This is a genomic window from Bradyrhizobium sp. SEMIA (assembly GCF_014844175.1).
Taxonomy (GTDB): Bacteria; Pseudomonadota; Alphaproteobacteria; order Rhizobiales; family Xanthobacteraceae; genus Bradyrhizobium; species Bradyrhizobium arachidis.
This window is the reverse complement of record NZ_CP046601.1, coordinates 8246773-8362115: the sequence shown is the minus strand read 5'-3', so window position 1 is coordinate 8362115 and position 115343 is coordinate 8246773. Positions and strand designations below refer to the sequence as shown.

The following is a 115343-nucleotide window of genomic DNA, read 5'->3' as shown; positions in this document are numbered from 1 at the left end:
TACCCCGGTCGGTGCAGCTGCTCCGGCTCTGTTCGGCTCGGGCGGTGGCGCGGTCAACCAGACCGACGGCAACACCTCGGGCGGTTCGCTCGGCGTGTACTATGCCTTCATCCAGTTCGCCGGCTTCACCATGGGTAAGGCGGTGTCGCAGTTCGACGCGCCCTGGACCAACTATCCCGGCAACAACTTCGACGGTCTCGTCGGTGGCTCGGGCACGGTCACCGGTGTCAACCAGTTCACCTACACCGCTGACTTCGGTCAGGGCGTGACGGCAGCCTTCTCGGCTGAAGACGCCACCCAGTACTATCAGGCTGGTAACATCAACCTGACTGGCGCAACTGCGGCTGGCATTTTCGGCGGTGCTGTCGGCAGCAATGCCATCGGCGGCAGCAGGTCGCCGAACCTCGTCGGTATGGTTCGTGTCGACCAGGCTTGGGGCATGTTCCAGGCGTCGGTCGCTGCGCATGACAACCACGTCGGTTACTACGGCACGTCCGAAGTCACTGGTCACCCCGACGACAAGTGGGGCTGGGCGGTTCAGCTCGCTCTGTCGATCAAGAACATCCCGACCGGTGCGGGTGACGTGATCAACGTGTCGGCCGTCTACACCGACGGTGCGACCCGCTACAACTTCCAGAACCTCGCGGGCAGCACGTATGTGATGTACGGCAGCTCGGGCCTCGCCGGCGCTTACGGCAGCCTCGCGGCTGTCACCGCTCCGGACACCGTGTACGTCACGGGTGGCCAGCAGGAGACGATCAAGACCTGGGGCTTCCGCGGTGCTTACACGCACAACTGGGATCCCTACTGGAACACCGCGATCTACGGTGCCTACGCTCAGGCGCAGTTCGGCTCGGGGGCCAAGACCTTCCTCTGCGGCGCTGGTGGCCTGCTCACCGTCGGGCAACCTGGTCTTACGGGTTGTAACCCCGACTTCAACGTCGGGCAGGTGGGTATCATCACCCGCTGGACCCCGGTCAAGAACCTGACGTTCTCGGCCGACTTGGCCTGGACCAACATCGACCAGAAGTACACAGGTACAATTGCGGCGGGGCTGGCCGCTGTTCCCGCCAAGCCGGCTGCGACCTACGAGGTCAAGGACCAGAACTCGCTCGTTCTGCTCCTCCGCGCTCAGCGCAACTGGTAAGTTCGGTCTAACGACCTGACAGAGAGCCCCGGCGGGAAACCGCCGGGGCTTTTCTTTTGACGGTCTTTTCTTGGGCGAGTGCAGGGCGAGCGCTGCGGGTGAGCGTGCGGCAATGTTGTGAAGACACTGCCTCCTACGAAAGAAGCCGCCAGGTGAGGCGGCCTCAGACGTTCCGAACGGCAAGCGTCGTCATTTCAGATCGAGAGCTCGGCAGTAATAGGAGCTCTCAACACTGGTCCAGCCTCGCTCCATCCTGTTGCTTTGGCATTCGTAGAAGGTCTTGAAGCCCAGAACGTTTCTGCAGTTCTGGAACTGCGGCACCCGACAGGGAGCATCCGACCCAGGGGCCGTTGCCGGTTTGGGCTGCGACTTTGATCGGGGCGGCGCTCAACGGGCCGATCGACATGGAGACAACGGCAAGAGCGGACACGGCCAACGTCTTCATCGCTTCCTCCTTTTCTTGTTGCTTGGGACAGCTGATTTCTGTCCCGGAGGCGATGCTACCAGAGCGCGCGTGGAGCGTCTTACTCAATCCAGACAGAGATAGTGATTGACGTTGGCGTGCTTCCCCTCAAGGGAAGGGGGCGCTATTCGACGCTGCCGGTGCAGCGGCGCAAATCGGCCTCGATCTGCAACCGCGTGCCGCCGCCGAAGCGGGCGCGGTAGACCTGAAGGTTCTCCATGATCCGCTGCACGTAGTTGCGCGTCTCGGAAAACGGAATCAGCTCGACCCAGTCGACCGCGTCCACCTTGGGGTCGCGCGGATCGCCGTAACGGTCGATCCACTTCTTCACGCTGCCGCGGCCGGCATTGTAGGCGGCAAAGGTCATGATGTAGGAGCCGCGATAATCCTCGAGCAGGCCGCCGAGCTCGGCCGAGCCGAGCGTGGCGTTGTAGACCGAATCGTTCTTCAGCCGCGCCAGATCGTAGGTCGCCCCGTGCCGCTTGCAGACATAGCGTGCGGCGTCCGGCGTCACCTGCATCAGCCCATAGGCCTGCGCCGGCGAGACCACCGACGGGTTGAACGCGCTCTCCTGCCGCGCGATCGCGTAGACGATGCTGCGCTCGACCTCGGGGCCGATCGGCGTGAAGTGCGGAATGCCGTTGACGGGATAAGCGTAGAAATCGAACGGCAGGCCGCGGTTGAGCGCGGCCTTGCCGAGCAGAAGCATGCCGCGCGCGTCGCTGTAGCGCTGGGTGAGCTCGCCCAGGCCCGCGAGCGCTTCGGGATCGCCGTTCTCGCCCATGTCGGCGAGCAGAGGCACGGCGAGCTCGCGCTCGTCGAGTTCGTAGAGCAGCTGCGCGGCGCGCACGATCTCCAGCCGCTCGGCGCCGCGGCCGCGCGGCTGGCTGTTGAGCTCGATCTGGGGCAGGCCGAGCTTGGCGCGTGCGAGCTGGCCGTAATAGCTGGTCGATTGCTCGGCGCGCGGGCATAGCGTTGCGCGCCTCCTGTTGAGGCCCGCGGCCTCCGCGGCGCGGCCCTGCCAATAGCCGGCGCGCGCCAGCGTGGTCGGATTGACGCTGCCGACGCCAATGCGGGCGAAATGCTGGGCGGCGGTCGTGGGGTCGTTGAGGAAGCGCAGCGCGATCCAGCCCGCGGTGAACTCCTGCTCGGTCTTGTAGATGTCGCGCGAGGGCAGGGCCGCATCGCGCGCAATCAGATAGGCGCTGCGGAATTCCTCGGTGTCGATCATCTTGCGTGACAGGAGGCGCCGCTCGATCCACCATTCGTCGAGATTGTAGAGCCGGCCCGGGTCCTTCGGTGCCGACAGCATCAGCTGGGCGGCTTCCGCAAACTTCTCCTCGCGGCGCAGAAGCTGGATCTTGCTGAAGATGAAGCCGGGATCGTTGTGCAGCTCGCGCGGCACGGCGTCGAGCAGCGCGCGTGCGTTCGGTGCTTTCTTGACAGCGGCGATGCGGGCCTTGGCCAGCGCGACATAACCGGCGCCGAGGCGCTTGGCCGCGCGCATCGCGGCCTCGTTCTCGCTGCCGTAGAGCAGCGTATCCATCCGCGCCTTCTGATCGCCCGGCGTCACCAGCGCGCCGAACTGGTCGAGCGCGTTGTTCTCGGTCTCCTCCGACATCGGATCGCTGCGCCAGGCCTCGCGCACCAGCCGCTCGGCATTGGCCCGATCGCCACGCGCCAGCATCGCCTTGGCGAGCGTGAAGCGGCCCTTGGCGGAGATCGGCGACTCGTTCTCGAACCAGGACCAGGCAACGGAATCGTCGCGCCTGTCGTCCCACATCGCGGCCTCGAGGCGGCGGCGCAGGAAAGTCTGCGACGGCCAGCTCGGATTGGCGGAGAGGAAGGCGCGGTAGCGCTCGACGCTCGCGCCATTGTCCTCGCTGCGCAGGATGACCCATTCCGCGAGCTTTCGCGCGACAGGGTCGGAGATGGAGGCGGCGTAATTGGTGGCATCGCCCGCCTTGCGCTTGCGCACGAGCTCGATGACGGTCTCCAGCGTGTCCTTGTCGGCTTGCGACGTCGAGGAGGTCGCAGCGACCGCGGCCGGCGTCACCGGCTTGCGCGGCGCGGCATGCTGGCGCGTCGCAGGAGCAAGGGCGCAGCGATCGGTTTGACGGGCGCGGGGCAGTCGGCCTGATCGTGGCTGTCGCGGCCGGCGCGGGTGCGGCTTTGGGCGACGAGGTGCCGGCGGTCGGCGTCGATTTCGGTGCGGGCGCAGCTGCAGCGGCAGGCTTGGGCTTGTCCTTGAGCTTGTCCTTGGGCTTGTCTTTCGCAGGTTCCTTGCCGGCGCTCTTGCCTGCATCCTTGGTCGGCTTCTTCGCGGCATCCTTGGCAGGGGTGTTCGCCGCGCCCTTGCTCGCGCCCTTGGCTGTGTCCTTCGAACTGTCCTTGCCGGTTCCCTTGTCTGGTCCTTTGGCAGGTGCCTTCGGGCTGTCCTTGGCGGCGGGCTTAGCAGTGTCCTTGGCGGTGTCCTTGGTTCCGTCCGTGGCCGTCTCATTGGACTTGGCGAGGGCGGCGCAGCCGACCGACAGCCCTGCCGTCAGGCACAGAACCAGGCCAATGGATCGCCACGTGGCAGGCGGAAGGGAGATCACGGCGTTTCGTCGCCCCCGAATCAGTCAGTTGGCTCAAGATCTAGCTGTATTTGATTGAATATGCGGACAAAATACCAACAGCCGCTTACCTCCGCCCGATTTGCACCAGCACCGCGGCAAAATCGCGGCCTAAACGGTGCGTCCCGCGGAAGCAGGTCTTTTACCGGCGGGATAGACCCGATATGTATGGGGCTTGCTCTCAAGAGATCGCCGCGTACGGAGGAAGTCCATGGCAGCCAAGACGAAATTCCGGGGGTCGTTCACCGCCTTGGTCACGCCGTTCAAGAACGGCTCGCTGGATGAGGCGGCGTTCCGCTCGCTGGTCAACTGGCAGATCTCCGAGGGCACCAACGGCCTCGTCCCGGTCGGCACCACCGGCGAGAGCCCGACGCTGAACCATGACGAGCACAAGAAGGTGGTCGAATGGTGCATCGCTGAAGCCAAGGGCCGCGTGCCCGTCGTTGCGGGCGCCGGCTCCAACTCGACCAAGGAGGCGATCGAGCTCTCCCAGCACGCCGAGAAGGCGGGCGCGGACGCCGTGCTGGTCGTCACGCCCTACTACAACAAGCCGACCCAGGAAGGCCTCTACCAGCACTTTAAGGCGATCAACGACGCGATCGGGATTCCGATCATCATCTACAACATTCCGCCGCGCTCGGTGATCGACATGTCGGTCGACACCATGAAGCGGCTGTGGGAGCTGAAGAACATTGCAGGCGTCAAGGACGCAACCGCCAGCATGGTGCGCGTGTCGCAGCAGCGCGCGGCGATGGGAGAGGATTTCAACCAGCTCTCGGGCGAGGATGCCACCATCCTCGGCTACATGGCCCATGGCGGCCACGGCTGCATCTCGGTGACCTCGAACGTCGCGCCGCGCCTGTGCGCGGAGTTCCACGCCGCCTGGCAGAAGGGCGACACCAAGGCAGCGCTCGCGATCCACGACAAGCTGATGCCGCTGCACAACAACCTGTTCATCGAGAGCAATCCGGCGCCGATCAAGTACGCGATGTCGCTGCTCGGCAAGTTCGACGAGACGCTGCGGCTGCCGATGGTTCCGGTCTCCGAACCGACCCGCGCCGCGGTGCGCAGCGCCATGGTGCATGCCGGCCTGATCAATTGACGCGGTGACAATTCGGGGGAGCCGTCCATGAGCGCCGACGAAAAGGGCAGGCAGATGCTCAAGGAGTTCCGCGAATTCGCCATGAAGGGCAACGTCGTCGACCTCGCGGTCGGCGTCATCATCGGTGCGGCCTTCGGCGCCATCGTCACGTCGCTGGTCGGCGACATCATCATGCCAATCATTGGTGCGGCGACCGGCGGCCTCGACTTCTCGAACTACTTCGTCCCCTTGTCGAAGACCGTGACCGCCACCAACTTAGCGGATGCGAAAAAGCAAGGCGCGGTCCTTGCTTACGGTAGCTTCCTGACGCTGACGATCAACTTCATCATCATCGCCTTCGTGCTGTTCCTGGTGATCCGCGCCATGAACACGTTAAAGCGCAAGGAAGAGACCAAGCCCGCGGAGCCGCCGAAGCCGGCGGAAGAGGTCGTGCTGCTGACCGAGATCCGCGATCTCCTCAAGAAGTGACGCACGCACTTCACCCAAACTGTTAGCTTTGCTGCCCATCTCGATCAGGTTTGACTCCAGGTTTCACTCGCATGGCCGATAAGAACGAACGTCCGATCAAGGTCATGGCGGAAAATCGCAAGGCCCGCTTCAACTATGCGATCGAGGACACGATCGAAGCGGGCATTGCGCTGACCGGCACCGAGGTGAAGTCGATCCGCAACGGCAAGAGCACGATCGCCGAGTCCTACGCGGACTCGAAGAACGGCGAGATCTGGCTGATCAACGCCACCATTCCCGAATATCTCCAGGGCAACCGCTTCAACCACGAGCCGAAGCGGCCGCGAAAGCTGCTGCTGCATCGCAGGCAGATCAACAAGCTGATGGGCGCGGTCGATCGCGAGGGCATGACGCTGATCCCGCTCAAGCTTTACTTCAACGAGCGCGGACGGGCCAAATTGCAGCTCGCGGTTGCAAAGGGCAAGAAGCTGCACGACAAGCGCGAGAGCGAGAAGAAGCGCGACTGGAGCCGCGAAAAGGGCCGCCTGATGCGGGCGAGGGGATAGCGTCAAAGGGATAGCGGCAAGAGGACGGGATGTCTCAGAAGAACCTGCTCGAGGTCGATTGGAGCCAAATTCCCGCGCCGGCCGATGACGGCGGCGCTGCGCACCTCACGGGCATGACGCTGCCGGCGATCACCCTGCTCGCGACCGACGATACGTCAGTGACGTTGTCGGCGCTGTCAGGCCGAACCGTGGTGTTCGCCTATCCGCGCACCGGCGAGCCCGGCAAGATCGCGCTGGTCGACGATTGGGACATGATCCCGGGCGCACGCGGCTGCACGCCGCAGACCTGCGCTTTCCGCGATCTGTTCGCCGAGCTGAAGGCGGCCGGCGCCTCGCAAGTGTTCGGCCTCTCGACCCAGAGCAACGAATACCAGACCGAGATGGCCTCGCGGCTGCATCTGCCGTTCCCCGTGCTCTCGGACGAGAAACTGGCGCTCACGCGCGCCCTGAAGCTGCCGACCATGGAGGTCGCAGGGCTGACGCTGATCAAGCGCCTCGCGCTGATCATCGACGATGCCCGCATCACGCACGTGTTCTATCCGGTGTTCCCGCCCGACCGGAACGCCGGCGACGTGCTCGACTGGCTGAAGGCGCATCCCGCCAAGGGATAGTGGTTAGTCGAGATCCGCCTTCACCTTCGCGAACACGGACCGGAACATGTCAGGCGTCAGCACGCCGGTGTTCGTGTTGTAGCGCGAGCAGTGATAGCTGTCGTAGAGCCTGAGCGCGCCGGCCTGATGCACGGCGCCGTGGCCGAACGGGGCCTGCGAGCCTTTCAGACTCAGCGGCTTGAGCACGGTGTCGTGCGCAATCCGTCCGAGCGCGACGATCGCGCGCAGGTTCGGCATGGTCGCGAGGTTGGCGGCGAGAAACTGGCGGCAGGTGTTGATCTCAACCGGCAGCGGCTTGTTCTGCGGCGGAACGCAATGCACGGCATTGGCGATCCGGCAGTCGATCAGCTTGAGACCGTCATCGGGACGGGCCTGATAGCTGCCCTTGGCAAAGCCGTATTCGAGCAGCGTGGCGTAGAGCAGGTCGCCGGCATAGTCGCCGGTGAAGGGGCGGCCGGTGCGGTTGGCGCCCTGCATTCCCGGGGCGAGGCCGACGATCAGCAGGCGCGCCTTGATGTCGCCGAAGGGCGGGACCGGCGCGTTGTGCCATAACGGCTCGCGCGCCCGGTTCGCCTCGCGAAAGGCGACCAAGCGCGGACAGAGCGGACAATCACGGTTGGGGACGACGGTGAGAGGCTGGCGGCTCGACCGGGCCGCCTCACTCCTCGAAGTCGTCATCGCCCCTCGGCGCCATCGTGGTTGCGCGCTGGAGGAATTGCGGGGCGTGGTGGCGTCCCTCGCCACGCTCGCCGCGGTCACGCGGGGCGGGGCGTTCGGACGGGTCGCGGCCGAGCTTGGACTGGAGCTCGACGAGGTCGGTGAAGACGTCGGCCTGGCGGCGCAGCTCGTCGGCGATCATCGGCGGCTGGCTGGCGATGGTGGAGACCACGGTGACCCGCACGCCGCGGCGCTGGACGGCCTCGACCAGGGAGCGGAAGTCGCCGTCACCAGAGAACAGCACCATCTGGTCGATGTGCTCGGCGAGCTCCATGGCATCCACCGCGAGCTCGATGTCCATGTTGCCCTTGACCTTGCGGCGGCCGGAGGCGTCGATGAATTCCTTGGTCGCCTTGGTGACGACGGTGTAGCCGTTGTAATCCAGCCAGTCGATCAGCGGACGGATCGAGGAATATTCCTGATCCTCGATGATGGCGGTGTAGTAGAACGCCCGCAGCAGCGTCCCGCGGCTCTGAAACTCCTTCAGCAGGCGCTTGTAATCGATGTCGAAGCCCAGGGTTTTCGCGGTGGCATAGAGATTGGCCCCATCGATGAAGAGCGCGATCTTGTTGGTAGGGGAAGGTGACATTCAGTTGCTCGCGTAGTGTTCGTGATTGATCGTTTATTGTTGGCGCGGCGGCAGCACGCCGCGCACTTCTAAAGTGCTGCCGAAGCCCGTCGAAACCGCAAATCCGGAGAAGTCGGGGCAATCAAGGTATAGTTATGGCGATCGTGCATACACCCGGCGCTGCCCCGTCCGACAGCCCGGAAAATCACTCGACCCAGCCCCAATGTGGGGGTAGCAGAGCCGTTTGGCGAGGCCAAATCACAATTTGGCCTTGCGAAACCGCCCCGGCCCCTATAACTAGCCCCGATCATCCACATATTTCGTCCCACCCACAACGGAGCGACAGTCCATGGCTCGCGTCACCGTAGAAGATTGTATCGACAAGGTCGACAACCGGTTTGACCTGGTCCTGCTGGCGGCCCACCGTGCCCGCATGATTTCGTCCGGTTCACAACTAACGGTTGATCGCGATAACGACAAGAACCCTGTTGTGTCTTTGCGCGAAATTGCCGACACGACCATCTCGCCGGAGGACCTCCGCGAGGAGCTGGTGCACTCGCTCCAGAAGTTCGTCGAGGTCGACGAGCCCGAGCCGGACACCGTGCCGCTGATCGGTTCCGCCGGCGCCAGCGTCGATGCGGACGATACCGAAGTTGCCGTCGAACGAATGACCGAAGAGGAGCTCCTGAAGGGTCTCGAAGGCCTCGCGCCGCCTGAGGAGCAGCCCGAGGAAGACGAGTAGATCGTCCCATCGCAGTCATCGACTTCTTGTGATCTTATCAAAGGCCCGAACCGTTGTTCGGGCCTTTGCTTTTGTTGGCGTTTTCGTGGTTACCATAGCGTTGCCGGTTCGCGCCGCGGCCTGTCCTCGAATTGATCGGGACGCGCGCGGGATCGGAGCTAAGATGTATACAACGGGCTCTCGTGGTCCGTTCGAAGGCAGGATGGCATGGTGTATCGGCGCCGCAGACCAACGCAGATGCTGGCCGCAACCGAATCGGTTGCCGTGGCCCCGACTGCGCCGGTGGCCCGTCCAGCCAAGCCCCGCGCGCGCATGATGCGTCAATATGACCTCGTCGAGCGCGTCAGGTCCTACAATCCCAACACCAACGAAGACCTGCTGAACCGCGCCTATGTCTACGCCATGAAGGCGCATGGCTCGCAGACCCGCGCCTCGGGCGATCCCTACTTCTCGCACCCGCTCGAAGTGGCGGCGATCCTCACCGACCTCAAGCTCGACGACGCCACCATCGTCGCCGCGCTGCTGCACGACACGATCGAGGACACCGAGGCGACGCGGGCCGAGATCGACCAGATCTTCGGCCCGGAGATCGGCGCGCTGGTCGAGGGCCTGACCAAGCTGAAGCGGCTGGAGCTGGTGTCGCGCGAGGCCAAGCAGGCCGAGAACCTGCGCAAATTGTTGCTCGCGATCGCCGACGATGTCCGCGTGCTGCTGGTGAAGCTCGCCGACCGCCTGCACAACATGCGCACGCTCGATTTCGTGCCGACCGAATCGCGCCGCCGCATCGCCGAGGAGACGCTCGACATCTATGCGCCGCTCGCCGGGCGCATGGGCATGCAGGAGATGCGCGAGGAGCTGGAGGACTTGTCGTTCCGCACCCTCGATCCCGAAGCCTATTCGGTCGTGATGCAGCGGCTGGACGCGCTGGCCGAGCGCAACCGCAATCTGATCGGCGAGATCGAGGACCAGCTCTCCAACAATCTGCGCCATCGCGGCTTGGGGGCGCGGGTCTATGGCCGGCGCAAGAAGCCATTCTCGATCTGGACCAAGATGGAGCGCAAGTCGGTCGGCTTCGAGCAATTGTCCGACATCTTCGGCTTTCGCCTCGTCGTCAACGACATCGAGTCCTGCTATCGCGCGCTCGGCATCGTACACACCACCTGGCCGGTCGTGCCGGGACGCTTCAAGGACTACATCTCGACGCCGAAGCAGAACGACTACCGCTCGATCCACACCACCGTGATCGGGCCCGGCAACCAGCGCGTCGAGCTCCAGATCCGCACCGAGGCGATGGACCAGATCGCCGAGCGCGGCATCGCCGCGCACGTGTTCTACAAGGAGGGCGTCGGTTCGCCGACCGAGTTCCTCAAGCGCGAGTCCAACGCGTTCGCCTGGCTGCGCCACACCATCGGCATCCTCTCGGAGAGTGCCAATCCGGAAGAATTCCTTGAGCACACCAAGCTCGAGCTGTTCCACGACCAGGTGTTCTGCTTCACCCCCAAGGGCAAGCTGATCGCGCTGCCGCGCCATGCCAACGTGATCGACTTCGCCTATGCGGTGCACACCGACGTCGGCAACAGCGCTGTGGGGTGCAAGATCAACGGCAAGTTCGCGCCGCTGTCCTCGGAGCTCCAGAACGGCGACGAGGTCGAGGTGCTGACCTCGGAAGCGCAATCGGCGCCGCCATCGGCCTGGGAGACGCTCGCGGTCACCGGCAAGGCGCGCGCCGCGATCCGCCGCGCCACGCGCACCGCCGTGCGCGATCAATATGCCGGTCTCGGCCGCCGCATCGTCGAGCGCCTGTTTGAGCGCGCCAAGATCGAATATGCCGACGACAAGCTCAAGGGCGCGCTGCCGCGGCTGGCGCGCACCTCGATCGAGGACGTCATGGCGGCCGTCGGCCGCGGCGAGATCAAGGCCTCCAACGTCGCGCGCGCGATGTACCCCGACTACAAGGAGGAGCGCGTCGCACGCTACGGCGTCAAGAAGGGCCTTGCCGCCAAGCTCAAGGACAAATCGTCCGAGCCGCCGCGCAGCCCGGTCGCGATCCCGATCCGCGGCATCAATTCCGACCTGCCGGTGAAGTTCGCGCCAAACGGCGGCGCCGTGCCAGGCGACCGCATCGTCGGCATCGTCACGCCGGGCGAGGGCATCACGATCTATCCGATCCAGGCGCCCGCGCTGAAGGATTTCGAGGAGGAGCCGGAGCGCTGGCTGGACGTCCGCTGGGACATCGAGGACACCGCGCCGCAGCGCTTCCCGGCCCGCATCAAGGTCGAGAACGTCAACGAGCCCGGCGCGCTGGCGCAGATCGCGACCGTGATCGCCGAGCACGACGGCAACATCGACAATATCAGCATGCAGCGCCGCTCGCCCGATTTCACGGAAACGACGATCGATCTCGAAGTCTACGACCTCAAGCATCTGAGCGCGATCCTGGCCCAGCTCCGTGCCAAGGCGGTCGTTGCCAAAGTCGAACGTGTTAATGGATGACTCGTCGTTGCCGGGCTTGACCCGGCAACCCATCTCTTCAAAGAAGATGGATGCGCGGGTCGAGCCCGCGCATGACGGGTTGAGAAATGTCACTTCGTGAGTCCTGAAATGCCCGCATCTCCGCTCCGCCTCGGCGTCAATATCGACCATGTCGCGACCGTCCGTAATGCGCGCGGCGGCCGCCATCCCGATCCGGTGCGCGCCGCGCTGCTGGCGATCGAGGCCGGCGCCGACGGCATCACCGCGCATTTGCGCGAAGATCGCCGGCACATCCGTGACGAGGACATGGCGCGGCTGAAGGCCGGGATCTCCAAGCCGCTGAATTTCGAGATGGCGGCGACCGACGACATGATGCGCATCTCGCTCGCCACCAAGCCGCACGCGGTGTGCCTGGTGCCCGAGCGCCGCCAGGAGGTGACGACCGAAGGCGGGCTTGATGTGGTCGGCCAGCACAATGCGCTCGCGCCCTATATCGCGCGGCTGAACGATACCGGCATCCGCGTCTCGCTGTTCATCGCCGCCGATCCTGCCCAGATCGAGATGGCGGCGCGGCTGCGTGCGCCCGTGATCGAGATCCACACCGGCGCCTGGTGCGACGCCGTCGTCGACGGCCACACCGACAAGGCGGAAGCCGAATGGCAGCGGATCGTGGCGGGGGCGAAGCTCGCAAAACAAGCCGGGCTCGAGGTTCACGCCGGCCACGGTCTCGACTATGCGACGGCGGAGAAGATCGCTGCCTTGCCGGAGATCATGGAGCTCAATATCGGCTACTACATGATCGGCGAGGCGCTGTTCGTCGGCCTCGCCGAGACGGTGCGCAGCATGCGCGCGGCGATGGATCGCGGCCGGAGCCGGGCATGATCATCGGCATCGGCTCCGACCTGATCGACATCACCCGCGTGGCCAAGGTGATCGAGCGCCACGGCGAGCGCTTCCTCGACCGCATCTTTACCGCGGCCGAGCGGGCCAAGGCGGAGCGGCGCGCCAAGAGCGAGAGGATGGTGGTGGCGACCTACGCCAAGCGCTTCGCGGCCAAGGAGGCCTGCTCGAAGGCGCTCGGCACCGGTATCAGGCGCGGCGTGTGGTGGCGCGACATGGGGGTGGTCAACCTGCCGGGCGGGCGGCCGACCATGCAGCTGACCGGCGGCGCGCTGGCCCGGCTCGAGGCCCTGACGCCGGAGGGATTCGAGGCAAGAATCGACCTGTCGATCACCGACGACTGGCCGCTCGCCCAGGCCTTCGTCGTCATTTCGGCTGTCCCGCTGGTCAAGCCCTGACCGTTCCGCGCCCATTTTATAATTCATATTAAAAATCAATATCTTATGCGATTTTGATGCGATCCTTGATTGCGTGGCCTCCGACAACCGTCTAAAAGTTCGCGGACGCAAATCAGGCTGGGCGAATTCGGCTTTACGCCGGAATTGGCCCTCATTATCAGAATCAGGACAATCTCCTTGGGCTGCGAGCGATGGGCTGTTCGCGGGAGGAGGGCGCTCTGTGACCGCCGGCCGGAATTGAGAGAGCAATGAGCGTGACTTCGGGAACGAAAACTGAGAGCGGCGTCGGCGAAACGATCCGGGTCGTGATCCATGCTCTCCTGATCGCGCTGGTGATCCGCACCTTCCTGTTCCAGCCCTTCAACATCCCGTCCGGCTCGATGAAGGCGACGCTGCTGGTCGGCGATTACCTGTTCGTCTCGAAATATTCCTACGGCTATAGCCACTACTCGATCCCGTTCTCGCCGCCGCTGTTCTCGGGACGAATCTGGGGCGCGGACCCGAACCGCGGCGACGTCGTCGTGTTTCGCCTGCCGAGGGAAGACTCCACCGACTACATCAAGCGCGTGATCGGCCTTCCCGGCGACCGCATCCAGATGAAGGACGGGCTGCTCTACATCAACGACGTCCCGGTGCAGCGCGAACGGCTGAGCGACTTCGTCGGCGAAGATCCTTGCAGCTCGTCCGACACGGAGCGGGTCACGACGGCACGGGTGAAGCGCTGGAAGGAAGTGCTGCCGAACGGCGTCTCCTACGAGACCCTCGATTGCGTCGACAACGGCTTCTACGACAGCACCAGTGTCTACACCGTGCCGCCCGGCCATTTCTTCATGATGGGCGATAATCGCGACAACTCGACCGACAGCCGCGTGCAGTCGGCGGTGGGTTACGTGCCGCAGGAGAACCTGATCGGCCGCGCCCAGATGATCTTCTTCTCGATCGGCCAAGGCGAGCATGCCTGGATGTTCTGGCGCTGGCCGTGGTCGGTGCGCTGGAATCGCTTCTTCAAAATCGTCCGATGAAAGACGAAGCCAAGGACATCGCGACCCAATCGATCGAGGCGCAAGCCGCTCCCGAGGGCGAAGCTGCGACGAAGACGCCTGCCAAGAAGAAGCGGGCGCGGAGCAGCAAGAAGGACAAGGCCAAGGCGGATGCCAACGCGGCGCTCGAGGCGCGCATCGGCCACGGCTTCACTGACCCGAACCTGTTGATGCAGGCGATCACGCATGTCTCGGCGCTCAAGTCGGGACGCAAGCGCGGCGACAGCTATCAGCGGCTGGAATTCCTCGGCGACCACGTGCTCGGCCTCGTCGTCTCCGACATGCTCTATCACGCCTTCCCGAACGCCGATGAAGGCGAGCTGTCCAAGCGGCTCGCCGAGCTCGTGCGCAAGGAGAGCTGCGCCGATGTCGCAAAATCGCTTGGCCTGCTCGACGACATCAAGCTGGGGTCAGTCGGATCCAGCGCCGATGCGCGGCTGCGCAAATCCATCTTGGGTGACATCTGCGAAGCCGTGATCGGCGCCATCTTCCTCGACGGTGGTCATGCGGCGGCGGCCGAGTTCGTCAAGCGCAACTGGACCGAGCGCATGCACAAGCCGCGGCGGCCCTTGCGCGATCCCAAGACCGTGCTGCAGGAATGGGCGCAGGGCAAGGGACTGCCGACGCCGGTTTATCGCGAGGTCGAGCGCACCGGCCCGCATCACGATCCGCAATTCCGCGTCGCCGTCGACCTGCCCGGACTGGCGTCGGCCGAAGGCGTCGGCGGCAGCAAGCGTGCGGCAGAGAAGGTGGCGGCCTCGGTCATGATCGAACGCGAAGGCGTTGGCGGCGGCAATGACGGCTGAAGCAAGCGGCGAGGCGCCGACCGCGACGCGCTGCGGCTTCGTCGCGCTGATCGGCGCGCCCAATGTCGGCAAGTCCACGCTGGTCAATGCGCTGGTCGGCGCCAAGGTGACGATCGTCTCGCGCAAGGTGCAGACCACGCGCGCGCTGATCCGCGGCATTGTCATCGAGAACAACGCGCAGATCATCCTGGTCGACACGCCCGGTATCTTCTCGCCCAAGCGCCGGCTCGATCGCGCCATGGTCTCGACCGCCTGGAGCGGGGCGCATGACGCCGATCTCGTCTGCGTGCTGCTCGATGCCAAGACCGGCATCGACGAGGAGGCCGAGGCGATCCTCGCCAAGGCGGCAAGCGTCAATCACGACAAGATCCTCGTGATCAACAAGGTCGACCTGGTCCAGCGCGAGAAGCTTTTGGCGCTGGCGCAGGCCGCCAACGAGCGGATGAAGTTTGCCAAGACCTTCATGATCGCGGCGATCTCGGGCGACGGCGTCGACGACATCCGCACGACGCTCGCCGAGATGGTGCCTCCGGGTCCGTTCCTCTACCCCGAGGACCAGATGTCGGACGCGCCGATGCGGCAGTTGGCGGCCGAGATCACGCGCGAAAAGATCTATCAGAAGTTGCACCAGGAATTGCCCTACCAGTCCACGGTCGAGACCGACAAGTGGGAGGAGCGCAAGGACCATTCGGTGCGCATCGAACAGACGATCTTCGTCGAGCGCGAGAGCCAGCGCAAGATCGTGCTCGGCAAGGGCGGCGCCACCATCAAGTCGATCGGCGCGGACTCGCGCAAAGAGCTGATGCAGATCCTGGACGTGCCGGTGCATCTGTTCCTGTTCGTCAAGGTGCGCGAGAACTGGGGCGACGATCCCGATCGCTACCGCGAGATGGGCCTGGACTTTCCCAAAGAATAACCAAGAAAAGATCGGTATCTGATGAGCGTGCCCAGCAATGTCCGGCGCTTCGAAGCGCTGCTCTATGCGTCACTGATGCTGGATGCCTTGTCGGTCGCGGTGCAGGACCGCACGCCCAATGCCGAGATGACCGAGCAGATGATCATGACGGCGACCCTGCTCGCCGGCGTGATGATCTTGCTGCTGGTCTATTTCGTCTGGCTGGCGGCGCGTTGGCGCAAGAACTGGCCGCGCTGGGTGCTGGCGGCAGCACTCGTTCTCTCGGTGATCTCGCTCGGCCAGATCATCGGCGAGAAGGGCATGGAGCTCGACAGCGCCATCGAGATCGTCTCCTGCGCGCTGACGGCGATCGGACTGTATTTCTCCTTCACCGGCGACGCGCAGGGCTGGTTCAACGCGTGACTCTCGCGCAGTGCCGTAGGGTGGGCAAAGGCGCGCTCTTGCGCGCCGTGCCCACCATCATCGCGCCGTAGATCAAAATGGTGGGCACGCTTCGCTTTGCCCACCCTACGGCCTCCCGAAATGCGCTAGACTTCCTCCATGGAATGGACCGACGAAGGCATCGTGCTGGGCGTGCGGCGGCATGGCGAGTCCAGCGCCATTGTCGAGCTCTTGACCCGCGCGCACGGCCGGCATCTCGGGCTCGTGCGCGGCGGCGCCAGCTCGCGGCTGCGGCCGCTCTTGCAGCCCGGCAACAGCGTCAGCGCGGTGTGGCGGGCGCGGCTCGACGAGCATCTCGGAACCTATGCGATCGAGGGTCTGAAGCTGCGCGCGGCCACGCTGCTCGGATCGTCCCATGGGGTCTATGGCGTCACTCATCTCGCCTCGATCGCGCGGCTGCTGCCGGAGCGCGACCCGCACGAGGATATCTTTGCGCTGCTCGAGCATTCGCTCGACGATTTCGACGACATCGGCAGCGCCGCCGTGCATCTCATTCATTTCGAGCTGGCGATGCTCGCTGAGCTCGGCTTCGGGCTGGCGCTGGAGAATTGCGCGGTGACGGGGGAGACCACGGACCTGATCTACGTCTCGCCCAAATCCGGCGGCGCAGTATCGCGCGGCGCGGGCGAGCCGTGGCGCTACCGGCTGCTGCGCCTGCCGCCGTTCCTGCGCCACGGCGAAGCCGCGAGCGAGCTCACCGAGCAGGACCTTCAGGACGGCTTCCGCCTCACCGGCCTGTTCCTGCTGCGCCATGTGCTGGAGCCGCGCGGGCAGGGCCATTCCGACGCGCGCGCGGGCTTCATCAACGCCCTGATGCGGCAGCAGGCGAAGGCGGCAATTCCGGCGCCATGAGCGAAGCGGGAGGCAGGCTTACCCTTCGACATGGGTTCTCACGGAACCAAATCGCCCCGATCGAGTTCCGTCTCGCAGGGTTCCACAACGGGGACAGCCTAAATGTTGATCAGGGGATTTGCCTTGTCTGCGGCGCTGGTCGCGCTCGCGCCTGAAGCAACGGCCGGCGAACCGCAGCCGGGCGTGTTTCGGCGCGCCTCCTGCACCGTCGTCCGGTACTATGTGGCCAAATATTCTGCTGCAGCCGCAGAGACATGGGCGCGATCCCATGGTGCCACGGAAGCCGAGATCGAGGCCGCCCGCCGCTGCCTGACCAACGTGCCAGCCCCGGCTAAGACCACGACCCCGCCCGTGACCGCCGGCTGGGCTGGGCAATAGGCTGCCCACAAGGAACCATTCGATCCTTGCCCGATTCGCTTCCACGGTTTAACCGGGCGGCATGGGAAAGCGAATCGTTCCGCCGGAAGAACCGGCCGAAATTCACGAGGTGCCGCTGCGTGAGGCGCTCGAAGAGCGCTATCTCGCTTATGCGCTCTCCACCATCATGCATCGCGCGCTGCCGGACGCGCGCGACGGCCTGAAGCCGGTGCACCGGCGCATCCTCTACGGCATGCGCCTGCTCCGCCTCGACCCCGGCACGGCCTTCAAGAAGTCCGCCAAAATCGTCGGCGACGTGATGGGCTCGTTCCATCCGCATGGCGACCAGGCCATTTACGATGCCATGGTGCGTCTCGCGCAGGATTTCTCCTCGCGCTACCCGCTGGTCGACGGCCAGGGCAATTTCGGCAATATCGACGGCGATAACCCCGCCGCCTACCGCTACACCGAAGCGCGCATGACCGACGTCGCGCGGCTTCTGCTCGAGGGCATCGACGAGGACGGCGTCGAATTCCGCGCCAACTACGACGGCCAGTCGAAAGAGCCGGTCGTGCTGCCCGGCGGCTTCCCGAACCTGCTCGCCAACGGCGCGCAAGGCATCGCGGTCGGCATGGCGACCTCGATCCCGCCGCACAACGCCGCCGAGCTGTGCGACGCCGCGCTGCATCTGATCGAGAAGCCTGACGCGAAGTCCAAGGCGCTCTTGAAATGGGTCAAGGGCCCGGATTTCCCGACTGGCGGCATCTGCGTCGATTCCAAGCAGGCGATCGCTGAAGCCTACACGACCGGCCGCGGCTCGTTCCGCGTCCGCGCCAGGTGGTCGCACGAAGAGGGCGCGCGCGGCACCTGGGTCGTCGTCGTCACCGAGATTCCGTTCCTGGTGCAGAAGTCGCGCCTGATCGAGAAGGTCGCCGAGCTGCTGGACCAGAAGAAGCTGCCGCTGGTCGGCGACATCAGGGACGAGTCGGCCGAAGACGTCCGCATCGTGATCGAGCCGAAGTCGAAGAACGTCGATCCCGCGTTGATGATGGAATCGCTGTTCCGGCTCACCGAGCTCGAAAACAAGATTCCGCTGAACCTGAACGTCCTGATCAAGGGCAAAATCCCGAAGGTGGTGGGACTCGCCGAGTGCTTGCGCGAATGGCTCGACCATTTGCGCGACGTGCTGATCCGCCGCAGCAACTACCGCAAGGCGCAGATCGAGCACCGCTTGGAGGTCCTCGGCGGCTTCCTGATCGCCTATCTGAACATCGACAAGGTGATCAAGATCATCCGCACCGAGGATGAACCGAAGCCGGCGTTGATCAAGGCGTTCAAGCTCACCGAGGTGCAGGCTGAAGCCATCCTCAACATGCGCCTGCGCTCCTTGCGCAAGCTCGAGGAGATGGAGATCCGCACCGAGGACAAGAACCTCCGCGCCGAGCTCAAGGGCATCAACGCGGTGCTCGCCTCGGAAGCCGAGCAATGGAAGAAGGTCGGCGAGCAGGTCGGCAAGGTCCGCGACATGTTCGGGCCGAAGACGCCGCTCGGCAAGCGCCGCACCACCTTCGCCGATGCGCCCGAGCACGATCTCGCCGCGATGGAGGAGGCCCTCGTCGAACGCGAACCGGTGACGGTCGTCGTCTCCGACAAGGGCTGGATCCGCACCATGAAGGGCCATGTCGAGGATCTCTCGGGGCTCGCCTTCAAGCAGGACGACAAGCTCGGCTTCGCCTTCTTCGCCGAGACGACCTCGAAGCTGCTGTTGTTTGCCACCAACGGCAAATTCTATTCGCTCGATGTCGCGAAGCTGCCCGGCGGCCGCGGTCACGGCGAGCCGATCCGCCTGTTCATCGATCTCGAGCAGGAGGCCGCGCCCGTCGCGCTGTTCGTCAACAAGGGCGGACGCAAATTCCTGGTCGCCAGCCACGAGGGCCAGGGCTTCGTCGTCAACGAGGACGACTGCGTCGGCACGACGAAGAAGGGCAAGCAGGTCCTCAACGTCGACATGCCGAACGAGGCGCGCGCGATCACCGAAGTGCTCGGCGACACCGTCGCGGTCATCGGCGACAACCGCAAGATGCTCGTGTTCCCGCTCGAGCAGGTGCCGGAGATGGCCCGCGGCCGCGGCGTGCGCCTGCAGAAGTACAAGGATGGCGGTCTCTCGGATATTGCCGTGTTCGACGCCAAGGCGGGCTTGACCTGGAAGGATTCTGCGGGGCGCGAGTTCAGCGCGAGCATGAAAGATCTCGCCGAATGGCAAGGCACCCGCGCCGATGCCGGCCGCCTACCGCCGAAGGGCTTCCCGAAGTCGAACAAGTTCGGCAGGGGGATCGGGTAGGGCGCAGGCCGTCGCCACACCACTGGTGTCATGCCGCGAGGCGGCGCGGCATCCGGTACGCCGCAGCGCTCGGTTCGATCACGCCGGTCTCGGAATATTGGGTCGCCCGGTCAAGCCGGGCGACGACAGCGAGCATTTAGCCCGCAAACGCGTGGCAGATAGTCGTGAGCGCATACGTGCTTCCGCCGTATGGGCACGAACATTGCTTTTTGCTGGCGACTGCAAACGTTTCAGTCAAAAGGCAAGAAACCACCAATGTTCAAACTGAAGGCCTTTATTCCGGCGCTGCTCGGACTTGCGCTGGTGGCGCCGGCGCATGCGGCGGGCAATCTCGTCGCTGTGCTCGAAGCGGAGATCGTCACGCTCGATCCGCATTTCTCCACGGCCTATATTTCGCGCACGTTCGGCTACATGGTGTTCGACACGCTGTTCGCGAAGGACTCCAAGGGCGAGATCAAGCCGCAGATGGTCCAGGACTGGAAGGTCTCGTCCGATGGCCTGACCTATACGTTCACGCTGCGCGATGGCCTGAAATGGCATGACGGCCAGCCGGTGACGGCGGCCGACTGCGTGGCCTCGCTGCGCCGCTGGGGCACGCGCAGCGCGCTCGGCCGCCGCATCCTTGCGATCACGGCCTCGCTCGAGCCGACGGACGCAAAGACCTTCGTACTGACGCTGAAGGAGCCGTCCGGCCTCGTCATTGACGCGCTCGGCAATCCCGTCAGCCCGGTCGCCTTCATGATGCCCGAGCGCATTGCGAAAACGCCCGGCGACCAGCGCATCACCGAGATCATCGGCTCCGGCCCGTTCGTCTACAGCAAGGCCGATCACCGCACCGGTGACCGCATGATCCTGAAGAAGTTTGCCGACTATGTGCCGCGCGCCGAGCCCGCCGACTTCCTCGCCGGCGGCAAGCGCGTCAACATCGATACGCTCGAGATCCGCGTCATTCCCGATGGTGCGACCGCCGCCTCGGCGCTGCAGGCCGGCGAGGTCGACTTCATGCAATACGCGCCGTTCGATCTGCTGCCGCAGCTCGAGAAGAGCTCCCGCGTCAAGCTTGTCAATTTCACCGGCGGCAACATGTTCGCGGGCGCCTATCGCCTCAACGCCGCCTCCAAGCCGTTCGACGATCCCGCCATCCGGCGCGTGCTGTGGAAGCTGGTCGATCAACGCGAAGTGCTGGATGCGCTCGGGCTCGACGCCAAATATGCCACGCCTTGCGCGACCTACTTCACCTGCGGCACCACATACGAGAGCAAGGCCGGCATTGAAGCCGCCGCCAAGCCGTCGATCGAAGCGGCGAAGGCTGCGCTGAAAGCGACCAAATATGCCGGCGAGCCCGTCGTCGTCATGGAAGCCAACGATCTCGAAGCCCCGCGCGTCTCGGCGCAGGTTCTGGCCGAGCGGCTCAAGCAGGCAGGGTTCAATGTCGACCTGCAGGTGATGGACTGGGCCAGCGTGCTGGCGCGCCGCGCCAAGAAGGAGGGCTGGAGCGTCTACGGCGTCCACGCCGGCGGCTACGACCTGGGCTCGCCGCTCACCAACGTCATGGTCGCTTTCAATTGCGCCGACTTCACCGGCTGGCAATGCGACGCGCGCATCACCCCTCTGATGGAAGCCTTCGCCAAGGCGCCGGCCGAGGAGGATCGCAAGAAGATCGCTTCCGAGATCCAGGCCGTCATGTACGATCAGGCGCCGGCGATTCCGTGGGGCCAGTTCGCCCAGCCGGCGGCCTATCGTGCCGAGTGGCGCAACCTGATCCCGTCCGCCATCCCCGTGTTCTGGAACGTTGAGAAGTAACGCGATGTACGATGTCATTGTCGTCGGCGGCGGCTCCGCCGGCGCCGCCGTGGCGGCCAGGCTCTCCGAGGATCCGGCGCGGCGCGTCCTGCTGTTAGAGGCGGGCCTCGACTGGCGCGCCGACGAGGCGCCCTGGGAGGTGAGGACGCCAAATCCCATCCCGATCATCCACAAGCGCGAGTTTCAGGAGAAATGGCAATGGCCTGATCTCCTGACGCGCCGTGTGGCGGGGCAGGAGCCGCGCTTCTACTGGCGCGGCAAGGGGCTCGGTGGTTCATCGATGATGAACGGCCAGATCGCCATCCGCGGGGTTGCCGATGCGTTCGACGAATGGGCGGCCAATGGCTGCACAGGCTGGTCGGCGAAAGAGGTGATGCCGCTGTTCTCCGTGATCGAGGACGATCTTGAGTTCGGCGACACCGCAGGCCACGGACGCGGCGGACCGCTGCCGGTCTATCGTGCGCCGCCCGAGAAGTGGGGCCCGATCGACCGGGGCTTGCGCGACGCCGCGCTGGCGAGCGGCTATCCCTGGTGCGCCGACCTCAACGGTCCTGACGGCGAGGGCGTCGCCTGCTATCCCATCAACAGCCGCAACTTGCGCCGCATCACCACCAACGAGGGGTATCTAGAGCCCGCACGCGGCCGCGCCAATCTGGAGATCCGCGGGCACGCGCTGGTCGATCGCGTTCTGATCAGCGACGGAAGGGCAACCGGCCTCCGTGTCCATTTCGAAGGGCAGGGCACCCAGGAGATCAGCGCGCGCCAGATCGTGCTGTGCGCCGGCGCCATCCACAGCCCGGCGATCCTGCTGCGCTCGGGCATCGGGCCGGCCGAGGAGCTGAAGGCGATGGGGATCGCGGTCGAGCGTGACCTGCCGGTCGGCCGCCACTTCTTCGACCACCCGCTGTTTCGCGCCACCATCCAGCTCCACGAAAACCTGCGGCCCACCGACCCGGACACCCGCCACACCAATTGCTGCGTGACGTATTCCTCGGGCCTCGCCAATGGCGGCAAGCGCGACATGATCCTGATCGCGTTCAACCATCGCGGCATCGGCGTGCCCGGCGCGATCGGCGCCGGGCTGTTCAACGCCTATTCGCGCGGCACGCTCAAGCTGGCCTCGACCGACCCATCCATCGATCCCATCGTCGAGGAGAACATGCTGGCCGATCCGCGCGACATGCTGCGGATGATGGACGCGGTGAGGCGTCTTGCCGTGATCACCTCGCAGCCGGCGCTATCGGGCATCGCCGACTGGATCAGGCTGACCGACACCGACCTGACGCTGCCGCAGGCAGCCAGCCTGCCCGATCACGAGCTCGATGCGCTGCTGCGACGAGAGACCGGCGACATCCAGCACGCCGCTGGCACTTGCCGCATGAGCGGCGCTGGCGACGGCGATGGCGTGGTCAATCCCGATGGCACGGTGAAAGGAATCAGCGGCCTGCGCGTCGCCGACGCTTCGATCATGCCGTCCGACTGCCGCGCCAATACCCACTTCACGACGGTGGTGATCGGCGAGGCGATCGCGCGAATGATGATGCGGTAGGATTAACTCCGCTACACGTTTCAAACAGCGGGCGAACGTTCGCCTTCTCGCGGCGCGTTTTCGCCCGAGGTCTGCTCCGTCGCAACGCCCTCGTAGAGACAAGGGCGCAGGGAAGGCCGAGCGCCGGCTGGCACCCGCAGATCCGTGCGCTACGAAAAATGCACACGGGGTGGACCACAGGTTCGCCGGATCGCCCGGCCTTCCCTGCGCGAATGGTTTTAACGGTGTCCTTCGTGCTCTCCTCGGGGAGCGATGCACTATTGCCCCCGTCGCCTTGCGGATGGCTGATGCGCGTGTCCGGTCGGATCGTCGCATCACCGCAAGACTTGACGCACAGACCCCGGGCGTCAGGACCACACGACTTCTCCGTCCGCGCACGTCTTCGCTGGGACCTTCGAGGGCTGGCGCGTGCTCACACCCGAAGCCATACGAAGACGCTGTCGGCGTCGTGTCGTACGCGCGAAGCGATTGCTCACAGCGAAGCCGCCCTGCAATGCCGATCGCGCCCGACGCCGTCGCGTCCATCGCTGCCCAGCCCGCGGTTCGTGACGATCGCGATCCGCCCCTTGTCTCGGGCCAGGGTGTTTCGTTTGTACGATAAATCCGAAATTCGGTAAAGTGGAATATTTGTGAGGGGCGGGCTTGACGAGCCATGAGCCGGGCCCGTTGCGACTGTTTTGCCCGACGGATGGGGAGCCGTGTGGGGGCCGAGGCCCCGGGGCTTATCTACCTTTCGACGGCCAGGCCGACAGCGGCCGGAGCTGTGTTCCCGGGATAGTGACGGAGTGATGTGCGCGAAGATGCTTTGATGCAGCAAAGCGGCGCGGGCGCTCGCCAAGGCAGCTCATGAAGGCAGAGCGGAAGCTGCTCCCTTTGGTCATCTGCGAGGGCTCTGACCCAGAGCAGAAGAGAAGCTCGCACCACTTGTACCGCTCCAATGCATCGAATCCGCAAGTTAGGTCAAGGCTGCTGAATGACCATCGATCGCGTAATGCACGCAAGGATACTGATCTAGATCAAGCCGAAGCGTCCAGCCTGGAGTGAAGAATTAAAAAGGGCAGAGCTATTGCAGAGGAGGATCAGATGATTTCTCGGCGAAATGCTCTTTCTTCTCTCGGATGGGCGACAGCGTTTGGGCTGATCGCGCTTCCTTCGACATTGACGCCGACGGAGGCAGAAGCCCAGACGGCCGGCATGGAACGGCGTCAGGATCGGCGTGAAGGGCGACGCGATCGCCGGGAAGACCGACGCGATGCCCGGCAGGATCGCCGTGAAGATCGGCGCGACGCACGCGAGGATCGCCGTGAGAACCGTCTCGGCGGCACCACGACGGGAAGCGCCGGTAGCACAACCGGCACGGTTGGAGCCGCCCCGAAGTAACTTGCCGGGCAGAGCAGACATCATTCTCATAAGGGAAACGATGGATGTGTTGAAGCGTGTGCTGATTGCCGTTTCGACTTTCGTGTGCGCCGGCCTGACGTCTGCCAGTGAGTCCATGCGGAGAAAATGACATGACAAGAAATGCCAAGCTACTTGGTCTGATCGTGACCACCGCACTCTTCGCGGCAGCTCCGTTGTCGCTCCGTTACTCGGTGGCGGAAGGGCCGTCCGTTGCCGTTGACGAAGCGCAAGCGCGAGTCGGAAGGCCTCTTACACCGATGAGCGTAGCTGGGGTCAACCGCAGAGTGCACCGCCGCGCCTATTATGGTGCGGCAGCGGCGGGGGCTGCGGCTTATGGCGCGTATAACTATCGCCGGGCATGCGGATACGCGCCGTATCCGCCCTGCTATTAGCGGGCTCTCGCGAGGCTCGTCGCGTCTCGCGTGACGACGAGCCTCGGTGGGCGGATGCTGCCGGACTCTCGCGCTGCGTGCCAGCAAAATGTTCTCTTAGCGGTCCCCGGGATTTGGCGCTGCGAGCGCGATCCGGCGATCATGTATCAGATTTTCGAGACGATGGGCCGCTACATTCAGCGTGGCTGTATCGAGGCCGGCCTCATCTTCGCTGACCTGGGTGCGCTGGGCAGATAGAACCTTGTCGATCTCGTTCTCGATCTCCAACAGTTCCGTTTCGTTTCGGGCGAGTCTTATTCGTCGCGCCAGTGCATAGAGCGAATCCAGCGCCGGTTCTTTCGGCTTGAGGTCGCCAGATCGCAAAAAGTGCCAGGCCGCCGTGAGCACGGTGGCAAGCGCCCCGAGCCCCATTGGCGCGAGGAAGATGGCGTTGCTCCATTTGTCCAGGAAGGTTTGCTGGTTCCCGTTGTAGAACTCAGCGGCGCCAGGATGAACAGGAAGATAGGCGCCTGCCTCGATATCCGGCGCCTTGAACTGCGCGAGGATCGGCATTTCGGGCAAGACATCTCTGCGAGCGGTCGTCAGCGCCTGAGTGAAGTTGGCAATCAAATCGTTCCCAAGGCTCTTCCTGCCGATCAAATAGAAGGAAACCTGCAACGTGGTGACGTCGTCTTCGGGAACGGGGGGCGATCCGCGCAAAGTACCCTTCGGGATGTCGAAGCTTTCGTAAGCGCGCTCTTTCTCAGCAATCGCCCCCGCGTTTTCGATCGGGATCAGGACCGGAGCGGTCTTCGCACTTTGTGGGAATAGCCCACGCACCAGAGACAGGTACTTGTCGCTAAGCGGTATCACGAACAGTGCGGCACGTATCTCTTTGGTTTCAAAGGCTCGACGGACCTGATCGAGTGCGACAGTCTTGAATACAACATTGGAGCGATCGAGGTCATATGCCTTTCTCAGCACGCTGACGATCTTCTGATTGGTGTCGCCCGCGACGACCCCCACTGTCATGCGCTTGAGGCCGGCCATGTCCGTGAGTGGAGAGCCCGGCGGTGCGACAAGCATCGCCACGGCCTGCGCCAGCACGACGATCGCCTGTGCCTGGGAAAGGTCGCCGACATCTCCTCGGACGACTGCAAGGTCTGTCTTTCCAGACGAAAACGCATCGGCAGACTCGATTGGGCCGGTGGTCTCAACCACCTTCAGCCGCACCGGCGCGTTGTTGACGGCGAGCCTGCTCGCGAGCGCCGATACGATTTTGGTGGCATCGCCGTCGAACGAGCCGACTGCGATCGAAAGTGTCACGGGCCGGACGTACCAGCGGTAAGCATACAGGCTCGTACCCCCGACCAGCAACGCCAGCATCAGTAGGATGAGGAGCCGAAGCCATCTCGGCAGATTGGCGCCGGCTAAGCGGATTCGCGACGAATGATCCATGGTGCCTGCGGCCTTTTGCGCTCGACGCAAGACCTTGTTGCCTGAGACGCGCCCAATTGTCGGGCGCGTCCCCCGGCCGCGAACCAAGGCGCGCGAGAGCCGTATCGATTGCGCCCGCTCCAAGTAAATCTTGTCCCGGCTCGCTTGATGCTTTTGATCTAGATCAAAAGCCAAGCCGCGGGCGCGAAGGGCGGACAGAACAGCCAATAGTCCCTGTGCGGCCGGCGCCCTTCGGCAGCAATCGGATGCGAAGAACCCGATGATTATCCGACTAGATCACCCCGGCCAGCCGCAGCGCCACGCCTACGGCGCAACTGCCCGCCAGCACCGTGAGCATTCCCAGCTTGAAGCGGAAGATCGCGGTCGCAGCTGCGATCGACAGCACGAGTGCGGGAATGTCGACGCTCTTCAGCACCGGCATGTCGAAATCCAGTGGGAAGGCGTGCACCGGCACGGTCTCGCGGAACAGCGTGTGCAGCGCGAACCAGATCGAGAGGTTGAGGATGACGCCGACGACCGCCGCGGTGATCGCACCGAGCGCGCCGGCGAGGCCGGTGTTGCCGCGCAGGCGCTCGATGTAGGGGGCGCCGACGAAGATCCAGAGGAAGCAGGGCGTGAAAGTGACCCAGGTCGCGAGCAATCCGCCGAGGGTCGCAGCTAATATCGGCGACAGCCCGCTCGGATCGCGATAGGCAGCCATGAAGCCGACGAACTGGAGCACCATGATCAGCGGGCCCGGCGTTGTCTCGGCCATGCCGAGACCGTCGAGCATCTCGTGCGGCTTCAGCCAGTGATAGTGCTCGACCGCCTGCTGGGCGACGTAAGCCAGCACCGCATAGGCGCCGCCGAAAGTCACCAGCGCCATTTTGGAGAAGAACAGCGCGATCTGGCTGAACACGTTGGCCTCGCCAAGGATCAGAAGCAGCGCGATCACCGGCACCAGCCAGAGCGCCAGCCACACCGCGCCGGTCCGGATTGCGCGTCCGGTGTCGGGCCGCACATGCTCGGGTACGGCCTCGCCGAGCATGCTGTCGATCGCGGCGGTGCTGCCACCGTGGCCGTGCGCGGCCGGAGCGAATTCGGGCCGGCCGGCTCGTGCCCCGATATAGCCGATCAGGCCCGCGGCAATGATGATGATCGGGAAGGGGACCGCGAAGAAGAAGATCGCGATGAAGGCCGCGGCCGCGAGCGCGATCATGATGCGGTTCTTCAGCGCGCGCCTGCCGACGCGCACCACGGCCTCGACGACGATGGCGAGGACGGCGGCTTTCAGGCCGAAGAACAGCGCCTCGACGAAGCTGACATTGCCGAAGGCAGCATAGACGTAGCTGAGGCCCATGATGGCGATGATGCCGGGCAGGATGAACAGTCCGCCCGCCATCAACCCGCCGGCGGTGCGATGCAAGAGCCAGCCGACATAGGTCGCGAGCTGCTGGGCCTCCGGTCCCGGCAGCAGCATGCAGTAGTTCAGCGCATGCAGGAAACGTCCCTCGGAAATCCAGTTCTTCTCCTCGACCAGGATGCGGTGCATCACCGCGATCTGGCCGCGGGGCCGCCAAAACTCAAGGACGCGACGCGCAGCCAGACGCGGAAGGCTCGTGATGACTGATGCCCGTACGCACTACGTCTGAGATCGATCGATGTACAGCTACGTACGTCTGAGCATCGATCGATGTACAGCTACGTACGCGCCGCCAACACACCGCGCCGCTTCCCCGCAACACGCGGCCGAGCTGCACCCCGCAGACCGCCCGAACCGCGCCACCGCGCCTGACGGCACCACCACCGGCCAGGCCCGGGAACCGCTCGGCGACAAATTGGCGAAGTCCGACGGCGTGATCTGTCCGCCCGCGGGCGTCGACCCCGAAATGCACGCCCCGGCGCCGAGCACGGAGGGCAGCATGCCTGTCATCCCGCCCCCCGGCAGCCCCGGTGGCGATCAGACGGTCAGGCCGAAATAGGGCCGGCTCGGCCGGGCTCTCCTTTGCCTCTCCCCGCGCGCGGGGAGAGGCCAGAATCCGCATCAGCGCGAAGTCCGGGCGAGGGCGACTCTTCGCGACTCCAGTGCGTAAAAACGGGCGAATCGGTCCCAAACGGCGCGATTCACCAGCGAAATCACCCCCTCAATCGCGCCCACTTTGCTTGACTTCCCGCCGCCCCCTTCCTTATATGCCGCGCGTTCGCGAGATCGGCCTCATTCGCCGCCGCGATCCCTGTGGCGGGGTAGCTCAGCTGGTTAGAGCACGGGAATCATAATCCTGGGGTCGGGGGTTCGAGTCCCTCCCCCGCTACCACCTTTCCCCACACTCCTTTGACTTGGTTGGGATAGGCGTTTTCCCCGAGTAGGGCATTTAGCCGGCCTGCTATCTCCACGGCTACAGCACCTGGGCGGCCTGGATCGCGGAACACGGTGACCGTCTCGACTAGGTCTCTGATGGCTTCCGCGGCCTCTCCGTCGCCCGCACTGACGCCTTTACCCAGTGCGTCTTCAAGCCGACCGAGTTGCTCCTCATATCGTTTGAGGATGGCCGGATGCAGCGCGACTTCCTTCAGGGCGGGTGGTACACTCTGCAACTCCTCAGATATCCGCTTTCGTTCGGCATCTAAGGCAGTCGATCGCGGTCCGAGAACGGATGGATCGCCATGTCCTTTCGCGATCGCATCCACCAGTCGTTCGATTTCCCGGTTTATTTGCCCAAGCTGCTGCTCAAGGCGCTGCCGTTTTGCATGTGAGGTGGCCGCGAGGCGCTTCCGTTCCTCAAGATACGTGCATACGTATTCTGAGATAACCTTCGGCGCGCGCAATTCGGCCTGTAGACCGTTGAGAACCGCGCTCTCGACAGTGTCCAAATAAAAAGTCTTGGCGTCCGGACAAGTGCCGCTCTCCGTCGCCGCCGAGCAGCGAATCCGAACGCGCCCCGATTTGTCCCGTCCATTCGTTGCCATACCCGAGCCGCATGAACCACAACGGAGTAAGCCAGATAGCATCCGACGGGGCCGACGTTGATGGCTGGGGTGGCCGTGGCTGCGCTCCCCTTTGCGTTGCTGGGCAGCTGTGAACAACTCTGGACTGACAATTGCAAGATGCGGCACTTCAGCGATCTGCCAGTCACTCCTCGGATTTGGTCGTGACAGGCGCTTCCCCGAGTCGGGATCTTTCACCATCCTGACTTTGTTCCAGATAAGGCGCCCCATATAGAGTTCGTTCAGCAGAATGCCGGCGCCCCTCTCTTGATTGCCATTGATTGTTGAGGCGTTCCAGGCTCGCCCCCGCGGAGGTGATACCCCCTCCTTATTGAGATCATGCGCGATCTCCCGAGGCGTACGACCGTCCACGTATTCCTGAAATATGCGGCGGATCACTTGTGCCTCGGTCTCGACAACCACTCGTTCGCCGCTTCTTCCAGTGACCGCGGCGTACCCGTATGTCAGACCGCCGCCAGCCAAACCTTGCTTGACCCGCCCCGCTTGGCCGCGACGCACTTTGTGCGCGTTGTCCTCACGATAGAGTTGTCCGACCAAACCGCGAAGGCCGACCAGCACGGTGTTAACGACTCCCTCGTGGACCGCCCGGATCTCGATCCCGAGAAATGACAGCCGCTTATGAATGCCAGCGAGATCTTCCATGTCGCGAGAGAGGCGATCGAGCGCTTCGACGATTACCACGTCGAAGGATCTCTCTCGCGCCTGGTCCAACATCCGCAGAAGGCCTTCGCGGCCCATGACGGACCCGCCTGAACGAGCCCGATCTTCATGGGTACTGACAACAGTCAAACCTTGGCGCTCGGCATAGCTTTGACAAAGTGAAAGCTGATCCTCAATCGACCGCTCGTTCTGCAGATCGGTTGAGAATCGAGCATAGATCGTCGCTCTTTTCCTTGTCGTCTCTTCGATTGGCGAGCTCTCTTTCATGATCTTCCCTCGCGGCCACACGAGCAAGTACTCGCGCGAGACGTAAGATCGCCTTGTCTGGATTCGTCTGCAAGACAAATTTGCGATCAGCTTCCCGCACGATCGAGCCTCTACGCCATCGCGAGGCTCAACGAGGTGCACGCACCCGCGCTGGCGCCAGTCGACAAGAGGTGGTGGGGACTGATCATCTCGAGCATCCTGCTCGGATGATAACTAAGTGCAACGGCCGCTATGAGCTCGTCGTGCAATCGGGTGCTTAATCGATGAAAAAGAGGGGAGCGAACGGCCTTGCTTGCGCCGAATTGATACTGCTCGGAGGGGCATATCGTCTCAATCTAGCGAATACCAGGGTGGAAACTCCGGGCTCCGTCACGGACTCTGTTCCAGCTATCGATTTCGCCACCAGTTCGCTCTGATTGGACCCGATGGCTCAAATGTCTCTAGCAGGTCTATCCAGGCGAGCGGAAATGATCTTCGCGGTTCGGGCAATGATCGGCGGACTACTAGGGCCAGGCCGATGAGCCTGGATATTGCGTGAAAACGGGCGCCGGGAGGAAATTTAGTTTTTGGAGCCGCTTCTTTTGGAAGATATCTCCCGCGTCGGCGCGTTCGTGGCATCCGAAGTTCTTGTCTTACCTGACAATCTCGCCGTAACTGATGAGCCAAGCGCGTCGGGAACTATATTGTTCGCCGCAGTCACAGCTTACGAGCGGCACTTTGGTCTAGGGACCGACGGCACACGGTAAGACCCACGCGCTCGACGTAATCGTCACCGGCGTCGAGAGACAACAACCTCCGAGTTTGGCGTAGTTACCTCGTGGCCCTTCGCCACCAGATAACTTCCCCGATGAAACAGGCGTTCGAACCAGCAAAGCGCACCATAGGTACCGATCTTTGACGAAATCGATGCCTTTCGCTGGCCCACGACCATTTGCCCCATGAGCGAAAGATGCACCAACAAGAGGCGGGAATGGCGAGCCGCAGGATGAGGCCCGAAGGTCTGATCAATTGATGTCCTCCTTTGCTTTACATGCCTCTCTGTGACGGCCGCAGGCGGCGACCGTATCAAACTCGTTATCAAAGAGACTTTGATACGACCGTTCCTATTCCAGTTTGCATTGAGGGTTGGGGTCTCATCGTGCCGATGAGCTCTGATGCGTCTTCAATACGTCCGCCACCGCGAAACGGCTCGAGTGTCGCGCTGTTCTCGACGGTTTACAACGTAGTGGTATTGCTCACGGCAGCCGTGGTGCGCATCGAACGACCGATATGATCGACCTCAGCATCAGATCCCCGAACCCATCACTTGCTTAACTGAGGTGAGAAGCACCGCGGGCAATCTATGCTGAGGAGGCACCGTAATCAGCTATCCACGGGCACCCACCGGAGCAGCGGGGAAGTTCAACCTGCCCAGGATCAGCGGGGCAAACGCGCATATCTTCAAGTTTGACCAGCAGTTTCTCGATCGCTGTGCATGACCACCAATGCTGGTAGGTCACCCGAGGACGCTCTATCGCTAAAGTGCCACCGTACCCTGAGGCGACGGGCCTCGCAGGAAAGCCGGGTGCCTTACCTTGTGATCCCCGGGGGCTAACTACTGAGCCAGCGGCACGTGATAGGGAAAGCTCCTTGATATAGGCGCCGAGTCGCATGCGCGCTGCTTTCTGTCGAACTCGCCAATTCAGTCTAGTTTAGACGCTCACAGGCTAATGGGCCTCATGAAGGCTTGGTAGCGCATTTTGGCGAAACGGACACAATCATCTTCGGTACGAGAACCTAGCGTGGAGCGGACGCCGGTAAGCGGCGCGGCGTATTCGGGTTCGAAAGCAACTGATGCGCGATCCGAATGGCCAGTCCTGCGCGGTCAAAAAGCCGGCACGAGCGGGGGGGCGTGAGGTCACTCAGTCATAAACGTGCAGTGGATTGGCTGCGCGCTATCCGGCGCGTTGCCCCGGAGCGGCTGCCGCTGATCGCAAACATGCCGAGTGGCTACTATCCGAGGGGTAAACGTCGATATTGCTCTCGGCGGCAAGCGGCCACATGGGCTGCTTTTCGTTATGTAAATTGCTGCGCAGGTCTGTCAGCTTTCGGTAAGCCAGCCCCGATAAACAATCGTTGGGTTTAACGGGGGCGTGGCATGGACAGCGCATGAGCTGAAGGACCACCATGTGCCGAGTTACGCTTCCGTTAAGCTCATTGCACCGCGGATGCGGCAGAGATCGTGCCTCATGATGCCCCCAGGCCGTCAGGCGCCGAGCCGTGTTCGCACTGCTTCCGACTTACGGGCTAGGTCTCGTTCTGGCAATATTACTCGTGTTGCGAGCGCTAAGCTCCCGATTAGCATTTTGCCACCGCTAGCTGAGCTTGGATCCTGTTAGCGGGGTTGCAGGGACAGCGCTGCCCCGTGGGGGACGAGCGCCGAGTGCTAAGTTCAATTAGCAATGGGGACGGGCAAGGGACAACGTCTGCGCCAGTGCCACCAAACGGCGCCGAGCCGCGCCGCACTGCTTCCGATCAATCATCACCAACCCCCTGGAAGGGAAGGAGGTTTGCCTGCGAAGCCGCGGCCGCGGTTATCTTGGTGCAATTGTGTCCGCCATGTGTAGCGACGACGACGCCGACTGCGTTGCCGGTACTCCCTGTCGTGGCTTTCGAGGTCTCGGATAAACTTTCCAAGGGACTGCCTCTATCGCGCTCCGTCTGGATTTAGTCCGTCAACGTTCTCACGTCTCTCATGCGCGTTTGGCTGTTCATTCCTGTTTATGCACAGCGTACGTGTCTGGGCATGCTGGTGTCTCCAATTTATCTAAGGGCGAAGACCTAGCTTAGAGAGCCGCCGGGTGAGGATGGGACCGACCGATTTTGGTAGGTGCCCTTCGGTACTTCTAGAAGATACAAGTTGATAGCCTTGAGGATTTGAGCCTCCCGGGAGCAAAGGTGGCCAACTCCAGTCTTCGTGACGGGGTTGGCCACCAGCGCTTGCGGCACTATGCCCACAGGGCAGCTCAGGCCAACAAATGCATATATTCGAGCGGCATATCATGTCCTTGCGGTCGCAAGCCCTTGCGGTGCTTGCGGCCAATCAAGCCCGTGCCGCCGATCAGTCGCTGGGACCATCAGATCGCGACGCCGCAATATTTAACATCGACGAAGTTCAGGCGATGCTAGCCATACTCGATTGCATGACGCCCAACCTGCGGCCGAACGAAGCACGGCAGATCGCTGCGCGCATACGCGCGCTTCTAGAGGGCCGCAAGGGGCAGCCGCTTCGAATAGGATGCCTCTGAGACCAATGTGAGTTTTCGGTCGGTTGTCCATCCCTGAACGAGGAAGCTGAAGATGCCGAATCTTTAGCGTATTCCCGTGAGGATCGGATGGATACCCATAAGAATGCGCCTCTGACGCGGAATGGCCGAGGGGCCATAGTGCCAAGCGTAATCGTAAGGTGGCGTGACGAAGACTGCAGCGCGCTGCAGTTTCACCAAACGGCCAAGCGTTCCGCGAAGAAGGCTTGGATGGACCGTGATCGCTGCATAAGACATTTGGCAACGCCAAGCCAAACCCTGGCTGCCACGTGCCCGGAAGTCGGAGCGTTCGACGACCGCGCCGCACAGGTAAAACAGATCGCAACCGAGGCCACTGCTGCGCCCCGCGGCGCTTTGTGCGGTCGCCTATGTTGGCTCAACGCGGCTGATCGACAACGTAATACTGGCGTTGCCAACCCGGTAGCGTAATGAGTGGCCAAACCGTGCGCAGTGTATCGAGCAAGAAACACTCAAGCCACTGTTACGAGAGGCGGATCGAGCTGGTAGCAGAGGGCGAGCGCCGATACGAATTTGTTCGGCGCGTCAGCCAAGCGACAGTGCGTGCGCACGGAATGTGTGGGGCCGTGAACGTTGTGTCCGGCAACCCTGTAAGTCTTGTTGGCGGCGATCAGCGGCCAATTCGACAAACCTTGGTTTAGTGCTTTGCAGCCGATGCTATATCACCCACTTACCTTTGTAGAGTTGAGCGCCGGTTAGATCGTTTGTACTTTCGATGTCGAACCTAGATCATTCGATCTGCAGTTCAGTGCGAAGTTTGAACTGATGCCTTGCCAGAAGTCGGCGCGTTCCAATCAGGTGTTGAGACGAACGTCTTGTTGCACGCAAAAAGGGCAGGAGCTTCCTAGAAGGTGCCACTATCGAGATCCCGATCAGCCACCAGATCAACGGAATAGCACTTTATTGAGCGACGAAATTGGAAGCGGAGGACAGGGCGTCCGCGCTCGCCAGCGCGTGAGCTCTTAGAGTAGCCAATAACGCGTCGCTTGTGCTCGGGTCTCTAGTACAGTCGCCGCATTGATGATCATCGCTGGTGTACGTTGCCGGCGAATTTGCATACCCCTCTTGAAATGCGAGTCGAGATGGCATTTACCGAGCTTTTCATCAAACGTCCGGTATTGTCTGTCGTCGTTAGTTGCCTGATCTTACTGATCGGCGTTCGCGCGGCCACCGTACTGCCGATCCGGCAATATCCCAAGCTATCTAATACGGTCGTCAATATCACGACTTCCTATCCTGGGGCCTCGGCCGACACGATCCAGGGGTTCATCACCACTCCCCTGGAGCAGGCAGTCGCTTCCGCCGAGGGCGTCGACTACGTTATTTCCTCATCGGTGCTCGGTACCTCCACGATCCAAGTCTACATCAAGCTCAATTTTGATCCCAATGAAGCGCTCACCGAGGTGCTCTCCAAGGTAAACTCAGTTAAATACTTAATTCCGAAGGAATCGAACGATCCGGTCGTCACTAAGTCGACCGGTCAGGCCACCGCTGTCATGTATATCGCCTTCTCCAGCGAGGAACTGGCGGCCAGCGCGATCTCCGACTACCTCGCGCGCGTTGTGCAGCCCGCTATGTCAACGGTCGACGGCGTCGCAGCGGCAGACATCCTGGGCGGCCAGAGCTTTGCGATGCGGCTATGGCTCGATACCGCGAAAATGGCAGGGCACGGCGTGTCGCCGGCCGAAGTGTCGGCTGCACTCGCCGCTAACAACTTCCAGGCCGCGGCCGGCCAGACCAAGGGCTATTTCACTATCTCCGATGTCACGGCAAACACGGATCTGCGGAGTGTCGATGACTTCAAGCGCATGATCGTCAAATCCAATGACGGTGGCTTTGTGCGCATAGCGGATATTGCGACAGTCGAGCTTGCCGCGCAGACCACTGACACTAGCGTCGCTATGAACGGCGAGCACGCGGTCTTTATCGGCGTCCGAGCAAGCCCGCAAGGCAATCCGCTAAACATAGCGCGAGGCGTTCGGGCGCTGTTTCCAGAAATGGAGCGTAACCTGCCGCCGTCACTGAAGATGAACGTGGCCTACGACTCCACCAAATTCATTCAATCGTCGCTCGATGAGGTGGAGAAGACGCTCATCCAAGCTGTCGTGATCGTGGTGGCGGTAATCTTCCTTTTCCTGGCGTCGCTGCGGTCGGTCATCATTCCTGTGGTCACTATTCCGCTCTCGCTTGTTGGTGTCTGCAGCATGATGCTGGCGCTGGGGTTTTCATTCAATCTCCTGACGTTCCTTGCGATGGTTCTCGCAATCGGTCTCGTGGTTGATGACGCGATTGTTGTGGTGGAGAACATTCATCGCCATTTGGAAGAAGGTGCGCCGCCTCTAGAGGCTGCTATAAGTGGCGCGCACGAGATCGTCGGCCCCGTTGTCTCCATGACGATTACCTTGGCTGCGGTATATGCTCCAATCGGGTTTCTCGGCGGCCTCACTGGCGCGCTGTTCCGCGAGTTTGCGTTTACGCTGGCAGGAGCGGTGATCGTGTCGGGCGTGATTGCTTTGACCCTATCGCCGATGATGTGCTCGGTCTTCCTGAGGCGCGCAGAGGGGGGGCGGTTTGCAACATTTGTGAACCGCGGGTTCAGCACCATGACACGATGGTACGGCCGAAAGCTCGACCGCTCGCTCGACTATCGTCCGATTACCGGCCTGTTTGCGCTGACCATGCTAGGCCTCGTCGGCTTTCTTTATGTGAATACTTCCAAGGAACTCGCACCCGAGGAGGATCAAGGTATCGTATTCGCTTTAACCAAGGCGCCGAGATACGCCAATATCGACTACCTCGATTATTACGGCACCAAGCTCGAACACGCGCTCCAAAAATTTCCAGAGACCGATTTGAGCTTTGTACTCAATGGTGTTGGCGGCCAGCAGAGTGGCATGGCTGGCATGTTGCTCAAGGCATGGGACGAGCGCAAGCGCTCATCGATCTTGCTTAAGTCGCTCCTCCAGGCCGAGCTGTCCAAAATTGAGGGCATCAACGCGTTTGCCTTTAGTTTGCCGCCACTTCCGGGCGGCTCGGATGGCCTACCAGTGCAGATGGTGATCAATTCGACGTTTGACTTCCAATCCGTCTACGAGCAGATGTCGAAGCTGAAGGAAGCCGCGCAGAAGAGCGGTCTATTCATGGTGAGCGACTCCGACCTCGAGTTCAACCGGCCGGTGGTACGAATCAAGGTTGATCGATCCAAGGCCAACGAGCTTGGCATCACCATGCAGACCATCGGAAGCGCGCTCGCCACCTTACTCGGCGGAAACTACGTCAACCGCTTCAATTTGCAGGGCCGCTCCTACGAGGTGATCCCGCAGGTGCCCCGCGAAGAACGCCTGGCGCCGCAAGCAATCGGGAGCTATTATGTGAAGACTGCGGGGGGCTCGATGCTTCCGCTTTCGACCGTAGTCTCCATCGAGACTGCAACCGATCCGAACGCGCTCACCCACTACAATCAGCTCAACTGCGCGACCTTTCAGGCTGTGCCGATGCCCGGCGTCACGATCGGTCAGGCTGTGGACTTCCTGGAAGCGGAGGCGAAGAAACTGCCCGCAGGCTTCAGTCACGACTTCCTTGCCGACGCGCGCCAATATGTGCACGAGGGTAACCAACTGGCCATTGCCTTTGCATTTGCACTCATAATCATATTCTTGGTGCTTGCGGCGCAGTTCGAAAGTCTGCGCGATCCCCTCATCATCCTGATCAGCGTGCCGATGGCAATCGTCGGCGCCTTGATCCCGCCATTCTTTGGCTGGGCGACGATGAACATCTACACCCAGATTGGACTGTTGACACTGGTCGGGTTAATTTCCAAGCACGGCATCCTGATGGTTGAGTTCGCCAATGAGCTGCAGCTCAAAGAGAGACTTAACCGTCGCTCGGCTATAGAGATGGCGGCGCGCGTCCGACTGCGTCCGATCTTGATGACCACTGCGGCGATGGTCACGGGCTTCATACCCCTGATGACCGCAACGGGAGCTGGCGCCGCGAGTCGCTTCTCGATCGGGCTCGTGCTCGTCGCGGGCATGTCTGTGGGCACGCTGTTCACGCTCTTCGTGCTGCCGGCGGTCTACGTCGCGATCGCGTCCGATCATCGTGCCGATGCGAGCTCCGGCCGCGCGAAGATCGCTGCCGATCTCGACCTCACCGGCGCTGCTGATGCCCAGATGGCCAAGCAATGACGATCAAATCAATCCAGGTTCGCTCAGTGTGGTGCGCGAAGGAGCCTGCGATCGCTTCACGTTACCTTACGAATCGAGATCTTCACGCCCCGTTGGCTTTGCGAGGTTTGTAGGCTTTGCGACAAAGCCACAGTGAGCGTTGCGCCTCCGGTTGTCGCAGATCAGCAAAAACTGTCACCCTCTTATGGCCAGCTTAACCGGGAAGGAACAACCGGCACACCCTATCCACGGGCTCGACGATCACCGTCCGCTTGCCTAGTGAGGTAGTCTACTAATTTTTGTGACGGCATTGCATTTGCAGGGATAAAAAATGCCAGCTTGAGGCCATCATTGTCGATAGCGCCGCCTGCAGGCGACGCACGCAGGATGAGGGGCGTCGCGCTCGCGACCCCGTTCTCTCAGGAGCGCCCGTGATACTGCCTGCTAATTGGTCTGCCGGCCCGCTTGGGATCCGGCTCGCATTTTTTGTGGCCGGATTCGGCCTCGCGGCCTGGGCGCCTTTGGTGCCCCTCGCCAAGGAGCGGCTCGCGGTCGGTGACCGCATGCTTGGTTTTCTGTTGCTCTGTCTCGGAACGGGATCCGTTATCGCGATGCTTTTGACCGGCGTATTGAATGCGCGGTACGGCAGCAAGCCCATTATCATTGGGGGTGGACTTGGACTCGCGATCTTATTGCCGTGCCTTGGAATTGCCAACACACCGGTCAGGCTCGGTGCTACGCTGTTTGCTTTCGGCGTTTCACTGGGCTCGATCGATGTAGCCATGAACATTCACGCGATTGAATTGGAGCGCGTCACGGGCCGTCCATTGATGTCTGGCTTCCACGCCCAGTATAGCATTGGGGAATTCACCGGCTCTGCCGCCGTGACCTCGCTCCTGTCGCTGCAGCTTGGCCCGCTTTTTTCGACGTTGGTCTGTTCGGCGCTGATGACGATCGCGATTGCGTCGGCCTGGCCGGGGTTGCTCGCGGCGGGGGCGGGGCAGCAGGGGCCATCGTTTGTTTTGCCCAATCGCAGTGTGTTGCTAATAGCTGTGCTCGCGGCCATCACTTTCCTTGTCGAAGGTTCAATGCTCGATTGGAGCGCTTTGCTTCTCGTTGAACGAGATCTTCTCGCGGAAGCGCATGGGGGCATTGGTTGTATGCTCTTCTCAATCGCAATGGCCGCAGGGCGTCTCGGTGGAGATGCCGTGGTGGCGCGAATCGGTGACCGTGCCATATTGATACTTGGGACTCTGCCGATCGTAACAGGATTCTTGGCTGTGGTGGCCGCGCCCGTTGCGTTAATTGCTATGGCGGGGTTCCTGCTCATTGGATTGGGCATTTCTAATGTTGTACCTGTACTTTGTCGACGCGCCGGCAAACAGAAAATAATGCCGCCAGCCGTTGCGATCGCGGTTGTCACGACAGCCGGCTACGCGGGTATACTCGTTGGACCCGCCGGCATTGGGCTCGTCGCGCACATGTTTGGCTTGCGCGTGGCGTTTGGGATATTGGGCGCGCTCATGTCCATCGTTACGCTGTCAGCGAGGATGATGACAGACCATCGCTAAGGCGTTGGCCGAGCGGAAAGGGACACCAGTAAGCTTCCGACTAATGACCGTCCAGCGGTCGGCACTTAGCGGCTTAGAGACGATGAGCTCTCGACTTCATGGTAGCAGGTCTCGATCATGGCCATGGTGGTTGGCTGCGTCGTAGCTAGGATACACCGCGTCACTTGGGTTCTTGGCGTCCGACCGACCCCGGCGACAATGAACGCTTGTCAACTGCGAAGCAAAGTTGGAGGACGTGAGCGGCAAGTGCGCTCGGCTGGACATTCACCGCGGATTGATGCTAGGATTGGGCCCGTTATCCCGGAACAGGCAGATCACTTTGGTACCGTTCATCGCCGTCGGCGCGATACGCCCGGTACGCCAGCTGAATGCCGTCCTCAAGCGAGGTCGTGGCGCGCCAGCCGAGCTTGGACAGCCGCCCGACATCGAGCAGCTTGCGCGGTGTGCCGTCAGGGCGCGACGTGTCGAATCTGATCTCACCGCGAAATCCGATGGCGGCCGCAACCATGAGTGCTAACTCGGCGATGCTGATGTCCTCGCCGGTACCGATATTGACCAATTCCGGCGAGGAATAGGTCTTCATCAGATGGATGCAAGCGTCGGCGAGATCGTCAACGTAGAGAAATTCGCGGCGCGGCGTGCCGGTGCCCCAGACCACAACGCTCTTCGAGCCCGCGAGCTTTGCCTCGTGGAAGCGGCGGACCAGGGCGGCAACCACGTGGCTGTACTCGGGATGATAATTGTCGCCGGGGCCGTAGAGATTGGTCGGCATCACGCTGATGAAGTCCCTGCCATACTGGCTGCGATAGGCCTCCACCATCTTGATGCCCGCGATCTTGGCGATCGCATAAGGCTCGTTGGTCGGCTCCAGCGGGCCTGTCAGCACGGAATCCTCGCGCAGCGGCTGCGGCGCCAGCTTCGGGTAGATGCAGGACGAGCCCAGAAACATCAGCTTCTCGGCACCGTTCTGGTGCGCGGCATGGATCACGTTGGCCGCGATCGCAATGTTGTCGTAGATGAATTCGGCGCGCAGCGTGTTGTTGGCGACGATGCCACCGACCTTTGCGGCGGCAAGAAAGATCACCTGCGGCCGCACGCGCGCGAACCAGTCGAACACCGCGGCCTGGTTGCAGAGATCGAGCTCGCGGCGGTCCACCGTGACGAGCCTCGCATAGCGCGGATAGAACGGCGTGGTCTCCTTCTGCGGGATCTCCTGCACGAGGCCGTAGAGCTCGGAGGTCGAGGCCTGGTAGAACCGCGTCTGCTTCTCCATGCCGAGGATGCGGATCGCCTCCAGGAGGCGCAGCACGCCGATGGCGTCGGCATTGGCGGTATATTCCGGGCTCTCGAAGCTGACGGCGACGTGGCTCTGGGCGGCGAGATTGTAGATCTCGGTAGGGCGGATCTGCTGCATCAGGCGGATCAGATTGGTCGAATCCGTCATGTCGCCATAGTGCATCAGGAACGGCACATTGCCGACATGCGGGTCCTGGTAGAGGTGATCGACGCGCGCGGTGTTGAACGAGGACGAGCGGCGCTTGATGCCGTGCACGATATAGCCGAGCGACAGCAGATATTCGGCGAGATAGGCGCCGTCCTGCCCGGTGACGCCCGTAATCAGCGCAACGCGCCGTTTTGACTCCTGAGCCGCCATGGTTTCCCTTAGTAGTAGCGCCGCAAAGAAATACCATTGCGAAGCCGTTTCTCGAAAAATCTAGATGCGCACACGCGCTCCACCCGCAATTAAAAGAAAGCGATCGTTAGCTCAGTCATACACATCATGCAGGAATGCACACTATATACATTCATTTATATCTGGACTGAAGGATGCCAACTCATTGAGCTTCAAGAATGAAGCCCAGTAATCCTAGCGACGCGATGTTCCTAAGCAGGCGAGATGGATGGCAAAACGCCCTTACGCGTGCTCGCGGCGCGTTTGCCCCTGGGCGACATTTGTAATGAGATAGAAGCGGCGGTCTGTGCTCCTTATCTGTCCTCAGGAGCAAGTGTCCATTTCGTGCGGTCTCGTCATGGCGTGGGAGAGCGACGTCGCATTCGTCAATGCATCTGTCGGAATGGCGGCACGCAAGTCAGAACACAGCCAAAACTTGCTCATAGAGCCGCAGTCTACAAAGCGCTTTTAACTTCAGAACAGAACACGCAATCTTGGGTCGACTCATCAACCATGTTCTGTGCCGTTGCTATGTCCAGCTCGCGGCAGGCAGTGAGGGGCGAGGCGCGACAAAGTGAGAAAGAGTAGCAAACGTTGGTATAGATCGACGAACGTTTCGATATCGAGAGCTTACTTTCGTACAATGGAGCTTCGGCGCCAATCCTTTAACCTGGCCGAGCGTAAATTGCCTCGGTTCAAGTATGATAAGTCTCCTAAACCCGCGCTGGAAAAACGTGTCCAGTAAAGCGGAACAATTCAAGCTAGAGCTGCTGCGCCGTTTGTACTCGATCATCAGTTACAAGTGGAATGTAGCCGCGCGAAGCGATGATGGCTGAAAGAGATCTAACTCACGCTTGTGAATGCGGCGGCGGTACAGGCGGTCGCGAAAACCGAACTCGACACCTGTTACCATCGGGTAAGCGAATTTCATGACCGGGTTCCTGACTCCTTAAACTTGGGCTGCATTGATCGATATGTGTGGAATTGTTGGTATTTTGGGGCGTGGTCCGGTCGTTGGGCAGTTGCTGGCCTCGCTCAAGAGATTGGAATATCGGGGCTACGACTCCGCAGGCCTCGCGACTCTCGAAGGTCTCAATATCGAGCGCCGCCGCGCTGAAGGTAAGCTGAGAAACCTTGAGGAGCGGCTGCGCTATTATCCGCCGTCGGGTCACACGGGAATCGGTCATACCCGCTGGGCGACCCATGGAAAGCCGACCGAGAGCAATGCTCACCCGCATGCGACGGAAAATGTCGCGGTCGTTCATAACGGGATCATTGAGAATTTCCGCGAGTTGCGAGCCGAACTGGAGCGGAATGGAGCCCATTTTAACTCAGAGACAGACACAGAGGTGGTGGCGCATCTCGTCGAATCTTATCTCAAGAAGAGTTACTCGCCGCAGGATGCGGTACAAGCGTCGCTGCCCCGGCTGCGCGGTGCCTTCGCGCTGGCGTTCCTGTTCAAGGCCCACGACGATCTTTTGATCTGCGCGCGTAGGGGGTCGCCCCTTGCGATCGGGCATGGTAACGGCGAAATGTATCTAGGATCGGATGCGATCGCGCTCGCGCCTTTGACCGACACTATCACCTATCTTGAAGACGGCGACTGGGCCGTGCTTACGCGCACGATGTACGTGATCTATAGCGTAGACGGATCTGTCGTCGAGCGGGAAACATCAAAGTCTGGCGTATCGTCCCTCCTTGTGGACAAAGCGAATTATCGCCACTTTATGGCCAAGGAAATTCACGAACAGCCGACAGTGGCCGGCAAGACATTGGCGCATTATCTCGACACGGCGGCCGAGCGCGTCGCCCTGCCGCTCACATTGCCATTCGACTTTAGATCCATTCAGCGCATCTCAATTACGGCGTGCGGCACTGCAAGCTATGCCGGGCACATCGCCAAATACTGGTTCGAGCGGCTGGCGCGCTTGCCTGTCGAGATCGATGTGGCGTCCGAGTTCCGCTACAGGGAGGCGCCATTGCGCCCGGGCGATCTCGCGATCGTCATCTCGCAGTCGGGCGAAACCGCTGACACGTTAGCTGCGTTGCGATACGCCAAGGACCAGGGCGTGCACACGATATCTGTTGTCAATGTCCCGACGTCGACGATTGCGCGGGAGAGCGAATCCGTTCTGCCGACGCTGGCGGGGCCAGAAATCGGCGTCGCCTCCACCAAGGCATTCATCTGCCAGCTGATGGTATTGGCCGCGCTCGCCGTCGCAGCAGGCAAAGAGCGCGATAAACTGTCTGAGATCGAGGAAACGAAGCTTGTGCGTGCGCTTATCGAAGTGCCGCAGTTGATTGCTACGGCACTGTTGATTGAGCCGCAGATCGAGAAGCTCGCGCGTTATATCGCCGACACAAGGGACGTGCTCTATCTAGGTCGTGGTACATCGGCCCCCCTGGCACTGGAGGGCGCCCTCAAGCTGAAGGAAATTGCCTATATCCACTCAGAAGGTTATGCCGCCGGCGAGCTCAAGCACGGACCGATCGCGCTGATAGATGAGGCAGTGCCTGTGGTGGTGATCGCGCCATATGACGAGGTCTTCGAGAAGACCGTCTCGAATATGCAAGAAGTTGCGGCTCGGGGCGGCAAGATCATCCTGATGACCGATTCGAAGGGTGCTTTGGAAGCAACGGTGGACACACTCATGACCATTGTGCTGCCGGAGATGGTCGCAAGCTTTACGCCAATGGTCTATGCCATTCCGGTTCAGCTCTTGGCTTACCATACCGCGCTCGTAAGGGGCGCGGACGTGGACCAGCCGCGTAATCTAGCAAAATCGGTGACTGTGGAATGAGGCGGCAGTGTCATATTTGAGCGGTGAGGCCACTAATGGAGTGGGCGAGTTCAAGGAGAACGATCCCATTATCAACAGCTAAATCGTAGACCGATCCAGCTCGATGAGCAGAGTCAGTCCTGCTTCCGTCATCATCGTTAGCCGGCCAACGCCAATGGCGTGAACGTTACCATGCTGTCGTTCGAGCGGAACGGTCGATAACAAGTGGGAATTACGCACAATTGGGAGATCCAAGTCGGCTCTCGGCTATCCAGCCTGCTATCTGCTTTGCAGGGCCAAATCAGCTTGAAGCTCGGTGCACAAAAGTGACTCTCTAACTCATCCTCCCACCTTGCCGAAGCCGACGAGCAGGTCGGTGCACACACCAGCTTCGAGCCGCTCCGTCGTGGATTGTTCACTGGCGGCGCATACGCGCAACAACCTACTTTTCCCGATTGCCCACATCCGCCCACATGTCGGGCACGTCGAGCATGCACTTCGACTCCCTGCGACGATTGCTTAGGATTAGCAATCAAGTTTGTCGCTTCGCGCCTAGCAGCGGCTCACGCAATCCTGTTGGACGCATACGCGTCACTGCGGCCCTCCCAGCTGCTACGTGTCATCAAATGGATTGTTAGAAACCGAACATTCTCGCGCTAGGTCGAGGGCCTATAATCAAGTGCAGGGGGCGTCGCACCGGAAAGACGCGGTGCCCCCGGCTGTAGCGGCAGGAGAGTACTACTATTCTATCCAGCGACGGCCGACCCGCTCATATCGCAGGATCAACCAGCCTTGCAGCGACGCGGGATTTAGCACGACTGGCAAATTCGGTTGGTGGGCAGCAATCGCATTGGGCTCCTACGGGGAGCCGCAGATCTGGTTGACCAGAAGAACCGCTCCTTATTCCGGGCACGGGATTTGCTGTCCTGCTCCTCGACGGACTGCTCTCAACGCATGTCTGGGAGGGCGGCGCCTTAGGGCAGCCTCTCCATTTGATCGTTTTGAAGCTCGCCCCGAGAGTACGAGTGTGTAGCCGAAAATCTCAGGGCGACAAGCTCAACAACGCAATCGTGGTGAGATGGCTTGCCAAGCGAGGTCTCCGCTCGCCACACTTCAAGGAGGAACGCGATGAATGAACGAAATGTGGGCGAAGTCGATCTTCACAACCTACAGGTCTCGGATCCACTGATTGGGCAATGCCAGCAGCTGGTCAGGGAAGTGGCAATTCCCTACCAATGGGAGGTGCTAAACGATCGCAATCCCGAGGTGATACCGAGTCACGCGGTAGAGAACTTCCGCCTTGCTGCCGGGCGTGCGAGCGGCGAGTTTCATGGCACGGTTTTTCAGGACAGTGACGTCGCAAAATGGCTTGAGGCGGCTGCATGGTCGCTATGCCAGGCACCCAATCCAGAGCTGGAGAAAGCCGTCGACGAGCTGGTTGAATTGATTGCGGCCGCCCAAAGCGGCGACGGTTACCTCAACACTTATTTCATACTGAACGCGCCTCAGGAGCGCTGGACCAACTTAACGGAGTGTCATGAGCTTTATTGTGCTGGCCACTTGATTGAAGCGGGTGTCGCATTCTTTCAGGGGACTGGCAAACGGCGGTTGCTGGAGGTCGTTTGCAGGCTTGCTGACCACCTCTGCACCGTTTTCGGCCCAGAGTGCGATCAGTTGCACGGCTATGATGGCCATCCAGAAATCGAACTTGCGTTGGTACGCCTCTACGAAGCGACAAAAGAGCAGCGATATCTCACGCTGGCTAATTATTTCGTAGAGCAACGCGGCACGGAGCCACACTTCTACGACATTGAGTACGAGAAGCGCCAGCAATCCTGCGTGCCCAAATCCGGTGCCGCGCCTTGGATGGTAAAAAACAAAGCGTATAGCCAAGCGCACTTGCCGCTTTCGGAGCAGCGGACCGCAACCGGTCATGCGGTTCGTTTTGTATACCTCATGACGGCAGTAGCTCATCTCGCGCGTCTGCGCCAGAACGAGCAGGAGCGCCAAACTTGCCTGCGGCTATGGCAAAACATGGTTCAGCGCCAGATCTATATTACCGGCGCCATCGGCTCGCAAGGCGCCGGCGAAGCGTTCAGCAGCGATTACGATTTGCCAAATGATACGGCGTACGCGGAAAGTTGCGCGTCGATTGGGCTGATGATGTTCGCGCGCCGCATGTTGGAGATGGAACTGGACGGCCGCTATGCCGACGTGATGGAGCGCGCGCTCTACAATACCGTTCTCGGCAGCATCGCGTTCGACGGGCGTCACTATTTCTATGTTAACCCGCTCGAAGTGCATCCCAAAACGCTAAGGTCTAATGGCATCTACAATCACGTCTCGCCGGTTCGACGACGCTGGTTTGGCTGCGCGTGCTGCCCACCGAACATCGCACGCCTTTTCACATCGATTGGTCACTACATCTACACGCCCAGCACCGACGCGCTCTATGTAAATCTCTACGTTGGTAATAGGGTGGCAATATCCGTCGACGGACATGCGCTGCGGTTGCTCATAAGCGGCAGCTATCCCTGGAGAGACCAGGTGGAAATCGCCGTCGAATCTGCGCCGCCAATTGCCCACACGCTCGCCCTGCGCCTGCCGGAATGGTGCAGCGCGCCGCAGGCGAGCGTGAACGGCGAGCCCGTGAATTGTGAGCCGCGCAAGGGCTATTTGCACATTCGCCGAACGTGGCGGCAGGGAGATCGCGTCAAACTATCGCTACCAATGCAAGTGCGTCGCGTATACGGCCATCCACAACTTCGCAATTTGGCCGGCAAGGTGGCCATCCAGCGTGGGCCCTTAATTTATTGTCTGGAGGAGGCCGACAACGGGACCGAGTTACACAACCTTTGGCTTAATGCGGACAGTCGGTTTTCACTTATCGAAGGAACTGGTCTCTTTAGTGGCAAGATATTGCTGCAGGCCGACGGGACGCGGTTGCAGCACACGCATTATGAAGAAGCGGCGCTTTATCACTACGACAAAGTGCCTGGACAGCTAGAACCGCAGCAGCTGACATTCATTCCGTTGTTCAGCTGGGCTAACCGCGGCGAAGGCGAAATGCGGATTTGGGTAAATGAGCGTTGACGCCGAACGCCCGGTCGCGTTTCCACGAGCCGACGTTAGGCTACGTTTCTGAGCAGGCGATATCGTTGCTCAAATTCTGCAAATGGGCCAATCCGTTGAAGGTGGTCCGCGAGTTCCACTGGAACGTCGAAAAGAAAACCCGGATATGAGACGGCGATCAACCAAATTCCTAATAAAGGAGCTTCCTCGGAGCTGTTCGCGACCTCTTATCAAAACCTGGCGAATGCCAACGGCACGAGCGTGTGTCCCCGTGTCGTTCAGAAAGAAGTCCTATGACAAGCCAACGTGAGGGCGGCCACGTCAGGTTTTGCTAAGCCAGGCTCCCTATCAGCGCCGCTAGGCCCAAGACGCCAAAACTAGATGCGACCACGGGACTACCTCTACTGTGGATTTTCGAGTCGTTCATCCGCTTGTCGAGAACGCTGGCGATATCCTGCTCGAGCACCAGCTTCGAATGGACGGCGAACAGCCGCTGCTCAATTCGCGTCCGGCTAATCCGGAAGCAAGAGCCCGTGCGGCAAAGATGGGATTCGTCGAGGTTGACGCCGACAACATGGTTCTCGACCCAGAGAAGTCAGACAAGTGGGTAAGGAAAAGCGACGGCAAATGGCAGCGAAAAGGCGCTCCTGCGCGGTATCTTTCCAAAGCTGACGACAGTGAAGGTAGTGATACCGAATTCCCAGCGAGCCGCTCAGCATACGATTATGAGGATGATTTTATGTGACCATGGGATCACCGGAGATTGGGCCCGATGGAGTAGACTAATCTAGCCTGCTCCGGGCTCCTCTGTGCTTATGGCCTTTTCGGCTGAGAGTTCCTCTGAGTTGGCTCAGAAGACTGCCCCCAGAGTGCTCCTTGGCCCGGCGGTTGCTGAGTTGTTTGAGCGTTGGAAGTAGGGGGCTGACTGCGCAAGGCAATTACGGCAATGCTCGCTGCGGCGAGGACCTGCATGGGATGCCGCCAAAGTGCGCCCGGCCCCCCAGGGGCCTGGCGTGTTGCGCCGAGCACCTTGGGCGGCTTGGAGGCAGAAGCCCCCTACAGAGGACGGCCTACGAAGTAGTAAGCGCGTCGCGCCTGCCGTGAGTCGGTCGGCAAGGAAATGCACAGCGAAGCGGCGTTTATGGGCAAGACGGCCGGCATACGTCAACGGACATAACGACGCCGTGAGCGCGCATCGTGCAGAGCTCTTTCACCAGAAAAGGCTCAACACAACACGCGAGCGGTTGTCCTGGCGAAGCTCCGTTATCATCGTCACTGCAGTCGGGCTGCGAACAGCCAATCTCTTGCTTTACCGAGCGCTCTTGCGCCAGCTCCACTCTGCGGTGAAGTATATAGCCTCGATCCAGACGAGTTAAGAAGTGCTTAAGTCGCCGACTGCGTGAGCGTTAAGTTGAACGTTGACCTACAGAATGAGCCGAGCCAACGTGCCCTTCCGGTCCTCGCAGCGATAAGATTGTTCTGCGCCAAACTAGGCGCCCGGCGATAGTTGGTAAAGCTTGGACAGGGCAACGATTCGCCCTCTCGTTCGCTTTTTAGAGCAACTAGCGTGTTTGACTCCGAAGAGGTTGATCGGTGGCGAGATCGACGCGTGGAGCGTTTAGATCGCACAGCAATTCAAGCCGCATGTTGATTGCATCAGATGCCGCCTCGGCCGTTCAGCGCGGTGTCGAGGCACTCGATTAACGTTTGTCCGGCAAAGGGTTTGGCGAGGAAGCCAATCGCTCCGGCACCCAGCGCTGACGCGCGCACGCGGTCGTTGGGGAAAGCGGTAATGAAAATGAATGGTGCGTCGTAACCCTGTGTCCGCATCTCTGCCATCAGCTCCAGGCCGCTCATAGGCGACATCTGCATATCGGTAATGACACAGGACGTCTCGCCCAATTGCGGGGACCTCAGGAGTTCCTCGGCCGACGCAAATATTTGGGCGATGTAGCCACGCGATTTCAAAAGATTCTCTGTCTCAAGAGAAAGAGAGATGTGAGGGATCTCACACGGGGATTTCGACTCTTGCACTAGTCAGAGCTTCGACTCTCGTAGAACCGCTGGAGGTTCGCATGAAGCTTCTGATGATCTCTGGCCTGGCCGGGCTGGCCGTTTTCGTCGCTGCGGCGAATATGGCATCGCATCCATTACCGGCGGGTCGCACATCGGTAGCAGGGATGCCCCCTTTGCAAGAGATGCAAATGCAACGAAACAAATTGCCGGTTGAAGATTTCGCAGATCGATCTCTTGTGTTTCCAAGGGAGACACCGCAGTGAGAACAGCGCCGGCGCGTCTCAACTGATAGTGATCGAACCGGACGACTTGGTCGGCTCGTATGCCTTCGAGCAGGTTCGACGCGCCAAGCGGCTGGCCGGGGCGCGACTGTCGCAAGCACTGCTCAAGGACTCATGAAAATCGGGGCAATCCCGATGGGGTCGCCAACCAGCCCCACGGATTGAAGCCGCGCGCGGTGGACGTCGACTTCAAGGGCAGCCAGGAGGAGGGCTAACACTGCGACGACGTAGACCAGGAGTGGCGACGCGTGCTGCGTGCCGGGATCACGATTTCGCGGCGGCAACGCGCGAAAGTGCCGCAACCGCGAGATGAGCTGCAAATAGGCCTTCAGGTGTATTTGCATATCCGGCCTCGGTCTGTGAGGCGCCTTTGGGAAGACTGCGACCGCGTAGATCGCCATTCAAGGCGCCGCTTGTCGCACCTGGAACCCAACACGAGCTACCCTCGTTGAGCTGGATCAAATGGATGCGCTCTTGCCCACAGGCCAAGCCTGTCGGCCATCGATCGATGGCGGAATCGACGACGTCCGGCATTTGGCCGTGGCGCGAAAGCCGGGCAGAATGGCACGGTGGGCGCTTCGCCGTGACTGTCTCCGACGGCCAATGGATTTGACATTGCGTCTCGCCACCGCCCTTCTGACGGCATCGCTGCTCCTCCCGCTGCTGCCTGCGCAGGCGCAATTGGCGGGGCACGGCGGGCCTGTTCGCGCGATCGCCGTTTCAGCCGACGGCAAGACAATCTTGTCGGGCAGCTTCGACACTGCCGCGATCCGATGGTCCCTCGCAACCGAGTCCGCCGAGCAGGTCCTTCGCTTCCATTCGGGTGCGGTGAATGCGGCTGCCTTCCTCGGCGATGGACGAATGGCAACGGCTGGTGCGGACGGCCAGATTGCTATCTGGACGCCGGGCCGGCTGCAACCAGATTTGGTTGTCGCCGGGCATACGGGACCCATTGTCGGGCTCGCCGTTTCACCCGATGGATCGAAGCTGGCATCCGCCTCGTGGGACCACACCGTGCGGATTTCATCGCTGTCCGACGGTGGGACGAGCGTTTTGGAAGGTCACTCGCAAGGTGTGAACGGCGTGGCCTTTGCTCCCGACGGAAAATCGCTGGTGAGCGTTGGCTACGATCTGACAGTGTGCATTTGGCCTCTGCCGGGCGGCAGCCCCGAGATCGTTACGATGCCGGCGCCGCTGAATGCGCTCGCCATCGCGCCCGATGGCGAAATCCTCACCGGTGCGGCAGACGGCAAGCTGCGCATGATGACCGCCGATGGCAAGGTGAACGGCGAGGTCATGGTTGGCGCCAGGCCGATCGTGGCGCTGGCGATCTCGCAAGACGGTGTTTTGATCGCCGCAGGGGCGATTGACGGCACCGTCGCGATCGTCGATCGCAAGGCGCGCAACGTGATGCGCACGATCGCTGGGTTCGGGGCGCCGGTCTGGTCGGTTGCGTTCTTGCCCGATGGTACGACGCTCCTGACTGGCGGTGCCGACGGCAAGATCAGGCGCTGGAATGCGCTGACCGGAGCGGCGATCGGGTCGAGCGTACTGGGTACACCGGTGGATCCGCTCGCTTCCTATGCCGGCGATCACGGCGCCGAAATCTTCAGGGCCTGCGTCGCCTGCCATACATTGTCGGAGGCTGAGGTGCAGCGTGCCGGACCGACGCTTGCGGGACTCTTCGGCCGGAAGATCGCCTCGCTTCCGGGCTATCACTTCTCCGACGCGCTCAAGGCGATGGATATCGTCTGGACGCCGGAGACCGTCTCAAGACTGTTCGAGATCGGGCCGAACGCCTACACACCCGGCACCAAGATGCCGGAGCAGCACATCGGTTCGGCCGAGGACCGCCGCGCGCTCACGGACTTTCTGGCGCGTGCGACGTCGAAATAGCTGGCAACAACGCTCTAATACCCCGGCCATTGCTCCACGGGCATGTTTGTTAGCTCCGGGTTCTCCTTGAGCATGCGGGCGACGTCGATGCTGGGATGTTCCTTGAGCGCCGTCACGACACATTGGTTGACGTATTTCCGGCGTGACAGCCACTTGATCTTCTTGCCCTTGGCCTCGGCCTTGCAGGCGACGATCGCCCGTTTGAGCGCGACCTTTTCCACCTTGGTGAGGGCGGCGGCCTCGACGGCCGTGCCGGCAAGGGCCGTGATGGCAAGGCAGGTCGCAACACCCATCATGGAACGAGGCATGCGGCTATTCCTTTTTCTCGCGTTGACGCAGATAGTCATCCGTCGTCCGTGGTGGTGCGCGTTCCGGAACGTCCTGGATCGGATCGAACTGCTCTTCGCTCATGACAATGACGCGACAATCGGCGCACATCCGCAAGGCTTCGGTTCGGCGGTCCCCGGTGGGATACATCCAATGGCGCCCCTCGAGCTTTGTCGCGATCCGATCGATGGTGCTCTTCACGCCGAAAGGCGTGCCGCAGCGAACGCAAAGGGCCGGTTCTTCTTCCTTGATCACGCGCGCCGGCGCGCGCCTGGTCCGGAAGTCGATCTGCGGGGTGAGCGTGATGACCTTCTCGGGACAGGTGCTCTCGCACAGACCGCACTGCACACAGGCGTCCTCCACGAATTTGAGGACGGGATGCTCAGGATCGGCGCGAAGCGCGCCGGTCGGGCAGACAGAAACACACGACAGGCACAGCGTGCAACCGCCGGCGTCAACGGTGATTGCACCGATCGGTGCACCCTCGGGCAAGGCGATCACGTCGACCGGCTTTGGCGCGAGACGATGCAATTCACTCAGGCCAAAGCGGAGCAGATCGCCCCGCTTACCGACTGTCCGGAAAGTCGCTGGATTCTCGAGACCGGCGAGGGAACCCATCCCCGTCAGTTGGTCAGCCAGGGTGTCGGGATCGTCGGTTTCGATCGTGGCCACGCGGCGGCCGTCAAATCCGAGCCCGGCAAGGATGGTCTCGGCCATGATGATCGTCTGCAAAAGTCCGGACACGCCGTGTCGCGGCTTGGCGCGTAGGAGGAACCGCACTGCCGCCGCGCCATACGCGAATGCGCCGATAACGGCCTCCAGGCCGACCTGCGTCAACTCGTTGACGGCGAGGGGAAGCACGTTGGCCGGCAATCCGTCGCCATGACGGGCGAGCGCATCGATCAGCGGCGTGCCGTGCTGGCTGTCGTGCAGCAGCAGCACCGGATGGGTGCCGCCGGCCTCGCGATAGGCGAGCAACATGGCGCGAAGGATCTGCAATTGGGTGTCTGCGGGCGGCAGCGCGTAGGATGCAGCTCCTGTGGGGCAGGCGGCCGCGCATTGCCCACAACCTGCGCAGACTTCTGCATTGACCGCGACATGGTCGCCGTCCGGCGCAATCGCGCCGGTAGGGCATAAGTCAAGGCAGCGATGGCATCCGGTCAGCTTCGAGCGCGAATGCGCGCAGAGGCTGGGTGTGAAGTCGATATATCTCGGCTTGTCGAAACTTCCGACGAGATCGCGAGCGGCAAGCACCGCGCGCAGCACCGCCGCGGGATCTCTCGGATCGGCGCGGAGATAGCCGTCCCGCAGGTCGTGCGCGGCAAATAGCGGTGGCTCGCCGGAGAGGTCGAGCACCAGATCGCAACGCGAGGTCGCCCCGTTGCGCCGGGCCTCGAATACGAAGTGGTCGCGCGAAGAGGGGCGCGGTCGTGCGTAGTCGTCGATCGTGAGCTCGAAGGCACCAAAATGTCCCCGCGCGTTGCGGATCGTGCCTGTTACGATCGGAAACACTGCCGCGGGAGGCGGCGTAACGTCTGTCGGCTGCCTGAGCATCACCGTGACATCGAGATGGTCTGCGAGCAGCCGCCCGGCTTCGATCGCGGCCTCGTCGCGTCCATAGATCAGGACGATGCCGTCGCTCGACAATGTGACCAGCGGATAGTCGGGTGCGGGAATCGCGGCGGCCGCCAGCAGAGCGGCCATCTTCGCACCCGCATTGGCGCCGTCGTGCGACCAGCCCGCCGTCTCGCGGATGTTGACGAAAGTGATCCCGTTGGGGAGGTCGCCGGCCTCTTCGGTGAACTGGGCAGCCTGCTGCGTGCAGGCGACCGTCAGCGGACCATCCGCCTTTGCCGCCTTGCGGAAATGATCGAGCTCCGCGCCGCAGAGATGGCGAAAGCTTCTGATCTCGCAGTTGGGGCATCCCCGCTGGATCGCAGCCGTGTCAAGACGCATCGTGTCTTCGCACGAGCAGATCAGGACGGTCTTCGCTGGCTGGTCCAGGTGAATCCCTCCGTCAGTGCGGCGCCGACTTACGGACTCGCGCCGTTCCTGCACCTCGTATAGATTTTCACTATCGGGAAGAAAAGGAAAGTGGAGGACGGCCTTGCGGTCGACCCCAACCAGCCACGTTTCCCTGGCGGAACCGATCCATCTGCCGCCGCCCTTCACGCTCGTCCGGTTGCGCGAGAGCGGAGACGCCTTTGCCCATGCTTGCCGCATTGCACCCAAGCACGGCGCCGGCACATTGGTGTGTGTCGGGCGGTTCGATCTCGCCGAATTCGCCGTGGTGCTCGAGCCCGGCGAAAACTTGAGCACCGCGCGGCGCGCCTTCTACGCCGGCATGGTCGCGCTCACCGACGCTCTTCGCGCCTATGCGCCGCCTAACAAGACGGTTGTGATCGGTTGGCCTGGCTCCGTCGAGATCGACGGCGGGCTCGTCGGAGGAGGGCGGATGGGGTGGCCATCGTCCGCGCGCGAGACTGAGCGGCCCGCATGGCTGGTGTTTGGCGCCATGATCCGGACCGTCGCCATGGCCGATCAGGGACCCGGCGTTCGTCCGCTCGCGTCCGCGCTGGATGAGGAGGGGTTCGGCGAAGCGGGCGCCGACCAGGTGACCGAGAGTTTTGCACGGCACCTGATGCGGGTGATCGATCGTTGGCAGGTCGATGGCTTTGACAGCGTCGCACGCGACTATCTCAGCCGGGTTCCCCATGAGCGGCGCACCGTCGTGAGGATCGACGAGGGCGGCGACCTCCTCGCGCGTCACGTCGGTACCGGCAGGGTTGAGCGGAGCGAGCTCGTCAAAGCGCTCGCCGCACTATCCTGGCTCGATCCGAAACTCGGAGGGCCAAGGATGTGACAAGAGCCCTGAAACTGCTGCGCGCCATAGCGCTCGATCCCTCCGACACCTTCGTGTTCGACGCGGCGGCAGAGCCCGGCGAATGGGTCGTCTCCGGCGCGTTCCGCTTCTGCGACCAGGATCCGGCGACTTTGAGCGGCAAGGCGCGCGCGGCGTTTCGCAGCGGCCTCCTCGGGGTGCAATCCTGGGGCTGGTCGACGTTGGCGCAGATCGTGCCGGCAACGGAAAGCGACTGCCGGGCGCTGATCGAGCTCCTCGCCGGGCAATTCATCGATCGTTTCAGCGCGCCGGATCCGGCAACCGCGCGGACGGCCGCCGAAGAAGAGGTCGTCTTTGTGCAGTCGCTCTGCACGCATCCGATCAGTTCGCTCATTGCCGTCCACCGCTCGGTGAGCGACGGCGAAATCCGCGAGTCGTTCCGCAGGCTGCAGCTGCGGCAGGGACAGGGGCACGGCAAGGCGTTCTCGTTCATGGAAGCCGAGGATGACGTCGAACCTGACAGCAATGTCAGGCTTGCCGATATGGGCCAGGAGCCGCAGATTCGATGAATGATTTCTGGATCGCATGCGGCCATCATCTGCTCGACCGCGAGGCGGGCGGCGGGCTTTGCGTCACCGACGAGTTCCTGAAGGCCTATTTCGTCCGGCCCGAGCTGATTCCGCCGGACGACGCATGCCCGGTCGAGCGGCGCCTGCACCGCGAGTTGCTTGTTGCTCCCCGCCGGGCGGTCAGTGTGGATGAAATCGCAGCGATCGTTGACGCGGATGCCCGGGAGAACTGGCGGCTCGTGCTTGCCGTTCGCGATCTCCTGGTGAGACATCGGACCCTGGAAGCCGCCTATCTTGCAGCCGTCCGGTCGGGGACGAACGGTTTGCCGCCGCTGTTCGTCAATCAACTCGTGCATGTCATCCTGCGCAATGCGCTGGATGGCTGCGATGACCCGTTCGTGCTGCGCGCAGCTGAGCTATTCTTCCGCCAGCAGCGCATCCTGCCGCAAGAACGGGCCCTGCTGCTCGGCGACGAGGAGGTCGTCGGTGGGCGGAGCCCGACCCCGGTGCTCTCCCTGATGTCGATGCTCGGGGCCGTGACCGATGCCGAGCTGGACGTCCTGAGCGAGGGCAATGCCGACGACTACTGGCACCGAAGCGACCATTTCGACATGGCTTTCGAGCTCACCGCGGGCGGGCGCGGGCCGAGGGCGTTGGCGCGTGCGATGGCGCGCTGGATCTCACATCTGCTCGGGATTGACGTCGATATTGAGCCGCTGCGCGAACTGCGTGATGCGCGGCTCACCTGGTATGTTGGGCTCGACCCCGATGCGACCAGGCTCGGCGACCGTCTCTGGCATGGTGAACAACTCGACGACCGCAGCGCCGGCCGTGTGCTTGCACTGTTCAGCCTGACGTTTGCAGATACGAGTGCAGTCGCGGACGAGATGCAGGGCGAGCCGGTCTATCTCATTCTGTCGATGAACTCCGATCAGCAGCTCCGGATGAAGCCGCAGAATTTGCTGACGGGGCTGCCGATCAAGCACCTGGAGATGGTGACGTGAGCCCGGCCGTGCTGCCGCTAATGTGCATCCCCGTCGGCATCGTGGTCGAGCGGTACAAGGCGGACTCGCCCTGGACTGACTTTGTCTGGCGCGCCGTCGCCGTGCTGCCGGACGAGCCGGACACAAGGCCCTGGACGGTTCTGCGCGAAGAGAGCGGCAGAACGCTGTTCTATGCCGGCAGTGCTACGGTCGATCTCTACAGTTCCGAGACGGCGCGCTATCGCGACAATCTCGCTTCGGGTAGCCCGAGCATCTGGACCGTGTTGACGCCTGCGGAGGGCGCTTGGCCCTATTCGGTGGCTGCCGCCACCGCCGATCCTGCGGAAGGCGAGGCGTTCACGGAGTCCGGCGCGAACCTGGTCGAGGCCGTCCCCATGCCGGAAGCGCTGCGTGAGCAGATTGAAAGCGTCGTTGCCGAGCACCACGTCGAAAGGGAATTCTTCAAACGCAAGCGGCGGCAGGCCGATCCGGAAGCGCTGGCGAGCCGGCAGCAAAAAGGCGGACACGAATGAGTGAGGATAAGTTCCTGGCGCGCTGGTCCCGTCGCAAGCAGGAAGCAAAGGCGAACGCTCGGCAACCCGATCCGGCTATGCCCGACGACATGCAGTCGGCACCACCGCCTGCCGTGAAAAACGACGAAGCAGAGTTTGACCTTTCGAGCCTGCCTTCGATCGACTCGATCACGTCCGTAACGGACATCAGGCAATTCCTGCGCACGGGGATTCCGCAGGAGCTGACGCGTGCGGCGCTTCGTCGCGCCTGGAGTGCCGATCCCGCCATTCGCGACTTCGTCGGGCTTGCGGAAAACGCCTGGGACTTCAACGATCCGACCGCAATGCCGGGCTTTGGCCCGCTGGATTGCTCGGAAGCAGAACTGGCCGCGTTCGTGGACAGAATCTTCGGCGGCCTCAGCAAGGCAGCCGAGATGCTGCCTGAGACTCCGGTTGAAGTCACGGATTCTTCGCCGGAATTGCAGCAGGTCGAGAGATCGAGTGTTGAGATCGTCGTCGAACAAGCCGCGCCCGCACCTGTTCCTGCTGCATCGCAACTAACGGTGGCTGAAAGCACTGGAGGCGAACAGCCGTCGAGTCCTCGCCGCACGCATGGCGGAGCGCTACCCCGCTAGGCTCCGACGAACGGCTATAGCCTCAGACTATGGGAGGCGATTGACCCTCCGTTGGGCCGGGACTACGCTTGGTCTAGCGCTTTGTAGCGAAAGCAAAATCAGCACCCGGGACTTGGATGGAGGTCCACGTGCGTGATGATGGCCTTGAGCGAGCCATATGCGCCGCTGGCGGCGTTGCAGGACTCGCGCGCAAAATCGGCATCAGCCAACCCTCCGTTTCGAACTGGAGCAAGGTGCCAGCACAACGGGTGATGGCGGTCGAAGCGGCCACCGGTGTATCGCGCCAGGACTTGCGGCCTGATCTGTACAGCGAGCCGCTTGTGTCCGAAGAGCTGATTGAACCCGTCGATGCGGCGCGTGCGCGAGAATATCTGCTGCTCGCGACGCTCTTGTCCTCGGCACCGTCTAGAAGGCTGCTCGATCAACTGGCCGCATTGAACGGTGATGCGACGCCGCTCGGGTGCGCGCATGCCGGGCTGGCCGCAGCCGCCGCCAATGCAGTCGCAGCCAAGGTCGAGCGCGAACATTTCGATCTGTTCGTCGGTCTCGGCCGCGGCGAGCTGTTGCCTTATGCCTCCTACTACCTGACGGGATTCCTCAACGAGCGGCCGCTGTCGCGCCTGCGCGCCGATCTCGCCGCGTCCGGAATCGAGCGCGCCGCGAATAATTCGGAGCCGGAAGATCACGCCGCCATCCTGTGCGAGATCATGGCGGGCTTCGCGGGAGGGCGCTTCCCGGCGTCGTTCGAGGCGCAGCGCGCGTTCTTTGACAAGCATGTCGGGTCCTGGATAGGGCAGCTGTTCGCCGACATCGAGCGCGCTGAGAGCGCCATCTTCTATCGTGCGGTCGGCGCGCTCGGCCGCGCCTTTATCGAGATCGAGAGGGAAGCATTCACGTTCGCCAACTGACCTGCACCGGCAGGTCCAGGAGAGATGCGATGAGTGAAGACGAGAAAACCACAGTCGGGCGTCGCGATTTCCTGCGCAAGGCCGGCGTCGGCACGGTCGGCGCCGGCGCGACGCTCGCGGCACCGCTGGTCGGGTCCGCGCAGGCTGATAGCGAGACCAGCGATGAGAAGCGCAAGGCGCGCTACAAGGAAACCGATCACATCAAGGCCTTCTATCGCGTCAATCGTTATCCGGCCAAGGGAGGTTGACCGTGCTGATCAAGCGAACAAACGAGCGTTCCTTGCGCCATGGTTCCGTTGCCGTGTCCCTTGCGGGGCAGGCCGGCGGTCTCGACCGCCGCAGCTTCTTGCGCAAATCCGGTCTTGCCGGCGGCGCGCTCGCCGTGCTCGGCACGCTGCCGGTCGGCGGCGTGCGCAAGGCGGAGGCGGCGATGGCCGGTCCGCTCACTGCCGGCGCGACCGTCCGCAAGAGCGTCTGCACGCATTGCTCGGTTGGGTGCACGGTGACGGCTGAGGTCCTGAACGGGGTATGGATCGGCCAGGAGCCGAGCTGGGATTCCCCGATCAATCGCGGATCGCATTGCGCCAAGGGCGCCTCCGTGCGCGAGCTCGTGCACAGCGAGCGACGGCTGCGCTACCCGATGAAGCTGGTAGACGGGCAGTGGACCCGCGTGTCCTGGGACACCGCGATCAACGAGATCGGCGACAAACTTCAAGCTGTACGTGAGAAGTCGGGCCACCGCGATCAACGAGATCGGCGACAAACTTCAAGCTGTACGTGAGAAGTCGGGCCCCGATTCCGTCTATTGGCTCGGCTCGGCCAAGATGACGAACGAAGGCGCTTACCTGTTCCGCAAGCTCGGCGCATTCTGGGGAACCAACAATACCGATCACCAGGCTCGCATCTGCCATTCGACCACCGTCACCGGCGTCGCCAATACCTGGGGCTACGGCGCGATGACCAACAGCTACAATGATATCCGTAATGCGAAGACGCAGGTCATCCTGGGCGGCAATCCGGCAGAGGCGCATCCGGTCTCGCTTCAGCACCTGCTTGAGGGAAAGGAACTGCAAAAGGCCAACTTCGTCGTCATCGACCCGCGCCTGACGCGCACGGCCGCGCACGCGACCGAATATGTGCGGATGCGGCCGGGCACCGACATCCCGGTGCTCTACGGCATGATGTGGCACATCCTCCAGAACGGCTGGGAAGACAAGGAATTCATCCGGCAGCGCGTCTACGGGTTCGACGATCTCCGCAAGGAAGTGGAGAAGTGGACTCCGGACGAAGTCGAGCGTGTCACCGGCATTCCCGGCGAGCAGCTCAAGCGCGTCGCCAAGATGTTTGCCACCGAGAAGCCGGCCACGCTGATCTGGGCCATGGGCCAGACCCAGAAGACCGTGGGCACCGCTAATGTGCGCGCCAGTTGCATCCTGCTGCTGATGACCGGAAATGTCGGCGGAGCGGGCATGGGAGCCAATATTTTCCGTGGCCACGATAACGTGCAGGGCGCGACCGACGTCGGGCTCGATATCGTCACGCTGCCGTTCTACTACGGCCTCGTCGAGGGCGCTTGGAAGCACTGGTCGCGGGTTTGGGAGGTCGATTATGACTTCCTGAAGTCTCGCTTCGACTCCAAGCAGATCATGGAAGCCCCCGGCATTCCGCTGACCCGCTGGTTCGAGGCGGTGACGCTGCCGAAGGATCAGATCGCGCAGAAGGACAGTGTGAAGGCGGTATTCGTGCAGGGACACGCCTCCAACAGCATCACCCGTATCCCTGAATCTCTTAATGGCCTGAAGGCGCTCGAGCTGCTCGTCATCGCCGATCCGCATCCGACGACCTGGGCCTCGCTCGCAGTCGAGGCGGGACGCAAGGATGGAGTCTATATTCTTCCGGTCGCCACGCAATTCGAGTGCAAGGGCTCGCGCGTCGCCTCCAACCGCTCGCTGCAATGGGGCGAGCAGATCGTGAAGCCGATCTTCGAGTCGAAGGATGATCTCGAAATCATCTACCTCTTGGCGAAGAAGTTCGGCTTCGCCGACCAAATGTTCAAGAAGATCAAGGTCGAGAACAATCTTCCTGAAGCAGAGGATGTACTTCGCGAGATGAACCGCGGCAGCTGGTCGACCGGCTATTGCGGGCAATCGCCCGAGCGCCTCAAGGCGCACATGAAGAACCAAGCCAAGTTCGACATGCTGACCATGCGGGCACCCAAGGACGATCCCGAGGTCGGGGGCGATTATTACGGCCTGCCCTGGCCGTGCTGGGGATCACCGGAGGTCAAGCATCCCGGCACGCCGCTGCTCTACAATACCAATCTGCATGTAATGGATGGCGGCGGCACGTTCCGGCCGCGGTTTGGCATCGAGCGCGAGGAGAAGCTGCCGGACGGCACGACGCGTAAGGTCAGCCTGCTCGCGGATGGCTCGTACTCGCTAGGGTCGGCCATCCAGGACGGCTACCCGGAATTCACGCTCGCCAGCCTGAAGAAGCTCGGCTGGGATACCGAGCTCACCGAAGCGGAAATGGCCGTGATCAACAAGGTCAACCCCGCAACTCCGGACGCGGTGTCGTGGTCGCTCGACCTGTCGGGCGGCATCCAGCGCGTCGCGCTGGCGCACGGCTGCGTCCCCTACGGCAACGGCAAGGCGCGCATGAATGCATTCGGCTTGCCCGATCCGATCCCGGTCCACCGCGAGCCGATTTACACGCCGCGCGTCGATCTCGTTGCCAAATATCCGACGCTGCCCGATGCCAAGCAGTTCCGGGTGCCGAATATTGGCTTCTCCGTGCAAAAGGCTGCAGTGGAGAAGGGAATTGCGAAACAGTTCCCACTCATCCTGTCGTCCGGCCGCCTGGTCGAATATGAGGGCGGCGGCGAGGAGACCCGGACCAACCCGTGGCTCGCCGAATTGCAGCAGGACATGTTCATCGAGATCAATCCTACCGACGCCGCCGACCGCGGCGTCAAGGATGGTGCCTGGGTCTGGGTCACCGGTGCCGAGAACAATTCACGGGCAAGGATGAAGGCACTCGTCACCGAGCGGGTGGGCAAGGGGGTCGCCTGGATGCCCTTCCACTTCGGTGGCTGGCTTGCGGGCAAGGATCTCCGCGGCAACTACCCGAAGGGCACCGACCCGATCGTGCTCGGTGAAAGCGCCAACACGATCACCACCTACGGATACGATCCCGCGACGAACATGCAGGAGACCAAGGTCACTCTCTGCCAGATCGCGGCGGCATAGGGAGCAACGACGATGGCACGTATGAAGTTTCTCTGCGACGCCGACCGTTGCATCGAGTGCAACGCCTGCGTCACGGCCTGCAAGAACGAGCACGAGGTCCCCTGGGGTATCAACCGCCGCCGGGTCGTCACCATCGCCGATGGTAAGCCGGGCGAACGATCGGTCTCGATGGCTTGCATGCACTGCACGGATGCGCCGTGCGCTGCAGTGTGCCCGGTGAACTGTTTCTATACCACCGCCGATGGCGTAGTCCTGCACTCCAAGGATCTCTGCATCGGCTGCGGCTACTGCTTCTACGCCTGTCCGTTTGGCGCGCCGCAATATCCGAAGGTTGGTAATTTCGGCTCGCGCGGCAAGATGGACAAATGCACCTATTGCGCCGGCGGCCCCGAGGCCGATGGCAGCAAGGAGGAATACGAAAAATACGGTGCGAACCGCCTGGCCGAGGGCAAGCTGCCGCTGTGTGCCGAGATGTGTTCGACCAAGTCGCTGCTCGCCGGCGACGGCGAGATCATCGCCCAGATCTACAAGGAGCGCGTGCTGAAGCGTGGCTATGGCTCAGGCGCGTGGGGCTGGAAGACCGCCTATCGCGAAACAATCGAGTCCTGAAGGCGCCACGCGCCGTGGCACAAATGCCGGGAGGAGCAGATGTCCTCATTTGCAAGGTTCATTCGACCAGCCATCGGCGCGTGGGCGTTGCTTCTGTTGGTCATGGCAGTTCCGGCGCCGTCAGCGGCCCAGCAGGTCAACCCGACGGCGAGCTCGGTCAACGAGCGCCAATTGCTGCAGGAGATGGACCGGATCCAGGGGCGCGTCAGCATTCCCGACCAGCGCTCCAGCGTGCTGATGCAACCGGCTGGCCGCGAGTGGCGCGAATTCCGCAACGTCGCGCTGCGGTGGATCGGCGGCGTTGCCATGCTCGGCATGCTGGCGGTGCTGGTGATCTTCTATCTGACGCGCGGCATGGTCCGTCTCGAAAGCGGACGATCGGGCCGCACCATCGTGCGATTCAACACATTTGAGCGTTTCGTGCACTGGATGACTGCGACCTGCTTCATCATCCTGGCGATCTCGGGATTGAACATCACGTTCGGTCGGCCGCTGCTGCTTCCGCTGATTGGGTTTGACGCCTTCTCGGAATGGTCGCAATGGGCGAAATTCGCGCACAACTACCTGAGCTTTCCCTTCACGATCGGCGTCGTGCTGATCTTTCTGATGTGGATCGGCGGCAATATCCCGAGCAAGGTGGATGTGGAGTGGATCAAGCGCGGAGGCGGCCTGATCGGTCACGATCATCCGCCGGCTCGCCGCTTCAATGCGGGTCAAAAGGGGATCTACTGGATCGTCGTGATCGGCGGTGGCCTCGTCGCTGCGACCGGGTATCTGCTCATGTTCCCGTTCTACCTGACGGGAATCGAGGGCATGCAGATTGCCCAGATCGTTCACTCCGTCGTGGCCGTGCTGTTTATCGCCGCGATGCTCGCTCACATCTACATCGGCACGATCGGGATGGAAGGTGCCTTCGAGGCGATGGGATCAGGCGAGGTCGATGTCAACTGGGCGCGCGAGCACCATAGCCTGTGGCTCGACCAGGAGTTGGCACGGAGCGATCCGAACGATTCTCGGCCGCAGCCTCGCCATGCTACGTCCGCAGCCGAATAGAGCTGACGGAGCGTTGCCTAAAGACGTACGCCCGTCGTCGCAAAGGCCTCAGCGACGGGTTCCTGTACGCTATTGAGCGCGGCAGCTCCAACCACTGCGATGACGATCGTCGCAATACAGGCAAGGATGAAAGCCTTCATCGCGATCCCTCCTTGCAGGCGTTATACAGCACGTTTGACCGCGAATAAACGCTGCGCTTGGGCAGACCAATGCGGGCCGTAAGTCGAGCGCTTACTCCAACCGTTGCTCACGGGTCGATGCCATTCATCCAGAGCAATCATGCTCGCGACCATCACCTGGACCTGGTGATCGCCCTTGCTCCGTCGGCGCGCGGCTTGTCCGCAACAGCGATCAGCTCGTGACGAGAAAATTGCAATCGGCCGAGCGGACGACCAGCAAACTGCGCTTGCAATGTTTAGTAAATGGTGCATTACTAAACAAATCGAGCCTGCCGGATCTATAGAATCCGGGCGGCGCGAGGAAACGCCAGTTTAGTTGTTCAGCTCGTCATGGACTGTGTCGCTCTGCTCGAAGCACTCGAGCGGGTAGGAAAGCCGCGCCATGTCGATGGCCGGCCCACTCGGAGGGAACGTGCAATGAAACGAACGATGAAGACGCTTGTAGTGGCATGCGGGGCTGTTGGCGCCGCGTTCGGCGTCGGAGCGGGCACCACGCCCGCGCAGGCGCAAGGCAAGACTATCACGCTGTGCTGGGCCGCATGGGATCCCGCCAACGCGCTGGTCGAATTGTCGAAGGACTTCACCGCCAAATCGGGTATCGGCATGAAGTTCGAATTCGTGCCGTGGACCAATTACGCCGATCGCTTCCTGAACGAACTCAATTCGCACGGCTCGCTGTGCGACCTCATCATCGGCGATTCACAATGGATCGGCGGCGCCGCGGAGAACGGCCAGTACGTCAAGCTCAACGATTTCTTCAAGAAGGAAGGAATCAGCATGGACGACTACATGCCGGCCACGGTGGTCGGCTATTCCGAGTGGCCGAAGAACACACCGAACTACTGGGCGCTGCCGGCGATGGGCGATGCGGTGGGCTGGACCTATCGCAAGGACTGGTTCGCGCGGCCGGACGTGCAGAAGGACTTCAAGGCCAAGTACGGCCGCGAGATCGGCGTGCCGAAGACGCTCGATGAGCTCAAGGAGATCGCGCAATTCTTCCAGGGCCGCGAGATCGACGGCAAGAAGGTCTACGGCGCCTCGATCTATACCGAGCGCGGCTCGGAAGGCATCACCATGGGCGTCTCGAACTACCTCTACGACTACGGCTTCAAATACGATGATCCGAAGAAGCCCTATGCGATGGATGGGTTCGTGAACTCGGCCAGCGCGGTGAAGGGGCTCGAGGCCTACAAGGAGCTCTACAAGTGCTGCACGCCGCCCGGCGCCTCCAACTCCTACATGTCGGAAGGGCTTGATGCCTTCAAGTCCGGCCAGGTCGCGCTGCAGATGAATTTCTTCGCGTTTTTCCCAGGCCTCTACAAGGATCCGAATGTCGGCGGCGACAAGATCGGTTTCTTCGTCAACCCGGCCGGTCCCGCCGCGCAAGCGACGCAGCTCGGCGGACAGGGCATCTCGGTGGTCTCCTACTCCAAGAACCAGGCCGAGGCGCTGCAATACATCAAGTGGTTCTCCGGCGGCGACGTCCAGAAGAAGTGGTGGGCGCTCGGCGGCTATTCCTGCGCCAAGTCCGTGCTGAACGACCCGAGCTTCCCGAACAGCGCGCCCTTCGCCAAGGAGTTCCTGCAGTCGATGGGAATGGTCGTCGACTTCTGGGCCGAGCCCTCCTACGCCCAGCTGCTCCAAGCCGAGCAGAAGCGCGTGCATGACTATGTGGTGGCCGACAAGGGCACCGCGCAGGAAGCGCTCGACGGTCTGGTGAAGGACTGGAAGGCGATCTTCAAGGAAGAAGGCAAGAAGTTCTGATGCAAAGCTGCCCGGAGCGCGTGCGCTCGCGCTCCGGGTTTCCTTCGAGATGACCGGAATTCGTCGCAGTGTCGACGCCGGGTGCCAGGATCGGTTCACGCAATGAACGAATTGAGTGCCTCTTCGCGGATCACCTATCGGGCCGTCATGGTCCGGCCAGGCGTGGCGCGCCGCATCCGGGGCCTGTCGGACAGGACGCTTGCCTGGCTCTTCATCACGCCGACGATCGTGCTGCTGCTGGCGATCAACATCTTCCCGCTGCTCTGGACGATCTATCTGTCGTTCACGAACTACCGCGCGAACAGGGCCAACGTGCCGACGATCTGGCTGGGCGCTGACTGGTACCAGTCGATCCTGACCGATCCTGACATCTGGGCGGCGATGCAGGTGACCGCGCATTTCGTGATCTGGACGGTGGTAATCGAGACCGTCCTCGGATTCGGCCTGGCCTACCTCATCGACAAGAAATTCCGCGGCCACGGCATCTGGACCACGATCATCCTGCTGCCGATGATGCTCTCGCCGGCCGTCGTTGGCAATTTCTGGACCTTCCTGTACCAGCCCCAGATCGGCCTGTTCAATTACGTCGTCGCCTTCTTCACCGGCCGCGCAGCCTCGTCCTTCCAGATGCTGGGCGACGTCACGCTGAGCCCCTGGGCCATCGTCATCGTCGATGCGTGGATGTGGACGCCGTATGTGATGCTGATTTGTCTCGCCGGCCTGCGTTCGATCCCCGATTACATCTACGAAGCGGCCGAGGTCGACCGCGCGTCGAAATGGCGGCAGTTCTGGTCGATCACGCTGCCGATGGCGCTGCCGTTCATCATGCTGGCCGTGCTCTTCCGCGGGATCGAGAATTTCAAGATGTTCGACATGGTCAATCTGCTCACCGGCGGCGGGCCGGGATCGACCACGGAAGTCGCCTCGATCACGCTCAAGCGGGCGGCGTTCGAGAGCTGGCGCACCGGCTATTCCTCGGCCTTCGCGATCATCCTGTTCGTGACGGTCTTCGGACTCGCCAACATCTATGTGAAGGCGCTGAACAAGGTGAAAAGCCGATGACATCAGCCACCACGGCCCATTCAGTCGTCGAGCCGTCTGCCACGACGCGGCGCTTTGCCGGCTCGCTCGTCGTGCTCTACGCGATCATCACCATGATCCCGCTGGTCTGGATCATGCTCACCGCATTCAAGTCGCCTGACGATGCGATCTCCTATCCGCCGAAGGTGATGTTCAAGCCGTCGCTCGAAGGCTTCTGCAACCTGTTTACGACCCGCTCGCGCCAGACGCCGGAATTCATCCGTTCGCTGGGGCCGCCGCAAGGCCTGTGCGATGACATCGCGCGCAGCCGCAACATGGTCGTCGCCGGTCCCTCGAACTATGTGCCGCGCTTCGTCAATTCGTTGATCATTGCGTTTGGTTCGACCGTGCTCGCCGTTGCCTTGGGTACTCTCTCGGCCTACGGCTTCTCCCGGTTCCGCGTGCCGCTGAAAGATGACCTGCTGTTCTTCATCCTGTCGACCCGGATGATGCCGCCGATCGCGGTCGCGATCCCGATCTATCTGATGTACCGCACCATCGGCTTGTCGGACACCAGGCTCGGGATGATCCTGCTCTACACCTCGGTCAATGTCTCGCTGGCGGTCTGGCTGCTCAAGGGATTCATCGACGAAATCCCGCGTGAGTACGAAGAGGCCGCGATGATCGACGGATACACCCGCTTCCAGGCGTTCGTGAAGGTGGTGCTGCCGCAGGCCACCACGGGAATCGCGGCAACCGCAATCTTCTGCCTGATCTTCGCCTGGAACGAATACGCCTTCGCGGTGCTTCTCACCTCGGGTAACGCACAGACGGCGCCGCCGTTCATTCCGATCATCATCGGCGAGGGTGGGCAAGACTGGCCCGCAGTGGCCGCCGGCACGACGCTGTTCCTGGTGCCGATCGTGGTGTTCACGGTCTTGCTTCGCAAGCATCTGCTGCGCGGCATCACTTTTGGAGCTGTCCGCAAATGAGCATCGACGCCACTCCATCCATTGCGCGTCGCGGTCTTGCGGACCGCCTTCTGCGCCGCGGCCCGCTCGAAGCCATCGCGACGACGATCATCGCCGCCGGCGTCGTGATGCTGATGCAGCCATTGTCTCTGACACTGTACTCCTGGTCGTTTGCGACGACCCTGTTCGGCACGGTGATGTTCACCATCGTGTCCAAGGTCCGGGAGTAGCGCGCGATGGCACAGATCAAGGTCGAGGCGCTCGACAAATCCTTCGGTGCGTTTCATGCGGTCAGGTCCGCCAGCTTCACGGTGGAGGACGGCCAGTTCCTTTGCTTGCTCGGACCGTCCGGCTGCGGCAAGACCACGACGCTCCGCATGATCGCCGGCCTGGAGCTGCCGACGGCGGGCACGATCCGGCTCGATGGCGAGGACGTGACGATGAACCGCGCATCGGCGCGCGACATCGCCTTCGTGTTCCAGCTCTTCGCGCTCTATCCGCACATGAATGTCCGGCGCAACATCGGCTTTCCCCTGAAATGCGAGGGCGTCGGCGCGGCCGAGCGTGATCGACGGGTCGTCGAGGCTGCGCGCATCCTGCGGATCTCGCACCTTCTCGACCGCTCCGTCTCCGGCCTTGCCGGCGGCGACCGGCAGCGTGTTGCGCTGGGCCGGGCGATCGTGCGCAAGCCAAAGTGTTTTCTGATGGACGAGCCGCTCGGCGCGCTCGATACCGAGATGCGGGACGCCATGATTCATGAATTGCGGGCCCTGCATGACCGGCTGGGCGCGACGACTGTCTATGTCACCCATGACCAGCTCGAGGCCATGGCGATGGCCGACAGGATCGCGGTGATGAACAACGGCGTCGTCGAGCAGGTGGCGAGCCCGCGCGACATTTATGACCGGCCGGCTTCGCTGTTCGTCGCCGACTTCATCGGCTCGCCGCCCATGAATTTCCTGCCGTTCCGTGGCGGCCTGCAGACCGGTGAAGAGGCGATCCGGCTCGGCGAGCGTGACGTCGCAATTCCTGCGGCGCGGGAGGCCATGGCGGAAAGCGAGCTCGTGCTCGGGGTACGGCCCGAGCATGTGCGTTTTACCGATCGTGGCATGGTGCGCGGCGAGGTCTATGGCACTGAATATCTGGGCACGACGCAGATCGTGACCGTGACGACGCACTACGGCGCGCTCAAGGCCCGCTCACCCAGCAGCAAATCGTTTCGGACCGGCGAGACTGTCGGGCTCGATTTCCGGCCCGATACGCTGTCGATCTTCGACAAGGCATCCGGCCGGGCGATCCGCACCGCGCTGCATGAGGGAGGCGCGCATGGCTGAGGTCGAGATCAATGCCGTCTCCAAGGCCTTCGGCAAGACTCAAGCCTTGAGTGATCTATCGCTGACCGTCGGCGACGGTGAGTTCGTGGCATTGCTCGGGCCGACCGGTGCCGGCAAGACCACCGCATTGCGCTTGATCGCCGGATTGGAGCAGCCGGATTCTGGCTCGATCCGCATCGACGGGCGCAGCGTGACCGGCGATGCGCCGGCGGACCGCGATGTTGCCTTCGTCTTCCAGCAATATTCGCTGTATCCACACCTCACCGTGTTCGAGAACATGGCCTTCGCGTTGCGTGCGCCGACCCACCGCGTGCCCGAAGCCGATATCCGCGCGAAGGTGCAGGAGGTGGCGCGCCTGCTTCATATCGAGACCAAGCTGGACAACAAGGCGACGCAGCTGTCAGGCGGCCAGATGCAGCGGGTCGCGATCGGCCGGGCGCTGGTCCGCTCGCCCTCGATCTATCTGATGGACGAGCCGCTCTCCTCGCTGGATGCCAAGCTTCGCGGCGAGCTCCGCCTCGAGCTCAAGCGGATCCAGGTCGATCTCGGCGCGACGATCCTCTATGTCACCCACGATCAGACCGAGGCGATGACCATGGCCTCGCGCATCGGCGTGATCGAAGGCGGGCGGCTGATGCAGATCGGCACGCCGCGGGAAATCTACGAGAACCCAATCAACGCGCATGTCGCAGCAAGGTTGGGCCAGCCGACGATCAATCTGCTGCCGGCGGCGCTGTTCGCGGGGGCGCCCGTCGGCGTCGAGACGATTGGCGCGCGGACCGAGCACCTGACGATTGCGCGCGGCGGCGGCGACATATCGGCAACCGTCAAGCGGGTCGAGCATCTCGGCGACCAGAGCCACCTTCATCTCGATCTCGCGGGTCGACCGGTCGTGACCCTGGCGGATCCCGAGGCGGGTTTTGGCGCCGGAGACGTCGTGTCGCTGCGTTTGAATAAACCGCTGTTTTTCGATGCGAAGGGCTGGAGGGTAGCGGCATGAGCCTTGATCGGGTAGCCAGGGAAAGATTGGTTCGAGCGCTGGCGGCGTCGGTGATCGAGCATGCGGACGAGTTGACGAGCCTCGACCAGGCGATTGGCGATGGGGATCACGGGCTGAACATGAAACGCGGTTTCGAGGCGGTGCTCGCCGCATTGCCGGGCCTTGCTGACAAGTCGCTCCCCGAAATGCTGAAGGCGATCGGAATGACATTGGTGATGAAGGTCGGCGGTGCGTCGGGGCCGTTGGTCGGAACTTTCTTCATGGAACTGGGCAAGGCCCTTCCGGAGCAGCCGAGCCGGACCGATCTGGTCGCGGCGACGGAGAAGGCAATCGAGGCCGTCAAGGCGCGCGGCCGTTCGGAGGCAGGACAGAAGACGCTGCTCGATGTCCTGGTGCCGGTGCACGCGGTTCTCGCGGGAGGCGGTGATGCCAAGGCAATCGCGGCCGAGGCTGTGCAAGCGGCCGATCGCACCACGCCCATGCAGGCCATCCGTGGCCGCGCATCGTTCCTTGGCGAACGTTCCATCGGTCATATGGACCCGGGCTCGCGCTCGGCGTCGCTTCTGATCGGCGCAGCAGTTGAGACACTGGAGCTCGAGGTCAATACATGAGCAACGTCGGAATTGTCATCGTGTCGCATTCGCCGAAGATCGCGGAAGGCGCGGCCGATATGGTGCGCCAGATGGTCGGGGACGCAGTGCCGCTGGCCTGGACCGGTGGCGATGTCGATGGCGGCCTAGGTACGAATGTTGCGGGAATCCTCGAGGCGATCGAGACAGCCTGGTCACCGGCGGGTGTAGCGATCCTCGTCGATCTCGGCGGTGCCGAAACCAATTCGGAGATGGCGGTCGAGATGCTCCCGGAAGACCGGCGCGCGCGCGTGCTGGTCTGTAATGCCCCGGTGGTCGAGGGGGCCGTGATCGCTGCGACCGAATCTTCGGGCGGCTCATCGCTTGCCGCCGTCAAGCGCAGTGCGGAGGAATTCTATGCATGATGCCAACGCCAACCGGGCGGCCCAGACGTTTGTGCCGCTGACCGCTTCGGCGGTCCTCGTCAATCCGGTCGGCCTGCACGCGCGGCCGTCGGTGAAGCTCACGCAATGCGCGAAAGGGTTTGTCGCCAAGATCGAAATTGCGCTTGCAGCCGAGGGGCCGTGGACCGACGCCAAGAGTCCGGTGAAGGTGATGCGTGTGAAAGCGCCGCAAGGCGCAACGCTGCATTTCCGCATTGCCGGCCCTGATGGCGAGGCGGCGCTCGCGGCCATGCTGGCGCTGGTGCATGACGGTTTCGGCGAGGCGTAGAATCGTGGGCGAGATTCACCTCACCGGCCATCCCGCCTCGCCAGGCCTCGCCATCGGCCCGGTCGCCGTGTTGACGAGTGCAGTGGCGAGCAGGGTGACGAAAGGTGATCCCGCGCAGGAGGCCGCAGCGCTGAAGGCAGCGATCGAGGGGGCAGCAGCCGAGCTTGCCGAACTGATCGCGAAGGTTCATGGCGAGGCCGCGGAGATCCTGGAATTCCAGGTCGCGATGCTCGGTGACGATGCGCTCGCGGAGGGGGCTTACGAGGCTGTTGCGGGCGGTACGGCTGCCGATGAGGCCTGGCGCGCAGCACTCGATGCGGAGATCGCCGGCTATCGCGCGGCGGATGAGGAGTATTTCCGCGCCCGTGCCGCCGATCTCGTCGACATTCGCGATCGCGTGCTCGCAGGGCTGAACGGCGCAAACACGATCGCAAGAATCTCCGGAGATTCCGTCGTCACGGGTGACGATATTTCGCCGTCGACGTTCCTCGCTGTGGACTGGACCCGCGGCGGTGGCATTGCGCTCGCTAGCGGATCGCCATCGTCGCATGTCGCGATGCTCGCGCGATCGCGCGGCGCCCCCATGGTGGTTGGACTAGGTCCATTACCGTGGAACGGACAGCCGCCGTCATTGGCTCTGGTCGACGGCGATACCGGCCGCGTGATCTTTGATCCCAAGCCGGAAACGCGCCGCCTGTTCGAGCAGCGCATGGGGGAGGCGCGTGCCGCACAGATCGCTGCCGATGCGGGCCGCCTCAAGCCGGCGCTGACGGCCGATGGAAGGCGCATCGCCATCCTTCTCAATGTTGCCGCACCCGAAGACCTTGCGGGTCTCGATCCAGCAATCTGCGACGGCATCGGCCTCGTGCGCACCGAGTTTCTGTTTGAAGGATCGAGGGGCCTGCCCGGCGAGGACGCGCAATACGCCGTCTACCGGCGCATCCTCGAGTGGGCTGCAGGACGGCCGGTGACGATCCGCACCCTCGATGCTGGCGGCGACAAGCCAATCCCCGGCGTGACGGTCGATGGCGAGCGCAATCCATTCCTGGGCCTGCGCGGGATCCGGCTCTCGCTGGCGCGGCCGGAGGTGTTTCGCGTGCAGTTGCGGGCGCTGTGCCGGGCGGCCGTGCATGGGACGCTGAAGGTGATGCTGCCGATGGTCGCTATCCCTTCGGAGCTCGACCGGGCTAATGCCATGATGGACGTCGAATTTGCGGCCCTCAGCGCAGAGGGCATCGCTTGTGCCCGGCCGCCGCTCGGCATCATGGTCGAGGTCCCATCCGCAGCGTTATGCGCAGAGGACTTCGGCGCGGCGTTCTATTCCATCGGGTCGAACGATCTGACCCAATACACAATGGCTGCGGCACGCGATATCGGCGCTGTCGCCGACCTCAACGATGCCGGCCATCCGGCGGTGCTCGCGCTGATCGCGCGAACGGTCGAGGCCGGGCGCAAGCGGGGTGTCGAGGTCTCGCTCTGCGGCGATGCCGCGGCGGACACGCGTTTGACGAAGGCGCTGCTGGCGACCGGCTTGACGACTCTGTCGGTCTCGCCGATTGCGGTGGCGCGGCTCAAGGCCGCCATTGCCAGGGTGACCGCATGAGTGACGACGCAGGCGAAGACACAAGTCGACCGGGCGACAGCAATGTCGCGGATTACAAGCTCATTTTGCGACGGGCGCTCGACAACCGGCCGTCCGGGACGCGGCTGAAGCTCGCGGCGGCGCTCGGCAAGAATCGGTCATTCGTCAGCCAGATCACCAATCCGGCCTATCTGGTGCCGATCCCGGCCAAGCATGTCCCGATTATCTTCGAGGTCTGCCATCTGGCAGGTGCGGAGCGTGCCGCTTTCCTCGAAGCCTATGGGCGCGCGCATCCGGGGCGGCTGCGCGGCGCCCACCGCGAGGCGCGCACGCGTGTTGTGACCGTGACGGTGCCAGATCTCGGCGACGACAAGAAAAATCGCGCGCTCGAGCAGCTCATCGTCGACTTCGCTGCCCAGCTCGCGCGCTACGCCGAAAGCATCGGTTGACCAATTCGAAACGCAAAAAAGATCACGGGGAGGACGCCATGAAAAAGCTGATCAACAGCGCCGACACGGTGCTCGAAGAGAGTCTCGACGGATTGGCGGCTGCGCATGCCGATATCCTGTTGCTCGGTGCCGACAGGAAGTTCGTGCGCCGCCGCAACCTGAAGCCTGGCAAGGTCGCGCTGATCTCGGGCGGCGGCTCCGGCCATGAACCGCTTCATGCCGGCTTTGTCGGCCACGGCATGCTCGATGCCGCCTGTCCGGGCCAGGTCTTCACCTCACCGACGCCGGATCAGATGATCGAGGCGACGGAGGCCGTCGACACCGGGGCTGGCGTGCTCTTCATCGTCAAGAATTACGAAGGCGACGTGATGAATTTCACCATGGCCGCCGAGATGGCCGGACGCGATGTCGAGAGCGTAGTGACCAATGACGACGTCGCGGTCGAGAAATCGACTTACACGACCGGTCGCCGCGGCGTCGCAGGCACGCTCATCGTGGAAAAGATCGTCGGCGCCGCTGCCGAGAAGGGAATGCCGCTCGCCGCTCTCAAGGCGCTTGGCGATGATATCAACCGGCGTACCCGCTCGATGGGCGTAGCGCTGCTGCCGTGCACCGTTCCGGCGGCGGGTCGGCCGAACTTCACCCTGGGTGACGACGAAATGGAAATGGGTGTCGGCATTCATGGCGAGCCGGGACGCCGCAGGGTGCCGCTGGGCTCTGCCGATGCGATTGCTGCCGAGATGCTCAACGCGATTTTGGGCGATCTCGCGCCGAGCAAGGGCAGTGAAGTGCTTCTTCTGATCAACGGGTTTGGCGCGACGCCGCTGATCGAGCTCTATCTGATGGCCAACAGCGCCAAGCGCATTCTGGACGGAGCGGGGATCACGGCCACGCGTTTCCTGACTGGTTCCTACGTGACGTCGCTCGACATGGCTGGTGCTTCGATCACCGTCTCCGTGCTGGACAGCCAGTCAAGGGAATTGTGGGATGCGCCGGTGCATACCGCCGCGCTACGCTGGGGTATCTGATGGACGGGAACGAAGAATCAACCATGAACGACAAAGCGATACTCCCGAGGGGGCAGATGTTCGGGACTTTCGGTCTCGGCATGGGCGAGACGTTGGTTACGTGATCGAGAAGATCGAGCTGGATGTCGCACTTCAGGCGCTGTCCGCGACCGACATGCGTCGACGGCTTCGCAAGCCTTAGAATCCTGTCAGCTTGAAGAACGGCCTGCGGTGCACGAATTCATTAGGCCACGTTCTTGTGTCGTATGTGCGCTGCCGCACATGAGGCAGCGCGGGCTTGTCAATTCGTCGGCCCGTCGCCGCGGATCGCGAACGTGGTCGCCTTCAGCTTGGTCATGCCGAACTTGTCGAACAGCTTGTCGTAGGTGCCGTCGGCGCGGATCGCGGTGAGGGCATCAGCGACGGCCTGGGCGAGCTGCTTGTCGCGGAAGGCGAAGGTGATGTCGGTGCCGGCGATGTCGCGGACCCAGATCTTGGCGATGCCCTTCTGCTCGAGCGAGTTGGCGGTCTCGTTGATGTTGAGCGCGGCCTCGAGCTGCCCGGCGCGCAGCGCCGCGGAGGTGGCGGTGACGGTGGTGAAGGTGCGCAGCTCGATCGGCTTGAGGCCCTTGGCCTCCATTGCAGTGCTGAACTCACGCGCCTTGCGCTCGGTGTAGGTCGCCGATTCCACGCCGACGACGCGGCCGGCGAGATCCTCGAATTTCTCGAGCTTCAGGCTGGAGGAGGGATCGGTGTAGATGCTGATCGCCTGCTGCGCGTAAGGCACGAGGTAGAGCATCTTGGAGCGCTCCTCGGTCCAGAACAGGCCGGTGTTGATGGCATCGAACCGCCCCGAGCGCAGCGCCGGGATCATCGGCGGGAAGTCCATGCGCAGGAACACCGCCTCGATGCAGATGCGTTTGGCGATCTCGCGGGCGAGCTCGACATTGAGGCCCTGCAGCTCGCCCTTGTCGTCGACGAATTGCTGCGGTGGCAGCGTCGGGTTGATCGACATCTGCCATTTCGGCGCCTCGATCAGGCTGGACGCCGGTACCTTCGGCGAGCAGGTCTGAGCACCGGCGGCCTGCGTCAGGCCGGCCAGAAGGAGGAGGGCGGAGAAGGTTTTGGGAAGTCGCATCTGAATACTCCGATCAAATCGTGGGTGGCAGAGGAGCCGTTCTCCGGTCCGCGTCTTCTTCAATGTCTCGTCATGTGGGCGCCGTCGCGTAGGCTTGCCGGGTCAGGATCAGCGAGATGTGGCGCGCCGCGGTCACCACCTCGTCGCGCTGGTTGAGGAGGTCGAGCGTCTCGACGACGATGCCGCGCCCCGGATTTTTGGTCGGCCGCTTCTCAACGAAGCGGAAGCGGACGCGCAAGGTGTCGCCGGCGACGATGGGGCCCTTGAATTTCACCTCGTCCCAGCCGAGCGAGGCGACCGAGGTCCCCTCATACAGCTTCAGCTCAGACTTCAGTCCCTCCATCAGCGAGAGACCAAACAGCCCGTGGCCGATCACGGCGGGAAAGCCGCGGGAGCGCGCGTAGCCTCTGTCGATGTGAAGCGGATGATGGTCGCGCGTGACGTCGGCGAAGGTCGCGATGTCTGCCTCCGTCACGGTATGCGCAGCGGTCTCGAACTCGGCGCCGAGCGCGATGTCCTCGTAGCGGAGATTGATGGGAGCGCTCGTGTCCATGCTGATTCCTCAGGCGACTTTCCGTGGCCGCGCCGGCAGCGCCTTGAAGCTCTGCGCGATTCCCATCGGGCCGGACCGGAAAATGCGCGGGTCCATGTCCTTCAAATGCGGGCTGATGCGCGGCTTGAAACCCATATGGGCGAGGATGTCCTCCTCGAGGCGGACGCCCGGCGCGATCTCGGTCAGGGTCACGAAGCCGTTCTCGAGCTCGAACACGGCGCGCTCGGTGACGTAGCTGACGTGCTGGCCACGCTGCGCGGCGAGCGAGGCGCTGAAGCTGATCTGGCCCACTTGTGAAACGAATTTGCGAAAGGCACCGTCGCGCCGGATCGCGAGGCGGCCGTTCTCGACGCCGATATCGAACTTGCCGCCGGTCATGGTGCCGCTGAAGATCAGCCGCTTGGCGTTCTGGGTGATGTCGATGAAGCCGCCGGAGCCGTCGCGGCGCTCGCCGAAGCGGGTGACGTTGACGTTGCCGGTCTCGTCCACTTCCGCGAAGGAGAGAAAGGCGCAGGAGAGGCCGCCGCCATCGTAGAAGTCGAACTGATAGGCTTGGTCGAGAATGACGCGCGGGTTGATCGCGGTACCGAATTCGCGCGCATGCCCGGGTACGCCACCGACCACGCCGGATTCGACCGTCAGCGTGATCAGGTCGGAGATGCCTTCCTCGGCCGCGACATTCGGGATCATCGCGGAGATGCCGACGCCGAGATTGACGACGTCGCGCGGACGCAATTCGAAGGCGGCGCGGCGAGCGATCACCCGGCGTTCGGTGAGCGGATCGGGCGTGATCAGTGCCTCAGGGACGCGCGCCTCGCCGCAGCGCGCCGGATCATAGGCGGTGCCGTAGGTCTGCATCTGCTCGGGCTCGAGGACGACGTGGTCGATCAGGAAGCCCGGGATCTTCACCATCTGCGGATGGATCGAGCCGCGCTTCACGATGCGCTTGACCTGACAGATCACGGTGCCGCCGGCATTGTGCACGGCCTGGGCAATCGAGAGATCCTCGCGCGTCGTGCCCTCGTGCTCCATGCTGATATAGCCGTCTTCATCGGCCGACGTGCCGCGGATGATGGCGACGTCGGGTGGGGCAGGGACGCGGTAGAGCAGCCATGACTGGCCGTGCAGCTCGAGCAGGTCGACGAGCGGCGCGGTGGTGCGCTTGTTCATGCGCCCGCCATCCTGGCGCGGGTCCATGTAGGTGTTGAGGCCGACATGCGTGAGCACGCCGGGATGCTTGGCAGCCATGGCGCGGCAGAGTTGGCTCATCACGCCTTGCGGGAAATTGTAGGCGTCGATCAGCTCGTCTCGGACGAGGCGCATGAACGGCACCTGAAGCCCGAAATTACCGCCGATCACGCGCGCGATCAGGCCTTCATGGGCGAGATGGCAGAGCCCCTTCTCGGTCACTGCGCCGACGCCGGTGATGTTGATTAGCGTCAGATCGTGTGGGCCCTGGCCGCCGAGGAATCGTTGCTCCAGCGCGTCGAGGATGGCTTCGGCAGCGCCCGTGCCGCCATTGCCGCCGACGATCAACGTGTCAGCGTCGCGGATGAGAGCGGCGGCCTCCGCCGCTGTGATGATGCTCAGCATGACGGCGCTTCCCGCATCACGCGGCCTCCTTCTCGACCTGGCGGGCGATGATCAGCCGCTGGATCTGGTTGGTGCCCTCGTAGATCTGGGCGAGGCGGACGTCGCGGAAGATGCGCTCGATGCGGTATTCGCGCGAATAGCCGTTGCCGCCGTGGATCTGCAGCGCGTTGGAGACGTGCTTCATCGCCATGTCGGTGGTGAATAGCTTTGCCTGCGCCGCCTCCTTGGCGATCGGCTCGCCGGCATCGTGCAGGCGCGCGGCGTGATGGATCAGCAGGCGCGCAGCCGCAATGTCGGTCGACATGTCCGCGAGCATGAACTGCACCGCCTGGAAGCCGATGATGGCCTGGCCGAACTGCTTGCGGTCCTTTGCGTAAGTCGTGGCGTCCTCGAAAGCGGCCTGCGCCATACCGAGCGCCATCGAGGCCATCATCAGCCGGCTGAAGTTGAAATTGCTCATGGCCATCTTGAAGGCCTGGTTCTCCGGTCCCATCACGCTGTCGGCGGGAAGTCGCACGTCGGAGAAGGTGATCTGGCAGTCGTCGAGGCCGTGCATGCCGAGCAGCTCCTCGTTCTTGCCGCGAGCGATGCCGGGCAGGGCACCGTCGACGAGGAGACAGGAGATGGAGCGGTGGCCCGCTTCCGGGCCGGTGCGCGCGAACACCATGATACGGTCGGCGACGCCGCCGAGCGTTACCCAGGCTTTCGTGCCGTTGAGCCGCCAGCCATTGCCCTCGCGCACGGCGTTGGTGCGGATACCCGCGACGTCGGAGCCGTGGTCGGGCTCGGAGACGGCGGTGGCCGGAATGATGTCGCCGCTCAGGATTTTGGGGATCAGCGCCTTGTGCACTTCGGTGCCGTGATGATCGAAGAACAGCACGGCCTCGACAGGGATCGCGAAGGCGTTGGCGACCGCGCCGGAACAGCGCGCCAGCTCCTCCATCGCGATGCAGGCCGCGACGGCATCGAGGCCTGCGCCACCGGCGCCTTCGCGCAGGCAGATGCCGAACAGGCCGAGATCGGCCATGCCCTTGTAGAGCGAGCGGTCGAACCGGTCCTCGCGATCGATCGCAGCGGCCCGCGGCAGGATCTCGGCTTCCGCGAAGCGGCGGGCGGTCTCGCGCAGGGCTTTCTGGTCTTGGCTGTAGAAGCGGTCCATGGCGTGCTCCCGTCAGTCGCTGGCGAGCTTGGAATCGTGGGCAACTTCGCTGCGGTCACGGTCGAGGAAATAAACCGCGACATCGTCGCCCGGCACGCCATAGGCGCTGCACACGCCCCGGGTCAGTGCGATGGCGGCGGCGCGGCGTTCGGCCTCGCTGCGGCGGAAGGCGTGGACCTTGAGCAGGATGCGCTGGCCGGTGGCCTGAGCGCCGAACGTGCCGGCGTGGGCGTAGTCGTCGGGCGCAATCGGCAGGAAGTAGAGCGTGACAGTATCAGCGGTGACGCCGAACGCCGACATCAGGCCGTCAGTTACGGTCCGCGCCAGCGCGGCCTTGCGCTGGGATGGAACTTGTGGGGCGAGCACTTCGACATAGGGCATCGATCAGACCTTCGCGGATTTGGCCGCAGACGATTTAGATGAAGACGACTTGGACTTCGCGGATTTCACAGGGGCCGGGACGTCGATCTGGCGGCAGGAGTCGCGCTTGATCAGTCGGGCGCCGACGCGATACTCGCGCACGCCGTCACTGCCGTTGCCCCTGGCGTCCATCCGCTGCAGCAGCCGGTCGACGGCGAGATTGGCAAGATCCCGTGCGCCGTTGTCGACGATGCTGATGGCCGGACGATGCCATTCGAACCACGGCATGTCCTCGTAGCAGAGCAGGGAGAGATCCTGGGGAATCGCGATGTTGCGCTCCGCCGTTACGCGCAGGACGCCGAGTGTTGCCTCGTGATTGGCGACGAAGATCGCGCTGGGCGGGCGGGGAAGGTCGAGCAGCTTGCGGGTGCAGGTTGCGCCGATCTCGGGCACGAAATGGCCGGCATGAATCAATGTGTCGTCTTTGGCGATGCCGGCCTCGCGCAGCGCGCGGACATAGCCGGACAACCGTTCGCGGCCGGACGTCGTGTCTTGGCGGCCGACGATCAGCCCGATACGCTTGTGCCCGAGCTCGATCAGGTGGCGCGTGCCCAGATAAGCGCCTTGCGGATCGTCGGCGAGCACGGTCTCGAGATCGGTCGCGTCATCGCGCCGCACCAGGCAGACGATGGGCACATCTTTCGCGAGTGTCTTGAGCTGCGCGCCATTCTTGCCGGTCGGCACCACGATCAGTCCGTCGATGCGGTGGTCGACCAGCGTGGTGAGGGTATCGCTCTCCTGCTGCGGATCGTCGCCACCGATGCACAGAAGCATTTGATAACCCAGCGCCTTGAGGCGCGCCTGCACCACTTCGGCCATCACCTGGAACGAGGCGTTGGTGAGATTGTGGACGAGAAGTGCAACGAGTCGCGACTGCCCGGTCTTGAGGCCCCGTGCGATCGGGTTCGGCCGATAGCCGAGCTCGCGTGCGATGCGCACCAGGCGCTGCTGCGTGCGCTCACTGGTCAGGCCGGTTCCCGTCAGCGCTCGGGAAGCAGTGCTGACTGAAACACGGGCCGCCTGTGCCACATCTTTGAGCGTGACGCTCATCAAACCTGCCGATAGACTGCAAACGATTGCAGAAACGCTAAGAGCTTATTCCGCACGGATCAAGCTCAAAAAATGGATGGTGTTGCCCAATGCGGAGCCATTTATGCAAACGATTGCATAATGCATGCGGATATTCCGCAGGCGGCGTCCATCCCTTGAGTGCACCCGAGCACCCGGCAGTTCCCTGATGAAGACGTTCCGCGGCACCTACACCGTCATGATCACCCCGTTCACGGCAGCGGGCGAGGTCGATGTCGCTGCATTGCGCGCCTTCGTCGATTGGCAGATCGCGCAGGGCATTCACGGGCTGATTCCGCTTGGCTCGACCGGCGAGTTCCTGTCCATGGACGATGACGAGAAGGCGCTGGTCGCCGAGGTCGTCATTCGCCAGGCCGCGGGCCGCGTCCCCGTCCTGATCGGCACCGGCGCGGAGGATACGCGCGAGGTGGTCCGCCTCAGTCGCCGTGCTGAAAAACTGGGCGCCGACGGCGTGATGATCATCCCGCCTTTCTATTCGACGCCGACCGACGACGAGCTCGTTCATCACTACAAGACGGTGGCCGACGCGATTGCGCTGCCGATCATGGTCTACAACAACCCGGCGACCGCCAATGTCGATCTCAAGCCGCCTCTGGTGGCGCGCATCGCCGAGATCGACAATTGTCTCTATATCAAGGAGTCGACGCTGGAGGTGACGCGCGTGCGCGACATCATCCGCCTCTGCGGTGACAGGATGACCGTGTTCGGCGGCATCCTCGGCTTCGAATCCTTCGTCGAGGGCGCGCAGGGCTGGGTGGCCGTGGCGTCCAACGTGGTCCCGGCGGAGATGGCCCGCATCTTCAGCCTCGTCGCCGACCACGGCGCGATCAAGGAAGCGCGCGAGCTCTATCTGAAATACCTGCCGGTGATCGAATTCGTCGGCGGCCAGGCCTATGTCGCCGGCAGCAAGGCGCTGCTCGGGCATATGGGCTTTGCGGTCGGCCATCCGCGCTCGCCGCGGCTGCCGCTGCCTCCCGCGCAGGATGCGGCCGCGCTGGCGCTGGTCAAGACGTTCGATCTCGCGTGGCGCGGTGCGCCGGTTGCGGCCACTTGAACTGAGGTGTGAACGGATGAACCTGCTCGACGGCGTCAAGATCCTCAGCTTCAATCATTACCTAGCGGGGCCGCTCGCCGCGCAGACGCTCGCCGATCTCGGCGCCGACGTCATCGCGGTCGAGCCGATCGAGGGCGCGTTTCAGCGCAACTGGGCGGTCGCCAATCATTTCGTGGCGGGCGATAGCGTCAATCATCTGGCGACCGGGCGCAACAAGCGCAGCATCGCCGTCGATCTCAAGCATCCCGACGGCATTGCCGCGGTGAAGAAGCTGGTCGCGACATCCGATGTCGTGATGGAGAATTTCCGCCCCGGCACCATGGCCAAGCTCGGTCTTGGCTATGACACGCTGAAGGCGATCAATCCCGGCTTGATCTACGCGGTGGCAACCGGCTTCGGATCGGAAGGGCCATACAAGGACCGCCCGGGCCAGGACCTGCTGCTTCAGGCGATGTCAGGCCTTGCGATGCGGACGGGGCGTGCCGATGGCGAGCCGACGGCGGTCGGCGCGGTGATCGTCGATCAGCATGCTGCCTCGCTCTATGCGATGAGCATTCTCGCTGCATTGTTCGCAAGGACGAAGACCGGGAAGGGGCAGCTCGTCGAAGTGAACCTCTATCAGGCTGCGATCGATCTCCAGGTCGAGCCGTTGACGGCCTGGCTGAACGGCGCACCGTCGCCGACCCCGCGCGGGCCGGCGGGTATCGCGGCGTGGTTCAGCCCCGGGCCGTACGGTGTTCACGCCACGGCGGACGGTCATATGGCGATCTCGATGGCAGCGCCCAAGGCACTGGCCGTCGCGCTCGAGAGCGAAGCGCTGAAGCAATTCGGCGACGCCGACAGTTTTTCGAAGCGCGAGGAGATCACGCGGATCGTTGCAGCCCGCTTGAAGCAGAAGTCGACGGCCGGCTGGCTGCCCTCGCTCGAAGCGGCGCAGATCTGGCATGCGCCGGTGCAGGATTATCGCGATCTCGAATCCGATCCCCAGCTCAAGCATCTCGGTGTGTTCAAGACCGCCGAGAGTGCCGGCGGCGCGCCGATCCGGATGGTCGCCCATCCCGCGCGCTATGACGGCCAGACGCCGGAGGTGCGGCTGGTGCCGCAGCGGCTCGGTGCGCAGACCCGCGAGGTGCTCGGCGAGATCGGTTACGGTGCCGCCGACATCGACGCCATGATCGTCGGCAAGGCTGTGGGAGTGGCGCGATGATCGATTTCTCGCTGCCTGAGGATACGCGCCTGCTCGTCGACACCGTCCGACGCTTCGTCGAGACGGAGGTGCAGCCGCTCGAGGACGAGGTGGAGCAGACCGCCAAGGTGCCGGCCGAAGCGCTCGCAGTCACCAAGGCCAAGGCGCAGAAGCTCGGCCTCTACGCGATGAACATGCCGGCGGATGTCGGCGGCGGTGGGCTGTCCTGCGTCGAGCATTGCCTGGTCGAGGAAGAGTTCGGGAAAACCTCTGATGCCCTGATCCGCCGTGTGTTTGGTCAGGTCTATCCGATGCTGATGGCCTGCAAGAGAGATCAGGTCGAGCGTTATCTGCTGCCGACGGTGAAGGGCGACAAGATCTGCGCCATGGCGATCACCGAGCCCGGCGCGGGGTCCGACGCCGCATCGATCAGCACGACGGCGCATCTCGATGGCGACGAGTGGGTGCTGAACGGCACCAAGCACTTCATCAGTGACGGCGACATCGCCGACTACGTGATCCTGATGGCGCTCACCGACAAGGACAAGCGCGCACGCGGCGGCATCACCCTGTTCCTGGTCGATCGCGGCACGCCCGGCTTCAAGGTCGCGCGCACCCAGCCGATGATGGGCCACCGCGGCTATGGCCATGCCGAGCTGAGCTTCGAGGACTGCCGCATTCCGAAGGCGGCCGTGCTCGGCGAGGTCGGCGGCGGCTTCAAGCTGATCATGCAGAGCGTGCTCCAGATCCGCCTCGCCCATATCGGCGCCCGCGCGGTCGGCATGGCGCAGCGCGCGCTCGAGATGATGCGCAAGCACGCCGGCGAGCGGCGCCAGTTCGGCCAGCTCATCGGCGACTTCCAGATGGTGCAGAAGCTGATCGCGGATTCCGCCACTGAGATCTTCGGCGTGAAGATGATGGTTATGAACGCTGCCTGGGACATCGATCAGGGACGGGATGCACGCGACAAGGTCTCGATGATCAAGGTCGCGGCGTCCGAGATGCAGGGCCGGGTGGTCGACCGCGCCATCCAGGTGTTCGGCGGCATGGGTTTCAGCAAGGACCTGCCGCTGGAGCGGATGTATCGCGACGCTCGCGTGACCCGCATCTATGACGGCACTTCCGAGATTCACCGCATGCTGGTTGCGCGCAGCACCATCAAGAACGGCTTGCAGCTCTAGGGAAACGACCGATGCCTCACGCACCTCTCAAGCCGGGCGCAGTCTTCGCCTTCCGCAAGACCATGACGGTGGCCGAGCAGGCGATGTTCACCGGCATCAGCGGCAATCTCGGCGGTCTCTACGTCGACGCCGTCCGTGCCAAGAAGGCGGGCGCCTCCAACATGGTGGCCTTCGAGCTCGCCGTCGGTGGTCTGGCCACGACCTGTCTCAGCCAGCTCGGTGGACCGACGCGGCGGATCGGCAGCATCGCGCTGAATTTCGCTGCGCCCGTGATCGTCGGCGAGTCCGTCGAGGCCAGGGCCGAGATCGTTTCGGTCGCAGGCGATGAAGCGATCTGTCGCGTCACCTGCATGCTGTCACCCTCAGGCGCGACTGTAGTGGACGGCACCGCGACGCTGGTTCCCTTCGCGAAGGTCTGAGCCATGTACGAGCCGAAATCCTTCGACGATCTCAAGGTGAACGACAGGGTCAGCCTCAGCAAGACCATCACCGAGGCCGATGGCGCGCTCTATATTGCCGCGACCGGCGATTTCGGCCCGGTTCATGTCGACGAGGTCTATGCCGGCGCGACGCGCTTTGGCCGCAGGCTCGCACCGGGGATCATGGTTGCGGGCCTCTGCACCAGCATCCTGACCAGCGAGCTGGTCGGCACCGTCGGCGTGTCGGTGGAGGACCGTTTCTGGTTCACCGGTCCGGTGTTCTACGGCGACACGCTCACCTTCGACGTCTGGATCGCCGAGCAGCACGACGAAACCCGCACCATCATCTGGGAGGCGAGCGCCCGCAACGAGGGCGGCCTCGAAGTGCTGAAAGCTCGCGCGAGCCTCAAATTTCCACGGCGGAAACCGTCATGAGCAAGCCGATGAAGAAACCTGACCTGCGCGGCGTCACGGTCGCGACCGTGCTGCCCTTCAAAGACGACAGCTCGATCGACTGGGACGGCTATGCTCGCGTGCTGGACTATTGCGCTTGCCCGGATGGCATCGCGGCGGTGTTCGTCAACGGCCACGCGGGCGAGGGCGGATCGCTTTCGGACGACGAACGTCAGGCGGTGATCGAGCGGACGCGCCGGCAGATCGGCGGCAAGCCGCTGCTTTCAGGCATCATCGCGCATTCCACCGCGGAGGCGATCCATCAGGCCCAGCTCGCGGAAGCTGCCGGCGCCGATTGTGCCGTGCTGTTCCCGCCCGCGCCGCTCGGCGGCGGTGCCTCGGCGACTTCGCGCGCGCCGGTGGCCTTCGTGCAGGCGGTGAGCTCCGCGATCGGAATTCCCGTGTCGATCTTCCAGTATCCGCTCGCGTCCGGCTTCGGCTACTCGCCGGAGACGCTCGCGAAACTCGCAGCCCTCGATAGCGTGATCGCCATCAAGGAAGGCAGCGATACCATGCTGGCCTATGACGAGAACCGCCGTGCGGTGAAGCAGGCCGATCCCTCGGTCGCGATCCTGCCGTCGAACTTCAACTGGTTCCTGCCGCAGTTGGCCGTCGGCGGCGACGGCATTCTCTCGGGCCTCGTCAGCCTCGCGCCACAGCTGTTCGCAGCGCTCTGGCAGGCCTCGCTCGCCGACGACCTCGAGGCGATGCGCGCTGTCAACGAGCGGCTCTATCCGATCGTCCGCGCCATCTATGGGCCTGCCCCGATCATGGACATGCACACCCGCATGAAGGTCGGGCTGAAGGCGCTCGGCCTGATCCGCAACGCCGATCCACGGCCGCCACTGCTGCCGGTTCTGCCTGCGCTGTGCGACGCCATTGCAACGACGGTCGGCGCGGCGCGCGCGGCCGGCGACATTCGCATGGCATGAGGGACCAACTGATGCCGGACGAAGCCTTCATCCATATCGTGCGGGTCGACATCGATCCTGAGCACGAGGCTGCGTTCAACGCCTGGTACGAGCAAAAGCATTTCCCTGATCTGCTCGCTTGTCCCGGCTGGCTCTCGGCCAAGCGCTTCGTCTCCATCGGTGACGGACCGAAATACGCCGCCATGTACGAGGTCGCGGGGCGATGGGCGTTCGAGACGCCTGAGTTCCTGAGGGTAAAGGGTTTTGGTCCGTTCGAATCCCTGGTGAGGAATTTCATGCGCATCCAGCTCAGGCCGATGTCGGGACCGGCTTGAGCAGTTCGAAGACGATGCTGCCTGCCGTGTCGCGAGGCCCGGCCGGCTGCATCCAAGAAACGTCGAGGGGAATCCCGGGCGAGGAATTGCATCGGTCATTGGCGTCTTACTGGAGGTATCACATGGTCTCGACACTGCTTCGCTTGGGTGTGACTGCCGCACTCGTTCTCGCATCCACGGCGGTGCATGCCGCCTGTACGCCCGCAATCACCGACGACAATCTGATCGTGCCCGGAAAATTGCAGCTCTCGATCAATCCGACCAATCCGCCGCAGCAATTCGTCGACAAGGACGGTCAGTTGCAGGGCCTCAACGTGGAACTCGCCGCCGAGCTCGGCAAGCGGTTGTGTCTTCCGATCGAACTCGTCCGGATGGATTTTCCGGCCATGATTCCTGCCTTGGGCGCAGCGCGCATCGACGGCGTCAATACCGGCATGTTCTGGACCGAGGAACGCTCGAAGCTGATGTACATGGTGCCGTACGCCGTTCAGGCAATCTCGGTCGTGGTTGCGCCCGACAGCGGTACAAAAATTGCTACCGAAAACGATCTGATCGGAAAATCATCCGCGGTCGAGGTCAGCAGCTACCAGATGAACTGGCTCAAGAAACTCAGCGATGCGAGCGTGGCGAAGGGCGGCGCAGCCGTCGAGATGCGTACATTCCCGACCGCGACCAACGTCGTGAGTGCGTTGCTCGCGGGCCAGGTTGACAACGCGCTGCTGGTGGACAGCGTGGCGCGCGACCTCGTCGGCCGTGGCCGCGTGAAGGAAGTCCTGAGCGGGCTCGGCACGGCCAGGACCACGCTCGGTTTCCGCAATAGAACGGTCGCCGATACCGTCGTCAAGGCGCTCAACGCGATGCGGGCTGACGGCTTTTATCAGGCGCTGTTCGATAAGTTCGGCTTGACGGCCATGCCGGCCGACCAGCCGCTCGCGATCGCCGGCCCCGGACCGGCCTGAGATACGGAGACGAGCCGATGAGCCATTTCAGTCCGACGGCAGCCGTCAACTATTTCTTCAACTACTTCCTGATGAAGGGGGTGCTCGTCACCATCGGCTTGACGGTGGCGGCGGTCATCGGCGGATTGATCCTTGGCATGGGCATCGCGCTGATGCGCATGTCGTCCAATCCGGTGCTGTCAGGAATCTCACGGTTCTACATCTGGTTCTTCCGCGGCACGCCGCTCCTGATCCAGCTGGTCGTGATCTACAGCGGCTTGCCGCAGCTGGGCATCAAGTTCAGCGTGATCACCTGCGCGCTGGTCGGCCTGATCCTCAATGAGGCGGCCTACCTCGCCGAGATCGTGCGCAGCGGCTTCATGGCGGTGTCGGCGGGGCAGCGCGAAGCCGCCTGGGCGCTCAGCCTGTCGCCATGGGTGACGTTCCGCCGGGTGACCCTGCCGCAGGCGTTCCGGCTGATGATCCCGCCGCTCGGCAACTCCATCAACTCGCTGTTGAAGGCGACCTCGCTGGCGTCCGTGATCTCGGTCGAGGAGCTGATGCGCCGCAGCGACATGCTGATGCAGGAGCATTTCCAGATCCTCGAAGTCTATGCGGCGGCAACGGCGTATTACCTGATCCTCACATCGGTCTGGGATGCGGTACAGCGCCGGCTCGAGAAGCATTTCGGTCGATCGAGTGTTGCGAAGTCCAGGAAGGTCGCGGCCAGGACGCCGGTCGCACAGGCGAGCGTGGAGGCCCGGGCATGAGCGAGATGTCGATGAACCCGGCCGAAGATGCAGCAGCTCAGCCGCAGCTCCGTGAGGAGCCTGCGGTTCGCATGGAGGCGGTCTACAAGCACTATGGCGACTTCACCGCGCTGGACCAGGTCGATCTCAAGGTCGCCAAGGGCGAGAAGATCGTGGTCTGCGGTCCCTCCGGCTCGGGCAAGTCGACGCTCATTCGTTGCATCAACCACATCGAGAAGCACGACGAGGGCCTGATCTACGTCAACGGCGTCGAGCTCGATCGCCAGCGCAAGAACATCGACGCCGTCAGGCGCGACACCGGCATGGTGTTCCAGAGTTTTAATCTGTTTCCGCACATGACTGTGCTGGAGAATTGCATCCTGGCTCCGATGACCGTGAATGGCATGTCCGAGGCGGAAGCCAGGGATCTCGCCATGCATTTCCTCACCAAGGTCCGGATTCCGGATCAGGCCGAGAAATTCCCTGGGCAGTTGTCGGGCGGCCAGCAGCAGCGTGTCGCCATCGCGCGCGCACTGTGCATGCGGCCGAAGATCATGCTGTTCGACGAGCCGACCTCGGCGCTCGACCCCGAGATGGTCAAGGAAGTGCTGGAGACCATGAAGAAGCTAGCGGAAGAGGGCATGACCATGCTGTGCGTGACCCATGAGATGGGCTTTGCCCGCGAGGTCGCCGACCGCATCGTGTTCATGAACGAAGGCAAGGTGGTCGAGCAGGCCGCGCCGGAGGAGTTCTTCGGGAATCCAAAGTCGGAGCGGGCGCGGACGTTCCTCGACCAGATCATTCACTAGCGGATGTCGGTCAGGACGCGGACATTTGGCGATCGGCTTCGCGGCATTCATGCTGCGACGATCGTCCCGATGACGCCGGACTTTGGGATCGACGAGGCGAAGCTTGCAGCGCATCTCGCCTCGGTCGCCTCCACGCCCGGCATCAACGGGCTCCTGGTCAACGGCCACGCCGGCGAGAATTTCGTGCTGTCCCTCGCTGAAAAGCAACGCGTGGTGGAGCTGACGAGAGAGCACGCTCCGAAGGACTGCCTGATCGTCTCTGGCGTCAATCATGAATCCAGCCTGGAGGCTGCGCGAGAGGCAGCCACGCTGGAGCAGGCGGGTGCGGACGGGCTGCTGGTGTTTCCGCCCAACAGCTGGGCGCTCGGTCACGCCGACGGCTGTGTTATCGAACATCACCGCCGTATCCGCGATGCCACGACCGTGCCGCTGATGCTCTACGCCGCGCCAGTCGGTGCGGGTGCAATGGCCTATGTGTCGCCGCTGCTCGAGCAACTCGTCGCCGACCCTCGCTTCGTCGCGATCAAAGAGGGCAGCTGGGAGGTCGCTGCCTACGAACAGAATTTGAGGCTGATCCGCAAGCTGCGGCCGGACTTCACCGTGCTCGGCTCGGGAGATGAGCACCTGCTGACGAGCTATCTCGTCGGCTCGGCCGGCAGCCAAGTCAGTCTCGCCTGTGTCGTTCCGGAACTGGTGGTCAGCCTCTGGATCGCGGCGGAGGCTGGCGATTGGCCGCGGGCTCGCGCGGTGCACGACAAGCTGTATCCGCTGGCAGCTGCGATCTACCGCGATCCGCCCGGAGGACGGGCAACGGTGCGGCTCAAGGCCTGCCTGAAGCTGCTCGGACGCCTGTCATGCGACGCGGTGCGGCCGCCGCAGCCGCCGGCGACACCGGATGAGTTGCGGGCACTCGACCTTGCCTTGCGGATCGCCGGACAGGGATGATGGCGGCACATCAGAACGATTTCGCGCGTGGTCGGGCGGCCTGACTAGGTACGACGTCGGCTTGTGCAGTCAGAGTAAATGCGCCCATCATTCAAGCTGTCGGCTTGCTCGGCGGACTTCATCGAGGAACACTCTTGCAAGACGCGAGAGCGGCTCGGCCTCCGACCACAGCATGTATGCCAGAGCAGGTGTCTTGGGAAGGAAGGGGCGTATGACCAGCCCTTGATTACCAGCCTGGTGCGGCGAGAATGGATCCACCACCGCCGCGCCGACGCCTGCCGCGGCGAGCACGCAGGCGGTGTTGCAGTATCGCACCTCGACGGTCGGCTGGAATGGAGCGCCGGCCGAAGCAAAACTCGCGCGCACGGCCTCACCCAACTGTGTTCCACGCTCGAGCCCGATGAAGGGGAGATCGACGAGATCGGACGCGGTGATCACCGCGCGGTCCGCCAGCGGATGCTGCGGCGGCATGACGCAGACCATCTCGCCGGTGTGGACCACTTCATGCGCGATGCCCGGATGATGCGAGAAGCCGAGCACGAAGCCGAGCTCGGCGACCCGGCTCAGCAATCCGTCGATGATACCCTCATAGCGGCGTACGTCGAAGAACATCCGCGTCTGCGGCCGCCGACGCAGGAAGACCGACAATGCGGGCGGGATGATGCTGTAGGCCAGCGGCGGCGTTGCGACGATCGACAGATGCCCAGTGCGACATTCCCTGAGGTCACGGACGCGGTTTTCCAGCTTGGCATGCAGCGCAAAAATCGTCTCGCTTTCCTTGTAGAGCGCCATCGCCTCCGCGGTCGGAAACAGGCGGTTGTTGACGCGCTCGAACAAGGCGAAGCCCGCCTGCGTCTCCATCGCCTTCAGCGCGTTGCTGATCGCCGGCTGTGACAGTGACAGCTCCTCGGCTGCTGCGACCGTTGTCCGGTGTCGAACGACCGCACGCAAAATTTCGAGTTGGCGCAGGTTCATCTATTCGTGCCCGTTATAGTTCGGCTGAAAATATCATAGCACGAGTGATTGCCAACGCTGTCCAGCTTTCTTGTAATGCACTGCGGAAAGTGCGCTGCCGAAGGGAAAATCGGTTCGCCTAACGAGGCAGCAGTCCGCTTGATTTGGAGGCAATGTTTGACCCGCGTCCTTCGTGCTGCGGCCGCCCAGATGGGGCCGACGCAAAGAGCAGACACCCGCGCGCATACGCTCGATCGCATGTTGAAACTTTTGGATGCGGCGGCTGAACAAGGCGCGCGCTTCGTGGTGTTTCCCGAACTGGCCTTCACGACGTTCTTTCCGCGCTGGCTGCTCGAAGGCGATGGGCTCGATCAGTATTTCGAGCGCGGCATGCCGAACCCGGCTGTCCAAGCCCTGTTCGACCGCGCCCGCGCGCTCGGCGTCGGCTTCTATGTCGGCTATGCCGAGCTGACAGCAGATGGCCGGCGCTACAATTGCGCGATCCTGGTCGACGACGTCGGCGAGATCATCGGCCGCTATCGCAAGGTGCATCTGCCGGGCTCGGTCGAGCCGCGGGCGGGCGCGCGCTATCAGCAACTCGAGAAACGCTATTTCGAGTATGGCGATCTCGGCTTTCCGGCCTTCCGCACCGGTTCGGCGTGGGGACAGGCGATCATGGGCATGATGATCTGCAACGATCGCCGTTGGCCGGAATCCTGGCGGGTGCTCGGCCTGCAGGGCGTTGAGCTCGTGTGCATCGGCTACAACTCCGCGGCCTACGATCCGAACGGCGGGACCAGCGAGGATGCCGCGCTGCGCACCTTCCATTCGACGCTGGTCGCACAGGCCAACGCCTACATGAACGCGACCTGGGCGATTGCGGTGGCGAAGGCGGGCGACGAGGATGGCTCCGGCCTGATCGGCGGCTCCTGCATCGTCGATCCGAATGGCAGGATCGTTGCACAGGCGAAGACCCTCGCCGACGAAGTCATCGTCGCCGACATCGATCTCGATCTCTGCCGTCAGGGCAAGGACAAGATGTTCAATTTTGCGGCCCACCGGCGGCCCGAGCAGTACCGGGCGATCACCGAACGCGCCGGCGTCATCGAGCCGGCGCTTCTCGACATGGATTGACACGCGGCCGGTTGCAGCGTTGGCAAAGGAGCTGACATGACACGCCTCTCGCTTTTGCTTGGCCTTGCCGTGCTCGTCGCAGCCACTTCGGTGCGGGCAGCTGAACTGCCTGCGGAGATCAAGCAAGCCGGTGCGCTGAAGCTGACGGTAAACTCGACCTATGCACCGATGGAATATCGCGATCCCGCGACCAACGAACTGGTCGGGCTCGACATCGATCTCGCGAACGAGCTTGCCAAGCGGCTTGGTGTGAAGATCGTCTGGAGCGAGACGCCGTTCGCCGAGCTTATTCCATCGCTGCAGACAAAGCGCGCCGATTTCATCATCAGTGGCATTCAGGATCGCAGCTCGCGGCGCGAGACGGCGGATTTCATTGATTACCTGACGACGGGACCGCAATTCTTTGTCATGGCCGAGAGTGTGGCGAAGATCGCCACCGATCTTTGCGGCAAGAAGGTCGGTACCACGCGCAGCACCGCTTTCCCGCTCGAGATCGAGAAGTGGAGCAAGCAGAATTGCGAGGCCGCAGGCAAGCCAGCGATCCAGTATGTTCCGGGCGAGAACTCGATCGATGTACGGAATCAGCTCAAGCAGGGCCGCATCGATGCCGCCGTGCAGGGCAGCGAGACCTTGCCTTATGCCCAGCAGCAGGAGGCCGGCAGATATCGCGTCATCGGCGAGCAGTTGTCCACGGGTTATCAGGGCATCATGTTCCGCAAGGACGATGCCGCACTGCGCGAAGTAGTGACAGAACATCTCGCGGCGATGATCGCCGACGGCTCCTACAAGAGGATCCTCGACAAATTTGGGCTGGGTGCGAATGCGGTCGAGAAGCCCCTGATGAACGCAGCGCCGCAATGAGGGCATCCCCGACCCTCGCAGACGGATTTCCTGATCTCTCGCAGATGCAGATCGCGCGGGAGATCCACTGGCGGCGGTGGCTGGCAGCGGCCGCGATCGTCGTGGTGCTTGCGGCGATCGCTCGCGCCTTTGCCAATGGCCAGATCGAATGGTCCTATGTCAGCCGCTTCCTGACCGCGAAGGTGATCCTCCAGGGCATCGTCAACACCATGGTGATGGCGGTGCTCGCGATGGCACTCGGCATCGTCCTCGGCGTGGCCGCGGCAATCATGCGGCTGTCACCCAATCCGGTGCTGAAGTCGGTTGCCGCAGGTTACACTTGGCTGTTCCGCGGCACGCCGCTGATCCTGCAACTCCTCCTGTGGTTCAACCTCGCGCTGGTGTTTCCGACCATCGGTATTCCCGGCCTGTGGACGGCGCGGGCCGTTGACGTCATGACGCCGTTCCTCGCAGCGCTGCTCGGGCTCGGCATCAACCAGGGTGCCTATACGTCGGAAGTGATGCGCGCCGGCATGCTGTCGGTCGACGCCGGGCAGTATGAGGCGGCGCAGGCGATCGGCATGGGGCGGCTGCGGGCGCTGCGGCGGATCATCCTGCCTCAGGCGATGCGGGTGGTGATCCCACCGCTCGGCAACGAGTTCATCGGCATGGTGAAGGCGACCTCGCTCGCCAGCGTGATCCAGTATCCCGAGGTGCTGCACAACGCCGAGAATATCTACTACGCGAATTCGCGCGTCATCGAGCTTCTGATCGTCGCCGGTTGCTGGTATCTGCTGGTGGTATCGATCCTGACGCCGCTGCAGATGTTGCTCGAGCGCCATTTTGCGCGTGGAACGGCACGGATCAACCGATGACGAAACCGCTCGTCGCGATCCGCTCCGCCAGCAAGGCCTTTGGAGAGTTCCAGGCTCTCAAGAATGTCTCGCTCGACGTGTGGCCGGGCGAGGTTCTGTGTCTGATCGGTGCGTCAGGTTCTGGCAAGACGACGCTGCTTCGCTGCATCAACCAGCTCACCGTGATCGACAGCGGCGGTATCTGGCTGGATGGCGAGATGCTGGGCGTCCGCGAGGAGGGCGGCAAGCTGCGCCGCCTCACCGAGCGGCAGATCGCGCGGCAGCGGCTGAAAACCGGCATGGTGTTCCAGCGCTTCAACCTGTTTCCGCACAAGACGGCGCTGGAGAACATCACGGAAGGACCGGTGCAGGTGCAGGGCCGCAACCCGGGCGAGGTGCGCGCCGAGGCAATCGAGCTCCTGCGGCGTGTCGGGCTTGCGACGAAAGCGGACTCCTATCCGTCGCAGCTTTCGGGCGGCCAGCAGCAGCGCGTGGCGATCGCGCGGGCGCTGGCGATGAAGCCGATGCTAATGCTGTTCGACGAGCCGACCAGCGCGCTCGATCCCGAGCTTGTGGGCGAGGTGCTGGCTGTCATGAGGGAGCTCGCGCAGAGCGGCATGACCATGATGGTGGTGACGCACGAGCTTGGCTTTGCCCGCGAGGTCGCGGACCGCGTCGTCTACATGGACCATGGCGCAATCGTGGAGTCCGGGCGCGCCGCCGACGTTCTCGGGGCGCCGTGTGAGGCGCGCACACAGGCGTTTCTGGCGGCGGTGATCTGATGGGGGGAGAGTTGATGATCAGGCTGGTTGTTGCGGGCGCACTGGGGATGATTGTGGCCGGTCCGGCCTTCGCGGTCGAGCTGCCTGCGGAGATTGCGAAGCGCGGCAGCATCAAGGTCGCCATCGTGCCGAACTACCCGCCGATGGAGTTCCGCGATCCCGCCACCAACGCGCTGACTGGATTCGATATCGATCTCGGCGAGGCGCTCGGTCGCAAGCTCGGCGTCAAACTGGAGTGGGAAGAGACAAGCTTCGCGCAGTTCATGCCGTCGATTTCGTCGGGGCGGGTGGATGCGATCCTGTCCGGCTTCACCGACTATGCGACGCGGCATGAGGCGGCAACCTTCGTCGATTATCTGCGCAGCGGCCCGCAGTTCTTTGTGCAGCAGTCGCGAGCCGCGGAATTCAAGGACATGGCGGCGCTGTGCGGTAGGAAAGTCGGAGCGAGCCGCCGCACCATGTTCCCGGATCAGATCGCGGCGTGGAGCGCGGCCCATTGTGGCAGCAATCCCATTGTGTTCGTCGGCACCGAAGGCTCGGCGGACGCGCGGACGCAGTTGAAGCAGGGCCGGATCGACGCGGCCGTCCAGGGCAACGAGACGCTGCCCTACATCATGAATCAGGAGCCCGGCGTTTACGCACCGCTCGGCCAGGCCATTGCGGCGCAGTTCACCGGCATCGCGCTGCCTGTGAAGGAGAAAGCCCTGCATCAGGCCTTCGTGGAGGCGCTCGACGCGTTGATCGCCGACGGCACCTACCGCGCCCTGCTGGCGAAGTGGAAATTGAACGACAACGGCGTGGAGAAGGCGACCATCAATGCTGGACAGTAAGGCACTCCAGAGCATCCCGCTCGTCCCGGCGAACACCGCGGATCCGGCACCGAATTATCCCTGGCCGAAGCCTTGGAGGTCGGCGATGTTCCTGTCGTTCGATGTCGACGCTGAGAGCGCCTGGACCAGCAAGGACGCCGTGCACGCCCAGCGCCTGATCACCATGAGCTATGGCGGCTATGAGGCGCGGGTCGGCACACCGAAGTTGCTGGAGCTGCTCGATCAGCTCGACCTGAAGGCGACGTTCTTCGTCACCGGCTGGTCGGTCGATGCGCATCCGGCAATGGCCGAATCCATCCTCAAGGCCGGTCATGAGATCGGCCATCACGGTTATCATCATCTGCTGCCCGATCCCGGCGATCCCTGGATCGAGGAGGAGCTGGAGCGTGGTTTCGAGGCGTTGAAGCGGCGGCTGGGCGTCAGGCCGATCGGCTATCGTGCGCCCTATGGCGAATTTACCGAGGAGCTGCGCCGGGCGCTGGTCCGGCACGGCATCGTCTACACATCATCGTTCCGCGATGACGTGCGGCCTTACCGTCATCGCCTGGCCGACGGCAAACCCGGCACGATCGAGCTGCCGGTCACCGCGAGCTATGACGATTGGATGCACGGCCTCTCGGCGCGCTTCAGCCCGCGCTCGATCTTTCCCAAGGAGCATGTGCTCTCGATCTGGAAGGACGAGTTGGATGAGGTCCGTGACTGGGGCGCGATGGTGACCACCGTGCTGCATCCGCAATGCAGCGGCCGTCCGATGCGGCTCCGTCTGCTGCGCGAGTTCCTGGCCTACGCCAAATCCTGTCCGGACCTGTGGATCACGACCGGGGAGGCGATCGCCGCGAATTTCCAGAAGCATGAAGCCGCCGGTCAGTCGCGCTGATGAGCATGGGCAAGTCTTCGATGCAGTTCTCCCGCCGGTCATTGCTTCGTGCGGCCGCTATGGCGCCTGCCTTTTCCTTGCCGGGCATCGTGCGCGCGCAATCGCAGACCACGCTGCGCTTCATCCCGGTGATCGATCTGGCTTTCCTCGATCCGGTCTATTCCACCGCGCAGGTGTCGCGCAACCACGGCTTCATGGTCTACGACACGCTCTACGGCATGAATGCGGCGCTGGAAGTCTCGCCGCAGATGGTGTCGGGCCATGTCGTCTCCAATGACGCTAAGCAGTGGGACCTGACGCTGCGCGACGGGCTTTTCTGGCATGACGGCGAGCGGGTGCTGGCGCGTGACTGCGTCGCGAGCATCCGCCGCTGGGCCTCGCGCGACGGGTTCGGCGGCGAATTGATGGCGGCGACCGAAGAGTTGTCTGCGCCGGATGACCGTACCATCCGCTTCCGCTTGCGGCGGCTGTTCCCGCTGCTGCCGCAGGCGCTCGGCAAGGCCGCAGTGCATGCCGCTTTCATGATGCCCGAGCGGTTTGCGAGCCAGGATCCGCTCAAGCCGGTCACCGAAGTGATCGGCAGCGGGCCATTCCGCTTCATCGCGGATGAGCGCGTGCCCGGCGTACGCAACGCCTATGCCCGGTTCGAGCGCTATCAGCCTCGCCAGGACGGCAAGCCGGATTGGACCGCCGGTCCCAAGATCGTGCACTACGACCGCGTTGTGTGGACCACGACGCCGGACCCGGGGACAGCCGTGGCGGCCCTCCAGACCGGCGAGCAGGATTGGCAGGAAACCACGCCGCACGACTTGCTGCCCGTGCTGAAGCAGTCCGACGAGGTCGAAACGCGTGTGCTCGACCCCCGCGGCTATGCGTGCATGCTCCGCGTCAATCACCTGCAGCCGCCGTTCGACAATCCGGCGATCCGCCGTGCGCTGCTCGGTGCAATCGATCAAGCCGACTTCATGACCGCAGTCGCGGGTGGAGATCCGGCGTACCAGCTCTCGCCGATCGGCTATTTCGCGCCGGGAACGCCGATGGCCAATGACGTCGGGCTCGACGTCTTCCGCGGCCCGCGCGATATGGCTAAGGTGAAGGCCGACCTGGCGGCGGCTGGCTACAGTGGTGAGAAGGTCGTGCTGCTGTCGCCGGGCAATTCGGCCGCGCAAAAGCCGCTCGGCCAGGTTGCGGCCGACATGCTGCGGAGGGCCGGGATGAACGTCGATCATCAGACACTCGACTTCGCAGTCGTGCTGCAGCGTCAGCTCAAGAAGGATCCAATCGACAAGGGCGGCTGGAGCGCTGCCGTCGGCAATTGGCAAGGCATCGACTGGCTCAACCCGGCCGGCAACACCAACCTGCGCGGCGAAGGGAAGGTCGCCGGATGGTACAGCAGCGAAAGAATGGGCGGCCTGCGCGGTCAGTGGCTCACGGCGTCGTCGCTCGAAGAGCAGCAGCGGATCTGCCGCGAGATCCAGGCGCTGGCGTTTGACGAGATCCCGTATTTTCCGATCGGCCTGTACAAGCAACCGACCGCCTACCGCAAGAGCATCACCGGCATCCTCGACGGCACCGCGGTCTTCTGGAATGTGCGTCCATCATGAGCAGCATCGCGATCTTCGGCAGCTATGTACTATCTCGCCGCGACGGCGCGCAGGATGTGCTGCGCGATCACTGGGTGCTGATCGAAGGCAAGACGATCGCGGCGGTCACCAAGGACAGGCCGTTCGCCGCTGAGGTTCATGATCGTCCCGGCCGCTTCATCCTGCCGGGCCTGATGAACCTGCATAATCACTGCTTCAGCGAGGCGGTGGCGCGCAGCCACACCGAGGACGGCAATGGCCGGCGCAACAATCAGAGCATCGTGTATACGGTGCTGCTACCGCTGACCAAGCGTGGCGCCGATCTGCTTTCGGCCGAGGAGCGCCTTGCAGTCGCGCGGCTCGGTATTCTGCAGTTACTCAAGGGCGGGGCGACCACGGTGATGGAGCCGTTCCGCAACACCATCCCTGAAATGTTCGATGCCGCCGAGGAGATGGGCATCCGCTTCTATGGCGCGCCCTATCTGTTCTCGACCTCGGACGCCAAGGCTGGCCCGGACGGCGTGGTCAGATATGACGGCGACGACGGCGCGGCAGACTTGGCCGCCTGGAACGCGCTCTATCAGCGCTGGAATGGTTGCGGCGACGGCCGGATCGGCCTTGCGATGAGCCCGCATGCGACCGACACCTGCGGACCTGACCTGCTCAAGGCGTGCGCGGCGCGCGCCCGAGAGCTCGGCGTGCCCATCACCACCCATCTGGCGCAGAGCCGGGCCGAGGTGGAAACGATTGGCAAGCGTTATGACGGCCGCACGCCGGCTGAATATCTCGATTGGCTGGGCCTGCTGGCTCCCGATCTCCTCGCAGCGCATTGCATCGCGAGCTCCGACAGCGATCTGAAGCTGATGGCGGCGCGCGGCGCCGCGGTGCTGAATTGCCCGCGGGTGTTCGCCCGATCCGGCGTCACGGCGGCATTCGGCCGGTTTGCCGAACATGGCGTGCGCACCGTGGTCGGCACCGACGGTTACAACATGGACCTGCTCGGCGAGCTCAACGCGGCCTCGATGATCTCGAAACTTGCGCTGCAACGCGCCGAGGTCGCGAGCGCCCCTGACTTGATCGAGGCGGTGACCGCGACCACTGCCTCGCTGGTGAAGCGTCCGGATCTCGGGGCGATTGCGCCCGGCGCAACGGCCGATCTGACCATCATTGACATGACCCATCCGCACCTGCAGCCGCTGTTCGATCCGCGCCGCGCGCTGGTCGCGCTCGGCAACCGCGCAAATGTCGATCAGGTCATCGTCGATGGGCGGGTGCTGATCGATGCCGGCCGTTACGTTCATGGTGATGAAGCCGCCATCACCTCGGCGGGGGCCGCTGCGATCGGCAAGATCTGGGATCTGCCGGAAGCGCAGGCGGCGTTTGCCGGCTGAGTCTGCAAGGAGAGCAACGACTATGCGCATGATCAACGTCGCCGCAGCCCAGATGGGCCCGATCCAGCGCGCGGAGGGACGCGATGTCGTGGTCAGGCGCATGCTCGCGCTGATGGACGAAGCCAAGGCGAAAGGTGCCGACCTGATCGTCTATCCCGAGCTCGCGCTGACCACCTTCTTCCCGCGCTGGTACATGGAGAACCGCGCCGATGCCGATGGCTGGTTCGAGCGCGAGATGCCCAATGAGGCCGTGCGGCCGCTGTTCGAGCGCGCGGCCCGCCACGAGATGGCGATGAGCTTTGGCTATGCCGAACTGACGCCGGATGGCCATCATTTCAACACCGCGATCCTCACCGACCGCAGCGGCAATATCGCTGGTAAGTACCGCAAGATCCATTTGCCCGGCCATGCCGAGTTCGATTCGGAACGTACGCACCAGCATCTGGAGAAACGCTATTTCGAGCCGGGCGATCTCGGCTTTCCGGTCTGGCGCAATCTCGGCGGCATCATGGGCATGGCCGTCTGCAACGACCGCCGCTGGCCGGAAACCTACCGCGTGATGGGGCTGCAGGGCGTCGAGATGGTGCTGATCGGATACAATACGCCATCGGTCAACGCGCAGAAGGGCGACGAAGGGCCGGAGAAGCGGCTGTTCCACAACCGCCTCTCGGCGCAGGCCGGTGCCTACCAGAATTCCTGCTGGGTCGTCGCGGTCGCCAAGGCCGGTGACGAGGACGGCCATCCCCTGATCGGCGGTAGCCTCATCGTCAATCCCGACGGCGAGATCGTCGCCGAAGCCAAGACCGAGGATGACGAGCTGCTGGTGCATCCTTGCGATCTCGACGCCACCGCGTTCGGCAAGCAGACCATCTTCAATTTCGCAGCCCACCGTCGCACCGAGCATTATGGCCTGATCACCAGCCGTACCGGCGCGATCCCGCCGCCGTGAAGGACGTGGTGTGATGACGAGCCTTTCCTTTCGCGACCTTGCGCCTCGGGAGCGCTACAAGCTGCTGTGCGGCGTGGTGGTGCCGCGGCCGATCGCCTTCGTCACGACCATGGACGAGAACGGCGCGCTCAACGCGGCGCCGTTCAGCTTCTTCAACGTGTTCTCCGAGGACCCGCCGTTGATCGTGCTCGGCCTTCAGCATCATCCTGACGGCCGGTTCAAGGACACTACGCGCAACATCCACCGCACCGGTGAATTCGTCGTGCATATGGTGGACGAGGCGCTGGCGAAAGTGATGAACGACTGCGCGGTGGACTTCCCGTCCGGCGAGAGCGAGGTTGCGGCCGTGGGTCTGACGGCGGAGGCCAGCGCCGAGGTCAAGGTGCCGCGGCTGGCCGCAGCGCCCTTCGCGCTGGAATGCCGGCGTCAGGTCTCGCTCGCATTTGGTCCAGGCCGCGAGTTGCTGGTTGGCGAAGTGCTTCATCTGCATGCGCGCGAAGGGCTGCTTGATCCGGCGCGCATGTATGTCGACATGGCGACCTATCAGCCGATCGGACGGCTGTTCGGCAATCTCTATTCGACCCAGCGCGACATGTTCGCGATGGATCGCGAGAGCTATGACGATTGGCAGGCGAGGCGGGCGCGTGAAGCACGCTAGCCTGCCAACCACCGCGTCACGACGCGCCGAATTGCACGGCGCCCAGCGCCATGGTCACGGCGGCCTGGGTCGGATCGATCACGGGAATGCCGAGCGCGTCCTCGAGCGGCTTGCGATGACGCGCCATGCCCGCGCAGCCCATCACGACGGCGCCGGCACCATCTTCTTCTTTCAGGGCGCGGCCGACTGTGATCATCTTGGCGAGCGTGCCTTCGCCCGATGCGGTTTCCGCCACGCTCATGTCGAGCGGACGCTCGCCGGCCAGCCGATCCATCAGGCCCATCTGGCGCAGATAGCGCATGTGCCGGCGGATCGAGCGCTGCGCGATCGCGATCACGCCAAAGGTCTCGGCGCGGGTCAGCGCGGTCAGCACGCCGCATTCGGCAATGCCCAGCACCGGCCGCGTGGTGGCTTCGCGGCAGACATGCAGGCCGGGATCGCTGTAGCAGGCGATCACAAAGGCCGCCGACTCGTTGTCGCCGGCGACGGTGCGCCGCAGCGGCATCACCACGCTTTCGGCGTCGGCCTGGCTTTCGATGCCGTAGGGTCCCTCAGTCAGGGTCTCGCACACGATCTCCGGACCGTCGGCAAAGGACAGCCGCTTCAACGCCTCGGCAAGGCCGGCGGTGACCACGTGGTTGGAGTTCGGGTTGATGACCATGATGCGCGGTCGGGGCATGGGAGGTTCCTGTTTGGGCGGTGTTGACGGTGCGAAACAGAGGCAATCACTATGCCATGGACAGCATGAAGCGGTCATGCGCAGGGCGCAAGGGCGCGCCGCAAAGGTGCGCGCCGGACGACAACAATTACGCAAGGAGACATCGTCATGACCGAACCCGCCTATGACCTGATCATCCGTGGCGGGCGCGTCGCCACGACCACCGACGTGTTCGAGGCCGACGTGGCGATCGCAGGTGAGGTCATCGTTGCGATGGGGCGCGTGCTCGGTCCGGCCAAGCGCGAGATCGATGCGCGCGGCAAGCTCGTGCTGCCCGGTGGCGTCGACAGCCATTGTCACATCGAACAGTTGTCCGCTGCCGGCATCATGAATGCCGACACCTTCGAGAGTGCCACGACGTCGGCGGCCTTCGGCGGCACGACCTCGGTCATCTCCTTTGCCGCGCAGCATGTCGGCATGCAATTGGGGCAGATTCTGGAGGATTATCACGCACTCGCGCGAAATGGCGCGGTGATCGACTACGCCTTCCACATGATCATCGCCGATCCGACCAAGGAAGCGCTTGAGCGCGACCTTCCGGCGCTGATCCGCCAGGGCCATGGCTCGATCAAGATCTTCATGACCTATGACCGGCTGAAGATCGATGACGAGCCGCTGCTTGATATCCTCATCGCCGCGCGCGAGGGCGGCGCGATGCTGTGCGCCCATGCGGAAAATCACGGCATCATCTCCTGGATGGTGAAGCGCCTGCTCGCGCGCGGCTACACTCATCCGAAATATCACGCGATCAGCCATGCGCGCTTTTCGGAAGCAGAGGCGTTCAACCGCCTGATCGGCATGGCGGCCCTGGTCGACCAGCCGATCATGATCTTCCACGTCTCGACCGCCGAAGGCGCGCGGACGATCCGCGATGCCCGCGGGCAGGGGTTGAAAGTGTTTGCCGAAACCTGCCCGCAATACCTGTTCCTCACCGCCGACGATCTCGACAAGCCGGGCGCGGAAGGCGCCAAATGGATGTGTAGCCCGCCACCGCGCCGCAAGGACGACCAGGAGGCGCTGTGGAAGGCGTTATCGCTCGGCGATCTGCAAACCATCTCCTCCGACCATGCGCCGTATCGCTTCGACGAGACCGGCAAGCTTCGCGCCGGGCCGAACCCGAACTTCAAGCAGGTGGCCAACGGCCTGCCGGGCCTCGAGATGCGGCTGCCGCTGCTGTTCGATGCGATGGTCTCCAAGGGACGGCTCGGCCTCGAGAAGTTCGTCGAGCTGACCGCGACCGCGCCGGCCAAGATCTACAATCTGCATCCGCGCAAGGGCTCGATCGCCGTCGGCGCTGACGCCGATATCGCGATCTGGGATCCCGATCGCCGCGTGACCGTCACCGACGCGATGATGCATGATCTGGCCGGCTACACGCCGTTCGCCGGCCGTTCGCTGCAGGGCTGGCCGGTGACGGTGCTCTCCCGCGGCCGCGTCATCGTCGAAAGCGGCAAGCTGAACGCCTCGCCGGGCTCCGGCCGCTTCCTGGCGCGCAGCGGCGGCGAGGCGGCGAAACCGACCGGTCGATTGGTCTCGGACATGAACCCGGAGCAGAATTTTGGCGCCAAGCTATTGTGAGCGGACCGCGAGATGAGGGTCGTGATCTTCGGCGGCGCAGGCTTTGTCGGGCTCAATATCGCGGAGCTGCTGCTTGCCCGCGGCCATGCGGTCACGCTGTTCGATCAGGCCGAGTTGCCGGTGGAGGCGCGCTGCGCCTTTGCGCCTTACGGTGAACGCTTGCGGGTGCTGCGAGGGGACGTGACCGAGCACAGCGCGGTTGAGGCCGCAGTCGGGCCGGGATGCGATGCCGTGGTGCTTGGCGCCGCGATCACGGCAGGCGCAGCGCGCGATGCCGCCGAGCCGGAGCGCATCCTGGCCGTCAATCTGCTGGCGCAGGTGCCGATCCTGACCGCTGCGCGCAAGGCAAAGGTGCGGCGTGTGATCAACCTGTCGTCCGCTGCAAGCTATGGCGCGAGCGGCCTGCATTATCCGCTGCTCGAAGAGACGACGCCCTGCGATCCGCAATCGCTGTATGCGATCACGAAATTCGCCTCTGAGCGTGTGGTGGCGCGGCTCTCCGACCTCTGGCAGGCCGATGTGATCAGCGTCCGGCTCTCGGGCGTGTTCGGCCCGTACGAGCGTGCAGGCGGTGTCCGCGACACGCCATCGCCGCAGGCGCTGATTGTGGATTGCGCGCGGCGGGGCGCGCCGGCGTTGCTCAGCGAGCCCGGTGCACGGGACTGGGTCTATGCCGCCGACGTCGCCGCCGCCGTCGGCGTGCTGCTCGATGCCGCCCGGCCCCGTCACATGCTTTACAATATCTCGAGCGGCGTGACGTTCACCGCCGAGGCCTGGGGCAAGGCTTTTGCCGATAAGGTTTTTGCCGACCCGGACAGCGGTTTCGTTTGCCGCGTGGCTGTCTCCGGCGAGACACCAACCGTGACGGTGCACGGCCCGACCCGGGCGCCGCTGTCGGTACAGCGCATGGCCGACGAATTCGGATGGCGTGCCAAATTTGGCTGCGAGGAGTCAGCGGAGCATATGCGGCGCTGGTTGCATGATCATGATCGAGGGGGCGCCTGAGATGAAGCTGGCGGGCAGGGTGGCCATCATCACAGGCGGCGGCTCCGGGATCGGCCGGGCCAGCGCCGTTCTGTTCGCCCGCGAAGGCGCCTTCGTTGCGCTGGTCGATCGCGATGCTGACAGCGCAGCCGAAACGCTGGCGATGCTTCGCGAACAGGGGGGCAGCGGCAGCGTCCATGTTGGCGATGTCGGCGACGCCGATTTTGCAAGCGCCACCGTCGAAAGTGTCGCAACAAGCGGCGGCAGGCTGGACGTGCTGATGACGTCTGCCGGCTTCTCCTGCGGCGGTACCGTGATCACGACCGCGCTGGCGGATTGGGAGGCGGTATTCCGTGCCAATGTCGGCGGCACCTGGTTGTGGGCGCGCGCGGCAGTGCCGATCATGCAGCGGCAAGGCAAGGGCGCCATCATCACGCTGGCGTCGCAGCTGGCGATCGCTGGCGGCAAGGGCAACAGCGCCTATATTGCGGCCAAGGCGCCATCGTCAGCCTGACCCGCACCATGGCCATCGATTTCGCGACCGATGGCATCCGTGTCAACGCGTTGGCGCCCGGCGCGATCGACACGCCGCTGCTGCGCCGCAGTTTTGCGCGCCATGCCGATCCCGAGCCGGTGCGTGAGGCCTCGCGGCAGCGTCATGCCATGAAGCGATTCGGCCGCGCCGACGAGGTGGCGGCGGCCGCGCTCTATCTCGCCAGTGACGATTCCTCCTTCGTCACCGGCACGGTGCTTCCAGTCGATGGCGGGTGGCTTGCGGCATGAGTGATGGGCTTGCAGCACTTGCAGTTCAGGTCCGCGCCGATCTTGCCAAGACGGCGCATCCAGGCATGCCCTGGCTGACGCCGATGACGGCTCCCGATGGCAGCCGCGCTCTGGACGTGCTCATTGTTGGGGCTGGTCAATCCGGACTTGCGACGGCTTTCGGCCTGCAGCGCTCGCAGGTCACCAACATCCGCGTGCTCGACAAGGCGGATGAGGATTGCGAAGGCCCATGGCTGACCTATGCGCGGATGCCGACCCTGCGCAGTCCGAAGGACTACACCGGCCCTGATCTCGACCTGCCGAGCCTGACCTATCAGGCCTGGCACGAGGCCAAATTCGGAACGGAGAGCTGGCGCGATCTTGGTCTGATCCCGCGCGAATATTGGGCGGCCTATCTGTCGTGGTATCGCAAGGTGCTCGGTCTACCGGTGCACAATGGCTGCGAGGTGACCGATATTGCACCTGAGGCTAACGGCCTATTGCAGGCAACAGTGAGCACTGCTCATGGCGAGGAGGTGCTTTACGCCCGCAAGATCGTGCTCGCGACGGGACAGGAAGGCATGGGCGATTGGAGCATTCCCGAACCATTGCGGCATCTGCCGGCGTCGCGATGCGTTACCTGCGCGGCGCCGATCGATTTTACCGCGCTACGCGGCAAGCGCGTCGCGGTGATTGGCGCGGGCGCCTCGGCCTTCGATAACGCAGCGATGGCACTCGAGGCTGGTGCGGGCGCCGTGCATTTGCTGTGCCGGCGCGCTGCGATCCAGCTGGTGCAGCCCTATCGATGGCTGACCTTCCGCGGCTTCCTCAGGCATTTTTCCGAGCTCGACGATTCCTGGCGCTGGCGCTTCATGCGCGCGGTGCTCGAGCTGCGCGAGGGATTTCCGCAAGCCACCTATGATCGCTGCGCCCGGCACGCGACGTTCCATCTGCGCGAGGGCGCACCTGTCGATGGAGCGCGGGAGACTGTTGACGGCGTGCTGCTGCGCACGCCACGTGGCGAGATCGCGGTCGATTTCGTCATCTGCGCCACCGGCATCATGATGGACTTTGCCGGTCGCCCCGAGCTGAAGCGATGCGCCGATAACATCGCGCGCTGGGCCGACTGCTACACGCCGCCGGCGCAGGAACAGAGCCCGCGCCTTGGCGCCTTTCCTTATTTGTCGGACGACTATGCCTTCTGCGAGCGCGCGGTTGGACGAACACCGTGGATCTCCGGCATTCACCTGTTCGCCATCGCCTCGACCATGAGCTTTGGTCCGTCCGGCTCCTCGATCAATGCGATGACGACGGCGGTGCCGAAGCTGGTCCACGGCCTCACGCGCGACCTGTTCCGCGCCGATATCGACAAGCACTGGGCGGCATTCCAGGCCTATGATGTCCCTCAAGCTGTAATCCGGCGCGCGCCCGCGGCGGCGGAGGGGAGCGCGTGATGCCGGCGAGCGCATATGCATTCCACTGCGACGAAGAAGCATGCCAAACTGCCTGTTTCTGGCACATGATTTGCTGCCATTTCGGGCGTGCGCGGCCTAACAAAGGACAGAGGCGATGTACTCCGTGATTTCCAGGCATCTGATTTCGGCGTCCGCCGTTCTTCTTTCGGCGACATTGATTGCGCCCGCGGCCCGTGCGCAGAGCCGCGCTGAGACCTTGCGCTACGTGACGGCGGCAACGGTCAACACGCTCGATCCCAACATTCCCGGCTCGACCCGCGAAGCCTTCGCGCTCAGCATGAGCAGCTATGACCGGCTGGTGTCGTTCGGCCGCAAACAGCTCAACGGCAAATGGGTGTTCGATCTCGATACCATCAATGGCGAGCTCGCGGAGTCCTTCAGCGTCAGCTCCGATGGCCTGAAGATCACCTTCAAGCTTCGTCCCGACGCCAAGTTCCACGACGGCTCGCCGGTTACTGCAGAAGACGTGAAGTGGTCGCTCGACCGCTGCGTCACCGCGCCGGTACTCGGCAAGGCGCAATTGCTGACGGGATCGTTGACCAGCGCCGACCAGTTCAAGGTGATCGATCCGCTGACCCTTGAAGTGACATTGCCGCGGCCCGACAAGCTGGCGCTGCCGAACCTTGCGACCGTCTATCCCATCATCATCAATTCCAAGCTCGCCAAATCGCATGCGACTCCTGAGGATCCTTGGGCGCTGAGCTGGCTGAAGGAGAACGAGGCGGGCAGCGGCGCCTATATCGTCGAAACCTTCAAGCCGGGCGAGCAGGCGATCGCCAAGCGCAACGAGGCCTGGAATCGCGGCTCGCCGGACAAGCCGGCGTCCTTCAAGCGGCTGATCATCCAGTCGGTACCGGAGCCGGCGACGCGCGCCAATCTGGTCGAGCGCGGCGACGCGGACCTCGTGATCGACCTGCAGGCCAGCGACGTCCAGGCGCTGGAGGCCAAAGGCAAGCTGAAGGTGATTTCGACGCCGCAATACAATGCGGTGACCTTCATCTCGATGAACAACAAGATCCCGCCGTTCGACAACGTCAACGTCCGCCGGGCGGTCGCCGCGGCGCTACCCTATGATGACATGTTCAAGGCGGCGCTGTTCGGCCGCGGCACGCCGCTGTTCGGTGCCAGCTGGGCCGACGGTACGCCGCCGAGCGGCGGCTATCCGATCCCGCAACCGGTCAAGCTCGATCTGGAGAAGGCGCGGGCCTATCTGAAGGAGGCCGGCGTGCCCGAAGGTTTCGCCACGACCTTCAGCTTCAACGTCGGTCAGGCCGCGACTGCCGAACCGATGGCCGCCCTGGTCAAGGAATCGCTGGAGAAGATCGGCATCAAGGTCGACATCCAGAAGCTGCCGGATGCGCAGATGTCGACCTCGATCAATGAGAAGAAGCTGCCATTCTTCACCGAAGGCATTGTCGCCTGGCTGCCGTCGACCGATTATTTCTACCGCAACTTCTATACCGGCAATCAGCGCTGGAACTATTCCTCCACGGACAATGCCGAGCTGGAGAAGATCGCGCAGGCAGCGCGCTTCGAGCCGGACAAGGCGAAGTACGAGGCGGAGGGCAAGGAGCTCAACGCCATCCATTTCGAGCAGATGTTCCAGGTCCCGCTCTGGCAGCCGGCGCAGGACGCAGTGATGGTCGCCAATCTTGACGGCTATGTCTATCAATTCACCCGCCAGGTGGATTATCGTAACCTGAGCCGCAAATAGCAGCGGAGCAGGGAGCACGGCGAAGAGCATGGGCACGATCGGTGCAACTTTGATCCGGGCTGGGCAGCGGTTTCTCTCGTCACTGCCGGCGCTGTTCGGCGTGCTGGTCTTCACTTTCCTCCTGATGCGGGTGTTGCCAGGCGATCCCGCCGTGTTCTTTGCCTCCGGTCCCAGTGCCGGCAAGGAGGAGATCGAGGTCGTCCGCAAGCAACTCGGGCTGGACCGGTCGCTGCCGGAGCAGCTCGGCATCTATCTCTACGATGTCGGCCGCGGCAATCTCGGCCGTTCCATGATGACGGGGCAGCCGGTCGCCAAGGACCTGCAGCAGCGCCTGCCGGCCTCGCTCGAGCTGACGCTGACCGCGCTCGTGATCGCGCTGATCGCGGCGGTGCCGCTCGGCGTGCTGGCCGCGCTGCGGCCGAACTCGCTGATCGATCACGGCGTACGGCTGTTCTGCTCGCTCGGCGTCTGCGTGCCGACCTTCGTCTCCGGACTGCTGCTGATCTACGTGTTCTACTATCTGCTGGGTCTTGCCCCCGATCCGACCGGACGGATCGACGTCTTCGCCTCGGTGCCGCCGGCACGCACCGGCTTCCTGATGGTGGATTTCCTGCTCGCGGGTGACGTCGAGGGTTGGTGGGCCGCGGCGCGTCAGTTGATGCTGCCTGCCTTCACGATGGCGCTGTTCGTGATCGCGCCGCTCGCCCGCATCACCCGTGCCTCGATGCTGGTGTCGCTCGGCAGCGATTTCGTGCGTACCGCGCGCTCGATCGGCCTGTCGCGCTGGCAGATCGTGGTGACCTATGCGCTGCGGAATGCAATCCTGCCCGTGATCACCATCGCCGGCATTGTGTTCTCGACCATGCTCGGTGCCAATGTGCTGGTCGAGAAAGTGTTCTCCTGGCCGGGCGTTGCGTCCTACGCGCTCGATGCGCTGCTGGTCTCCGACTATGCGCCGGTGCAGGGCTTCGTGCTGCTGATGGCCAGCATCTTCGTCGCGGTCAATCTCCTGGTCGATGTGCTCTACGGCATCGCCGATCCCAGGGCGACGGTCGCATGAGCCTTACAGCAACATCGTCGGGGCTGCGTCACACCGTGTGGGTGCTGCGCGGTAACCTCGTTACCGCGATTGCCGCCGCGGCGGCGATATTGCTGGCGCTGGTCGCGATCTTCGGCCCCATGCTGGTGCCTTATGATCCCGTCGCTTCGGACGTGCCGCGTGCGCTGCAGCCGCCGAGCGCACTCCACTGGGCCGGCACCGACCAGCTCGGCCGCGATGTCTTCAGCCGATTGATCGTCGCCACGCGGCTCGATCTCGCCATCGCCGTGACGGCCGTCAGCGTGTCCTTCGTGATCGGCGCGGTGATCGGCTCGCTCTGCGGCTATGTCGGCGGCAAGCTCGATCGCGCGGTCGGCCGGTTCGTCGACGTGCTGATGGCCTTTCCGCTGTTCGTGCTCGCCATGGCCATGGTCGCAGCGCTCGGCAACCGGGTCGAGAATATCGTCATCGCGACCGCGATCATCAATCTGCCGTTCTACATCCGCTTCGCGCGCGCGGAGGTCAACATCCGCCGCAATCTCGGTTGGGTGGAGGCGGCGCGCGCCTGCGGCGATGGGCATGTCTCCGTCGTGCTGCGCTTCCTGCTACCCAACGTGCTGCCGGCGATGGCGGTGCAGATGTCGCTCAATCTCGGCTGGGCGATCCTGAATGCCGCGGGCCTCTCCTTCATCGGCCTGGGCGTCAAGCCGCCGACGCCGGAATGGGGCATCATGGTCGCCGAGGGCGCGCGCTTCATCTCGACGGGCAGGTGGTGGCTGGTGTCGTTTCCGGGACTGGCCCTGATGCTGGCCGTGCTCTGCTTCAACCTGCTCGGCGACGGGTTGCGCGATATCCTCGATCCGCGCATGCGCACATGATGTCGCCACTGCTCGAAATCGACAATCTCGGCGTCACGTTCTCGACCCGGCGCGGGCTCGTCGAGGCGCTGCGGGGCGTCTCGCTGTCGCTCCAGCCGGGTGAAATGCTGGGCCTCGTCGGTGAGAGCGGGTCCGGCAAATCAGTCACCGGCTTCGCGGTCACGGGCCTGCTCGACAAAGCGGGTCGCATCACGGCCGGTCGTGTCAAGTTCAGAGGCCAGGACATTACGCGCGCGTCAGGGGCGGAGCTGCGCAACCTGCACGGCGCCAACATGGCGATGATCTTCCAGAATCCGCGCGCCGCGCTCAATCCGATCCGCACCGTCGGTGCCCAGATCGCCGATGCCGTCCTTTCGCATCGGCGGCTCTCGAAGCAGGAGGCGCGGGCCGAGGCGCTGAAGTTGCTGCGCGCGGTGCAGATCCGCGATCCCGACCGGCGGCTGGATGCCTATCCGCACGAGCTCTCCGGCGGCATGTGCCAGCGCGTGATGATCGCGATCGCGATCTCCTGTAATCCATCACTTCTGATTGCCGACGAGCCGACCACCGGCCTCGATGTGACGACACAAAAGGTGGTCATGGACCTCCTGGCGCGCATCGTCGCCGAACGGGGAATGACGACAATCCTCATCACCCACGATCTTGGTCTTGCGGCACATTATTGTCGGCGCGTGGTGGTGATGGAGCAGGGGCGGCTCGTGGAAGAAGGCGCGCCGCAGACATTGTTTCGGGCGCCGCAGCACGCCTATACCAAGCGACTGGTGGCATCGTCGCCGACCGCGACATCGCGTGTCGGCGACCTCGTGCCGGCCGACGAAGCTCTGCCGGTTGTCGAGGTGAAGGAGCGGCCGACGCCGGCGCCGGGCACGCCGCCGCTGCTGGACGTCCAGCACGTCGTCAAGCGTTTCGACGACGGCGCCGCTGCGGTGGCGGATTTCTCGATGACCATGGCGGCGGGCGAGAGCGTCGGCCTGGTCGGGGAGTCCGGCTCCGGCAAGAGCACCACCGCCCGCATGATCTGCCGGCTGATCGATCCGAGCGCAGGCGACATCCTGTTCGACGGCTATTCGATCGCAAAGCTGCCGGCGCGTGATTTTCATCGCTCGCCGCTACGCAAGGAAATCCAGATCGTCTTTCAGGATCCGCACGAGAGCCTCAATCCGCGCTTTACCGCGTTCGACTGCATTGCTCATCCGCTGCTGAGGCTCACCGGCCTGCGCCCCGGCGACGCGCTGCGTTCCCGGGTCGAGGAGTGCGCCGACCGCGTCGGCCTGCCGCGTGAATTGTTGTCACGCTTCCCGCATCAATTGTCGGGTGGCCAGAAGGCGCGCATCGGCATCGCCCGCGCCATTGCATGTCGGCCGCGTTTGCTGGTGCTTGACGAGCCCACTGCGGCGCTCGATGTCTCGGTGCAGGCCGTAGTGCTGCAGCTGCTCGACCGGCTTCGGCGCGAGGACAATCTCGCTTTCCTGTTCGTCAGCCACGACCTCAACGTGGTACGCATGATGTGCAGCCGGACCATCGTGCTGCGCGCCGGTGGCATCGTCGAGCAGGGCGAGAGCCTCGCTCTGTTTGCCAATCCGCAGACGGATTACACGCGCGAGCTGGTCGAAGCTATCCCACACATTGGTTCGCCTGTTTCGCTTCTGCCCGCCTGATTTCCACTTCCAATTCATGGCTATATGGCCCTACATGCGTCTCGGTATGATCACCCCGTCCTCCAATTCGGTACTGGAGCCCGTCACCAGTGCCATGCTGCATGGTGTGGCGGACGTCACCGCGCATTTCTCGCGCTTTCGCGTCACCGAGATCGCGCTCGATGCCGCGGCACTGAGCCAGTTCGACGCCTCGGCGATGCTGCCGGCGGCGGATCTGCTGGCCGACGCCAAGGTCGATGCCATCGCCTGGAACGGCACGTCGGCGAGCTGGCTCGGCATCGACCGCGACCGGAGCCTTTGCGAGGCGATCACCGCGCGCACCGGCAAGCCCGCGACGACGTCGACGCTGGCCTGCATCGATGCCGCCCGCGCGCTCGGCAGCAAGCGCGTCGGCCTCGTATCGCCCTACACGGACGATGTGCAGCGGCGGATCGCCGACGTCTGGGCGACGGAAGGCATCGCGCCGCATGCTGAGCGGCATCTCGGTCTGCGTGACAATTTTTCCTTCGGTGAGGTCACGCCCGCGGCGATAGCGGACATGATCCGCGCCGTCGCGGCGGAGGGGGCCGATGCCGCAATCGTCCTCTGCACTAATCTCGATGGCGCGGCGCTTGCGGCCTCGCTCGAGCGGGAATTGAACGTTGCCGTGCTCGATTCGGTGGCGGTCACGCTGTGGCGAACGCTGGAGCTGGCCGGCGGCGACATCGCAGCCCTCGCGCAGTGGGGACGCATTTTCCAGACATCGGCGATCATCAAATGACGGAGAGCCCTGTGACGCAGCTCGATCTCGCCATTCGCGGCGGTACCATCGTGACGGCCAGCGACGAGTTTCGCGCCGATATCGGAATTCGCGGCGGCCGCATCGTCAGCATCGCCGACCGCATCGAGGGCGCGGCCCGTGAGATCGACGCGACGGGTCTGCTGGCGCTGCCGGGCGGCATCGACAGCCACGTCCACATCTCCCAGCCCTCGGGCCCCGACGTGGTGATGGCCGACGATTTTGCCTCGGCGACGCGCGCGGCAGCGGCCGGCGGCAACACCATGGTGCTGCCCTTCGCGCTGCAGGAGAAAGGCACCTCGCTGCGCACTTGTGTCGAGGACTATCGCAAGCTCGCCGAGGGCGAGTGCTACATCGACACCGCCTTCCACCTCATCATCTCCGATCCGACCGCAGTGGTGCTCGGGCAGGAGCTGCCGGCCCTCGTCAAAGACGGCTACACCTCGTTCAAGGTGTTCATGACCTATGACGACCTCGTGCTCAGCGACAAGCAGCTGCTCGAGGTGTTCGAGGTCGCGCGCCGCGAGGAGGCACTGGTCATGGTTCATTGCGAAGGCTACGACGCCATTCGCTTCCTCACCAGCAAGCTCGAACGCGAGGGCCACATCGCGCCCTACTATCACGGCACTTCGCGGCCCCAAGCGGTCGAGCGCGAGGCGACACATCGCGCCATCAGCCATGCTGAGGTGATCGGCGTTCCCATCATGATCGTGCACGTCTCTGGGCGCGAGGCGATGGAGCAGGTGCGCTGGGCCCAGCAGCGCGGCTTGCCTGTGCATGCCGAGACCTGCCCCCAATACATCACGCTCACGGCCGACGACATGAAGGGCCTGAACATGGACATCACGGGCGCGAAATATGTCTGCTCGCCGCCGCCGCGTGATGTCGAGAGCCAGCAGGCGATCTGGGAGGGCATCACGTCAGGCGTGTTCCAGACCTTCTCGTCCGATCACTGCCCATTCCGCTACGATGATCCCAAGGGTAAGCTGACGCCGAACGCCCGCACCTCGTTCCGCTGGGTGCCGAACGGCATTCCCGGCGTCGAGACGCGGCTGCCGATCCTGTTCTCAGAAGGCGTCTCGAAGGGACGCATCACCCTGCAAAGGTTCGTCGAGCTAACGGCGACCAACCACGCGAGGATCTACGGTCTCTATCCGCGCAAGGGCTCGATCGGCGTCGGCTTCGATGCCGATATCGTGCTGTGGGATCCCAAGCTGAAGAAGAAGATTCAGCAGGCCGATCTTCACCACGGCGCGGACTATACGCCCTGGGAAGGCTTTGATGTCACCGGTTGGCCCGTCACCACCATCGCCCGCGGCCGGGTCGTGTACGACCAGGGCGAGATCGTCGGCGACAAAGGCGCGGGTGAGGTGCTGAGCCGCGGCAAGTCGAGCCTGATCTGACCAGGCGCAGCTCGCGCGGCGCCTGGTCCAGCGAAGAACGCGGTCAGGGCATGCGGGATTTCGCCAGGACGCAGTGGACGCCCTTGTTGCCGTCGACCATCTGCGTAATCCTGAGGTCGGCGGCGATCGAGCACAGCGTATAGGCGTCCTGCGTGCTGAGGCCGCTCCTCTCGCGGATCAGCGCGATCATGTCGCGCAGCGCCGCCTTGGCCGCATCGTCGAGGTCTTCATCGAATCCCATCGTGATCCAGTCGACTGCGGTTTCCGCGCGCGGGGAGGCGAGGCGAAGATCGCGCCGGACATGGAATTCGAAGGTACCGGTGAGAGCAGCCTCGATCGCCGTCAGGCAGACCTCGCCATCGCCCTGCAGCGCATGGCCGTCGCCGGCGGAGAACAGTGCGCCCGGCACGAAGACAGGAAAATAGATCGTGCTGCCAGCGCCGAGCTCCTTGTTGTCCATGTTGCCGCCGAACGCCCGCGGCTCCTTCGAGGACAGCCGGCCCCAGCCCGGCGGTGGCGCGACGCCGAAATTGCCGAAGAAGGGGGACAGCGGCAGCTCTTGTCCCCAGGGCAGGCGCGCCACGTTGCGCGCGCGGTCAAGCGGAATGTGGATGCGACGGAATTCGGGAAAATCCTCGGGTAGCGTGCCGAGCATCGGCACCTGGAGGTTCCAGCCCCAATTGCAGCGTAGCTCGATATTAAGCACGCGCACTTCCAGCACGTCGCCGGGCTCGGCGCCCTCGACGTGGATCGGCCCGGTGAGCAGGTGCGGCCCCGGACCGCGAAACGTGCTTGCCAGCACCTCCGCATGCCCGGGAACGATGTCAAAGCCGAGCGACGGATCGGGCAGATCGTCCGGCTCGCCCGAAAGCGTTTCGATGGTCACCCGGTCTCCGGATGCGATCCGCAGCACCGGCTTCAATCGTCCGTCCCAGAGTCCCCACTGGACGTTTCCGGGAATGGATCGCAGAACGTGGTCCATCACTCTACCGTCACTGCCGCTGCTATCTGCCTGCGCCGCTCGCTACGATGGAGGAGGGTGAGGTCGAGAGCTTGCCGAGCCCGAGATAGACGAGGCCCGCAACCCCGATGCCGAACAGCCAGCTCAGGTCGGCACCGCCGAGCAGGTTGATCGAGATCGGCCCCTGCAGCGCGCCGACGAGGCCGTCCTCGACCAGCCATCCGGCAACGAGGCCCGCAAGGAAGGCGATCATGCCGGCCCAGTTGATGTCGCCATAGGCGCTGGTCTCCGGCGAGCGATAGAGCTCGGCGATGTCGATCTTGCCCTTCCGCTTGATGAAGAAGTCGGCCAGCACCACCCCGGCCCATGGGCTCATCCACAAGAGCAGGCTGATCATCCAGTTGTCGAACGCTTTCGCGAAAGACGGCGCGAAGATGAAGTACAGCGTGACCAGATAGCCGGCGACGCCGACGATGACGGTGAGCCAGAAGCGCGAGAATTTCAGCCCCGCGCTCAGCGCTGCCAATGTCGCCGAATAGACGTTGAGGATGTTGGTGGCGATCGGGCCGTGCAACACCATCAGGAGGACCAGGATGCTGACGGGCCCCCCAAATACCGCGCTCACCATCTTGGCGGGATCGGTATCCAGCGTCGTCGAGGCGATCGTCGCGCCGAGAATGCCGAGCCAGACCGTGGGTACGAACATGCCGACATAGCTGTACCAGAAGACGGATTTCGACGGCACGCTTCTCGGCACGAAGCGCGAATAGTCGGAGGCCCAGGTCACCCAGGAAATGCCCCAGCCGACCCCGATCGCGGTCGTCAGCAGCGTCAGCATCGCCAGATGTGCGCCCGGAGCCAGCGAGCTCGTCAGGCTCCAGTTGACGACACCCGGGCGCGTCCATGCCAAGACGCTCATCAGCACCATAATGGCGATGGTCGGCGGCACCGTGTACTTCTCGAAGGTGCGTATCGCGTAGAAGCCGTAGATTCCGATCAGCACCTGCACGGCCATCACCAGCGTGATGACGACGATCTCGATCGGCCATGTGTCGGGCACGCCGAACTGCCCGAGGATGCCCATCGAGACCTTGACCGGGAAGTAGGTGTTGACCCCGATCCAGCCCAGCGTCATCAGGAACATCAGGATGCTCGGCAGGTAGGCGCCGCGGACCCCGAACGCGGAGCGGCTCAGCACCATCTGGTTGACGCCGGTCTTGTGTCCCATCACCGTGAAGGTCGCGAAGATCGCGCAGCCGACGATATTGCCGAGCACGATGACTGCGATCGTCTCCATCAGGCCTAGCTTGAGGATGATGCCGAGCGCGCCGAGCGCCCAGTTCACTGGCGCGATGTTGGCGCCGGCCCAGATCCACATCTGCTGCGGCCCGGTTGAGTCCCGGTCCGCATCCGGAATTGGCTCGATGCTGTGAAGATCAGCGCGAAGTTCGGAATCCGTCATGACATCCCCCAATACGAAGCACGCTTCGCATCATCGCAGCATAAATCGTGCCATCGGTTGTGGCCGGCCGGAGCAGGGCCCGCATCGATGCCTGATGCAGTCTCGCTTGCGTCGGATTGCTGTTGGATTCTCAAGGTCGCTTCGACCTCGGGTGTGAACTGGCGGCCGCAACCATGAGGTGGCGATCCCACGCGCGAGCCAGTGGGCGAGAGGCAAGGGACGTTGCATGGCTGAGCAGCGGTACGATGATAAATTGAGCAGCCCAATCCAAAAGCGCGGCAGCTGCGTCTAGTCGAATAGGGCATTGGCACTGTCGCGACTGGGGTGGCCAGCCACGATGCGCTGCATCATTTCGATGAACTGCGCCTGCTCCCGCTCGCTGAGATCTCCCAGCGTTGCGCGATGCGCCCGTCGCGCCGCGCCCTCGATCTTGACCAGCAAGGCGGCGCCGGCCGGTGTCAACCGGCACAGGCGCGCCCGGCGATCGTCCTTGTTGACCGCGCGCTCGACCAGGTTTCGTACCGCCAGACGCTTCAATGCGCCGGTCGTGGTGGTGCGATCGAGGGCGATATCGGCCGCCAAAGTGGTCTGATCGGCGGTTTCGCGCACCGCCAACGCCGAGAGAAGGCTGTATTGCAGCGGCGTGACCTCGAACGCGCCGCAGGCTTCCTGAAACAGTGCGACGTGAATCTGGTGCAGCCGGCGGATCAGATATCCGGGTCGTTGCGACAAGGGCCACGGGCGGTGCCTGCTCCCGCCGCGACGTGTCTTCGCCTGCCGCAATGCACACTCTCCCAATCCAAACCCTGCCGCGCTTAGCTCGATTCGAGTGCGCCCGCCACCGCCGGATCATGGCACGAAGCTTGCTTTTGTCAAAATGCGAAGCATGCTTCGTAATTCGGGCGATGCCGTCGCTCGTTCAGGGAGAGGAGAGCGCCCGTGTCCGTTACTGCCAGCTTCGACCTTCTGCTGCGAGGCGGTCGCGTGATCTGTCCGGCCTCCGGTGTTGACGGCATCAGGGACGTCGCCATCCGCAACGGCAGGATTGCAGCCGTCGCGTCCGACATTCTGCCGACCAGCGCCA

The 115343-nt window shown here is 63.2% G+C and carries 97 protein-coding genes, 1 tRNA gene and 7 pseudogenes (2 of these 105 only partly in view); 81 read left to right on the top strand and 24 right to left on the bottom strand.

Features of this window, described 5'->3' with window-relative positions; translation table 11 throughout:
* On the top strand, positions 1–1147 hold the 3' portion of the coding sequence (locus FOM02_RS40095) for a porin (protein WP_027559609.1). 452 nt of this gene lie to the left of the window's left edge; the window shows 1147 of its 1599 coding nt (coding positions 453–1599); its start codon lies off the left edge, out of view; it ends in the stop codon at positions 1145–1147.
* Positions 1148–1734: 587 nt separating this feature from the next.
* Here the strand turns inward: FOM02_RS40095 and FOM02_RS40090 are convergent.
* A pseudogene (locus FOM02_RS40090) lies at positions 1735–4207 on the bottom strand (transglycosylase SLT domain-containing protein).
* A 229-nt stretch (positions 4208–4436) separates the two neighbouring features.
* On the opposite strand from FOM02_RS40090, the gene dapA (FOM02_RS40085) reads away from it, so the two are divergent.
* The 4 genes from dapA (FOM02_RS40085) (at position 4437) to FOM02_RS40070 (ending at position 6951) form a co-directional block, all read left to right on the top strand.
* Positions 4437–5327, top strand: coding sequence for a 4-hydroxy-tetrahydrodipicolinate synthase (dapA, locus tag FOM02_RS40085; protein ID WP_027559607.1), 891 nt, complete (start codon positions 4437–4439; stop codon positions 5325–5327).
* Between the two features lie 54 nt (positions 5328–5381).
* Complete coding sequence (mscL, locus tag FOM02_RS40080; protein ID WP_027559606.1) at positions 5382–5795, top strand: large conductance mechanosensitive channel protein MscL; 414 nt, start codon at positions 5382–5384, stop codon at positions 5793–5795.
* 71 nt (positions 5796–5866) lie between these two features.
* Positions 5867–6340: an SsrA-binding protein SmpB gene (smpB, locus tag FOM02_RS40075; RefSeq protein WP_024341117.1), complete on the top strand. Its 474-nt coding sequence runs from the start codon at positions 5867–5869 to the stop codon at positions 6338–6340.
* A 29-nt stretch (positions 6341–6369) separates the two neighbouring features.
* Complete coding sequence (locus tag FOM02_RS40070; RefSeq protein WP_027559605.1) at positions 6370–6951, top strand: peroxiredoxin; 582 nt, start codon at positions 6370–6372, stop codon at positions 6949–6951.
* 3 nt (positions 6952–6954) lie between these two features.
* Here the strand turns inward: FOM02_RS40070 and FOM02_RS40065 are convergent, their stop codons facing one another.
* Together FOM02_RS40065 and FOM02_RS40060 are read right to left on the bottom strand one after the other, a co-directional pair.
* A complete protein-coding gene (locus FOM02_RS40065; protein ID WP_027559604.1) occupies positions 6955–7629 on the bottom strand; it encodes a uracil-DNA glycosylase in 675 nt (224 codons plus the stop codon).
* On the bottom strand, positions 7610–8257 hold the full coding sequence (locus FOM02_RS40060; RefSeq protein WP_018644573.1) for an NYN domain-containing protein: 648 nt from the start codon (positions 8255–8257) through the stop codon (positions 7610–7612). Before FOM02_RS40060 ends, FOM02_RS40065 begins: the two co-directional genes overlap by 20 nt.
* Before the next feature lie 328 nt (positions 8258–8585).
* Here FOM02_RS40060 and rpoZ point away from each other — a divergent pair, with 328 nt between their 5' ends.
* The 13 genes from rpoZ to FOM02_RS39995 all read left to right on the top strand — a co-directional run bounded on the left by rpoZ (position 8586) and on the right by FOM02_RS39995 (position 22853).
* Positions 8586–8978 (top strand): DNA-directed RNA polymerase subunit omega, encoded by a 393-nt coding sequence (rpoZ, locus tag FOM02_RS40055; protein WP_008133017.1) that lies wholly within the window; start codon positions 8586–8588, stop codon positions 8976–8978.
* 207 nt (positions 8979–9185) lie between these two features.
* Positions 9186–11471 carry a RelA/SpoT family protein gene (locus FOM02_RS40050; protein ID WP_027559603.1) on the top strand — a complete coding sequence of 762 codons (2286 nt, stop codon included), beginning with the start codon at positions 9186–9188 and terminating at the stop codon, positions 11469–11471.
* A gap of 108 nt (positions 11472–11579) precedes the next feature.
* Positions 11580–12332 carry a pyridoxine 5'-phosphate synthase gene (locus tag FOM02_RS40045; RefSeq protein ID WP_027559602.1) on the top strand — a complete coding sequence of 251 codons (753 nt, stop codon included), beginning with the start codon at positions 11580–11582 and terminating at the stop codon, positions 12330–12332.
* Positions 12329–12748 carry a holo-ACP synthase gene (gene acpS, locus FOM02_RS40040; protein WP_027559601.1) on the top strand — a complete coding sequence of 140 codons (420 nt, stop codon included), beginning with the start codon at positions 12329–12331 and terminating at the stop codon, positions 12746–12748. The genes FOM02_RS40045 and acpS overlap by 4 nt, the downstream gene beginning before the upstream one ends.
* 248 nt (positions 12749–12996) lie before the next feature.
* Positions 12997–13770, top strand: coding sequence for a signal peptidase I (lepB, locus tag FOM02_RS40035; RefSeq protein WP_027559600.1), 774 nt, complete (start codon positions 12997–12999; stop codon positions 13768–13770).
* Positions 13767–14594 (top strand): ribonuclease III, encoded by an 828-nt coding sequence (gene rnc, locus FOM02_RS40030; protein ID WP_027559599.1) that lies wholly within the window; start codon positions 13767–13769, stop codon positions 14592–14594. The genes lepB and rnc overlap by 4 nt, the downstream gene beginning before the upstream one ends.
* Positions 14584–15510, top strand: coding sequence for a GTPase Era (era, locus tag FOM02_RS40025; protein ID WP_027559598.1), 927 nt, complete (start codon positions 14584–14586; stop codon positions 15508–15510). Before rnc ends, era begins: the two co-directional genes overlap by 11 nt.
* A 21-nt stretch (positions 15511–15531) precedes the next feature.
* Positions 15532–15912 carry a hypothetical protein gene (locus tag FOM02_RS40020; RefSeq protein ID WP_027559597.1) on the top strand — a complete coding sequence of 127 codons (381 nt, stop codon included), beginning with the start codon at positions 15532–15534 and terminating at the stop codon, positions 15910–15912.
* A 138-nt stretch (positions 15913–16050) separates the two neighbouring features.
* Positions 16051–16803 carry a DNA repair protein RecO gene (gene recO / locus FOM02_RS40015; protein WP_027559596.1) on the top strand — a complete coding sequence of 251 codons (753 nt, stop codon included), beginning with the start codon at positions 16051–16053 and terminating at the stop codon, positions 16801–16803.
* A 102-nt stretch (positions 16804–16905) separates the two neighbouring features.
* Positions 16906–17181, top strand: a complete 276-nt coding sequence (locus FOM02_RS40010) for a hypothetical protein (protein WP_027559595.1) — start codon at positions 16906–16908, stop codon at positions 17179–17181.
* A 61-nt stretch (positions 17182–17242) separates the two neighbouring features.
* Positions 17243–19501 (top strand): DNA topoisomerase IV subunit A, encoded by a 2259-nt coding sequence (gene parC / locus FOM02_RS40005; RefSeq protein ID WP_027559594.1) that lies wholly within the window; start codon positions 17243–17245, stop codon positions 19499–19501.
* A gap of 255 nt (positions 19502–19756) precedes the next feature.
* Positions 19757–21304 (top strand): ABC transporter substrate-binding protein, encoded by a 1548-nt coding sequence (locus FOM02_RS40000; RefSeq protein WP_265441012.1) that lies wholly within the window; start codon positions 19757–19759, stop codon positions 21302–21304.
* Between the two features lie 4 nt (positions 21305–21308).
* The gene (locus FOM02_RS39995) at positions 21309–22853 is read left to right on the top strand and encodes a GMC family oxidoreductase (RefSeq protein WP_027559593.1); all 1545 of its coding nucleotides are present in this window, start codon (positions 21309–21311) and stop codon (positions 22851–22853) included.
* A 1011-nt stretch (positions 22854–23864) separates the two neighbouring features.
* On the opposite strand, the gene FOM02_RS39990 is transcribed toward FOM02_RS39995, so the two are convergent.
* From FOM02_RS39990 to chrA, 3 genes and pseudogenes are all read right to left on the bottom strand, one after another.
* Positions 23865–24350 (bottom strand): hypothetical protein, encoded by a 486-nt coding sequence (locus FOM02_RS39990; RefSeq protein WP_156950856.1) that lies wholly within the window; start codon positions 24348–24350, stop codon positions 23865–23867.
* Between the two features lie 392 nt (positions 24351–24742).
* The gene (locus tag FOM02_RS39980; RefSeq protein WP_265442262.1) at positions 24743–26083 is read right to left on the bottom strand and encodes a TAXI family TRAP transporter solute-binding subunit; all 1341 of its coding nucleotides are present in this window, start codon (positions 26081–26083) and stop codon (positions 24743–24745) included.
* Between the two features lie 271 nt (positions 26084–26354).
* Positions 26355–27721, bottom strand: a pseudogene (gene chrA, locus FOM02_RS39975) (chromate efflux transporter).
* 2 nt (positions 27722–27723) lie between these two features.
* Here chrA and FOM02_RS39970 point away from each other — a divergent pair.
* On the top strand, positions 27724–28044 hold the full coding sequence (locus FOM02_RS39970) for a hypothetical protein (protein ID WP_265441011.1): 321 nt from the start codon (positions 27724–27726) through the stop codon (positions 28042–28044).
* Between the two features lie 256 nt (positions 28045–28300).
* Positions 28301–28377 (top strand) — tRNA-Met (locus FOM02_RS39965).
* Positions 28378–28909: 532 nt separating this feature from the next.
* On the opposite strand, the pseudogene FOM02_RS39960 reads toward FOM02_RS39965, so the two are convergent.
* Positions 28910–29995, bottom strand: a pseudogene (locus tag FOM02_RS39960) (recombinase family protein); the annotation flags it as partial.
* Positions 29996–34400: 4405 nt separating this feature from the next.
* Between FOM02_RS39960 and FOM02_RS39955 the strand changes: the two are divergent.
* Both FOM02_RS39955 and FOM02_RS39950 read left to right on the top strand, forming a co-directional pair.
* Positions 34401–37505, top strand: a complete 3105-nt coding sequence (locus FOM02_RS39955; protein ID WP_265441010.1) for an efflux RND transporter permease subunit — start codon at positions 34401–34403, stop codon at positions 37503–37505.
* Between the two features lie 413 nt (positions 37506–37918).
* On the top strand, positions 37919–39055 hold the full coding sequence (locus FOM02_RS39950) for an MFS transporter (protein ID WP_416207800.1): 1137 nt from the start codon (positions 37919–37921) through the stop codon (positions 39053–39055).
* 295 nt (positions 39056–39350) lie between these two features.
* On the opposite strand, the pseudogene FOM02_RS39945 reads toward FOM02_RS39950, so the two are convergent.
* Positions 39351–40223: pseudogene (locus FOM02_RS39945) on the bottom strand (GDP-L-fucose synthase family protein); the annotation flags it as partial.
* 297 nt (positions 40224–40520) lie between these two features.
* Positions 40521–40709: pseudogene (locus tag FOM02_RS47410) on the bottom strand (GDP-mannose 4,6-dehydratase); the annotation flags it as partial.
* A 992-nt stretch (positions 40710–41701) separates the two neighbouring features.
* Here FOM02_RS47410 and glmS point away from each other — a divergent pair.
* The 3 genes from glmS (at position 41702) to FOM02_RS39925 (ending at position 47324) form a co-directional block, all read left to right on the top strand.
* On the top strand, positions 41702–43528 hold the full coding sequence (glmS, locus tag FOM02_RS39935) for a glutamine--fructose-6-phosphate transaminase (isomerizing) (RefSeq protein ID WP_265442259.1): 1827 nt from the start codon (positions 41702–41704) through the stop codon (positions 43526–43528).
* A 1107-nt stretch (positions 43529–44635) separates the two neighbouring features.
* Entirely contained in the window at positions 44636–46600 is a 1965-nt protein-coding gene (locus FOM02_RS39930) for a glycoside hydrolase family 127 protein (RefSeq protein ID WP_265441009.1), read from the top strand.
* Positions 46601–46985: 385 nt separating this feature from the next.
* Positions 46986–47324, top strand: a complete 339-nt coding sequence (locus tag FOM02_RS39925) for a hypothetical protein (protein ID WP_322596934.1) — start codon at positions 46986–46988, stop codon at positions 47322–47324.
* A 911-nt stretch (positions 47325–48235) separates the two neighbouring features.
* On the opposite strand, the gene FOM02_RS39920 is transcribed toward FOM02_RS39925, so the two are convergent.
* Positions 48236–48547, bottom strand: coding sequence for a response regulator transcription factor (locus tag FOM02_RS39920; RefSeq protein ID WP_322596933.1), 312 nt, complete (start codon positions 48545–48547; stop codon positions 48236–48238).
* 107 nt (positions 48548–48654) lie between these two features.
* Here FOM02_RS39920 and FOM02_RS39915 point away from each other — a divergent pair, with 107 nt between their 5' ends.
* Entirely contained in the window at positions 48655–48858 is a 204-nt protein-coding gene (locus FOM02_RS39915; protein WP_035729922.1) for a hypothetical protein, read from the top strand.
* A 621-nt stretch (positions 48859–49479) separates the two neighbouring features.
* A complete protein-coding gene (locus FOM02_RS39910; RefSeq protein WP_027557124.1) occupies positions 49480–50772 on the top strand; it encodes a c-type cytochrome in 1293 nt (430 codons plus the stop codon).
* A 14-nt stretch (positions 50773–50786) separates the two neighbouring features.
* Here FOM02_RS39910 and FOM02_RS39905 read toward each other — a convergent pair whose 3' ends face one another.
* A complete protein-coding gene (locus tag FOM02_RS39905) occupies positions 50787–51080 on the bottom strand; it encodes a hypothetical protein (RefSeq protein WP_231164334.1) in 294 nt (97 codons plus the stop codon).
* Between the two features lie 4 nt (positions 51081–51084).
* Positions 51085–53055, bottom strand: a complete 1971-nt coding sequence (locus FOM02_RS39900; protein WP_265442258.1) for a 4Fe-4S binding protein — start codon at positions 53053–53055, stop codon at positions 51085–51087.
* 64 nt (positions 53056–53119) lie between these two features.
* Here FOM02_RS39900 and FOM02_RS39895 point away from each other — a divergent pair, with 64 nt between their 5' ends.
* The 10 genes and pseudogenes from FOM02_RS39895 (at position 53120) to FOM02_RS39850 (ending at position 62458) form a co-directional block, all read left to right on the top strand.
* The gene (locus FOM02_RS39895; protein WP_265441007.1) at positions 53120–53962 is read left to right on the top strand and encodes a biotin/lipoate--protein ligase family protein; all 843 of its coding nucleotides are present in this window, start codon (positions 53120–53122) and stop codon (positions 53960–53962) included.
* An 8-nt stretch (positions 53963–53970) separates the two neighbouring features.
* Positions 53971–54510: a DUF6505 family protein gene (locus tag FOM02_RS39890; RefSeq protein ID WP_027557128.1), complete on the top strand. Its 540-nt coding sequence runs from the start codon at positions 53971–53973 to the stop codon at positions 54508–54510.
* Positions 54507–55514, top strand: a complete 1008-nt coding sequence (locus tag FOM02_RS39885) for a DUF6352 family protein (RefSeq protein WP_027557129.1) — start codon at positions 54507–54509, stop codon at positions 55512–55514. The genes FOM02_RS39890 and FOM02_RS39885 overlap by 4 nt, the downstream gene beginning before the upstream one ends.
* Positions 55511–56026, top strand: a complete 516-nt coding sequence (locus FOM02_RS39880) for a DUF3305 domain-containing protein (RefSeq protein WP_027557130.1) — start codon at positions 55511–55513, stop codon at positions 56024–56026. Before FOM02_RS39885 ends, FOM02_RS39880 begins: the two co-directional genes overlap by 4 nt.
* Positions 56023–56640 carry a DUF3306 domain-containing protein gene (locus FOM02_RS39875; protein WP_027557131.1) on the top strand — a complete coding sequence of 206 codons (618 nt, stop codon included), beginning with the start codon at positions 56023–56025 and terminating at the stop codon, positions 56638–56640. The genes FOM02_RS39880 and FOM02_RS39875 overlap by 4 nt, the downstream gene beginning before the upstream one ends.
* A 128-nt stretch (positions 56641–56768) precedes the next feature.
* Positions 56769–57548, top strand: a complete 780-nt coding sequence (locus FOM02_RS39870) for a molecular chaperone TorD family protein (RefSeq protein WP_027557132.1) — start codon at positions 56769–56771, stop codon at positions 57546–57548.
* Positions 57549–57577: 29 nt separating this feature from the next.
* Positions 57578–57796 carry a twin-arginine translocation signal domain-containing protein gene (locus tag FOM02_RS39865; RefSeq protein ID WP_265441006.1) on the top strand — a complete coding sequence of 73 codons (219 nt, stop codon included), beginning with the start codon at positions 57578–57580 and terminating at the stop codon, positions 57794–57796.
* Between the two features lie 2 nt (positions 57797–57798).
* Positions 57799–60796, top strand: a pseudogene (locus FOM02_RS39860) (formate dehydrogenase subunit alpha).
* Positions 60797–60808: 12 nt separating this feature from the next.
* Positions 60809–61405 carry a formate dehydrogenase FDH3 subunit beta gene (gene fdh3B, locus FOM02_RS39855; protein WP_011088224.1) on the top strand — a complete coding sequence of 199 codons (597 nt, stop codon included), beginning with the start codon at positions 60809–60811 and terminating at the stop codon, positions 61403–61405.
* A gap of 39 nt (positions 61406–61444) precedes the next feature.
* Positions 61445–62458, top strand: a complete 1014-nt coding sequence (locus FOM02_RS39850; RefSeq protein WP_027557135.1) for a formate dehydrogenase subunit gamma — start codon at positions 61445–61447, stop codon at positions 62456–62458.
* Positions 62459–62475: 17 nt separating this feature from the next.
* Here the strand turns inward: FOM02_RS39850 and FOM02_RS39845 are convergent, their stop codons facing one another.
* Positions 62476–62598, bottom strand: coding sequence for a hypothetical protein (locus FOM02_RS39845; protein ID WP_265441005.1), 123 nt, complete (start codon positions 62596–62598; stop codon positions 62476–62478).
* Between the two features lie 468 nt (positions 62599–63066).
* Between FOM02_RS39845 and FOM02_RS39840 the strand changes: the two genes are divergently transcribed.
* The 12 genes from FOM02_RS39840 to dhaK all read left to right on the top strand — a co-directional run bounded on the left by FOM02_RS39840 (position 63067) and on the right by dhaK (position 73086).
* Positions 63067–64401: an ABC transporter substrate-binding protein gene (locus tag FOM02_RS39840; protein ID WP_084334102.1), complete on the top strand. Its 1335-nt coding sequence runs from the start codon at positions 63067–63069 to the stop codon at positions 64399–64401.
* Positions 64402–64503: 102 nt separating this feature from the next.
* Positions 64504–65463 (top strand): carbohydrate ABC transporter permease, encoded by a 960-nt coding sequence (locus FOM02_RS39835; protein ID WP_027557137.1) that lies wholly within the window; start codon positions 64504–64506, stop codon positions 65461–65463.
* Complete coding sequence (locus tag FOM02_RS39830) at positions 65460–66413, top strand: carbohydrate ABC transporter permease (protein WP_027557138.1); 954 nt, start codon at positions 65460–65462, stop codon at positions 66411–66413. The genes FOM02_RS39835 and FOM02_RS39830 overlap by 4 nt, the downstream gene beginning before the upstream one ends.
* Positions 66410–66622 (top strand): hypothetical protein, encoded by a 213-nt coding sequence (locus FOM02_RS39825; protein WP_035729913.1) that lies wholly within the window; start codon positions 66410–66412, stop codon positions 66620–66622. Before FOM02_RS39830 ends, FOM02_RS39825 begins: the two co-directional genes overlap by 4 nt.
* Positions 66623–66628: 6 nt before the next feature.
* Positions 66629–67726 carry an ABC transporter ATP-binding protein gene (locus tag FOM02_RS39820; protein ID WP_027557140.1) on the top strand — a complete coding sequence of 366 codons (1098 nt, stop codon included), beginning with the start codon at positions 66629–66631 and terminating at the stop codon, positions 67724–67726.
* On the top strand, positions 67719–68726 hold the full coding sequence (locus tag FOM02_RS39815; protein ID WP_265441004.1) for an ABC transporter ATP-binding protein: 1008 nt from the start codon (positions 67719–67721) through the stop codon (positions 68724–68726). The genes FOM02_RS39820 and FOM02_RS39815 overlap by 8 nt, the downstream gene beginning before the upstream one ends.
* Positions 68723–69337 carry a dihydroxyacetone kinase subunit DhaL gene (dhaL, locus tag FOM02_RS39810; RefSeq protein WP_027557142.1) on the top strand — a complete coding sequence of 205 codons (615 nt, stop codon included), beginning with the start codon at positions 68723–68725 and terminating at the stop codon, positions 69335–69337. The genes FOM02_RS39815 and dhaL overlap by 4 nt, the downstream gene beginning before the upstream one ends.
* Complete coding sequence (gene dhaM, locus FOM02_RS39805; protein WP_027557143.1) at positions 69334–69720, top strand: dihydroxyacetone kinase phosphoryl donor subunit DhaM; 387 nt, start codon at positions 69334–69336, stop codon at positions 69718–69720. Before dhaL ends, dhaM begins: the two co-directional genes overlap by 4 nt.
* Positions 69713–70027, top strand: a complete 315-nt coding sequence (locus tag FOM02_RS39800) for an HPr family phosphocarrier protein (protein ID WP_051377959.1) — start codon at positions 69713–69715, stop codon at positions 70025–70027. Before dhaM ends, FOM02_RS39800 begins: the two co-directional genes overlap by 8 nt.
* Before the next feature lie 4 nt (positions 70028–70031).
* On the top strand, positions 70032–71630 hold the full coding sequence (gene ptsP / locus FOM02_RS39795) for a phosphoenolpyruvate--protein phosphotransferase (RefSeq protein ID WP_028146327.1): 1599 nt from the start codon (positions 70032–70034) through the stop codon (positions 71628–71630).
* Positions 71627–72058, top strand: a complete 432-nt coding sequence (locus tag FOM02_RS39790) for a hypothetical protein (RefSeq protein WP_027557146.1) — start codon at positions 71627–71629, stop codon at positions 72056–72058. Before ptsP ends, FOM02_RS39790 begins: the two co-directional genes overlap by 4 nt.
* A gap of 38 nt (positions 72059–72096) precedes the next feature.
* A complete protein-coding gene (dhaK, locus tag FOM02_RS39785) occupies positions 72097–73086 on the top strand; it encodes a dihydroxyacetone kinase subunit DhaK (RefSeq protein ID WP_027557147.1) in 990 nt (329 codons plus the stop codon).
* 280 nt (positions 73087–73366) lie between these two features.
* On the opposite strand, the gene FOM02_RS39780 is transcribed toward dhaK, so the two are convergent.
* The 6 genes from FOM02_RS39780 to FOM02_RS39755 form a co-directional block, all read right to left on the bottom strand.
* Entirely contained in the window at positions 73367–74203 is an 837-nt protein-coding gene (locus FOM02_RS39780) for an ABC transporter substrate-binding protein (RefSeq protein ID WP_027557148.1), read from the bottom strand.
* A 70-nt stretch (positions 74204–74273) separates the two neighbouring features.
* Positions 74274–74756: a MaoC family dehydratase gene (locus tag FOM02_RS39775; protein ID WP_027557149.1), complete on the bottom strand. Its 483-nt coding sequence runs from the start codon at positions 74754–74756 to the stop codon at positions 74274–74276.
* Between the two features lie 9 nt (positions 74757–74765).
* Entirely contained in the window at positions 74766–76349 is a 1584-nt protein-coding gene (locus FOM02_RS39770) for an acyl CoA:acetate/3-ketoacid CoA transferase (RefSeq protein ID WP_027557150.1), read from the bottom strand.
* 16 nt (positions 76350–76365) lie between these two features.
* Complete coding sequence (locus FOM02_RS39765) at positions 76366–77508, bottom strand: acyl-CoA dehydrogenase family protein (RefSeq protein ID WP_027557151.1); 1143 nt, start codon at positions 77506–77508, stop codon at positions 76366–76368.
* Positions 77509–77520: 12 nt separating this feature from the next.
* Positions 77521–77889, bottom strand: a complete 369-nt coding sequence (locus FOM02_RS39760; RefSeq protein WP_027557152.1) for a tautomerase family protein — start codon at positions 77887–77889, stop codon at positions 77521–77523.
* A 3-nt stretch (positions 77890–77892) separates the two neighbouring features.
* Entirely contained in the window at positions 77893–78978 is a 1086-nt protein-coding gene (locus FOM02_RS39755; RefSeq protein ID WP_027557153.1) for a LacI family DNA-binding transcriptional regulator, read from the bottom strand.
* 184 nt (positions 78979–79162) lie between these two features.
* Here FOM02_RS39755 and dapA (FOM02_RS39750) point away from each other — a divergent pair, with 184 nt between their 5' ends.
* The 11 genes from dapA (FOM02_RS39750) to FOM02_RS39700 all read left to right on the top strand — a co-directional run bounded on the left by dapA (FOM02_RS39750) (position 79163) and on the right by FOM02_RS39700 (position 87997).
* On the top strand, positions 79163–80071 hold the full coding sequence (gene dapA, locus FOM02_RS39750; RefSeq protein WP_027557154.1) for a 4-hydroxy-tetrahydrodipicolinate synthase: 909 nt from the start codon (positions 79163–79165) through the stop codon (positions 80069–80071).
* 16 nt (positions 80072–80087) lie between these two features.
* Positions 80088–81278 carry a CaiB/BaiF CoA transferase family protein gene (locus FOM02_RS39745; protein WP_027557155.1) on the top strand — a complete coding sequence of 397 codons (1191 nt, stop codon included), beginning with the start codon at positions 80088–80090 and terminating at the stop codon, positions 81276–81278.
* Complete coding sequence (locus FOM02_RS39740; protein WP_035729909.1) at positions 81275–82438, top strand: acyl-CoA dehydrogenase family protein; 1164 nt, start codon at positions 81275–81277, stop codon at positions 82436–82438. Before FOM02_RS39745 ends, FOM02_RS39740 begins: the two co-directional genes overlap by 4 nt.
* 11 nt (positions 82439–82449) lie before the next feature.
* A complete protein-coding gene (locus FOM02_RS39735; protein ID WP_027557157.1) occupies positions 82450–82857 on the top strand; it encodes a MaoC/PaaZ C-terminal domain-containing protein in 408 nt (135 codons plus the stop codon).
* A gap of 3 nt (positions 82858–82860) precedes the next feature.
* Positions 82861–83292 (top strand): MaoC family dehydratase, encoded by a 432-nt coding sequence (locus FOM02_RS39730; RefSeq protein WP_027557158.1) that lies wholly within the window; start codon positions 82861–82863, stop codon positions 83290–83292.
* Entirely contained in the window at positions 83289–84242 is a 954-nt protein-coding gene (locus FOM02_RS39725; RefSeq protein WP_027557159.1) for a dihydrodipicolinate synthase family protein, read from the top strand. Before FOM02_RS39730 ends, FOM02_RS39725 begins: the two co-directional genes overlap by 4 nt.
* An 11-nt stretch (positions 84243–84253) precedes the next feature.
* Positions 84254–84556 (top strand): DUF4286 family protein, encoded by a 303-nt coding sequence (locus FOM02_RS39720; RefSeq protein ID WP_092218603.1) that lies wholly within the window; start codon positions 84254–84256, stop codon positions 84554–84556.
* Positions 84557–84678: 122 nt separating this feature from the next.
* Positions 84679–85515: an ABC transporter substrate-binding protein gene (locus tag FOM02_RS39715; RefSeq protein ID WP_027557161.1), complete on the top strand. Its 837-nt coding sequence runs from the start codon at positions 84679–84681 to the stop codon at positions 85513–85515.
* 17 nt (positions 85516–85532) lie between these two features.
* Positions 85533–86264 (top strand): amino acid ABC transporter permease, encoded by a 732-nt coding sequence (locus FOM02_RS39710; protein ID WP_027557162.1) that lies wholly within the window; start codon positions 85533–85535, stop codon positions 86262–86264.
* Positions 86261–87052 carry an amino acid ABC transporter ATP-binding protein gene (locus FOM02_RS39705; RefSeq protein WP_027557163.1) on the top strand — a complete coding sequence of 264 codons (792 nt, stop codon included), beginning with the start codon at positions 86261–86263 and terminating at the stop codon, positions 87050–87052. Before FOM02_RS39710 ends, FOM02_RS39705 begins: the two co-directional genes overlap by 4 nt.
* A gap of 3 nt (positions 87053–87055) precedes the next feature.
* Positions 87056–87997 (top strand): dihydrodipicolinate synthase family protein, encoded by a 942-nt coding sequence (locus FOM02_RS39700; protein ID WP_027557164.1) that lies wholly within the window; start codon positions 87056–87058, stop codon positions 87995–87997.
* An 87-nt stretch (positions 87998–88084) separates the two neighbouring features.
* Here FOM02_RS39700 and FOM02_RS39695 read toward each other — a convergent pair whose 3' ends face one another.
* Positions 88085–88972, bottom strand: coding sequence for a LysR family transcriptional regulator (locus FOM02_RS39695; RefSeq protein WP_036055481.1), 888 nt, complete (start codon positions 88970–88972; stop codon positions 88085–88087).
* Between the two features lie 156 nt (positions 88973–89128).
* On the opposite strand from FOM02_RS39695, the gene FOM02_RS39690 reads away from it, so the two are divergent.
* From FOM02_RS39690 to FOM02_RS39645, 10 genes are read left to right on the top strand one after another with little or no spacing between them, the layout of a single operon-like run.
* Positions 89129–90085, top strand: a complete 957-nt coding sequence (locus tag FOM02_RS39690; protein WP_265441003.1) for an N-carbamoyl-D-amino-acid hydrolase — start codon at positions 89129–89131, stop codon at positions 90083–90085.
* A 36-nt stretch (positions 90086–90121) separates the two neighbouring features.
* Positions 90122–90946: an ABC transporter substrate-binding protein gene (locus tag FOM02_RS39685; protein ID WP_027557166.1), complete on the top strand. Its 825-nt coding sequence runs from the start codon at positions 90122–90124 to the stop codon at positions 90944–90946.
* Positions 90943–91800, top strand: coding sequence for an amino acid ABC transporter permease (locus tag FOM02_RS39680; protein WP_027557167.1), 858 nt, complete (start codon positions 90943–90945; stop codon positions 91798–91800). The genes FOM02_RS39685 and FOM02_RS39680 overlap by 4 nt, the downstream gene beginning before the upstream one ends.
* On the top strand, positions 91797–92561 hold the full coding sequence (locus FOM02_RS39675) for an amino acid ABC transporter ATP-binding protein (RefSeq protein WP_027557168.1): 765 nt from the start codon (positions 91797–91799) through the stop codon (positions 92559–92561). Before FOM02_RS39680 ends, FOM02_RS39675 begins: the two co-directional genes overlap by 4 nt.
* A gap of 14 nt (positions 92562–92575) precedes the next feature.
* Complete coding sequence (locus FOM02_RS39670; RefSeq protein ID WP_027557169.1) at positions 92576–93391, top strand: ABC transporter substrate-binding protein; 816 nt, start codon at positions 92576–92578, stop codon at positions 93389–93391.
* On the top strand, positions 93378–94268 hold the full coding sequence (locus FOM02_RS39665; RefSeq protein ID WP_027557170.1) for a polysaccharide deacetylase family protein: 891 nt from the start codon (positions 93378–93380) through the stop codon (positions 94266–94268). Before FOM02_RS39670 ends, FOM02_RS39665 begins: the two co-directional genes overlap by 14 nt.
* A 20-nt stretch (positions 94269–94288) precedes the next feature.
* Complete coding sequence (locus FOM02_RS39660; RefSeq protein WP_027557171.1) at positions 94289–95872, top strand: ABC transporter substrate-binding protein; 1584 nt, start codon at positions 94289–94291, stop codon at positions 95870–95872.
* Positions 95869–97242: an amidohydrolase family protein gene (locus tag FOM02_RS39655; protein ID WP_027557172.1), complete on the top strand. Its 1374-nt coding sequence runs from the start codon at positions 95869–95871 to the stop codon at positions 97240–97242. Before FOM02_RS39660 ends, FOM02_RS39655 begins: the two co-directional genes overlap by 4 nt.
* A gap of 22 nt (positions 97243–97264) precedes the next feature.
* Positions 97265–98191, top strand: a complete 927-nt coding sequence (locus tag FOM02_RS39650) for an N-carbamoyl-D-amino-acid hydrolase (protein ID WP_027557173.1) — start codon at positions 97265–97267, stop codon at positions 98189–98191.
* A gap of 13 nt (positions 98192–98204) precedes the next feature.
* Positions 98205–98849, top strand: coding sequence for a flavin reductase family protein (locus tag FOM02_RS39645; RefSeq protein WP_027557174.1), 645 nt, complete (start codon positions 98205–98207; stop codon positions 98847–98849).
* Positions 98850–98865: 16 nt separating this feature from the next.
* Here FOM02_RS39645 and FOM02_RS39640 read toward each other — a convergent pair whose 3' ends face one another.
* Positions 98866–99528 carry an aspartate/glutamate racemase family protein gene (locus FOM02_RS39640; RefSeq protein WP_027557175.1) on the bottom strand — a complete coding sequence of 221 codons (663 nt, stop codon included), beginning with the start codon at positions 99526–99528 and terminating at the stop codon, positions 98866–98868.
* Positions 99529–99675: 147 nt separating this feature from the next.
* Here FOM02_RS39640 and hydA (FOM02_RS39635) point away from each other — a divergent pair, with 147 nt between their 5' ends.
* From hydA (FOM02_RS39635) to hydA (FOM02_RS39585), 10 genes and pseudogenes are all read left to right on the top strand, one after another.
* Positions 99676–101145: a dihydropyrimidinase gene (gene hydA, locus FOM02_RS39635; RefSeq protein ID WP_027557176.1), complete on the top strand. Its 1470-nt coding sequence runs from the start codon at positions 99676–99678 to the stop codon at positions 101143–101145.
* A 12-nt stretch (positions 101146–101157) separates the two neighbouring features.
* Positions 101158–102150, top strand: a complete 993-nt coding sequence (locus FOM02_RS39630; protein WP_027557177.1) for an NAD-dependent epimerase/dehydratase family protein — start codon at positions 101158–101160, stop codon at positions 102148–102150.
* 1 nt (position 102151) lies between these two features.
* Positions 102152–102912 (top strand): annotated as a pseudogene (locus tag FOM02_RS47005) (SDR family oxidoreductase).
* Positions 102909–104345, top strand: coding sequence for an NAD(P)-binding domain-containing protein (locus FOM02_RS39615; RefSeq protein ID WP_027557179.1), 1437 nt, complete (start codon positions 102909–102911; stop codon positions 104343–104345). The pseudogene FOM02_RS47005 and the gene FOM02_RS39615 overlap by 4 nt, the downstream one beginning before the upstream one ends.
* 115 nt (positions 104346–104460) lie before the next feature.
* The gene (locus tag FOM02_RS39610; RefSeq protein WP_027557180.1) at positions 104461–106080 is read left to right on the top strand and encodes an ABC transporter substrate-binding protein; all 1620 of its coding nucleotides are present in this window, start codon (positions 104461–104463) and stop codon (positions 106078–106080) included.
* Positions 106081–106108: 28 nt separating this feature from the next.
* Complete coding sequence (locus tag FOM02_RS39605; protein ID WP_027557181.1) at positions 106109–107140, top strand: ABC transporter permease; 1032 nt, start codon at positions 106109–106111, stop codon at positions 107138–107140.
* On the top strand, positions 107137–107997 hold the full coding sequence (locus FOM02_RS39600) for an ABC transporter permease (RefSeq protein ID WP_027557182.1): 861 nt from the start codon (positions 107137–107139) through the stop codon (positions 107995–107997). Before FOM02_RS39605 ends, FOM02_RS39600 begins: the two co-directional genes overlap by 4 nt.
* A complete protein-coding gene (gene nikE / locus FOM02_RS39595; protein WP_027557183.1) occupies positions 107994–109655 on the top strand; it encodes a nickel ABC transporter ATP-binding protein NikE in 1662 nt (553 codons plus the stop codon). Before FOM02_RS39600 ends, nikE begins: the two co-directional genes overlap by 4 nt.
* 34 nt (positions 109656–109689) lie before the next feature.
* Positions 109690–110415: an aspartate/glutamate racemase family protein gene (locus FOM02_RS39590; protein WP_035729902.1), complete on the top strand. Its 726-nt coding sequence runs from the start codon at positions 109690–109692 to the stop codon at positions 110413–110415.
* Complete coding sequence (hydA, locus tag FOM02_RS39585; RefSeq protein ID WP_092218539.1) at positions 110412–111836, top strand: dihydropyrimidinase; 1425 nt, start codon at positions 110412–110414, stop codon at positions 111834–111836. Before FOM02_RS39590 ends, hydA (FOM02_RS39585) begins: the two co-directional genes overlap by 4 nt.
* Positions 111837–111879: 43 nt before the next feature.
* Here hydA (FOM02_RS39585) and FOM02_RS39580 read toward each other — a convergent pair whose 3' ends face one another.
* From FOM02_RS39580 to FOM02_RS39570, 3 genes are all read right to left on the bottom strand, one after another.
* A complete protein-coding gene (locus FOM02_RS39580) occupies positions 111880–112821 on the bottom strand; it encodes an acetamidase/formamidase family protein (protein ID WP_416207743.1) in 942 nt (313 codons plus the stop codon).
* A gap of 19 nt (positions 112822–112840) precedes the next feature.
* On the bottom strand, positions 112841–114259 hold the full coding sequence (locus FOM02_RS39575; RefSeq protein WP_027557187.1) for a cytosine permease: 1419 nt from the start codon (positions 114257–114259) through the stop codon (positions 112841–112843).
* 288 nt (positions 114260–114547) lie between these two features.
* Positions 114548–115042, bottom strand: coding sequence for a MarR family winged helix-turn-helix transcriptional regulator (locus FOM02_RS39570; RefSeq protein WP_027557188.1), 495 nt, complete (start codon positions 115040–115042; stop codon positions 114548–114550).
* A 156-nt stretch (positions 115043–115198) separates the two neighbouring features.
* Between FOM02_RS39570 and FOM02_RS39565 the strand changes: the two genes are divergently transcribed.
* Positions 115199–115343: the beginning of an amidohydrolase/deacetylase family metallohydrolase gene (locus tag FOM02_RS39565; RefSeq protein ID WP_027557189.1), read on the top strand. It continues 1133 nt past the right edge of the window; only the first 145 of its 1278 coding nucleotides appear in the window; it begins with the start codon at positions 115199–115201; the stop codon falls past the right edge of the window.

Excerpts from the sequence above, each read along its gene's own strand:
- glmS (WP_265442259.1), top strand. The coding sequence starts at position 41,702 with ATGTGTGGAATTGTTGGTATTTTGGGGCGTGGTCCGGTCGTTGGGCAG.
- mscL (WP_027559606.1), top strand. The coding sequence starts at position 5,382 with ATGCTCAAGGAGTTCCGCGAATTCGCCATGAAGGGCAACGTCGTCGAC.
- dhaK (WP_027557147.1), top strand. The coding sequence starts at position 72,097 with ATGAAAAAGCTGATCAACAGCGCCGACACGGTGCTCGAAGAGAGTCTC.
- FOM02_RS39900 (WP_265442258.1), bottom strand. The coding sequence starts at position 53,055 with ATGCGTCTTGACACGGCTGCGATCCAGCGGGGATGCCCCAACTGCGAG.
- smpB (WP_024341117.1), top strand. The coding sequence starts at position 5,867 with ATGGCCGATAAGAACGAACGTCCGATCAAGGTCATGGCGGAAAATCGC.
- FOM02_RS39600 (WP_027557182.1), top strand. The coding sequence starts at position 107,137 with ATGAGCCTTACAGCAACATCGTCGGGGCTGCGTCACACCGTGTGGGTG.
- FOM02_RS39850 (WP_027557135.1), top strand. The coding sequence starts at position 61,445 with ATGTCCTCATTTGCAAGGTTCATTCGACCAGCCATCGGCGCGTGGGCG.
- FOM02_RS39665 (WP_027557170.1), top strand. The coding sequence starts at position 93,378 with ATGCTGGACAGTAAGGCACTCCAGAGCATCCCGCTCGTCCCGGCGAAC.
- FOM02_RS39770 (WP_027557150.1), bottom strand. The coding sequence starts at position 76,349 with ATGCTGAGCATCATCACAGCGGCGGAGGCCGCCGCTCTCATCCGCGAC.
- FOM02_RS39835 (WP_027557137.1), top strand. The coding sequence starts at position 64,504 with ATGAACGAATTGAGTGCCTCTTCGCGGATCACCTATCGGGCCGTCATG.
- FOM02_RS39980 (WP_265442262.1), bottom strand. The coding sequence starts at position 26,083 with ATGGATCATTCGTCGCGAATCCGCTTAGCCGGCGCCAATCTGCCGAGA.
- FOM02_RS39845 (WP_265441005.1), bottom strand. The coding sequence starts at position 62,598 with ATGAAGGCTTTCATCCTTGCCTGTATTGCGACGATCGTCATCGCAGTG.
- FOM02_RS39930 (WP_265441009.1), top strand. The coding sequence starts at position 44,636 with ATGAATGAACGAAATGTGGGCGAAGTCGATCTTCACAACCTACAGGTC.
- hydA (WP_027557176.1), top strand. The coding sequence starts at position 99,676 with ATGACCGAACCCGCCTATGACCTGATCATCCGTGGCGGGCGCGTCGCC.
- FOM02_RS39675 (WP_027557168.1), top strand. The coding sequence starts at position 91,797 with ATGACGAAACCGCTCGTCGCGATCCGCTCCGCCAGCAAGGCCTTTGGA.
- FOM02_RS39680 (WP_027557167.1), top strand. The coding sequence starts at position 90,943 with ATGAGGGCATCCCCGACCCTCGCAGACGGATTTCCTGATCTCTCGCAG.
- FOM02_RS39820 (WP_027557140.1), top strand. The coding sequence starts at position 66,629 with ATGGCACAGATCAAGGTCGAGGCGCTCGACAAATCCTTCGGTGCGTTT.
- FOM02_RS40050 (WP_027559603.1), top strand. The coding sequence starts at position 9,186 with ATGGTGTATCGGCGCCGCAGACCAACGCAGATGCTGGCCGCAACCGAA.
- FOM02_RS39670 (WP_027557169.1), top strand. The coding sequence starts at position 92,576 with ATGATCAGGCTGGTTGTTGCGGGCGCACTGGGGATGATTGTGGCCGGT.
- FOM02_RS39610 (WP_027557180.1), top strand. The coding sequence starts at position 104,461 with ATGTACTCCGTGATTTCCAGGCATCTGATTTCGGCGTCCGCCGTTCTT.
- FOM02_RS39575 (WP_027557187.1), bottom strand. The coding sequence starts at position 114,259 with ATGACGGATTCCGAACTTCGCGCTGATCTTCACAGCATCGAGCCAATT.
- FOM02_RS39725 (WP_027557159.1), top strand. The coding sequence starts at position 83,289 with ATGAGCAAGCCGATGAAGAAACCTGACCTGCGCGGCGTCACGGTCGCG.
- FOM02_RS39645 (WP_027557174.1), top strand. The coding sequence starts at position 98,205 with ATGACGAGCCTTTCCTTTCGCGACCTTGCGCCTCGGGAGCGCTACAAG.
- FOM02_RS39885 (WP_027557129.1), top strand. The coding sequence starts at position 54,507 with ATGAATGATTTCTGGATCGCATGCGGCCATCATCTGCTCGACCGCGAG.
- FOM02_RS39865 (WP_265441006.1), top strand. The coding sequence starts at position 57,578 with ATGAGTGAAGACGAGAAAACCACAGTCGGGCGTCGCGATTTCCTGCGC.
- FOM02_RS39605 (WP_027557181.1), top strand. The coding sequence starts at position 106,109 with ATGGGCACGATCGGTGCAACTTTGATCCGGGCTGGGCAGCGGTTTCTC.
- FOM02_RS40070 (WP_027559605.1), top strand. The coding sequence starts at position 6,370 with ATGTCTCAGAAGAACCTGCTCGAGGTCGATTGGAGCCAAATTCCCGCG.
- fdh3B (WP_011088224.1), top strand. The coding sequence starts at position 60,809 with ATGGCACGTATGAAGTTTCTCTGCGACGCCGACCGTTGCATCGAGTGC.
- FOM02_RS40020 (WP_027559597.1), top strand. The coding sequence starts at position 15,532 with ATGAGCGTGCCCAGCAATGTCCGGCGCTTCGAAGCGCTGCTCTATGCG.
- FOM02_RS39755 (WP_027557153.1), bottom strand. The coding sequence starts at position 78,978 with ATGAGCGTCACGCTCAAAGATGTGGCACAGGCGGCCCGTGTTTCAGTC.
- FOM02_RS39955 (WP_265441010.1), top strand. The coding sequence starts at position 34,401 with ATGGCATTTACCGAGCTTTTCATCAAACGTCCGGTATTGTCTGTCGTC.
- FOM02_RS39695 (WP_036055481.1), bottom strand. The coding sequence starts at position 88,972 with ATGAACCTGCGCCAACTCGAAATTTTGCGTGCGGTCGTTCGACACCGG.
- FOM02_RS40060 (WP_018644573.1), bottom strand. The coding sequence starts at position 8,257 with ATGTCACCTTCCCCTACCAACAAGATCGCGCTCTTCATCGATGGGGCC.
- FOM02_RS40010 (WP_027559595.1), top strand. The coding sequence starts at position 16,906 with ATGTTGATCAGGGGATTTGCCTTGTCTGCGGCGCTGGTCGCGCTCGCG.
- acpS (WP_027559601.1), top strand. The coding sequence starts at position 12,329 with ATGATCATCGGCATCGGCTCCGACCTGATCGACATCACCCGCGTGGCC.
- FOM02_RS39990 (WP_156950856.1), bottom strand. The coding sequence starts at position 24,350 with ATGGACTCACTGGCAGACGTCAGGCCGGCGCACACGAAAGTCGAAACG.
- dhaM (WP_027557143.1), top strand. The coding sequence starts at position 69,334 with ATGAGCAACGTCGGAATTGTCATCGTGTCGCATTCGCCGAAGATCGCG.
- FOM02_RS39720 (WP_092218603.1), top strand. The coding sequence starts at position 84,254 with ATGCCGGACGAAGCCTTCATCCATATCGTGCGGGTCGACATCGATCCT.
- FOM02_RS39780 (WP_027557148.1), bottom strand. The coding sequence starts at position 74,203 with ATGCGACTTCCCAAAACCTTCTCCGCCCTCCTCCTTCTGGCCGGCCTG.
- dapA (WP_027559607.1), top strand. The coding sequence starts at position 4,437 with ATGGCAGCCAAGACGAAATTCCGGGGGTCGTTCACCGCCTTGGTCACG.
- FOM02_RS39915 (WP_035729922.1), top strand. The coding sequence starts at position 48,655 with ATGAAGCTTCTGATGATCTCTGGCCTGGCCGGGCTGGCCGTTTTCGTC.
- FOM02_RS39825 (WP_035729913.1), top strand. The coding sequence starts at position 66,410 with ATGAGCATCGACGCCACTCCATCCATTGCGCGTCGCGGTCTTGCGGAC.
- lepB (WP_027559600.1), top strand. The coding sequence starts at position 12,997 with ATGAGCGTGACTTCGGGAACGAAAACTGAGAGCGGCGTCGGCGAAACG.
- FOM02_RS39640 (WP_027557175.1), bottom strand. The coding sequence starts at position 99,528 with ATGCCCCGACCGCGCATCATGGTCATCAACCCGAACTCCAACCACGTG.
- rpoZ (WP_008133017.1), top strand. The coding sequence starts at position 8,586 with ATGGCTCGCGTCACCGTAGAAGATTGTATCGACAAGGTCGACAACCGG.
- FOM02_RS39765 (WP_027557151.1), bottom strand. The coding sequence starts at position 77,508 with ATGGACCGCTTCTACAGCCAAGACCAGAAAGCCCTGCGCGAGACCGCC.
- era (WP_027559598.1), top strand. The coding sequence starts at position 14,584 with ATGACGGCTGAAGCAAGCGGCGAGGCGCCGACCGCGACGCGCTGCGGC.
- rnc (WP_027559599.1), top strand. The coding sequence starts at position 13,767 with ATGAAAGACGAAGCCAAGGACATCGCGACCCAATCGATCGAGGCGCAA.
- FOM02_RS39685 (WP_027557166.1), top strand. The coding sequence starts at position 90,122 with ATGACACGCCTCTCGCTTTTGCTTGGCCTTGCCGTGCTCGTCGCAGCC.
- FOM02_RS40045 (WP_027559602.1), top strand. The coding sequence starts at position 11,580 with ATGCCCGCATCTCCGCTCCGCCTCGGCGTCAATATCGACCATGTCGCG.
- FOM02_RS39775 (WP_027557149.1), bottom strand. The coding sequence starts at position 74,756 with ATGGACACGAGCGCTCCCATCAATCTCCGCTACGAGGACATCGCGCTC.
- FOM02_RS39710 (WP_027557162.1), top strand. The coding sequence starts at position 85,533 with ATGAGCCATTTCAGTCCGACGGCAGCCGTCAACTATTTCTTCAACTAC.
- FOM02_RS39700 (WP_027557164.1), top strand. The coding sequence starts at position 87,056 with ATGTCGGTCAGGACGCGGACATTTGGCGATCGGCTTCGCGGCATTCAT.
- FOM02_RS39740 (WP_035729909.1), top strand. The coding sequence starts at position 81,275 with ATGATCGATTTCTCGCTGCCTGAGGATACGCGCCTGCTCGTCGACACC.
- FOM02_RS39910 (WP_027557124.1), top strand. The coding sequence starts at position 49,480 with ATGGATTTGACATTGCGTCTCGCCACCGCCCTTCTGACGGCATCGCTG.
- FOM02_RS39650 (WP_027557173.1), top strand. The coding sequence starts at position 97,265 with ATGCGCATGATCAACGTCGCCGCAGCCCAGATGGGCCCGATCCAGCGC.
- FOM02_RS39735 (WP_027557157.1), top strand. The coding sequence starts at position 82,450 with ATGCCTCACGCACCTCTCAAGCCGGGCGCAGTCTTCGCCTTCCGCAAG.
- FOM02_RS39715 (WP_027557161.1), top strand. The coding sequence starts at position 84,679 with ATGGTCTCGACACTGCTTCGCTTGGGTGTGACTGCCGCACTCGTTCTC.
- FOM02_RS39745 (WP_027557155.1), top strand. The coding sequence starts at position 80,088 with ATGAACCTGCTCGACGGCGTCAAGATCCTCAGCTTCAATCATTACCTA.
- FOM02_RS39660 (WP_027557171.1), top strand. The coding sequence starts at position 94,289 with ATGCAGTTCTCCCGCCGGTCATTGCTTCGTGCGGCCGCTATGGCGCCT.
- nikE (WP_027557183.1), top strand. The coding sequence starts at position 107,994 with ATGATGTCGCCACTGCTCGAAATCGACAATCTCGGCGTCACGTTCTCG.
- parC (WP_027559594.1), top strand. The coding sequence starts at position 17,243 with ATGGGAAAGCGAATCGTTCCGCCGGAAGAACCGGCCGAAATTCACGAG.
- FOM02_RS39995 (WP_027559593.1), top strand. The coding sequence starts at position 21,309 with ATGTACGATGTCATTGTCGTCGGCGGCGGCTCCGCCGGCGCCGCCGTG.
- FOM02_RS39815 (WP_265441004.1), top strand. The coding sequence starts at position 67,719 with ATGGCTGAGGTCGAGATCAATGCCGTCTCCAAGGCCTTCGGCAAGACT.
- FOM02_RS40065 (WP_027559604.1), bottom strand. The coding sequence starts at position 7,629 with ATGACGACTTCGAGGAGTGAGGCGGCCCGGTCGAGCCGCCAGCCTCTC.
- FOM02_RS40000 (WP_265441012.1), top strand. The coding sequence starts at position 19,757 with ATGTTCAAACTGAAGGCCTTTATTCCGGCGCTGCTCGGACTTGCGCTG.
- FOM02_RS39970 (WP_265441011.1), top strand. The coding sequence starts at position 27,724 with ATGTACAGCTACGTACGTCTGAGCATCGATCGATGTACAGCTACGTAC.
- dhaL (WP_027557142.1), top strand. The coding sequence starts at position 68,723 with ATGAGCCTTGATCGGGTAGCCAGGGAAAGATTGGTTCGAGCGCTGGCG.
- FOM02_RS39760 (WP_027557152.1), bottom strand. The coding sequence starts at position 77,889 with ATGCCCTATGTCGAAGTGCTCGCCCCACAAGTTCCATCCCAGCGCAAG.
- FOM02_RS39590 (WP_035729902.1), top strand. The coding sequence starts at position 109,690 with ATGCGTCTCGGTATGATCACCCCGTCCTCCAATTCGGTACTGGAGCCC.
- FOM02_RS39905 (WP_231164334.1), bottom strand. The coding sequence starts at position 51,080 with ATGCCTCGTTCCATGATGGGTGTTGCGACCTGCCTTGCCATCACGGCC.
- FOM02_RS39630 (WP_027557177.1), top strand. The coding sequence starts at position 101,158 with ATGAGGGTCGTGATCTTCGGCGGCGCAGGCTTTGTCGGGCTCAATATC.
- FOM02_RS39730 (WP_027557158.1), top strand. The coding sequence starts at position 82,861 with ATGTACGAGCCGAAATCCTTCGACGATCTCAAGGTGAACGACAGGGTC.
- hydA (WP_092218539.1), top strand. The coding sequence starts at position 110,412 with ATGACGGAGAGCCCTGTGACGCAGCTCGATCTCGCCATTCGCGGCGGT.
- FOM02_RS39705 (WP_027557163.1), top strand. The coding sequence starts at position 86,261 with ATGAGCGAGATGTCGATGAACCCGGCCGAAGATGCAGCAGCTCAGCCG.
- FOM02_RS39800 (WP_051377959.1), top strand. The coding sequence starts at position 69,713 with ATGCATGATGCCAACGCCAACCGGGCGGCCCAGACGTTTGTGCCGCTG.
- FOM02_RS39875 (WP_027557131.1), top strand. The coding sequence starts at position 56,023 with ATGAGTGAGGATAAGTTCCTGGCGCGCTGGTCCCGTCGCAAGCAGGAA.
- FOM02_RS39615 (WP_027557179.1), top strand. The coding sequence starts at position 102,909 with ATGAGTGATGGGCTTGCAGCACTTGCAGTTCAGGTCCGCGCCGATCTT.
- FOM02_RS39655 (WP_027557172.1), top strand. The coding sequence starts at position 95,869 with ATGAGCAGCATCGCGATCTTCGGCAGCTATGTACTATCTCGCCGCGAC.
- FOM02_RS39840 (WP_084334102.1), top strand. The coding sequence starts at position 63,067 with ATGAAGACGCTTGTAGTGGCATGCGGGGCTGTTGGCGCCGCGTTCGGC.
- FOM02_RS39790 (WP_027557146.1), top strand. The coding sequence starts at position 71,627 with ATGAGTGACGACGCAGGCGAAGACACAAGTCGACCGGGCGACAGCAAT.
- recO (WP_027559596.1), top strand. The coding sequence starts at position 16,051 with ATGGAATGGACCGACGAAGGCATCGTGCTGGGCGTGCGGCGGCATGGC.
- FOM02_RS39830 (WP_027557138.1), top strand. The coding sequence starts at position 65,460 with ATGACATCAGCCACCACGGCCCATTCAGTCGTCGAGCCGTCTGCCACG.